At 65.9% G+C, this 111792-nt stretch carries 112 protein-coding genes, 2 pseudogenes and 1 riboswitch (2 of these 115 cut by a window edge); of the genes and pseudogenes, 70 read left to right on the forward strand and 44 right to left on the reverse strand.

Translation table 11 applies throughout. The features are described from left to right. The 4 genes from WMC41_RS25000 to WMC41_RS25015 all read left to right on the forward strand — a co-directional run. A protein-coding gene (locus tag WMC41_RS25000) for an ABC transporter substrate-binding protein (RefSeq protein WP_432348623.1) crosses the window boundary here: on the forward strand, positions 1-637 show its 3' portion. The gene continues 374 nt to the left of window position 1, outside the view; only the last 637 of its 1011 coding nucleotides appear in the window; its start codon lies off the left edge, out of view; it ends in the stop codon at positions 635-637. Between the two features lie 69 nt (positions 638-706). Beyond that, the gene (locus WMC41_RS25005; RefSeq protein WP_432348625.1) at positions 707-1549 is read left to right on the forward strand and encodes an ABC transporter permease; all 843 of its coding nucleotides are present in this window, start codon (positions 707-709) and stop codon (positions 1547-1549) included. Between the two features lies 1 nt (position 1550). Beyond that, positions 1551-2351, forward strand: coding sequence for an ABC transporter permease (locus tag WMC41_RS25010; protein ID WP_245082513.1), 801 nt, complete (start codon positions 1551-1553; stop codon positions 2349-2351). Then, the gene (locus WMC41_RS25015) at positions 2348-3424 is read left to right on the forward strand and encodes an ABC transporter ATP-binding protein (RefSeq protein WP_432348626.1); all 1077 of its coding nucleotides are present in this window, start codon (positions 2348-2350) and stop codon (positions 3422-3424) included. Before WMC41_RS25010 ends, WMC41_RS25015 begins: the two co-directional genes overlap by 4 nt. A gap of 62 nt (positions 3425-3486) precedes the next feature. On the opposite strand, the gene WMC41_RS25020 is transcribed toward WMC41_RS25015, so the two are convergent. Then, positions 3487-4074: an amino acid synthesis family protein gene (locus WMC41_RS25020; protein ID WP_245082517.1), complete on the reverse strand. Its 588-nt coding sequence runs from the start codon at positions 4072-4074 to the stop codon at positions 3487-3489. A 166-nt stretch (positions 4075-4240) separates the two neighbouring features. Here WMC41_RS25020 and WMC41_RS25025 point away from each other — a divergent pair, with 166 nt between their 5' ends. From WMC41_RS25025 to WMC41_RS25065, 9 genes are all read left to right on the forward strand, one after another. Further along, positions 4241-6043: a helix-turn-helix domain-containing protein gene (locus WMC41_RS25025; protein ID WP_432348628.1), complete on the forward strand. Its 1803-nt coding sequence runs from the start codon at positions 4241-4243 to the stop codon at positions 6041-6043. 126 nt (positions 6044-6169) lie between these two features. Further along, positions 6170-7162, forward strand: a complete 993-nt coding sequence (locus WMC41_RS25030) for a flavin reductase (RefSeq protein ID WP_432348629.1) — start codon at positions 6170-6172, stop codon at positions 7160-7162. 1 nt (position 7163) lies between these two features. Beyond that, a complete protein-coding gene (locus WMC41_RS25035; protein WP_432348630.1) occupies positions 7164-8678 on the forward strand; it encodes an aldehyde dehydrogenase in 1515 nt (504 codons plus the stop codon). A 23-nt stretch (positions 8679-8701) separates the two neighbouring features. Further along, complete coding sequence (locus WMC41_RS25040) at positions 8702-9784, forward strand: LLM class flavin-dependent oxidoreductase (RefSeq protein WP_432348631.1); 1083 nt, start codon at positions 8702-8704, stop codon at positions 9782-9784. A gap of 2 nt (positions 9785-9786) precedes the next feature. After that, the gene (locus WMC41_RS25045) at positions 9787-10599 is read left to right on the forward strand and encodes an alpha/beta fold hydrolase (protein ID WP_245082530.1); all 813 of its coding nucleotides are present in this window, start codon (positions 9787-9789) and stop codon (positions 10597-10599) included. Further along, a complete protein-coding gene (locus WMC41_RS25050) occupies positions 10592-10981 on the forward strand; it encodes a carboxymuconolactone decarboxylase family protein (RefSeq protein WP_432348633.1) in 390 nt (129 codons plus the stop codon). The genes WMC41_RS25045 and WMC41_RS25050 overlap by 8 nt, the downstream gene beginning before the upstream one ends. Positions 10982-11129: 148 nt before the next feature. Next, entirely contained in the window at positions 11130-11963 is an 834-nt protein-coding gene (locus tag WMC41_RS25055) for a transporter substrate-binding domain-containing protein (RefSeq protein ID WP_272807991.1), read from the forward strand. 58 nt (positions 11964-12021) lie between these two features. Beyond that, entirely contained in the window at positions 12022-12996 is a 975-nt protein-coding gene (locus tag WMC41_RS25060; protein ID WP_272807992.1) for an amino acid ABC transporter permease, read from the forward strand. Beyond that, a complete protein-coding gene (locus WMC41_RS25065; protein ID WP_432348636.1) occupies positions 12993-13733 on the forward strand; it encodes an amino acid ABC transporter ATP-binding protein in 741 nt (246 codons plus the stop codon). The genes WMC41_RS25060 and WMC41_RS25065 overlap by 4 nt, the downstream gene beginning before the upstream one ends. 19 nt (positions 13734-13752) lie before the next feature. Here the strand turns inward: WMC41_RS25065 and WMC41_RS25070 are convergent, their stop codons facing one another. Next, positions 13753-15033, reverse strand: coding sequence for an ArgE/DapE family deacylase (locus tag WMC41_RS25070; RefSeq protein WP_432348638.1), 1281 nt, complete (start codon positions 15031-15033; stop codon positions 13753-13755). Positions 15034-15319: 286 nt separating this feature from the next. Here WMC41_RS25070 and WMC41_RS25075 point away from each other — a divergent pair, with 286 nt between their 5' ends. Continuing rightward, complete coding sequence (locus WMC41_RS25075; RefSeq protein ID WP_245082546.1) at positions 15320-16249, forward strand: sulfurtransferase; 930 nt, start codon at positions 15320-15322, stop codon at positions 16247-16249. A gap of 104 nt (positions 16250-16353) precedes the next feature. Beyond that, positions 16354-17523 (forward strand): YeeE/YedE family protein, encoded by a 1170-nt coding sequence (locus WMC41_RS25080; protein ID WP_432348640.1) that lies wholly within the window; start codon positions 16354-16356, stop codon positions 17521-17523. Between the two features lie 117 nt (positions 17524-17640). Here the strand turns inward: WMC41_RS25080 and WMC41_RS25085 are convergent. From WMC41_RS25085 to WMC41_RS25105, 5 genes and pseudogenes are all read right to left on the reverse strand, one after another. Beyond that, positions 17641-18786: pseudogene (locus WMC41_RS25085) on the reverse strand (MFS transporter); the annotation flags it as partial. Next, complete coding sequence (locus WMC41_RS25090; RefSeq protein WP_432348642.1) at positions 18783-20276, reverse strand: ABC transporter permease; 1494 nt, start codon at positions 20274-20276, stop codon at positions 18783-18785. The pseudogene WMC41_RS25085 and the gene WMC41_RS25090, both read right to left, overlap by 4 nt. Next, positions 20273-21121, reverse strand: coding sequence for an ATP-binding cassette domain-containing protein (locus WMC41_RS25095; protein WP_432348644.1), 849 nt, complete (start codon positions 21119-21121; stop codon positions 20273-20275). Before WMC41_RS25095 ends, WMC41_RS25090 begins: the two co-directional genes overlap by 4 nt. A 3-nt stretch (positions 21122-21124) precedes the next feature. After that, the gene (locus tag WMC41_RS25100; RefSeq protein ID WP_432348646.1) at positions 21125-22093 is read right to left on the reverse strand and encodes a glycine betaine ABC transporter substrate-binding protein; all 969 of its coding nucleotides are present in this window, start codon (positions 22091-22093) and stop codon (positions 21125-21127) included. Positions 22094-22134: 41 nt separating this feature from the next. Further along, positions 22135-23487: an LLM class flavin-dependent oxidoreductase gene (locus WMC41_RS25105; RefSeq protein ID WP_432348648.1), complete on the reverse strand. Its 1353-nt coding sequence runs from the start codon at positions 23485-23487 to the stop codon at positions 22135-22137. A gap of 439 nt (positions 23488-23926) precedes the next feature. Between WMC41_RS25105 and WMC41_RS25110 the strand changes: the two genes are divergently transcribed. From WMC41_RS25110 to WMC41_RS25135, 6 genes are all read left to right on the forward strand, one after another. Next, positions 23927-25546 (forward strand): FAD-dependent oxidoreductase, encoded by a 1620-nt coding sequence (locus WMC41_RS25110; RefSeq protein WP_432348649.1) that lies wholly within the window; start codon positions 23927-23929, stop codon positions 25544-25546. Beyond that, entirely contained in the window at positions 25543-25866 is a 324-nt protein-coding gene (locus tag WMC41_RS25115; protein WP_432348651.1) for a 4Fe-4S binding protein, read from the forward strand. The genes WMC41_RS25110 and WMC41_RS25115 overlap by 4 nt, the downstream gene beginning before the upstream one ends. Positions 25867-25925: 59 nt before the next feature. Next, positions 25926-27008: an ABC transporter substrate-binding protein gene (locus WMC41_RS25120; protein WP_432348653.1), complete on the forward strand. Its 1083-nt coding sequence runs from the start codon at positions 25926-25928 to the stop codon at positions 27006-27008. Positions 27009-27078: 70 nt separating this feature from the next. After that, a complete protein-coding gene (locus WMC41_RS25125) occupies positions 27079-27945 on the forward strand; it encodes an ABC transporter permease (RefSeq protein WP_432348654.1) in 867 nt (288 codons plus the stop codon). A gap of 1 nt (position 27946) precedes the next feature. Next, positions 27947-28747: an ABC transporter permease gene (locus WMC41_RS25130; protein WP_432348656.1), complete on the forward strand. Its 801-nt coding sequence runs from the start codon at positions 27947-27949 to the stop codon at positions 28745-28747. After that, complete coding sequence (locus WMC41_RS25135) at positions 28732-29520, forward strand: ABC transporter ATP-binding protein (protein WP_432348658.1); 789 nt, start codon at positions 28732-28734, stop codon at positions 29518-29520. Before WMC41_RS25130 ends, WMC41_RS25135 begins: the two co-directional genes overlap by 16 nt. A gap of 61 nt (positions 29521-29581) precedes the next feature. Here WMC41_RS25135 and WMC41_RS25140 read toward each other — a convergent pair whose 3' ends face one another. From WMC41_RS25140 to WMC41_RS25150, 3 genes are all read right to left on the reverse strand, one after another. After that, positions 29582-29980, reverse strand: a complete 399-nt coding sequence (locus WMC41_RS25140; RefSeq protein ID WP_432348660.1) for a hypothetical protein — start codon at positions 29978-29980, stop codon at positions 29582-29584. Positions 29981-29995: 15 nt separating this feature from the next. Beyond that, positions 29996-31060, reverse strand: coding sequence for an adenylate/guanylate cyclase domain-containing protein (locus WMC41_RS25145; RefSeq protein WP_432349338.1), 1065 nt, complete (start codon positions 31058-31060; stop codon positions 29996-29998). Between the two features lie 263 nt (positions 31061-31323). Beyond that, the gene (locus WMC41_RS25150; RefSeq protein WP_432348662.1) at positions 31324-31788 is read right to left on the reverse strand and encodes a MarR family winged helix-turn-helix transcriptional regulator; all 465 of its coding nucleotides are present in this window, start codon (positions 31786-31788) and stop codon (positions 31324-31326) included. 125 nt (positions 31789-31913) lie between these two features. On the opposite strand from WMC41_RS25150, the gene WMC41_RS25155 reads away from it, so the two are divergent. Together WMC41_RS25155 and WMC41_RS25160 are read left to right on the forward strand one after the other, a co-directional pair. Next, the gene (locus tag WMC41_RS25155) at positions 31914-32735 is read left to right on the forward strand and encodes an alpha/beta fold hydrolase (protein WP_432348664.1); all 822 of its coding nucleotides are present in this window, start codon (positions 31914-31916) and stop codon (positions 32733-32735) included. A 53-nt stretch (positions 32736-32788) separates the two neighbouring features. After that, complete coding sequence (locus WMC41_RS25160; protein WP_432348665.1) at positions 32789-33556, forward strand: alpha/beta fold hydrolase; 768 nt, start codon at positions 32789-32791, stop codon at positions 33554-33556. A gap of 112 nt (positions 33557-33668) precedes the next feature. Here WMC41_RS25160 and WMC41_RS25165 read toward each other — a convergent pair whose 3' ends face one another. Together WMC41_RS25165 and WMC41_RS25170 are read right to left on the reverse strand one after the other, a co-directional pair. Next, complete coding sequence (locus WMC41_RS25165) at positions 33669-33956, reverse strand: hypothetical protein (RefSeq protein WP_432348667.1); 288 nt, start codon at positions 33954-33956, stop codon at positions 33669-33671. A 118-nt stretch (positions 33957-34074) separates the two neighbouring features. Further along, entirely contained in the window at positions 34075-34728 is a 654-nt protein-coding gene (locus WMC41_RS25170) for a hydrolase (protein ID WP_432348669.1), read from the reverse strand. Between the two features lie 154 nt (positions 34729-34882). Here WMC41_RS25170 and WMC41_RS25175 point away from each other — a divergent pair, with 154 nt between their 5' ends. Further along, positions 34883-35764, forward strand: coding sequence for a LysR family transcriptional regulator (locus WMC41_RS25175; RefSeq protein WP_432348671.1), 882 nt, complete (start codon positions 34883-34885; stop codon positions 35762-35764). A 19-nt stretch (positions 35765-35783) separates the two neighbouring features. Here the strand turns inward: WMC41_RS25175 and WMC41_RS25180 are convergent, their stop codons facing one another. Continuing rightward, positions 35784-36848 carry an NAD(P)H-dependent flavin oxidoreductase gene (locus tag WMC41_RS25180; protein ID WP_432348673.1) on the reverse strand — a complete coding sequence of 355 codons (1065 nt, stop codon included), beginning with the start codon at positions 36846-36848 and terminating at the stop codon, positions 35784-35786. A gap of 262 nt (positions 36849-37110) precedes the next feature. Beyond that, positions 37111-37860, reverse strand: a complete 750-nt coding sequence (locus WMC41_RS25185; protein WP_432348674.1) for a sulfite exporter TauE/SafE family protein — start codon at positions 37858-37860, stop codon at positions 37111-37113. 98 nt (positions 37861-37958) lie between these two features. Between WMC41_RS25185 and WMC41_RS25190 the strand changes: the two genes are divergently transcribed. Then, positions 37959-38840 carry a LysR family transcriptional regulator gene (locus tag WMC41_RS25190; protein ID WP_432348676.1) on the forward strand — a complete coding sequence of 294 codons (882 nt, stop codon included), beginning with the start codon at positions 37959-37961 and terminating at the stop codon, positions 38838-38840. A 217-nt stretch (positions 38841-39057) separates the two neighbouring features. On the opposite strand, the gene WMC41_RS25195 is transcribed toward WMC41_RS25190, so the two are convergent. Next, entirely contained in the window at positions 39058-39309 is a 252-nt protein-coding gene (locus tag WMC41_RS25195) for a hypothetical protein (RefSeq protein WP_245082596.1), read from the reverse strand. A gap of 281 nt (positions 39310-39590) precedes the next feature. Continuing rightward, the gene (locus WMC41_RS25200; RefSeq protein ID WP_432348679.1) at positions 39591-39953 is read right to left on the reverse strand and encodes a hypothetical protein; all 363 of its coding nucleotides are present in this window, start codon (positions 39951-39953) and stop codon (positions 39591-39593) included. A 163-nt stretch (positions 39954-40116) separates the two neighbouring features. On the opposite strand from WMC41_RS25200, the gene WMC41_RS25205 reads away from it, so the two are divergent. Both WMC41_RS25205 and WMC41_RS25210 read left to right on the forward strand, forming a co-directional pair. Continuing rightward, a complete protein-coding gene (locus WMC41_RS25205) occupies positions 40117-40584 on the forward strand; it encodes a DUF1810 domain-containing protein (RefSeq protein WP_288079486.1) in 468 nt (155 codons plus the stop codon). A gap of 4 nt (positions 40585-40588) precedes the next feature. Beyond that, a complete protein-coding gene (locus WMC41_RS25210; RefSeq protein ID WP_288079487.1) occupies positions 40589-41137 on the forward strand; it encodes a DUF488 domain-containing protein in 549 nt (182 codons plus the stop codon). Positions 41138-41231: 94 nt separating this feature from the next. On the opposite strand, the gene dhaL is transcribed toward WMC41_RS25210, so the two are convergent. From dhaL to WMC41_RS25240, 6 genes are all read right to left on the reverse strand, one after another. Beyond that, positions 41232-41873, reverse strand: coding sequence for a dihydroxyacetone kinase subunit DhaL (gene dhaL, locus WMC41_RS25215; RefSeq protein WP_432348597.1), 642 nt, complete (start codon positions 41871-41873; stop codon positions 41232-41234). Between the two features lie 14 nt (positions 41874-41887). Beyond that, complete coding sequence (locus WMC41_RS25220; protein WP_432348599.1) at positions 41888-42880, reverse strand: dihydroxyacetone kinase subunit DhaK; 993 nt, start codon at positions 42878-42880, stop codon at positions 41888-41890. 36 nt (positions 42881-42916) lie between these two features. Further along, complete coding sequence (locus WMC41_RS25225) at positions 42917-43690, reverse strand: SDR family oxidoreductase (RefSeq protein WP_432348682.1); 774 nt, start codon at positions 43688-43690, stop codon at positions 42917-42919. A gap of 62 nt (positions 43691-43752) precedes the next feature. Further along, complete coding sequence (locus tag WMC41_RS25230; RefSeq protein ID WP_244766013.1) at positions 43753-44739, reverse strand: substrate-binding domain-containing protein; 987 nt, start codon at positions 44737-44739, stop codon at positions 43753-43755. A 168-nt stretch (positions 44740-44907) separates the two neighbouring features. After that, positions 44908-45912, reverse strand: coding sequence for an ABC transporter permease (locus WMC41_RS25235; protein WP_244766014.1), 1005 nt, complete (start codon positions 45910-45912; stop codon positions 44908-44910). 54 nt (positions 45913-45966) lie between these two features. Further along, positions 45967-47445 carry a sugar ABC transporter ATP-binding protein gene (locus WMC41_RS25240; RefSeq protein WP_432348685.1) on the reverse strand — a complete coding sequence of 493 codons (1479 nt, stop codon included), beginning with the start codon at positions 47443-47445 and terminating at the stop codon, positions 45967-45969. A 271-nt stretch (positions 47446-47716) separates the two neighbouring features. Here WMC41_RS25240 and WMC41_RS25245 point away from each other — a divergent pair. Both WMC41_RS25245 and WMC41_RS25250 read left to right on the forward strand, forming a co-directional pair. Continuing rightward, a pseudogene (locus WMC41_RS25245) lies at positions 47717-49129 on the forward strand (NAD(P)-dependent oxidoreductase); the annotation flags it as partial. 69 nt (positions 49130-49198) lie between these two features. Further along, entirely contained in the window at positions 49199-49570 is a 372-nt protein-coding gene (locus WMC41_RS25250; protein WP_432348687.1) for a hypothetical protein, read from the forward strand. Between the two features lie 12 nt (positions 49571-49582). Here WMC41_RS25250 and WMC41_RS25255 read toward each other — a convergent pair whose 3' ends face one another. The 4 genes from WMC41_RS25255 to WMC41_RS25270 are packed head-to-tail and all read right to left on the reverse strand — an operon-like array spanning position 49583 to position 53548. Further along, entirely contained in the window at positions 49583-50722 is a 1140-nt protein-coding gene (locus tag WMC41_RS25255; RefSeq protein WP_432348688.1) for a P1 family peptidase, read from the reverse strand. Further along, positions 50719-51549 (reverse strand): ABC transporter permease, encoded by an 831-nt coding sequence (locus WMC41_RS25260; RefSeq protein ID WP_432348690.1) that lies wholly within the window; start codon positions 51547-51549, stop codon positions 50719-50721. Before WMC41_RS25260 ends, WMC41_RS25255 begins: the two co-directional genes overlap by 4 nt. A 12-nt stretch (positions 51550-51561) precedes the next feature. Then, complete coding sequence (locus WMC41_RS25265; protein WP_272808025.1) at positions 51562-52464, reverse strand: ABC transporter permease; 903 nt, start codon at positions 52462-52464, stop codon at positions 51562-51564. 1 nt (position 52465) lies between these two features. Next, entirely contained in the window at positions 52466-53548 is a 1083-nt protein-coding gene (locus tag WMC41_RS25270; RefSeq protein ID WP_432348692.1) for an ABC transporter ATP-binding protein, read from the reverse strand. Between the two features lie 164 nt (positions 53549-53712). Here WMC41_RS25270 and WMC41_RS25275 point away from each other — a divergent pair, with 164 nt between their 5' ends. From WMC41_RS25275 to WMC41_RS25305, 7 genes are all read left to right on the forward strand, one after another. Then, the gene (locus WMC41_RS25275; protein WP_244766021.1) at positions 53713-54783 is read left to right on the forward strand and encodes a polyamine ABC transporter substrate-binding protein; all 1071 of its coding nucleotides are present in this window, start codon (positions 53713-53715) and stop codon (positions 54781-54783) included. A gap of 56 nt (positions 54784-54839) precedes the next feature. Next, a complete protein-coding gene (locus WMC41_RS25280; protein WP_432348695.1) occupies positions 54840-55694 on the forward strand; it encodes a MurR/RpiR family transcriptional regulator in 855 nt (284 codons plus the stop codon). A gap of 26 nt (positions 55695-55720) precedes the next feature. After that, a riboswitch (cobalamin riboswitch) is annotated at positions 55721-55954 on the forward strand. Between the two features lie 157 nt (positions 55955-56111). Further along, a complete protein-coding gene (locus WMC41_RS25285; protein ID WP_432348697.1) occupies positions 56112-57155 on the forward strand; it encodes an ABC transporter substrate-binding protein in 1044 nt (347 codons plus the stop codon). Then, a complete protein-coding gene (locus WMC41_RS25290) occupies positions 57152-58180 on the forward strand; it encodes a FecCD family ABC transporter permease (RefSeq protein ID WP_432348699.1) in 1029 nt (342 codons plus the stop codon). The genes WMC41_RS25285 and WMC41_RS25290 overlap by 4 nt, the downstream gene beginning before the upstream one ends. Beyond that, positions 58177-58977, forward strand: coding sequence for an ABC transporter ATP-binding protein (locus WMC41_RS25295; RefSeq protein ID WP_432348701.1), 801 nt, complete (start codon positions 58177-58179; stop codon positions 58975-58977). Before WMC41_RS25290 ends, WMC41_RS25295 begins: the two co-directional genes overlap by 4 nt. After that, positions 58974-59426, forward strand: a complete 453-nt coding sequence (locus WMC41_RS25300; protein ID WP_398431581.1) for a pseudoazurin — start codon at positions 58974-58976, stop codon at positions 59424-59426. Before WMC41_RS25295 ends, WMC41_RS25300 begins: the two co-directional genes overlap by 4 nt. Further along, a complete protein-coding gene (locus WMC41_RS25305; RefSeq protein WP_432348703.1) occupies positions 59426-60235 on the forward strand; it encodes a class I SAM-dependent methyltransferase in 810 nt (269 codons plus the stop codon). Before WMC41_RS25300 ends, WMC41_RS25305 begins: the two co-directional genes overlap by 1 nt. Here the strand turns inward: WMC41_RS25305 and phnF are convergent. Continuing rightward, positions 60180-60935, reverse strand: coding sequence for a phosphonate metabolism transcriptional regulator PhnF (phnF, locus tag WMC41_RS25310; protein WP_432348705.1), 756 nt, complete (start codon positions 60933-60935; stop codon positions 60180-60182). The genes WMC41_RS25305 and phnF overlap by 56 nt on opposite strands. 119 nt (positions 60936-61054) lie before the next feature. Between phnF and phnG the strand changes: the two genes are divergently transcribed. From phnG to phnN, 14 genes are all read left to right on the forward strand, one after another. Then, positions 61055-61525 (forward strand): phosphonate C-P lyase system protein PhnG, encoded by a 471-nt coding sequence (gene phnG / locus WMC41_RS25315; RefSeq protein ID WP_432348707.1) that lies wholly within the window; start codon positions 61055-61057, stop codon positions 61523-61525. Then, entirely contained in the window at positions 61525-62133 is a 609-nt protein-coding gene (gene phnH / locus WMC41_RS25320; protein WP_432348709.1) for a phosphonate C-P lyase system protein PhnH, read from the forward strand. The genes phnG and phnH overlap by 1 nt, the downstream gene beginning before the upstream one ends. A 4-nt stretch (positions 62134-62137) precedes the next feature. Continuing rightward, positions 62138-63238 (forward strand): carbon-phosphorus lyase complex subunit PhnI, encoded by a 1101-nt coding sequence (locus tag WMC41_RS25325; protein WP_432348711.1) that lies wholly within the window; start codon positions 62138-62140, stop codon positions 63236-63238. After that, positions 63235-64119 carry an alpha-D-ribose 1-methylphosphonate 5-phosphate C-P-lyase PhnJ gene (locus tag WMC41_RS25330; protein WP_432348713.1) on the forward strand — a complete coding sequence of 295 codons (885 nt, stop codon included), beginning with the start codon at positions 63235-63237 and terminating at the stop codon, positions 64117-64119. Before WMC41_RS25325 ends, WMC41_RS25330 begins: the two co-directional genes overlap by 4 nt. 199 nt (positions 64120-64318) lie before the next feature. Then, positions 64319-65095 carry a phosphonate C-P lyase system protein PhnK gene (gene phnK, locus WMC41_RS25335; protein WP_432348714.1) on the forward strand — a complete coding sequence of 259 codons (777 nt, stop codon included), beginning with the start codon at positions 64319-64321 and terminating at the stop codon, positions 65093-65095. Between the two features lie 65 nt (positions 65096-65160). Then, positions 65161-65868: a phosphonate C-P lyase system protein PhnL gene (gene phnL, locus WMC41_RS25340; protein ID WP_244766034.1), complete on the forward strand. Its 708-nt coding sequence runs from the start codon at positions 65161-65163 to the stop codon at positions 65866-65868. Beyond that, positions 65865-66479: a DapH/DapD/GlmU-related protein gene (locus WMC41_RS25345; protein WP_432348716.1), complete on the forward strand. Its 615-nt coding sequence runs from the start codon at positions 65865-65867 to the stop codon at positions 66477-66479. The genes phnL and WMC41_RS25345 overlap by 4 nt, the downstream gene beginning before the upstream one ends. Positions 66480-66642: 163 nt before the next feature. Further along, positions 66643-67491, forward strand: coding sequence for a phosphonate ABC transporter ATP-binding protein (gene phnC, locus WMC41_RS25350; protein WP_244766036.1), 849 nt, complete (start codon positions 66643-66645; stop codon positions 67489-67491). 81 nt (positions 67492-67572) lie between these two features. Further along, complete coding sequence (phnD, locus tag WMC41_RS25355) at positions 67573-68478, forward strand: phosphonate ABC transporter substrate-binding protein (protein ID WP_432348718.1); 906 nt, start codon at positions 67573-67575, stop codon at positions 68476-68478. 231 nt (positions 68479-68709) lie between these two features. Continuing rightward, positions 68710-69672: a phosphonate ABC transporter, permease protein PhnE gene (gene phnE / locus WMC41_RS25360; RefSeq protein ID WP_432348719.1), complete on the forward strand. Its 963-nt coding sequence runs from the start codon at positions 68710-68712 to the stop codon at positions 69670-69672. Between the two features lie 9 nt (positions 69673-69681). Then, on the forward strand, positions 69682-71184 hold the full coding sequence (gene phnE, locus WMC41_RS25365) for a phosphonate ABC transporter, permease protein PhnE (protein ID WP_432348721.1): 1503 nt from the start codon (positions 69682-69684) through the stop codon (positions 71182-71184). A 105-nt stretch (positions 71185-71289) separates the two neighbouring features. Then, the gene (locus WMC41_RS25370) at positions 71290-71997 is read left to right on the forward strand and encodes a DUF1045 domain-containing protein (RefSeq protein WP_288079506.1); all 708 of its coding nucleotides are present in this window, start codon (positions 71290-71292) and stop codon (positions 71995-71997) included. 1 nt (position 71998) lies between these two features. After that, positions 71999-73138: an alpha-D-ribose 1-methylphosphonate 5-triphosphate diphosphatase gene (locus tag WMC41_RS25375; protein ID WP_432348722.1), complete on the forward strand. Its 1140-nt coding sequence runs from the start codon at positions 71999-72001 to the stop codon at positions 73136-73138. 2 nt (positions 73139-73140) lie between these two features. Beyond that, complete coding sequence (gene phnN, locus WMC41_RS25380) at positions 73141-73737, forward strand: phosphonate metabolism protein/1,5-bisphosphokinase (PRPP-forming) PhnN (protein WP_432349340.1); 597 nt, start codon at positions 73141-73143, stop codon at positions 73735-73737. A 110-nt stretch (positions 73738-73847) separates the two neighbouring features. Here phnN and WMC41_RS25385 read toward each other — a convergent pair whose 3' ends face one another. From WMC41_RS25385 to WMC41_RS25395, 3 genes are all read right to left on the reverse strand, one after another. Continuing rightward, positions 73848-75287, reverse strand: coding sequence for a cryptochrome/photolyase family protein (locus tag WMC41_RS25385; protein WP_432348724.1), 1440 nt, complete (start codon positions 75285-75287; stop codon positions 73848-73850). 7 nt (positions 75288-75294) lie between these two features. Continuing rightward, positions 75295-75660: a YbaN family protein gene (locus WMC41_RS25390; protein WP_432348725.1), complete on the reverse strand. Its 366-nt coding sequence runs from the start codon at positions 75658-75660 to the stop codon at positions 75295-75297. A gap of 378 nt (positions 75661-76038) precedes the next feature. After that, positions 76039-76518: a DUF2934 domain-containing protein gene (locus tag WMC41_RS25395; protein WP_432348727.1), complete on the reverse strand. Its 480-nt coding sequence runs from the start codon at positions 76516-76518 to the stop codon at positions 76039-76041. Positions 76519-76767: 249 nt separating this feature from the next. Here WMC41_RS25395 and WMC41_RS25400 point away from each other — a divergent pair, with 249 nt between their 5' ends. The 18 genes from WMC41_RS25400 to WMC41_RS25485 all read left to right on the forward strand — a co-directional run bounded on the left by WMC41_RS25400 (position 76768) and on the right by WMC41_RS25485 (position 95871). Beyond that, entirely contained in the window at positions 76768-77151 is a 384-nt protein-coding gene (locus tag WMC41_RS25400; protein ID WP_432348729.1) for a hypothetical protein, read from the forward strand. A gap of 101 nt (positions 77152-77252) precedes the next feature. After that, positions 77253-80171 carry a monovalent cation/H+ antiporter subunit A gene (locus tag WMC41_RS25405; RefSeq protein ID WP_432348731.1) on the forward strand — a complete coding sequence of 973 codons (2919 nt, stop codon included), beginning with the start codon at positions 77253-77255 and terminating at the stop codon, positions 80169-80171. Continuing rightward, entirely contained in the window at positions 80171-80509 is a 339-nt protein-coding gene (locus WMC41_RS25410; protein ID WP_244766047.1) for a Na+/H+ antiporter subunit C, read from the forward strand. Before WMC41_RS25405 ends, WMC41_RS25410 begins: the two co-directional genes overlap by 1 nt. After that, a complete protein-coding gene (locus WMC41_RS25415) occupies positions 80506-82143 on the forward strand; it encodes a monovalent cation/H+ antiporter subunit D (protein WP_244766048.1) in 1638 nt (545 codons plus the stop codon). The genes WMC41_RS25410 and WMC41_RS25415 overlap by 4 nt, the downstream gene beginning before the upstream one ends. A 1-nt stretch (position 82144) precedes the next feature. Next, positions 82145-82621, forward strand: a complete 477-nt coding sequence (locus WMC41_RS25420; protein ID WP_244766049.1) for a Na+/H+ antiporter subunit E — start codon at positions 82145-82147, stop codon at positions 82619-82621. Further along, the gene (locus WMC41_RS25425) at positions 82618-82899 is read left to right on the forward strand and encodes a K+/H+ antiporter subunit F (RefSeq protein ID WP_244766050.1); all 282 of its coding nucleotides are present in this window, start codon (positions 82618-82620) and stop codon (positions 82897-82899) included. The genes WMC41_RS25420 and WMC41_RS25425 overlap by 4 nt, the downstream gene beginning before the upstream one ends. Continuing rightward, positions 82896-83291, forward strand: a complete 396-nt coding sequence (mnhG, locus tag WMC41_RS25430; protein WP_272808049.1) for a monovalent cation/H(+) antiporter subunit G — start codon at positions 82896-82898, stop codon at positions 83289-83291. The genes WMC41_RS25425 and mnhG overlap by 4 nt, the downstream gene beginning before the upstream one ends. A 177-nt stretch (positions 83292-83468) precedes the next feature. Beyond that, a complete protein-coding gene (locus tag WMC41_RS25435; RefSeq protein ID WP_432348734.1) occupies positions 83469-84191 on the forward strand; it encodes a FadR/GntR family transcriptional regulator in 723 nt (240 codons plus the stop codon). Next, positions 84188-85360, forward strand: a complete 1173-nt coding sequence (locus tag WMC41_RS25440) for a PLP-dependent transferase (RefSeq protein ID WP_244766053.1) — start codon at positions 84188-84190, stop codon at positions 85358-85360. The genes WMC41_RS25435 and WMC41_RS25440 overlap by 4 nt, the downstream gene beginning before the upstream one ends. 40 nt (positions 85361-85400) lie before the next feature. Then, on the forward strand, positions 85401-86660 hold the full coding sequence (locus WMC41_RS25445; RefSeq protein WP_244766054.1) for an ABC transporter substrate-binding protein: 1260 nt from the start codon (positions 85401-85403) through the stop codon (positions 86658-86660). An 86-nt stretch (positions 86661-86746) separates the two neighbouring features. Then, complete coding sequence (locus WMC41_RS25450) at positions 86747-87670, forward strand: carbohydrate ABC transporter permease (protein ID WP_432348735.1); 924 nt, start codon at positions 86747-86749, stop codon at positions 87668-87670. Between the two features lie 4 nt (positions 87671-87674). After that, positions 87675-88505 carry a carbohydrate ABC transporter permease gene (locus tag WMC41_RS25455; RefSeq protein WP_432348737.1) on the forward strand — a complete coding sequence of 277 codons (831 nt, stop codon included), beginning with the start codon at positions 87675-87677 and terminating at the stop codon, positions 88503-88505. A gap of 11 nt (positions 88506-88516) precedes the next feature. Next, positions 88517-89584 (forward strand): ABC transporter ATP-binding protein, encoded by a 1068-nt coding sequence (locus WMC41_RS25460; protein ID WP_432348738.1) that lies wholly within the window; start codon positions 88517-88519, stop codon positions 89582-89584. Positions 89585-89691: 107 nt separating this feature from the next. Beyond that, a complete protein-coding gene (locus tag WMC41_RS25465) occupies positions 89692-92415 on the forward strand; it encodes a DNA translocase FtsK (protein ID WP_432348739.1) in 2724 nt (907 codons plus the stop codon). A 246-nt stretch (positions 92416-92661) separates the two neighbouring features. After that, positions 92662-93705, forward strand: coding sequence for a class II fructose-bisphosphate aldolase (gene fba / locus WMC41_RS25470; RefSeq protein WP_272808054.1), 1044 nt, complete (start codon positions 92662-92664; stop codon positions 93703-93705). Positions 93706-94147: 442 nt separating this feature from the next. After that, positions 94148-95296, forward strand: a complete 1149-nt coding sequence (locus tag WMC41_RS25475) for an alpha-hydroxy acid oxidase (protein WP_244766059.1) — start codon at positions 94148-94150, stop codon at positions 95294-95296. Positions 95297-95337: 41 nt separating this feature from the next. After that, positions 95338-95574 carry a CopG family ribbon-helix-helix protein gene (locus WMC41_RS25480; RefSeq protein WP_244766060.1) on the forward strand — a complete coding sequence of 79 codons (237 nt, stop codon included), beginning with the start codon at positions 95338-95340 and terminating at the stop codon, positions 95572-95574. 6 nt (positions 95575-95580) lie between these two features. Then, on the forward strand, positions 95581-95871 hold the full coding sequence (locus WMC41_RS25485) for a type II toxin-antitoxin system RelE/ParE family toxin (protein WP_244766061.1): 291 nt from the start codon (positions 95581-95583) through the stop codon (positions 95869-95871). A 3-nt stretch (positions 95872-95874) separates the two neighbouring features. Here the strand turns inward: WMC41_RS25485 and WMC41_RS25490 are convergent, their stop codons facing one another. The 4 genes from WMC41_RS25490 to WMC41_RS25505 form a co-directional block, all read right to left on the reverse strand. Continuing rightward, positions 95875-96909 carry a histone deacetylase family protein gene (locus WMC41_RS25490; RefSeq protein WP_432348741.1) on the reverse strand — a complete coding sequence of 345 codons (1035 nt, stop codon included), beginning with the start codon at positions 96907-96909 and terminating at the stop codon, positions 95875-95877. Positions 96910-96911: 2 nt separating this feature from the next. Continuing rightward, positions 96912-98300, reverse strand: coding sequence for a glutamine synthetase family protein (locus tag WMC41_RS25495; RefSeq protein WP_432348742.1), 1389 nt, complete (start codon positions 98298-98300; stop codon positions 96912-96914). After that, positions 98297-99670, reverse strand: coding sequence for a transaminase (locus WMC41_RS25500; protein WP_432348743.1), 1374 nt, complete (start codon positions 99668-99670; stop codon positions 98297-98299). The genes WMC41_RS25495 and WMC41_RS25500 overlap by 4 nt, the downstream gene beginning before the upstream one ends. Positions 99671-99759: 89 nt before the next feature. After that, a complete protein-coding gene (locus tag WMC41_RS25505) occupies positions 99760-100809 on the reverse strand; it encodes a helix-turn-helix domain-containing protein (protein ID WP_432348745.1) in 1050 nt (349 codons plus the stop codon). 273 nt (positions 100810-101082) lie between these two features. Here WMC41_RS25505 and WMC41_RS25510 point away from each other — a divergent pair, with 273 nt between their 5' ends. Next, positions 101083-101979, forward strand: coding sequence for a hypothetical protein (locus WMC41_RS25510; protein WP_432348747.1), 897 nt, complete (start codon positions 101083-101085; stop codon positions 101977-101979). Positions 101980-101989: 10 nt separating this feature from the next. Here the strand turns inward: WMC41_RS25510 and WMC41_RS25515 are convergent, their stop codons facing one another. Next, entirely contained in the window at positions 101990-102397 is a 408-nt protein-coding gene (locus WMC41_RS25515) for a DUF3307 domain-containing protein (RefSeq protein ID WP_432348749.1), read from the reverse strand. 98 nt (positions 102398-102495) lie between these two features. Then, positions 102496-103737, reverse strand: coding sequence for an AGE family epimerase/isomerase (locus tag WMC41_RS25520; RefSeq protein WP_272808062.1), 1242 nt, complete (start codon positions 103735-103737; stop codon positions 102496-102498). 378 nt (positions 103738-104115) lie between these two features. On the opposite strand from WMC41_RS25520, the gene WMC41_RS25525 reads away from it, so the two are divergent. After that, complete coding sequence (locus tag WMC41_RS25525) at positions 104116-104277, forward strand: hypothetical protein (protein WP_244766069.1); 162 nt, start codon at positions 104116-104118, stop codon at positions 104275-104277. A 34-nt stretch (positions 104278-104311) separates the two neighbouring features. Here the strand turns inward: WMC41_RS25525 and WMC41_RS25530 are convergent, their stop codons facing one another. The 8 genes from WMC41_RS25530 to WMC41_RS25565 all read right to left on the reverse strand — a co-directional run. Then, the gene (locus tag WMC41_RS25530; protein ID WP_432348752.1) at positions 104312-105481 is read right to left on the reverse strand and encodes a nucleotide sugar dehydrogenase; all 1170 of its coding nucleotides are present in this window, start codon (positions 105479-105481) and stop codon (positions 104312-104314) included. A gap of 61 nt (positions 105482-105542) precedes the next feature. Then, a complete protein-coding gene (locus tag WMC41_RS25535) occupies positions 105543-106016 on the reverse strand; it encodes a cupin domain-containing protein (protein WP_432348754.1) in 474 nt (157 codons plus the stop codon). A 109-nt stretch (positions 106017-106125) separates the two neighbouring features. Beyond that, positions 106126-107253: a sugar-transfer associated ATP-grasp domain-containing protein gene (locus tag WMC41_RS25540; RefSeq protein ID WP_432348756.1), complete on the reverse strand. Its 1128-nt coding sequence runs from the start codon at positions 107251-107253 to the stop codon at positions 106126-106128. Position 107254: 1 nt separating this feature from the next. Further along, a complete protein-coding gene (locus WMC41_RS25545; RefSeq protein WP_272808065.1) occupies positions 107255-108574 on the reverse strand; it encodes a type III PLP-dependent enzyme in 1320 nt (439 codons plus the stop codon). Beyond that, positions 108567-110087 (reverse strand): AMP-binding protein, encoded by a 1521-nt coding sequence (locus WMC41_RS25550; protein ID WP_432349342.1) that lies wholly within the window; start codon positions 110085-110087, stop codon positions 108567-108569. The genes WMC41_RS25545 and WMC41_RS25550 overlap by 8 nt, the downstream gene beginning before the upstream one ends. Then, the gene (locus WMC41_RS25555; protein WP_244766074.1) at positions 110087-110344 is read right to left on the reverse strand and encodes an acyl carrier protein; all 258 of its coding nucleotides are present in this window, start codon (positions 110342-110344) and stop codon (positions 110087-110089) included. Before WMC41_RS25555 ends, WMC41_RS25550 begins: the two co-directional genes overlap by 1 nt. 30 nt (positions 110345-110374) lie before the next feature. Next, complete coding sequence (locus tag WMC41_RS25560; RefSeq protein ID WP_432348759.1) at positions 110375-111220, reverse strand: hypothetical protein; 846 nt, start codon at positions 111218-111220, stop codon at positions 110375-110377. Between the two features lie 155 nt (positions 111221-111375). Next, positions 111376-111792 carry the final stretch of a serine aminopeptidase domain-containing protein gene (locus tag WMC41_RS25565; protein WP_432348761.1) on the reverse strand. The gene runs 1392 nt beyond the window's last position, so only the last 417 of its 1809 coding nucleotides appear in the window; its start codon lies off the right edge, out of view — the gene reads right to left on this strand; its stop codon occupies positions 111376-111378.

Genomic DNA, 111792 nt, shown 5'->3' on the forward strand with positions numbered 1-111792 from the left:
CGTGATCGGCTGCAACAAGGACGCGGTCGAGGCCTGCCCGAAGACTTGGGCGGATCTGTTCGACACCCAGAAGTTTCCCGGCAAGCGCACCTTCTACAAGTGGTCCGCGCCGGGCGTGATCGAGGCGGCGCTGCTGGCCGACGGCGTTGCCGCCGACAAGCTCTATCCGCTCGATCTCGACCGCGCCTTCAAGAAGCTCGACACGATCAAGGCGGATATCGTCTGGTGGGACAGCGGCGCCCAGTCGCAGCAGCTTCTCGCGTCCGCCGAGGCGCCGTTCGGCTCGTTCTGGAACGGCCGCCTGACGGCGCTCGCCGAAACCGGCGTCACCGTCGAGACGTCCTGGACGAACAACATCACGGCAGCCGATTCCCTGGTCGTACCGAAGGGCGCGAAGAACAAGGATGCGGCGATGAAGTTCATCGCGCAGGCCACCAGCGATCAGGCCCAGGCACAGTTCGCCACCGCGACCGGCTATGCGCCGATCAACCTCGATGCCAGCACCCTGATGGACGCGGAACTGCGCAACTCGCTGCCGGACATGCAGGCGGATACCCAGGTCAACGCCGACATGGGCTACTGGGCCGAGCATCGCGACGAGATCGGCACCCGCTGGTACGCCTGGCAGGCGAAGTAAGGCCATCTCCCAAGACGATGGCGGGCCGGCAGCTGCCGGCCCGCTTCCCAATCCACTGGATGATCGATCATGGCTGTTACAGGCGCCGTCAAAACGAAGCGCGAGGGCACGTTCGGCTATCTCCTGCCGGCCTTGCTGCTCATTGCCTTCTTCTTCATCGTGCCGGTGCTCATGCTGCTCGTGCGCAGCGTGCTGGAGCCGGAGCCCGGTTTGCAGAACTATGCGGTTCTCCTCGGTTCGACGACCTATCTGCGCGTCTTCCTGAACACGTTCATGGTGGCCGGCGTCGTCACGCTCGTCTCGATCGTCATCGGCTATCCGGTCGCCTGGCTGCTCGCCATCATGCCGGAACGGTGGTCGCGCATCGTGCTGGCCATCATCATCCTGTCGATGTGGACGAACCTGCTCGCCCGCACCTATGCCTGGATGGTGCTGCTGCAGCGCACCGGCGTCGTCAACAAGACGCTGATGGGCCTTGGCCTCATCGACCAGCCGCTGGCGCTCGTCAACAATCTCGTCGGCGTCACCATCGGCATGACCTATATCATGCTGCCCTTCGTCATCCTGCCGCTGATGGGCGTGATCCGCGCCATCGATCCGGCGATCCTGCGCGCCGCGGCGCTGTGCGGCGCCGGCCGGCTGCAATGCTTCTGGCGCGTGCTGCTGCCGCTGTCGCTGCCGGGCATCGCCGCCGGCGCTCTGATGGTCTTCGTCATGTCGCTCGGCTATTTCGTGACGCCCGCCCTCCTCGGCGGCACCGCCAACATGATGCTCGCCGAACTCGTCGCGCAGTTCGTGCAGTCGCTGGTGAACTGGGGCATGGGAGGCGCGGCCGCATTGGTGCTGCTCGTCGTCACCCTCGCGCTCTACGCGGTCCAGCTGCGTTATTTCAATCCGGCCCGGGGGACGTGACATGCTGCTCGACTTCGACAAGCTCGGCGGGCTGCGCACCGCCCTCATCGCCCTCGTCGCGCTGGTCTGCCTCTTCCTGATCCTGCCCATCGTCTTCATCGCCGCGCTCTCGTTCGGCTCCTCGCAATGGCTGATCTTCCCGCCGCCCTCCTGGACCTTCAGATGGTATCAGGATCTTTTCGCCGATCCGCGCTGGCTCTATTCGGCGCTGACGAGCCTGAAGATCGCGGCCATCGTCACGGTGCTGTCCGTGGTGATCGGCTTCCTCGCCGCCCTCGGCCTCAACCGCGGCCGCTTTCCCGGCCGGGATTTCCTGCGGGCGCTGTTCCTCACGCCGATGATCCTGCCCGTCGTGGTGCTGGCAGTGGCGCTTTATGCGCTCTTCCTGAAGCTCGGCCTTGCCGGCACGACGCTCGCCTTCATCATCGCCCACCTCCTGATTGCGCTGCCCTTCTCGATCATCTCGATCGGCAATGCGCTGGAAGGCTTCGACCGCTCGGTCGAGGACGCAGCCATCCTGTGCGGGGCGAGCCCGTGGGAGGCGCGGCTGCGCGTGACGGTGCCGGCCGTCAGCCACGGCATCTTCGGCGCTGCCGTCTTCTCCTTCCTCGCCTCCTGGGACGAGGTGGTGCTGGCGATCTTCATGGCCAGCCCTACCCTGCAGACGCTGCCGGTGAAGATCTGGTCCACGCTCCGGCAGGACCTGACGCCGGTGATCGCCGCCGCCTCCACATTGCTCATTGCCTTCACGATCCTCCTGATGATCGTCGCAGCACTCTTCCGCAAGGGACGAAAAGCATGACCCAACCCTTCCTCAGCATTCGCGGCATCCGCAAGACCTACGGCACGGTCACGGCCGTCAAGAGCGTCGGCATGGACATTGCCGAGGGCGAGTTCATGACCTTCCTCGGCCCTTCGGGGTCCGGCAAGTCGACCACCCTCTATATCCTCGCCGGCTTCCAGGATCCGACGGACGGCGACATCCTGCTGAAGGGCCGGAGCCTCTTGTCGACGCCGTCGCACAAGCGCAACATCGGTATGGTGTTCCAGCGTTATACGCTCTTCCCGCATCTGTCCGTCGGCGAGAACGTCGCCTTCCCGCTGCGCATCCGCCGCCGCCCGCAGGCCGAGATCGCCGACCGCGTGAAGGCGGCCCTGAAGCTCGTGCGCCTGGAGGGGTTCGAGGATCGCATGCCGGCCAATATGTCCGGCGGCCAGCAGCAGCGCGTCGCACTCGCCCGCGCGCTCGTCTACAACCCGCCGGTGCTGCTGATGGACGAGCCGCTCTCGGCGCTCGACAAGAAGCTGCGCGAGGAGATCCAGTTCGAAATCCGCCGCATCCACCAGGAGACGGGCGTCACCATCCTCTATGTCACGCATGACCAGGAGGAGGCGTTGCGCCTGTCCGACCGCATCGCGGTCTTCAGCCAGGGCGAGATCGACCAGATCGGCACAGGCCCCGAACTCTATTCCAACCCGGCGACCCGCTTCGTTGCGGGCTTCATCGGCGACAGCAATTTTCTCGATGCGACCGTCGTGGCGAGCCATGCCGGCAAGGCGAAGCTTTCGCTGGGCGATGGCGCCGTCGTCGAAGATGTGCCGTTGCACGGGGCGTCGACGGCAAGCGGCAAGGCATCGCTGATGCTGCGCCCGGAACGCCTGTCGCTGTCACGCGCCTCGGTCCCCTCGGGCATTGCCGTGACGGTGCGGGATATCACCTTCCTCGGCAACAATGTCGAGGTCAGCACCGCGACGTCCGCCGGTGCCGATCTTTCGGTGCGCCTGCCGTTCGGCCACGAGGCGATTTCGAGCCTTGCGCGCGGCGAAAAGGCCTGGCTGACCTTCGACACGGCCTCCGCCCACGCCTTTGCCTGAATCCTGCCCCAGCCGGGAAGGCTTCGCTTCGAAAAGGCGAGGGAACGCAAAGCAAGGAAGCGTCAGGTAGCGGCGGCATCCTCCATTTCCGCCATGTCCTGGAACCGGTCGGCGATGCGCGCATGAGGGCGCCCGCCGTCGGCGGCCGCGATGGAGACGACGATCTCGTCCGGGTGCGGCGCGTCGGCGATCTGGAAATTGGCGGTGAGGAAGTGGGACCGCTTGCCGGTCTCGCTCTTGTGCATCATCGGCAGCGAGAGCAGCGCGCCGGGCGCGTTGCGTGTATTGGCGAATTCGAGATAGTTCGTGCCGCCGATCGCGTTGCGGAAAGGATTGCCGAAGCGCAGGGTGTGGATCATCGCCGAGGCATGCTCGATCTCGCCGTTGATGCCCACGGCGGCCGCCTTGCCGCAAGCCTCGATCTGCTCGGCCGGCATCTGCGCGAGCAGCCGGCGCGTCATTTCCTCGCTGAGCGGCCCGGCGATGCGGACGATCTGCGGCCGCAGGTTTTCCACGAAGCCCTTGCCAGCCCATGGGTTCTCGATGATGGCGGCCACGACGACGATCCTGACGGGCCGCGGCGTCGCTTTGCCGCCTTCGACATGGGTTTCTTCCAGGAACGTGCAGATCTTTCGAATGCCGAGCGCCATGTCGTTTCCACCATCTATTGAATGTCTCCTCAACCTACCGCGCGACGGCGCGGGGTCTTCCTATTTTTCGGAGGAGGCAGGGGCGAACACCTCCTATGAAAACGAGTAGATTTAAGCCGCGGTGCATCGCATTATCCAGGTCCGAACGACGGGAGTGCGTGGCGCGTTGGATCAGAAATCTCGCATACTCTCGCTGCGCGACGTGGCGAGCCAGATCAACAGCGGCGGCGACCTTGCGACCGTGTTGCAGCACCTCGTCGCGGCCGCCTGCCGGCACGCCAACTGGGCACTCGGCTCGATCATGGGCATCGATGCCGCGCATGGTTATGCCCATGTCATCGTCCGTCACGATCCGACGCTCATCCAGCGGGACCTGCCCGATCGCTGGGAGCTTGCCACCAGCCCGTCGTTGATCGCGCTTCAGCGCAATGAGCCTGTCTATATCCGCGACGCGCGTGAAAGCACCGAGTTCCCGGGCTATCGCAAGGAGGCTTTCGAGCGGGACTATCGCACCGTCCTCGTCATGCCGATGGACTGTGCCGATGCCGAGGGCCGCCCGATGGTGCTGAGCGTCATCGCGCGCACCGTGACCGACGTGACAGAGGATGATCTGGCCTTCCTCGGCACCATCCTGCATCTCGGCGCGATCGCGGTGGAGAAGCAGCATCGGCTCGCGGCGGAGAAAAGCGCGTCGGAGCGGCTCGATCGGGCGCTTGCGGCCCACACCTCGTTGCTGGAGCATGTGCTCAGCGACGGTTCCGTCTCCTCGCTCGCTGCAATGGTTGGAAGGCTGCTGCCCAATCCGCTGGTCGTCGTGGACTTCACGGTCAATCAGCTCATCGCGGGACGCTCGCCCCTGGCGGACGCCGACGATGCGGCATGGCAATCGGCCGCGCCGACGGTTTTCGCGCGCGCGCTGATGCGGGCGGCGCGCGATGCGGTGGAGCGCGGCAGCACCGCTGCGGCGCCGATCTTTCTTGAGGACGGCGCGCGGCGTTTGCGTGTCTTTGCCCGCGTGGAGCCCTTGACGGTGGATCGCCAACAGGTGGGCGCGCTCGTCATCTTTCCCTCCGCGGCGGCTGAAGGCGAACTGGACCAGCTCATGCTCGACAGCGCGAAATACGCGCTCAGCGTCCAGATGATGCGCAGCTTCCTGCGCTTCCGCTTTGAGACACGCACGCAAAGCGAGCTCTTCTTCGAGATCGTGGAGCGGCGCTGGCGCGATGCAGCCGATATTGGCCAGCGCGCCGCCCGGCTCGGCCTCGATCTGTCGCTCGCACAGCAGATGATCGTCGTCGATTTTCCCGAGCGCGCCAAGGCCTTGGGCGGCGGCTCGATCGACGTGGAGCATACATTGTCGCGCGTCCTGCAGCAGGCCTCTATCGAGGCCGTGCTGGTGGCAATCGATGGCGGGCTCGTATGCCTGATGCCGTATGAAGAATCGCCCCGGCAGGAGCGCTCGACGAAACTCATGCGGCGTATCGCCGACGACCTCAGCCGCTATCTCGGCGAGGCGCCGATCGTCGTTGCCGGAAGCCGCTGCATCGGTCTTGACGATTACGCCACGGCCTGGGAACGGTGCAATCGGATGATCCGCATCGGCCGTTCCTTCGGGCTGACGGGCGCGCTTTCGACGCAGGATTTCGGGCCCCTGCCCATGCTCGTTTCGGCCGCCGATGTCGGCGACGTCCGCAATTTCGTGCGTGCCAGCATCGGCGCGATTGCCGAACATGATCGTGAAAACGGAACGCCCTACCTCGAAACGCTTTCCGCCTATCTGGAGGAGGGCTGCCGCAGCCAGGCCTGTGCCGATCGTCTTGGCCTGCACGTAACGACGCTGCGCTACAGGCTGGCGCGCATCCAGGAGCTTTTCGGCATCGACGTGGAAACGCCAGAACGGCGTTTTGCCGTCGAGCTCGCCCTCCGCCTTCACAGCGTCATCGACAATCATGCTCTCGGCGAGCGCTGATCGGTCCGTTCGGATCTCCTACGAACCGTAGCAGAACTCTTTTGCCATCTCCTCCGCCCGGCAGGAAGAAGCGCCGGTCCACCCCGGCTAGCTTCCTCCCAACAAACCGCGGAGGAGAACGAGGGCATGGTGAAAGAGGCGGCAGCACTGGACGCACCGATCGATCCCGTCGCGCTGCGTCGGGCCTTCGGTACCTTCGTCACCGGCGTCACGGTCATCACCACGCGTGAAGCCGACGGCACGCCACGCGGCATGACGGCCAATTCCTTCACCTCCGTCTCGCTCGATCCGCCGCTGCTGCTGGTCTGCGTCGCCAAGTCCGCTTCCAGCTATGCGGCCTTCACCGCGGCGGACTGTTTCGCGGTCAACATCCTGCATGAAGGCCAGGTTGATGTGTCGGCCACCTTCGCTTCCAAGGCGCCGGACAAGTTCCTGTCGGTCAATCACGACCGGGCGCATACCGGCGCGCCGGTGCTGACGGACAGCCTCACCTGGTTCGACTGCAGCCTGCACAACGCCGTCGACGCGGGCGATCATGTGATCCTGATCGGCCGGGTGCGGGCTTTCGGCACCAGCCCGACGGCCCCGCTCGGTTTCTGCCGCGGACGCTATGCCAGCGTGAAGGATCCGCTGCCGACGGGCTGGCTCGCCTCGCACGGCATGATCATCGGCTATCTCATCGAGGCCGGCGACGGCCTGCTGCTGCGGGCGGACGGCAAGGGCGGCTGGGTCCTGCCCTCCGCGCGCCGCCGCAAGGCCGACAGCGAACTCGTGGTGGATGGCGGCGATGCGCTCCGCCTCGTGCCGGAGGAGACCTTTCTCTATTCCGTCTTCGACGTCGCCGACAGCGATCCCGGCTATCTCGTCTACCGCGCCCGGCTGGCGGGCGAGGGGGCGGAGATCGGCCTCCCGGAAAGCCTTCGCTTCTTCCCGATCGACGATCTGCCCTACGCGGCGATCGCGACCCACGAACTGCGCTCCATGCTGCGCCGCTATGTGCGCGAACGGCAGGCGGGCCGCTTCGGCATCTACATGGATTCCCACGACGGCGGCCGCGTCGCGATGATCGACGGGCAAGCCCGCGCCTGGCTCCAGGCCTCCCAAGACCAAGGACAATGACATGAAGACGACCGTCAGCACCATCGAAGGTTCGCGCCAGCAGCTGTTTATCGGCGGCGAGTTCGTCGCGCCGAAGAACGGCAACTATATCCGGAGCTTCGATCCGACGACCGGTGAGCCCTGGTACGAATTCGCCGAGGCCGACGCCGACGACGTCGAGGCCGCCGTCGGTGCGGCCACCGCCGCGTTTCGCGATCCCGCCTGGCGCCGCATGACGCAGACCGATCGCGGTGCGCTGGTCCGCCGCCTCGCCGAATTGGTCCGCGCCAATGCCGATGCGCTCGCCGAGATCGAGACGCGCGACAACGGCAAGCTCCTGAAAGAGACCCGCGCCCAGATGCGCGCCATGCCGGACAGCTACCACTATTTTGCCGGCATGGCCGACAAGCTGCAGGGCGACACGATCCCGATCAACCGGCTCGACACGCTGAACCTCAACCTGCGTGAACCGCTCGGCGTGGTCGGCATGATCACGCCGTGGAATTCGCCGCTGATGCTGCTCACCGGCACGCTCGCGCCGTGCCTTGCCATCGGCAACACTGTCGTCATCAAGCCTTCCGAGCATGCCACGGCCTCGACGCTGGCGCTCGCCGAACTCATCCATGAAGCGGGCTTCCCGGCCGGCGTCGTCAATGTGGTGACCGGTACGGGCAGGAGCGCCGGCGAGGCGCTGACGCGTCATCCCGGCGTCGCCAAATACGTCTTCACCGGCAGCACCGCGACCGGCCGCCGCATCGCCGGCAATGCCGCTGAAAACCTCGTGCCCTGCTCGATGGAGCTTGGCGGCAAGTCGCCCCATGTCGTCTTCGGCGATGTCGATATCGAGCATGCGGTGAACGGCGTCGTCTCCGGCGTCTTCGCCGCCGCGGGCCAGACCTGCGTGGCCGGCTCGCGCTGCTTCGTCGAGGCCGGTGTCTATGACCGGTTCATCGAGGCGCTCGTGGCGCGGACCCGGCGCATCCGCGTCGGCCTGCCGACCGTCGACGACACCGATATCGGCCCGCTGGCACTCGCCGACCAGCTTTCCAAGGTGGAATCCTACGTCGCCTCGGGCGTCAGGGAAGGCGCGAAGGTCGCCGTCGGCGGCGGCCGGCCGCAGCAGGCGGAGCTTGCGCCGGGCGGCTGGTATTTCGAGCCGACCGTCATGGTGGATGCCGGGAACGACATGGCCTTCATGCGCGATGAACTCTTCGGGCCGGTCGTGGGCGTCATGCCCTTCCGTAACGAGGAGGAAATGATCGAGCTCGCCAACGACACGCGCTACGGCCTCGCCTCCGGCATCTGGACGAAGGACATCGACCGGGCGCTGCGCTTCGCCAGCCGCATCGATGCAGGCACGGTCTGGATCAACACCTACCGTTCCGCCTCCTTCATGTCCGCGAACGGCGGCTTCAAGGAAAGCGGCTACGGCCGGCGTGGCGGCTTCGAGGTCATGTACGAGTTCTCGCGGCTGAAGAACGTCATCATCGACTATTCCGGCGCCATGCAGGACCCCTTCGTCATCCGCCTCAAATAACAAGCATCGAAAGGCAGAATCCCATGAAGTTCGCAGTCTCGCTCACGATGGAACGTTTTTCGCCCGGGGTGCCGATGGCCACGGTGAAGAACAATCTGCTGACGCTGGCCCGCATGGCGGATGAGGGCGGTTTCGAGATGCTCTGGACGGCCGAGCACCACACGCTCGAATGCACCATCTCGCCGAACCCCTTCCAGACGCTCGTCTGGCTGGCGCAGCATACCGAGAACATCCGGCTCGGCACTTCGACGCTCGTCGCGCCCTACTGGAACCCGATCCGGCTTGCCGGCGAATCGGCGCTCTGCGACCACCTGACGAACGGCCGCCTCGAATTCGGCATCGCCCGCGGTTCCTATCAGTACGAGTTCGACCGCATGGCCGGCGGCATGCCGCAGCAGGAGGGCGTGGCCTACATGAAGGAGCTGGTGCCCGCGGTGAAGAAGCTGTGGGCCGGCGACTATGCCCATGAGGGCCATTACTGGAAGTTCCCGGTCACCGCCGCCGTGCCGAAGCCGCTGCAGGCGCCGCATCCGCGCATCTGGGTCGCCGCGCGCGATCCCGGTACGTTCGACTGGGCGATCGCCAACGGCGCTTCCATCCTCTCGACGCCGCTTTCCGCCCCAGCCGCGGAAATCCAGGTGCTTGCCGACAAGTTCGAGAAGGCCGTGGCCGACCATCCGGAAGTCCCGCGCCCACGTTTCATGATGCAGCGCCGCACCTGCGTCTACGACCGGCCGGACGGCTGGGAGCGGGCCGTGCGGCACAGCATGGACTACGGCCGCGCCTTCGAGAACCTGATGCAGAACATCGGCACCGTGAAGGATGGTTTTCCCGAGGCCGTGCCCTACGAGGCGGTGAAGGGCAAGGAGAACTACAATCCGGACAATATCCGCAGGAACCTGATGTTCGGCACGCCGGACGAGGTGATCGAAAAGCTGATGGTCTATGAAGCCGCGGGCGTCGACCAGTATTGTCTCGGCCTGACCTTCAACCTGCCCTTCGAATTGCAGAAGCGTTCGATCGAGCTCTTCGCCAAGGAAGTCATGCCCGTCTTCGCCGCGCGCGAGAGCGAGCGCAAGCGCAAGCGGGCCGCCGTGGGACACTGATCATGGACGACACGCAAGAGCACAAGGTCGGCGAGGTCACGCTCAACTATCGCATCGACGGCGATGGCGGCGAGCCACTCGTCTGCATCCACGGGGTCGGCTCCTATCTGGAGGCCTGGTCGGGCGTGGTGGAGCGGTTGAAGGATCGCTTCACCATCCTCACCTTCGACCTCCGGGGGCACGGCAAGTCGAGCCGCGTCAAGGGCCGCTACGAGATCGACGATTTCGTGACCGAGACGCTGGCGCTCGCCGACAAGGTCGGGTTTTCGACCTTCAACCTCGCCGGCTTTTCGCTCGGCGGCCTGATCGCCCAGCGCCTCGCGCTGACCCGCCTTCCGCGTCTGCGCCGGCTCGTGCTCCTCTCCACCGTCGCAGGCCGCACGCCGCAAGAGCGCGAGCAGGTGCTGTCCCGGCTCGCCGCGCTTCAGGCGGGAACCCCGGCCGATCATCACAATGCCTCGCTCTCGCGCTGGCTTACGGAGGCGTTTCAGGAGAAGAACCCCGACGTCATCACCTGGCTCAGAGCGCGCGATGCGGAAAACGACCCCGACTGCTACGCATCGGCCTATCGGGTTCTGGCCGAAACGGATTTTGGCGGTTTTCTCGACCAGATCCGCTGCCCGACGCTGATCGCCACCGGCGAGGATGATGTCGGCTCAAACCCGCGCATGGCCCGCTACATGCACGAGCGCATCCCGGGATCGCGGCTCGTCCTCTTCCCGGGCCTGCGCCATTCCATCCTCATCGAAGCGCCCGACGTCGTCGCCGATGCCATGGGCGATTTCCTGACAGGTACGGAGGCGGCCCATGGATGAGGCTTTGCGGAAAAAGGGCGAGGGCGTGCGCCGGCATGTGCTCGGCGACGACTATGTCGACCGCGCGATGGGCGCGGCAGACGCCTTTTCGAAGCCCTTGCAGGATATGCTCAATGAATATTGCTGGGGCATGGCCTGGACGGATGACGGTCTGGACCTCAGGCAGCGCAGCCTTCTCAACCTCGGCATGCTGGCGGCAAGCAACCGCATGCATGAATTCGGCCTGCATTTCCGCGGCGCGGTCCGCAACGGCCTGACGGACAGGGAGCTTCAGGCGGCGCTTGTCCAGATCGCGGTCTATTGCGGCGTGCCGGCCGGCGTGGAGGCCTTTCGCGTCGCCCGCGCGGTCCGCGCCGAGATGGCGGGGGAGGGCGCGATTTGATTTCCGTCATTTCGGCGGAGCCTTGCGGCGCATGCTGCTTGGGAACGCCGGAAGACGCAGGAGGCGACGGGCCTCAAGATGGCACACAACGGCGGGGAGAGGAACCCGCGCCGTCAAGGAAACGACAACGGACAGAGGGAACAAAGGCATGATCAGAACCACGATATTTGCGGCACTCGCCGCCTCTCTCGCCCTCTCGCTGGCGGCCGCGCCGGCGCAGGCCGGCGAAGTGCTCGACCGCGTGCTCGCGGCCAAGAACCTGAAGGTCGCGACCGACGCCAACTGGGCGCCGCAGTCCTTCGTCAACGACAACAACGAGATGGACGGTTTCGATATCGACGTCGCCAAGGAGATCGGCAAACATCTCGGCGTTTCCGTCGAGTTCGTGACGCCGGGCTGGGACATCATCACCGCCGGCAAGTGGCAGGGCCGCTGGGACATGCATGTCGGCTCGATGACGCCCACCAAGGCGCGCGCGGCGCTCTTCGACTTCCCCGCCGTCTACTATTACACGCCCGCGGCCGTCGCCGTGCACAAGGACAGCAAGGCCGAAAAGCTCGCCGATCTCGAAGGCAAGCGCGTCGGCGTGACGGCGACATCGACCTTCGAGGCCTACGCCAACCAGGACCTGACGCTGGACGCCGCCGGCGCGCCGGCCTTCACCTACGAATTCAAGCCGGGCGAGGTGAAATCCTACGCCAATTCGACGACCGCCTTCGACGACCTGCGCCTCGGCGACGGCACGCGCCTCGACGCCGTCGTCTCCTCGCTGCCGAGCATCCTCGACGCCGAAAAGGCCGGATACCCGATCAAGCAGCTCGGCAAGCCGGTCTTCTTCGAGCCGCTGGCGGTCGCCGTCGAGCATGGCGATGCGGAGCTGAGCGCGAAGATCGCCGAAGCCGTCAAGGCCATGCAGGCGGACGGCACGCTGAGCAAGCTTTCCGTCAAGTGGTACGGTGTCGACTACACGGTCACGCAGTAACATCCCACCGGTGCGTGCGGCCCCGCCTGCGGGCCGCACCAATCTTCAAGGAGCGGAGATGCTGTATCCCGATACCGTCGAATCGGAAGTCCTCGTCCACAAGCCTTGGTTCGTCGCCACCCTTTTCGTGGTGGTCTTCGCCGTCTTTCTCGCCTTCGACCTCACGGGAACGTCGATGGGCGAGCTGATGCGCCCGGTGATCGGCGCGCCGGCCGAAAGCGGCTTCTACGGCCGGTTCGCCATCGGCCTCGTCATCGCCGTGCTCTTCTGCCTGAACATCGTGCTGATCGGCTTCGCCTCTCTGAGGGTGCAGGTGGCGATCGTCTGGTTCGAGTTGCTCCTGCTCTTCCTCGCCTTCTTCACGACCTTCAATCTCAGCCTGCCGTTCATCGCGGAAAAGCTGCCCTTTATGATCACGCAGGGCCTGTTCACGACGATCTACGTCTCGGCCATCTCGATCGCGATCGCCTCCGTCATCGCCATTCTCGGCGCGGTGGCCAAGCTTTCGACGAACGGCTTCGCCTACGCGATCGCGAGCTTCTACACCTCCTTCTTCCGCGGCCTGCCGCTTCTGATGCAGGTCTATCTCATCTATCTCGGCCTGCCGCAGCTCGGTTTCATCATCGATGCGGTGCCGGCCGGCATTCTCGCGCTCTCGCTGTGCTACGGCGCCTATATGACGGAGATCTTCCGCTCGGGCATCCAGAGCATCGACCGCGGCCAGTGGGAGGCCTCGCGCTCCATCGGCTTCGGCTTCGGGCTTACCATGCGCAAGATCATCCTGCCGCAGGCGTTGCCCGTCATCATTCCGCCGACGGGCAACCAGTTCATCTCGATGCTGAAGGACAGTTCGCTCGTCTCGGTCATCGGCGTCTGGGAGCTGATGTTCCTGGCACGCACGCTCGGCCAGAAGACCTTCCAGCACATGGAGATGCTGATCTCCGCCGCCATGCTCTACTGGGTGGTGTCGATCTGCCTCGAACTCATCCAGTCCCGCATCGAACGCCACTACGCCAGGAGCAAAGTGCGATGAGCGAGAAGATCATCGACATCCGCAACGTCTCCAAGTGGTACGGCGCCTTCCGCGTGCTGACCGATGTGAACCTGACGGTGGAGAAGGGCGAACGCATCGTCATCTGCGGCCCGTCCGGCTCCGGCAAATCGACGCTGATCCGCTGCTTCAACCGGCTGGAGGCGCACCAGCAGGGCGACATCGTCGTCAACGGCATCACGCTGCACGACAGGATGCGCGATGTCGCCGAAGTGCGCAAGAATGTCGGCATGGTGTTCCAGCACTTCAATCTCTTCCCGCACATGACCGTGCTGATGAACTGCATGGTCGGGCCGATGTGGATCAAGGGCGTGCCGGAGGGGGAGGCCCGCAAGACCGCGCTGAAGTTCCTCGAACGTGTCCGCATTCCCGAGCAGGCGAACAAATACCCCGTGCAGCTCTCCGGCGGCCAGCAGCAGCGCGTGGCGATCGCCCGTTCGCTCTGCATGCAGCCGGCGGTCATGCTGTTCGACGAGCCGACCTCGGCGCTCGACCCGGAGATGGTGTCCGAGGTGCTGGAGACGATGACGAGCCTTGCCCGCGAGGGCATGACCATGGTCTGCGTCACCCACGAAATGGCCTTCGCCCGCGCGGTGGCCGACCGGGTGATCTTCATGAATGCCGGCCAGATCATCGAACAGGGCAAGCCGGATGACTTCTTCGGCAATCCGCAACACGAGCGAACCAAGCTGTTCCTCAGCCAGATTCTGAAGCACTAGGCAATTCCGGAGACCGTCGTCAGCCTTCCTGCACGCCGCACCAGTCGGCCGCAAAGAGCGCCAGCGTCTTGGTGACACGGCGCAGCGAGGAGAGGCTGACCCGCTCGTCGATGCCGTGGATGTTTTCCGCGATGGGACCATAGACGAGCGACGGGATGTTGCCGTGCACGGCGAAAATGGTGGCATCCAGATAACAGGCCATGACATAGGACCTGAGGCCGGCGCCCGCATGGGCGGCAGCGTGCGCGGCGCGCAGGCTTGTCTCCGCGTCGGTACCTTCGGGCAGCTCGTAGCCGGCCTGCACGACCCCGACCCATGTGAGCGTGACCAGGTTTTCTCCGGCGAAAGCCGGATCTTCGGCCGCGATCCGCTCGATGAATGCTTCGACTTCGGCCGTGCGCATCCTCGGGTCTTCGCCGGGGTAAAAGCCGATCCGGCCCTCTGCGACGCAATCGCTCGGGATGGAGGCGATCCAGTCGCCGCCGGTGATCGTGCCGATCGTCAGGGCGACGGGGTTGGGAAGATCCTCGAACAGAGGCTTGCCGATCCGCTCGGCGATCCATTCGGCTTCCAGCCGCCTCAAGTGCCCGATCAGGCGGATCATCAGGTCGATGGCGCTCTGGCCCGATTCCGGTTCACGCGGATGGGCCGGACGCCCCTTCGTCTCGAGCCGGAACTTGATCACGCCGGCATTGGCGCGCACGAGCTGCTCGTCGGTCGGTTCCGGGCTGACGATCGCATCGGCGGTGAAGCCTTCGGCGAAAAGCGTCGCCGCGCCATTGCCGGTGATTTCCTCCTCCACGACGGACTGCACCTGAACGTCGCCACGAAGCGAAAGCCCGGCTGCCGCGATGGCGTCGAGCGCGAAAATGGAGGCAACGAGGCCGGCCTTCATGTCGCCGGCGCCGCGCCCGTAGAGCCAGTCGCCATCCCGGCGAGGCTCGAAGGGTGGAGTGGACCAGCGGTGGGGGCTCCCCGCCGGCACCACGTCGACATGCGAGTTGAAAGCGAGCGAGCGGCCTCCGGTGCCCGCCCCGGCCTTCCGGCCGACGACGTTCCAGCTTTCCGCATAGTCGACCGTCGCCGGCGAGAATGCCGGGTGCCGGCCGATTTGGGAGGCATTCGTGCGCACGCGGTCGACCGCGAAACCGCGTTGCCTCAGCGCTGCCGCGAGGAAATCTTGCGCCGCGGCTTCCTCGTTGCGCAGCGATTTGAACCGGACCAGCGCTTCCAGGAACGCAACCTGATCGTCGAAAAGCCGATCGACGGCGCTGAGGATTCGGTCGTTGATGGATGACATGGCAAGCCTTGGTAAAAATGCAAAAATATGGAGGTTCGAGGCACCGTAGTCCCTGTCCCGTCCAATTCAAGCGGGTTCAGTCGAGGACGAGCACGATGAACCATTCGGCCGCATGTTGAACTCGTTGACCGTGAGGCCCTCGGACCGATCGATCGGGAAGGTGCGGGCAACCGGCGGATAGCAGGGGAGTTTAAATTCTACATAAATTATAGAATATACTCCCTTCCGAACGTTCCGGAAGCAGGCGATGCTTTTCCCGTTGCTATCGAACTCAGGGGAAAACGACATGAAGGGTATTTGGGGCATCAATACGCTTTCGGCCATCGCGCTTTCGACGACCTTTCTTGCAGGATCGGCATCGGCGTCGGACGCGCTGGTCGATGCGAAATGGCTGCAGGACAATCTTTCCAACCCGAAGGTCCGCATTTTCGAGGTGAGCGTCGATACGGGCGTCTATGAGCGCGGCCATATTCCCGGCGCGGCGCATCTCGACTGGCATACCGACCTCGTGGATCCCCAGAAGCGGGACATTGCCAGCCGCGAGGCCTTCGAAAAGGTCTTGCGCGATGCCGGCGTCGACAAGGATACGACGATCGTCCTCTACGGCGATAACAACAACTGGTTTGCGGCCTGGGGCGCCTGGGTGTTCGAGGTCTATGGCCTCGGCAGCCAGGTCAAGCTGCTCGATGGCGGGCGCAAGCTCTGGGAAGCGCAGGGCCTGCCACTCGACACGGCCGTTCCCGATCACGCCGATTCCACCCTGGCGCTTGCCGACCGGGATGATTCCGTGCGTGCCCGCTTCGTCGATGTCGTCGCGGTCGCGGAAGGCAAGAACGATATCAAGCTCGTCGATATCCGCTCGGCCGACGAATATGCCGGCAAGATTTTCGCGCCGGAGGGCGTGAAGGAACTGTCCGTGCGTGCGGGCCACATTCCCGGCGCCGTCAACGTTCCGTGGGGCACGATCGTCAAGGAGGATGGCACGTTCAAATCCGCCGACGAGATCAGGGCGATCTATGCCGAAAAGGGTGTCGACGGCTCGACGCCTGTCATCACCTATTGCCGCATCGGCGAGCGATCGAGCCACACCTGGTTCGCGCTGAAGAAGATCCTCGGCTACGACGTGCGCAACTATGACGGTTCCTGGACCGAATACGGCAATGCCGTCGGCGTGCCGGTGAACAATATCGCCGGCACGATCTGGACCGGCAAGTAACAGCGGTTCCCGAAGGCGCGGCGCCTTACGCCGCGCGGGATGCCGACGCGGGTGGACATCCTCCCAGGTCCACCCGCATTTTCATGTCCAGCCGCCGGATCGCCATGTCTTCCATCGCCGCCCGCTCTCTTTCCGTCTCGGTGCTCGCCCTCCTTGCCGCCTGGAGTGTCTGGCTGGCGCAGGATGCTGCCGGACGGGTGCTCTCCTTCGCGCTGATCGCCGGCAGCGCCTTCGGCATCGTCCTGCAACGGGGCCGTTTCTGCTTCCTGTGCAACCTGCGGGACTTCGTGGAAAGGCGGGACGCATCCGGCGTCATCGCCATTCTCGTGGCGCTCGCCGCGGGCATCGTTCTGTACCAGGCCGTGCTCGGGGCCTGGGTGCCGGTGCCGCAACCGGATCGCCTGCCGCCGAATGCCCATATCGGCCCGGTCGGGACGGTGCTCGCATTTGCCGCCTTCACCTTCGGCCTCGGCATGGCGCTCTCCGGCTCCTGCCTTTCGGCGCATCTCTACCGGCTGGGCGAGGGGGCCTTCGGCTCGCTCGCCGCGCTGCTCGGCGCCGCCGCGGGCTTCCTGCTCGGCTTTTCGACATGGAACGCGCTCTATACCTGGACGGTGTTCGACGACCCGCCGATCTGGCTTCCCGGTGTTTTGGGTTATGCCGGCGCCACGATTGCAGGGCTGCTCGCGCTCGGCGCGCTCGCATGGCTGGTCCTTCGCAACGCCGCCCCGCCGCAGCATGCCGGCCTCCACCCTGCCTCGTCCTTCGAAACGGTCTTCGTCCGGCGCTGGCCTCCGGTCGTCGCAGGCCTCCTCGTCGCGACGATCGGCGCCTTCGCCTATCTGCGCGTCGCGCCGCTCGGCGTGACGGCGGAACTGGGCAGTCTCGTGCGCACCGGTGGCCTGTCGCTGGACCTCGTTCCCGAGACCCTCGTCGGGCTGGACACGGTTCGCGGCTGCGTGAGCGCGGTGAAGACGGCGCTGCTTTCACCGAACGGCGTCTTTGTCATCGGGCTGGTTCTGTCGAGCTTTGCCTCCGCACTCCTCGCGGGGCGCTTCGACCCCTCATGGCCCGGTCCGCGCGGCCTGGCCGCGCGCTTTGCCGGCGGCGTGCTGATGGGGTGGGGGGCGATGACGGGCCTCGGCTGCACTGTCGGCGTGCTCCTCTCCGGCATCCAGGCCGGCGCCGTTTCGGGCTGGGTCTTTCTCGTCTTCTGCGCGCTGGGCGCCGTTCTCGGTCTGGCCGGCCAGCGCCGGCTCGCGCGCAACGGCTGACGCAGCGTCTTCGCGCCGGGTGCTTGCGGTTCTGAAATAGATGCGGCGCGCGACGGGCAAGGCGGCCGCCACGATCAGGGCGAACAGCGCCGCTGCGGTGCCGATCATCGTCTGAAGGTCGAACCACTCGGCCAGGGCGCCGAGGGCAAAGGCGCCGAGCGCCGGAGCGGCGCGGAAGACGAGCATATAGAGCGCCAGCACGCGACCGCGCATCGCGGGCAGGCTGAGCGTCTGCGCCATGGATTGCATCGCGATGTTGCAGACGACGTGGAACAGGCCCGCCACGGCAATGGCCGGCAGGGCGAGGAAGGCGGAGGTGCTGAAGGCGAAGACCACCAGGGCAAGGCAAATGCCGAGCGCCGCACCGTAGCTTGTGCGCACCAGCGCGGGCGCGCTCTGTCGCCGCAGCATCCAGCTCGCTCCCACGAAGGCGCCGATGCCCTGCGCGCTCATCAGCATTGCCAGCATCTCCGGTCCGCCCTCGAACGAACCGCCGGCAAGGGCGGGGAAGAGCTCGGTAAAGGGCCGGGCGAGCAGCGAGAACGACGTCGTCAGCACGAAGAGCATGGCGATGGCCGGCTCGCCGGCGATGTAGCGAAAGCCGGCCAGGACATCGCCGGCGAGCGGTGCGGAGCGGGCCGCATGCGGCGTGTGATCGATCCAGCGCCGAACGTGTACGAGCGCCGCGAAGGTGGCGGTGAGGGCAAGGGCGTTGAAGACGAAGACGCTTTCGATGCCGGTCTTGACGATCAGGAGCCCCGCGATGGCCGGCCCGGCCGTGCGGGCGATATTGACCGCGATGGAGTTCGTGGCAATGGCCTGCGACAGCCGCCCCTCGGGTGCCAGCATGCCCGTCACCAGCATCCGCGCCGGATTGTTGAAGCCTTGCAGCGTGGCATCGATGACGGCCCAGAGGAGCAGCAGCCACGGCATCATGCCGCCGGACGTCAGGAGCAGCCAGATGGCGCCGCAGTTGAGCACCGTCAGGGCCTGGGTCAGCCGGATCAGCCGGTACGGGTTGCTGCGGTCCGCGACGGCCCCGGCAAGCGGCGCCACCCAGATGGCGGCGATCAGGTCGCTGAGCGCGATCGCCCCGATCCATGCGGGCGAATGGGTAAGATCCCAGGCAAGCCAGCCGACGGCCGTCTTCTGAGCCCAGGCGCCCATGAAGCCAGCACATTGGGCGATGGCGAAGACGATGAAGTTGCTGCTGCGCGGCGGCGGCTTCGGGGAGGTGGAGGCTTCTTCGGCGGTGGACGTCATTGCACCCGCCGCCCCTGCACGACGCGATCGAGAACGATGGCGCAGAGCAATATGGCGAGCCCGGCAAGGAGGCCCTGGCCCTGCGCGGCATATTGCAGGGCATGCAGCACGTCCTCGCCCAGGCCCTTCGCACCGATCAGCGCGGCGATCACCACCATGGAGAGGCACATGAGGATCGTCTGGCTGACGCCGGCCATGATCGATGGCGCGGCCGTCGGCAGGTCGACCTTGAAGAGGATGAAGGTCCGGGATGCGCCGAAGGCGACGGCGGCCTCGCGCACGGAGGCCGGGACGGACGCGATGCCGAGCGCCGTCAGCCGGACGACGGGCGGAATGCCGAAGATGATCGTCGCGATGATGCCCGACGGCTTGCCGATGCCGAAGAGCGCGATCACCGGAATGAGATAGACGAAGGCCGGCATGGTCTGCATGAAATCGAGCAGCGGGCGCACGATTGCCGCGACGCGCCGGTTGTAGCCGCACAGCACGCCGAGGGGAATGCCGGTCGCAATGGAGATGAGCGCCGCCGTGCCGAGAAGGGCGACGGTCTGCATGCTCTTTTCCCAGTAGCCGAGGATGGCGAGGTAACTGATCGCGACGAAGGTCAGCAGGAAGACGCGAAAGCCTGCGAGCTGCCAGGCGATGGCGAGGATGATCGCCATCACGACCGGCCATGGCGTCTGTGTGAGGATGCCCTCCATCACGCCGAGCATGCCGTTGATCGCCTTCGTCAGGGTGCCCGCCGCTGGTGAGACCGCGCTGCTGATCGTGGCGATGAACCGGTCCAGCCACGCGGCGGCGCCCGAGTTCCAGGCGGGATCGCTCGGGAAGGCGTCGAAGAGCGTGCGGTCGTTGAAATGAAGAAAGACGATCGGAACGAAGATGGCCAGCAGCGCCGCGGCGCCGGCGGCGTGAAGATGGCTGAACCCCGCCTTGCCCGCGTCGCCTTCCAGCCGCCAGGCGCGGAAACGGCGTTCGGCGATATGATTGGCGAGCCCGCCCGCCACCAGGCGGGAGGCGGCAAGCATGCCGGTGCCGAGCAGGGCCACCAGCCACGCGCCGGTCCTTGCGTCTTCCGCCGCCTGCCGGGCATCCTTCGCCGCCTGCTCCAGGGCCGCGGCGGACCGTGTCAGCGACTTTGCGATGGGCGTACCGGCGTCCCGGTCGTTCGCGGTCTTCGCTTCGAGAAGGCGCGTCGCGGCGAGGGCCTCGAGCCTGTCGGCGCGCGCGCTCTGCCCGGCGCTGGCGCCGCCGCCAAGCGCGAAGGCGATCAGCACCACGGCGAGCAGGTCGGCGATGAGGAATGGCCAGAACGCCGACCAGAGGCGCCGCCCGGCTAGCCAGACGGGGCCGAGGACGGCGGCGGCGATGTTGAGGGAGGGCACATAGCCGCGCCGCTCGCCGATCCGCCGGAAAGCCCGGCGATAATAGGTGCTGTTGATGGCGGCGAAGCGGTCGATGGCCTCGTCCCGCGCCGTGTGGTCGCTCATGCGATGGCTCTTGCTTTCACGATGGGGTCTTGCGCGCGGGCCGGCAGGCGGGCGTTCTGGACGAAACGGCGGACATAGTCGTCCGCGGGCTGCGCCACGAGGTCCGCCGCCGTACCCGTCTGCACGATGCGGCCCGCCCGCATGAGAACGACGCGGTCGGCGATGCGGAAGGCCTCGTCGACATCATGCGTGACGAAGACGGTCGTCTTGCCGAGATCACGCGACAGCGCCATGAACTGGGTCTGGAGATCGTGGCGGATCAGCGGGTCGAGCGCGCTGAACGGCTCGTCCATCAGGAGAATATCGGGATCGGCCGCGAGCGCCCGGGCAAGGCCCACGCGCTGCTGCATGCCGCCGGAAAGCGCGGCGACCCGCCGGTCGCCGAGGCCGTCAAGGCCGACGCGCACCAAAAGCTCGTCCGCCCGGTCCTCGCGCCGTGTGCGCGCCACGCCGCGGATCTCGAGCGGCAGGGCCACGTTGTCGCGCACGGAAAGATGCGCGAGCAGGGCATGCGACTGGAAGACCATCCCGATCCGCCGCGAGCGCAGCTCCCGCAGCGCTCGCGGCCCGAGCGACAGGATGTCGCCGCCGTCGATCCGCACCTTGCCGGCGCTCGGTTCGAGAAGGCGGTTGATCAGGCGCACGAGCGTCGACTTGCCGCTGCCGGAAAGGCCCATCAGGCAGACCAGCTCGCCCTTTTCGACCGACAGGCTCGCGCCGCCGACACCGATGACGGCGCACAGGCGCTTGAGGACGGCGTCGTCCGGCACGGACCGGCGGGCTTCTGCTAGAACCGCCTGCTCGTCCGTGCCGAAAACCTTCCAGACGTCCTCAAGCTCGATCATGGATCAGTTTCCGGTCCAGCCCGCGACGACATCCGGATTGGCCGCGATCCAGTCCCTGGCCGCATCGTCCGGCGCCTTGCCCTCGACGGCGATCGCGAAGGCGAGCTTGCTGACGGCATCGGTGGTGAAGGTCACCTTTTCGAGGATCGCCGCGACTTCGGGTGCGCTTTCCGCGAGCGACCTGGAATAGGCGATATGGATCGCCGCATCCTTGTAGACGGATTTGATCGAGGACTTTTCCAGCCAGTTCGGATCGGACGGCTCGACGAAGGTCCATGCGGCATCGTCGTGCTTCGGCTCCTCCAGCACTTCCAGCGCGTAGCGGGCGAAATTCTGGTGCGGGCCGTAGCAATAGCCGATCCAGCCGGTGCCGGCCTTCACGGCGGCGTCGAGATCGGCGGTCGCGACCGCCTCGTCCGTCGTCTGGAGTTCGAAGAAATCCGCAAAGCCGTAGTCGCGGGCGCGCACCGTCTCGATGTTCGTCGAAAGCCAGCCGGCAGCGCCGATCCAGATCTTGCCCTTGCCTTTGCCATCGGCGGAGAAGACGGCGGCCTTGGCCGGGTCGGCGAGGTCGAAGACGGAGTGGATGTCGTGCTTGTCCGTCGTTGCCTTCGTCGTGCAGTAGCCCTGCGTGCCGGCATAGGAATTGGCGGCGAGCTTCACCTTGCCGCCCTCGCCGGCATATTGATCGACGAGTGCCTGCTGGTTCGGCAGCCAGACATCGGTCCAGATGTCGATCTCGCCGCCATTGCGGTTCAGGGCCTCCCAGATGACGGGCACGGAGCCGGCTTTCACGGCCTCGACCTCCTTGCCGAGCTGCTCCTCGAGCAGGACCTTGACGACATAGGCTGTGCCTTGCGCGGTGGCGTAACCGGGATCGGCGATGGTGATGGGGTTTGCCTGCGCGAGGGCCGGCCAGAGCATGGCGAGCGCCGCCGAGGTCGCGAGGAGGGACTTGATCGTGAGATGCATGGTACGGTCCGTTCGGGTTGCGTTGGGATGATGTTCGGTGTTCAGGCGCGGTTCCGGCCCGCTTCGAAGGGCCGGTTGCGCGCGAGAGGGGGCAGGGCGAGCCGTTCGCGGAGCGAGCCGGTCTGCGGGCCGGGATTGAGAAGACCGCGTTCCCGCAGCAGGGGCACGACGGTGCGGATGAAGTCGTCCTGCCCTTCGGGAAAGGTCGGCGGCAGCAGCATGAAGCCATCGGCGGCGCCGCTTGCGGTCCAGTCCTCGATCTGGCCGGCGATGTCCTCCGCCGTGCCGATGACCTGCCAATGGCCGCGTGCGCCGGCGATGCGGCGGGCGAGGGCGCCGACGGTAAGGCCCTCCGTGCGGGCAAGCTCGGTCAGGAGGACCTGCCGGCTGCGGATGGAGTTCGACACGGGCAGATCCGGAAGCGGGCCGTCGATGTCGACCCCGGAAAGATCGACGTCTCCGAGATAGGTTTCGAGCAGCGAGAGCGCGACGTCGGGCTGGATGAGATCCTGCAGTTCGGCATATTTGTCTTCCGCCTCGGCCGTCGTCCTGCCGATGACGGGGAAGATGCCGGGCAGGATGAGGACGTCGTCGGCGCGCTTGCCCGAGGCCGTGCGGCGCTTCCTGATGTCCTGATAGAAGCTGCGGGCCGAAACGATATCGGTCTGCGCGGTGAAGACGACATCCGCGGTCTTCGCGGCAAGCGCTTTGCCGCTGTCCGACGAGCCGGCCTGCACCAGGAGTGGGCGACCCTGCCGCGAGGGGATGACGTTGAGCGGACCCTTGCTGCGGAAATACCGCCCCTCATAGTCGACGGTCTTCACGGCGTCGGGCTCGAAGAAGACGCCGCTCTGCTTGTCGCGCACGAAGCCGTCGGGATTCCAGCTCCCCCAGAGGGCGAGCACGGCATCGACGAATTCGTCGGCGCGGGCATAGCGGGCGGCATGGTCGAAGTCCGGCCCCGGATTGAAGTTGTCGCTCTCCTGCCGAAGCGACGAGGTGACGATGTTCCAGCCGATGCGCCCGTTGCTGATGAGATCGAGCGAGGCGAGCTGCCTTGCCAGGTTGTACGGCTCGTTGAAGGTCGTGGAGGCCGTCGCCACCACGCCGATCCTCGTCGTCGCGGTCGCGACGGCGGCGGCGAGCGTCAGCGCCTCGAAGCCATGCGACCATTCGTCGACGCGCCGCAGGGCCTCCGCCCGGCTCTTCGGCACGCCGAGGCGATCGGAGATGAAGGCGATCTCGAAGCCGGCGGCTTCGGCTGCCCGCGCGGCATCGATGTAATGCGCGGCGGTGATATTGGCATCGGCGCGCGTCGACGGATGCCGCCAGGCGGCGACATGATGCCCGCTGGGATAGAGAATGGTACCGAGAACGATTTTGCGTGAGGACATGGCGACGAACTTGAAAGGGGCAAACTGTTGCGGTTTCTCGCAAAATAATAAATTCTATAGTTTCTGTAAGGAAATATGTTCTCTTCTGCGGCGCATGTCGGGTTTATTCATCGCGCCCCCGGCGGCGGGCGGAGCACCGGCCTTTCGCGCTCCCGCCCCCGGCAGCAGCCGGCCAAGCCTTTGATCTGCCGAGGCCAAATCGAGGCGCCAAGCGAGGCATCCGCGAAAGCGCACCAGGCCTGCCGATATGCGGACAGTTTGGCGCGCGGGCCGATTTCGGGGGAGCATTTTTTCTCTTCGGCAGCCATTGGGCACATTGTTATCCCTTTAATCTATAGTTTTAGTAGATAATATCGCTGTGTGATTGAGCGGTGCCCGCGGTGCCGCGCCCGTTCCGGGATCTCAACCGGCTGTCTTCAGCGCGCATTGGAGAAATATCATGGCATTTCCACCCACCGCCGCATCATCCGTTCCTACCGCCTCGCTCGAACTCGATGCCGATGTCCTCGTGATCGGCGGCGGGCCGGCGGGTACCTGGGCGGCCATCGCCGCGGCCGCAAGAGGGGCGAAGGTCGTCCTCGCCGACAAGGGCTTCTGCGGCTCGTCCGGGGCCACTGCGCCTTCGGGCACGGGGGTCTGGTATGTGCCGCCGGATCCGGCGCGCCGCGCGAAGGCGATGAACAGCCGCTGGGATCTCGGCGGCCGGCTGGCGGATCCGGCCTGGATGCGGCGGGTGCTGGACCGGACCTATGACAATGTGAACCAGCTTGCCGAATGGGGTTACCCGTTCAGCGACGACGCCGACGGCCGGTCGATCCGCAACGGCCTCGACGGTCCGGACTACATGCGCCTGATGCGCAAGCGCACGAAGGCCGCGGGCGTGAAAATCCTCGATCACAGTCCCGCGCTCGAATTGCTGCGCGACGACGGCGGCGCGGTGGCGGGGGCCGCGGGCGTCCGCCGCCAGAAGGCGGACACCTGGCTGGTGAGGGCCAATGCGGTCGTCATCGCGACGGGCGGCTGTGCCTTCCTCAGCAAGGCGCTCGGCTGCAATGTGCTCACCGGCGACGGCCTCCTGTTCGCTGCCGAGCTTGGCGCCGAGCTCTCGGGAATGGAGTTCTCGACCGCCTATGCCATGGCGCTCGAAGGCGGCTCGGTCACCAAGACGCGCTTCTACGATTGGGCGACCTTCACCTTCGAGGACGGTTCGCCCATTCCGGGCGCGGCCTCCAAGGGCGGCCGGTCGGTGATCGCGCGCGTGCTCCAGTCGCGGCGCGTCTTCGCCCAGCTCGACAAGGCCGACGCGGAGACGGAGCAGGCGATGCGCTATGCCCAGCCGAACTTCTTCCTGCCGCTCGACCGCGTAGGGATCGATCCGTTCCGGCAGCGCTTCCCGGTGACGCTGCTCTTGGAAGGCACGGTGCGCGGCACCGGCGGGCTGCGGATCGTCGACAGCACCTGTGCCACGACCGTCCCGGGCCTCTATGCGGCGGGCGATGCGGCGACCCGCGAACTGGTTTGCGGCGCCTTCACCGGCGGCGGCAGCCACAATGCCGCCTGGGCGATGTCGTCCGGCTACTGGGCCGGCAGCGCGGCCGGCGAGCATGGCCGCCACCTGCGCGGCCGCAACCGGACGATCCTGCGCGCCGGCGGCATCGGCATCGCCGATGGGCCGGGCCGGGCGATCGACGCCGCGGCGCTCACCCGGGCGGTGCAGGACGAGGTCTGGCCGTATGACCGCAACTATCTTCGCTCCGGCGAGCGGCTGACCGACTCGCTCGGCCGTCTCGACGGTCTCTGGCGCGGCGCCCGCATGGCGCAGGCCGCGTCGCTCGACGAGGCGCAGCGCACCCGCGAAGGCGTGGCGATGCTGGCGACCTCCCGGTGGATGTACCGCAGCGCCCTGTCGCGGACCGAAAGCCGCGGCATGCACAAGCGCGAGGATTTTCCCGAGAAGGACGACAGCCAGCTTCACTACACGACGAGCGGCGGCCTCGACGAAATCTGGATCGGACACGAGCGCGCGCCCTCGCCCGAGGTGGAGGTGCTCGCGGCATGATCGAGGTCATCAGTGAGGATCGCTGCACGGGCTGCAACATCTGCGTCAATGTCTGTCCGACCAATGTCTTCGCCCCGGTCGCCGGGGGCATCCCGGTCATCGCGCGCCAGGATGACTGCCAGACGTGCTTCATGTGCGAGGTCTATTGTCCGGACGACGCGCTCTACGTGGCGCCCCACGCGACCGAGGTCACCCATGTGACGGCCGCGGAGCTGGAGGAGCGAGACCTCTTCGGAAGCTATCGCAGGTCGATCGGCTGGATCAGGGGCGGTCGGCCCCGGCCGACGCCGGAAATCATGCAGCGACTGGAGCACCGCTGAAGGCGGGCCGGCTGCAAGCCTCAAGGCATGAACCGCAATTGGAACGAATGGGGATTTGAATGTCTATCAATCGCAGAATGTTCGTGGCCGCGCTGACGGCCGTCATCGGGTTCGCGGCCGTGCAGGCCGCGCCCTTGCCGGCGCTGGCGGCGGAAAAGCCGAGCGTGATCCGCCTCGCCTCCTTCGGCAACGCCGCCGGCAAGCCCTATGGCACGGGGGCGATCGGGGTCCTGCGGGCGCAGGAACTGCTGGAGAAGGAATTTGCCGCCGACGGCATCTCGATCGAATGGCAGTTCCCGCGCGGAACCGGCCCCGCGATCAACGAGGCCATCGCAAACGGCCAGCTCGACTTCGCCTATTACGGCGGCCTGCCGAACATCGTGGGGCGCGGTGCCGGCCTCAAGACCAAGGTCGTCTCGTCCTACGGCGTCAGCCCGAGTTATGTCGTGGCCCGGCCGGATGCGAAGATCGCCTCGATCGCCGATCTCAAGGGAAAGAAGGTCGCGACATCGCGCGGCACGATCAACGAGCTCAGCCTCTTCCGCATCCTGGAGCAGGCGGGCCTGACGCCGGACGACATCCAGTTCTTCGACCTGCAGACCGCCGACCAGATCGCCGCGATCACTTCGGGTGACATCGATGCGGTCGTCGGTGGGGGCAGCAGCGTGCTTCAGCTCGTCGAGCAGAACATCGCCACGGTCGTCTTCACGACGAAGGGCAGTCCCGCTCCCGGCAGCAATTTCGGGTCCTTCGTCGTCACGGATGCGTTCCGCGAGGCCTATCCGGACCTGACGCAGCGGGTCGTCAACAAGTTCGTCGAGGCATCCTACTTCGCTTCCGACGAGAAGAACCGCGAGGCCCTGTTCGATATCTGGGCGCTGACCGGCTCGCCGCGGTCCACCTTCGAGAAGGACTATGCCGACGAGGTGCTGAAGGATCGCCAGAGCCCGCTTCTCGACGATTTCTATCGGGCGAACGTCACCGCCGGTGTCGATTTCGCCGTCAGCCAGAAGCTGATCCGCAAGCCGTTCGACGTCAACGAATGGGTGGACGACAGCTACCTGAAGAAGGCCCTGAAGGACTACGGCTACGAGAACGTCTGGACCCCGCGCGACAGCAAGGGCAACGCCGTCCAGTTCTGACGCTTTCGGTCCGTCCCGATTTTTCGACCGCCAGCTTTCACCGGATTCCCGGTGAAGGAAAGGAGAGAGCATGTCCGACGTCACCTTCAAGGCGCCCATCATCATCCGCGATCGCCGGCCTCAGCGGGCCGGTGCAGGAGAGGGCGCGGCGCGCTCGTGGCCTCGGCCTTGGCTGCCCGATGCGGTCGCCAGGGTGCTCCTGGGCCTCGTGCCTCCGCTCGCGCTGCTGGCCCTGTGGTCCTATGCCGTCCGGCAGGAATGGCTGGCGGAGCAGATCCTGCCCGCGCCGATCCTCGTCTATGAAACGACGCTCGACCTGCTGCTGACCGGCCAGCTTGCCGAGGAACTCTCGGTCAGCCTTGCCCGCGTCGGGGCGGGCCTTGCGATCGGCGGCGGGCTCGGCCTCCTGTTCGGGCTCGCCTTCGGGCTCTTTCGCACGCTCGACCTCTATGTCGCACCGACGGTTCGCGCCTTCTGCCTCGTGCCGTCGCTGGGCTGGCTTCCCTTCTTCATGCTCGTCTTCGGCATCGGCGAAACGCTCAAGCTCGTCCTTATCGCCAAGACCTGCTTCCTGCCGCTGATGGTCGGTGCCTATGAGGGGCTGCATCGCCGGCCGCGCAAGTACGACGACGTCGCGAGCGTTCTCGAACTCTCGTGGTTCTCGCGTGTGCGGCTGGTCGTCTGGCCGTCCATTCTGCCGTCCATCCTGACGGGGATACGCCAGGCGCTCAGCCGCGGCTGGAAGGTGCTCATCCTCGTGGAGATGATCTCGTCGGCCGCCGGCCTCGGCTATCTGATGATGTGGGGGCGCAAGGCGTTCCAGCTCGACGTCGTCTTCGCGACCATGATCGTCATCGGCCTGGTCGGCTGGGCGCTCGACTATGCCCTGACGCGCTTCCAGCACCGGGCGACCGTCTGGTCGTTCAAGGCGGCCTGACATGGCGGCGATCGATTTCTCCGCCGCGTCGCGGTCCGGCATCGTCGCGCGCGCCCTAGTGCTGCCGGCCGCGCTTCTTTTCATCTGGGTGCTGCTGGACGCCCTCGGCGCCTTGAAGAGCGGCATCGTGGTATCGCCCTCGCAGGTCTTCGGCACGGCCTATGAGGGATTTGCCGATGGCTCGCTGCCGGGCGCGGCGCTCGCGACCCTGCTGCGGGCGCTGACCGGCTGGGCAATCGGCGCGCTTGCCGGGCTCGTTTTCGGCCTGATCCTCGGCCTGTCCGGCATCGCGCGTAATCTGTTCGATCCCTCGATTTCCAGCCTGCGGCAGATCGCCCTGTTCGCCTGGATCCCGCTGCTCAGCGCGTGGCTGGGAAACGGCGAGGCGATGAAGATCACGCTGATCGCCCTTGGCGCCTTCTTTCCCATGGCGCTCGGCACCCAGGCAGGCTGCCAGAACGTCCCGGCGCCGTTTCGCGAGGTCGGCAGGGTGCTGGAGCTCGATCGCCGCGCGACGATCACCGCCATCATCGTTCCCGCGGCCCTGCCGTCGATCCTGGTGGGGCTGGAGCTCTCCCTCAACATCGCCTGGCTCGGCACCTTCGGCGCCGAATACCTGATCGGCACGGGCTACATCAACGGCATGGGCGACGGCCTCGGGGCCTATCTCGCGGCGGCGCGGGAATATGCCCGCATGGACCAGGTCCTGCTCGGGGTCCTGTTCCTCGCGCTGATCGGCCTCGGCCTCGACAGGCTCGTTCTCGGATTTTCAAGGAGGCTCGTATCATGGCGGACGCCCTGACGCTTTCACGACCGGCCGCGCGGGATGCCGGCGCGGTGGCCATCCTCGGCGTGTCGAAGACCTTTCACGTCGAGAACCGGACGGTGCATGCGCTCGACGACGTGTCGCTTGCGATCGCATCTGGTGAATTCATCAGCATCGTCGGGCCGAGCGGCTGCGGGAAATCGACGCTGCTGCGCTTCCTCGCCGGCCTGGACAGGCCAGACGGCGGCCGGATCACGGTGGATGGCGAGGTGGTCGACCGGCCGAGCCTCAAGCGCGGCATCGTCTTTCAGGATCATCGCCTGCTTCCCTGGCTCAATGTGGAGGAAAACGTCGCGCTCGGCCTTCGCAGCCTTGCCGGCGCGCCGGCCGACAAGAGGGAGAGGGTGCAGTCCCTCATCGACCTCGTGGGGCTGACCGGCTTCGAGAAGGCCCTTCCGCACGAATTGTCCGGCGGCATGTCGCAGCGCGCCGCGATTGCCCGCGGGCTTGCACCGCGGCCGCCGCTGCTGCTGCTCGACGAGCCGCTCGGCGCGCTCGATTCCCTGACGCGCAGCTATCTCCAGGACGAGCTCCTGGCGATCCGGGAACGGGAAAAGAGCACGGTCGTCATGGTGACGCACGATGTGGAGGAAGCGATCTATCTCTCCGATCGCGTCGTCGTCATGGAGCCGAGGCCCGGGCGCATCGCCGCGATCTTCGATATCACAAGCAGGAGGCCACGCCACCGCGACGATCCGGATTTCGTGGCGACGAGGCGCAAGATCACGGACCTGCTCGCAAAGCGGTAGCAAGGGCGCGATCCCTTGCTGGCCCCTCCAGAAAAGCATGCGAGGCCAGGTTCGAACTGGTTCAGCCCTCGGCGCATCGTCGCGATGCGTCTGGGTCGCCAAGCCGACGGCTGGGCGTTTTGGTCGGAGCGGTATGGGTTGCCAGCTCGCCGGCAGTCAGATGGCAGCGTATGAACCCATTTTTCGTTACCTGAACAGGTGGCCGCGCCTCGGCACACAGATTGCCGACCTGGCAGGGACAGCGGCCGGCGAGCGGGCAGCCGACGCCATGCATGGCTCTCGACGCCGGAAAGGCGGGTGGCCGTGAGATGTAGTGGTCCTTTCGAAGGCCGGGGGCGGCCTCCAGCAGCATTTCCGTATAGGGGTGGAGCGGGGCGACGCGCCTGGGCGTGGCGCGGCAGGCGGTGGTGGCAAAATCGCAGCGCGGCTCGAACTTGCAGCCGTCGCTGTCAAGTGCCATGCCTCATGTCCGGGATCATTCAGCGGGAATGGGCAAGTGGATTGGCCGTTCAGCCGTCTTGCGCGCCGAGAGCGCCGCAACGCCGAGCATATGCCCGCGTCCCTTGAGGTCATGCTGTCCAAGATCTTCGACAACGATGGCATCCGGAAGCACAATCTGCGCTGCGAGCTTATGGGAGATCAGCACGTCGCGGCCGAGCGTCTTGCAAAGCGTCTCGATGCGCGCCGTCGTGTTGACCGTGTCGCCGAAGAACGCGATTTTGTGATGGTCGACGCCGATTTCCGCCGTGACGATCGGTCCTCCATGAAGGGCAGCCCGCAATCGCGGCACTTCTCCGAAACGGTGCTTCCAGGTCCTGGCGTGGGCGTCGATTTCGGACAGGATGTCAAAGACGCAGCGGACACAGCGGGCATCCTTGATCCCGCGGGCAAGCGGCCAGGTGACGATCGCGGCATCGCCGACATAGTCGTTGATGGCGCCCTTGTGGCGCCGCACCGGTTCCGCGAAGGTCGAGAAGATTGCCTTCAGATACTGTTGCGCGCGCAGGTCGCCGTGTTTTTCCGCATAGGCGGTCGAGCCGGCGAGATCGATGAACAGGAACACGCGCTCTTCGGTGACCGGTTGACGATAACGGCTGATCAGCATGCTGGTGAACACATCCCTGCCGAGCAGGTCGCGAACACGCAGGATGAAGATGATCAGAAGGCAGACGGCGAAGCCGTAGAGAAGCACCTCGACGGGCATGACCATCGCCTCGACGAGCGAGCCGGCTTTGATCATGCCAAGCAGGAGAAGGCCGGCGCTGGCCACCGCATAGCCGGCACTCATCAGGATTTGATAGGCAAGGAGCGACGCAAGGAGATAGGGCAAGCTCGGCAGCTCATCGATCTTCCGACGCAGTTTGCGGAAGGTCGCCCGGCGCTCGAAAGCGATGATGGGCATTCCCATGGCGATCGCATAAGCTGGCCCCACGACCGGCAGCAGCCGCCCTGGTGACATCATGACATCGTAGAGAATCCCGCTCAGCGCCAGGCCGAGGACTATGAACAGCCAGTTTTGAGCAGGCGAGATTTCCCGCATGGCGCAGAGCGCTCCTTTGGCGTCGGCAGGCGTTGTCGCACCCGCGCTGTTGCGGTCCAAGGCGACTGCATTGCCGTCCATGAACGGCAGGTGCGCGCCGCAAGGGCGATCGAAGCTCCGGGAAAATGCCGGGCGGCCCGTTTCAGGGGCCGCCGGACCGCACCGGCGCTCAACAACATGATACGCTATCGGCTTTCAAAACAATCGAAAACGCTGTCGCCAAACCCAACGCACCCATTGCTTTTCCTCACGCGGGTTTGACCTCAGGAGCGCTCAACGCTTTGAAGACGATCGCGTATGTCGTCGATCGATGCGCGAATGGCGCTGATCGTTTCGCCGTCGAGCCTGACGGCGTCCTGGATGCAACGCGCGATCTCTGCCGCATGGCCTCTCAGCGCGTGCCCTTCCTTGGTCAGATGCAGGAGGACCTCGCGTTCGTCTTTCGGGTTTCGCGTCCTGGTGACCAGGCCGGCCGCCTCCAGTCGCTTGAGAAGGGGCGTAAGCGTGCTGGAGTCGAGAAAAAGAATCCCGCCCAGTTCCTTCACGGTGCGGCCGTCCCGGCCCCAGAGCGTCACCATGACGAGGTACTGAGGGTAGGTGAGCTTGAGCTTGTCGAGCAGCGGGCGGTACAGCTGCGTGAAGGCGTGTTCGGCGGAATAGACGGAAAAGCACAGCATTTCCGAGACATCCGGGATGGAAGGGGGCTGGCTGGCGGGCGCTGGCGTCATGGCGGTCTCCTTTCTCTCACAAATAATTTGTGCGCGATTGATTTGCAAGCAATTGACAACGGGCCTCGGCGCGCATAAATGGATCGTACACAAATTAATCGTACACAAATTAAAAGGAGATGACGATGACCTACTTCACGACCAGCGACGGCACCCGGCTTTTCTACAAGGACTGGGGCGTCGGCCAGCCCATTCTCTTCGCTCACGGCTGGCCGCTGTCATCCGACGCCTGGGACCAGCAGATGCTGTTCTTCGGGCAGAATGGTTTCCGCGTGATCGCCCATGATCGCCGCAGCCACGGCCGCTCCGACCAGACCTGGGACGGCAACAACATGGACCGGTACGCCGACGATCTGGCGGAATTGATCGAGGCGCTGGACCTGCGCGACGCTATCCTCGTCGGTCACTCGACCGGCGGCGGCGAGGTCGCGCACTACATCGGCCGTCACGGCACGGCGCGTGTCGCCAAGGTCGTCCTTGTCGGCGCTGTCCCGCCGCTGATGCTGAAGACGGATGCCAATCCCGAGGGAACACCGCTCTCGGTGTTCGACGGCATCCGAAAGAACACCGCTACCAACCGGTCGCAGTTCTTCTTCGACCTGACCGTTCCCTTCTACGGCTTCAATCGCGACGGCGTCGAAACCAACGAGGGCCTGCGCGAGAACTTCCGCCGCATCGGCCTGCAGGGCGGCATCAAGGGCCAGTATGACTGCGTCCGCGAATTCTCCGAGGTCGACTACACCGAAGACCTTCGGCGGATTGATCGCCCGACCCTGATCATCCACGGCGATGATGACCAGATCGTCCCGCTCAAGGCTTCCGCTCGATTGGCCGCCGAAATCGTCCCGGATGCGACCCTGAGGGTCTATCCCGGCGGATCGCACGGGCTCGCCGAGACCGAGGCCGAACGCTTCAACGCCGATGTCCTGACCTTCATTCGTGGCTGAGCGCGTCCTCAGGTCCCGAAATCCACAGAACCAGATCAGGGAAGGAAAGTATCATGTCCAAGTTTGCTGCAACGGTTGCTCTCGCAGCCACGCTTCTTTCCGGTGCTGCCGCCGCCGAACCGGCCAAGCCCACCATCGTCCTCGTGCATGGCGCGTTTGCCGACTCCTCGAGCTGGAACGGCGTCATCACCCGCCTTCACAAGGATGGGTACAGGGCCGTCGCCGTCGCAAATCCGCTGCGCGGCGTCTCGCATGACGCACGGCTCGTGTCCGATGTCGTCGACAGCATCGAGGGCCCGGTGGTCCTTGTCGGTCATTCCTATGGCGGCCAGGTCATCTCGAACGCCGCGAAGGGGCACGACAACGTCAAGTCGCTGGTTTATGTGGCGGCCTTCGCGCCGGACACTGGCGAGGCCGCGGCCGAGCTGGCCGGCAGGTTCCCCGGCGGTACACTCGGCGAAGCGCTTGCTGCCCCGGTCAAGCTCGCCGGGGGCGGCGTCGACCTCTACATCGACCAGACGAAGTTCCGCGACCAGTTCGCGCACGACGTTCCGGCCGAAGCGACGGCGCTGATGGCGGCCGGCCAGCGGCCGATCACCGAGGCGGCGTTGACGGAAAAGTCCGGCGACCCGGCCTGGAAGGCGCTGCCGTCGTATTTCGTCTATGGCGATGGCGACAAGAACATCCCGGCGAAAGCACTGGGATTCATGGCCGAGCGCGCAGGCTCCAAGCGCACGGTCGTCGTGGAAGGCGCGTCGCATATCGTGATGGTCTCGCAGCCGCAGGTCGTCGCCGACCTGATCGAAGAGGCTGCGCGATAGGCTGACACCGACCTACGACACCAGGCCACCGGCACGCGAGCGCCGTGGCCTGTCCGTTTCCCCGGCTTCGCGGTCTGCAACGTCCTCGGAAGGATTGTCATGCGGACCGTTGCTAAACTGAAACCGGCGCGCGTGCCCTTGCAGCCAGAATGTGCTTGAGATCCTTCAGTGCCGCCGCCGCGGTGGCGAGCGGTTCCGTGCCGGATCCGATCGCGACCGTTTCGCCCATCGCGTCGGTGGTGATGCGGATTGCCTTGTCCTTTCCTCCGCAGTCGCTTGTGGCCACTCCGAGCCGGACATGGCCGCGGGGCGCCTGGGCCACGATCCGGCATTGTTGGCCGCCGCCGGTCATGATCGGCGGCGGTGCCCGCGAAAATCCGATGCCGTAACGGTCACGCATCGGGCCGGCCACGTCCGTCAGGCATGGGCGGCGTTCTTGCAGAGAGGGGATGACAAGGCCCGACAGCGACCGGCTTTTCCTCGATGCCCCGTTCGAGATTTCGCCATCCCCGTCCGGATCAGCCCGCGGTGCCCGGTGCCGGCGTGTTGAGCAGCTGCTGCTCCCAAAGATAGGCGATGCCGCTTCCGGCAGCGTGCTGGAGGACCACATCGTTCAGCGCGATGGCGGTTTCGGCCCGTGCCCAGTCGCGCTGCCACTCGGATGCCAGGGCCAGCCAGGTCATCAAGTTCACGCCCGCCGCGGCCATGCGCTGGATGGCGACCTCGTGCGCCTCGACCGAAACCGCGCCCGACGCATCGGTGACGACCGTCACATCCCAGCCTTCCCCCGCAGCCTGGATTGCCGGCATCGCGACGCAGATCTCGGTCCACAGGCCGGCGATGATGAGCTGCTTGCGTCCCGTCGCCTTGACCGCATCGACCACCTTCTGATCTTCCCAGGTGTTGATGAACGTTCGGTCGATCACCTCCTGGCCGGGGAACACATCGGTGATCTGCCGAAAGAGGAGGCCGCCGCGATCGGCGATGACGCTTGTCAGGATCGTCGGGACGTTGAAGACCTTGGCGGCCTTTGCCAGCGCCGTCGAATTGTTGACCACGATGTGCGGGTCATGGCTGTTCAGGTTCGCGAGCTGATAGGGCTGATGGTCGATCAGGACGAGGACCGAATCTTCGGGACGAAGAAGCGAAGCAAGGCCATTACGAAAGGTCATGAAGACATCCTCTGTTGCCGTTTTGTGTGGGATTGGTCTGGCAATCGACAGGCGCCGGATGCGGCGCTGTCTGCGAAACGGACTCTGTCATCCCGCATCATGATGCGGTAGCGCCCTTTCGTGCTAAGCTGTGTCGCAATATGGGGAACGCCGAATGGACATAGAAGACCTGCGGACATTCGTGGAGGTTGCCGATGCGGGGGGCGTTACGTCTGCGGCGCTCCGGCTCGGCATCTCCAAGTCGATGGTCAGCCGGCGGCTTATCCGGCTTGAGGCGGAGCTCGGTACCCAGCTTCTCGCACGAACCACCCGCGGCGCCGCTCTCACGGAAGCCGGGGCCACGTTCCGGGATTATGCCGCCAGGGTTTGCGCCGAGATCGACGTGGCCAGGGAAACGATCCTGCCCGCCGGTGAGCTGTGCGGCCGCCTGCGGATTGCCGCGCCGCTTTCGTTCGGCCCGACCCACTTCGCCCCGGTGCTCGCGGACATGGCGCGACGCCACCCGCAGCTCCACATCCACACGTCCTACAGCGACCGCTTCGTCGATCTCGTCGCCGAAGGTTTCGATTGTGCGATCCGGATCGGCACTCTCCAGGATTCCAGCCTGATCGCCAGGCGCATCGGGCCGCTCCACGGGAAGTTCGTCGCGAGCCCGGATTATATAAGGACGCATGGATCCCCGGAAACGCCGGAAGAGCTCGTCGCCCATCAGGCCCTCATGCAGGACATGGAAACCTGGCAGCTTATGGATGGTGACAGGGTCATGACGGTCAACCCGCGGGGGCGCTTCAAGGCCGACAGCGGAGTGGCTCTTGCCGTGGCCGCGGCAGCCGGGCTGGGTATCGCCGCGCTGCCCGACTACCTTATCCAGGACTACATGGCGTCCGGCGCGCTTGTTCCGGTTATGACGCGCCATCCACCGCCACCAGCCGGCATATTCATTGTCCGCCCGCCGGGGCAGCATCCCGCAAGGAAGGTGCGGGTCCTCACCGAAATGCTGATCGAGTGTTTCGAACAGGCACCAGACCCGGCGTGAGCGCCATGAGGGGGCAAGCCTACGGATTGTTTCGGCAGGCCTGCAGTTCGAGCCGTAGCGTGTCGACCAGTTCGGCCGCCGGCATTGTACGCGTGAGCGGCGCGCCTTGTCCGGCCCATTGCGCCCCGAAGCCGTATTCCCCTTTTGCCTTGGCGGCGGCATGGAGGGCCTTGCCTGCGTCGTAGGCGATCGGATAATCCGGCGGGAGGCGGTTTCCGACCGTCCTTGCAAGTGCGGTAAAGCGGTTGGCAAGCGCACGGGCCGGCCGGCCCGATATGAGCGGCGTAAGCGTGGTGTGGTAGGCCGCCGGCCCGGCAAGTGCGGCGCGGTACGCGTTGTCGGCAGCGGACTCGGGACAGGCGATGAACGCCGTGCCGAGCTGTGCCGCGGCCGCACCGAGGTCGAGCGCTGCGGCGATGCCCGCGCCGTCCATGATCCCCCCGGCCGCGACGACGGGCAGGGAGGTGTTCCTCACCAGCAACCGGGTCAGCGCCATGGTGCCGAGCGCATCGTCGGGTGCGGCGGGATCGAACACGCCGCGATGCCCCCCGGCCTCGATCCCCTGCGCGACGATCGCGTCGATTCCCGCGGCTTCGACTGCCCGTGCCTCATCGAGGCTGGTTGCTGTGGCGAGCATGAAGATGCCGCGCTCACGCAACGCCGACAGCACATCGGCAGGCGGCAGCCCGAAATGGAAACTGAGAACCGGCGGGGCCGTCTCCAGCAGCATCGCCACCATGTCGGCGTCTTCCGCAAGGCTCTTGTAGATCGTGCGGAGCGTTGCGGGCGGCTCCGCACCGAACTCGGTGAACAGAGGGCGCAACCATTCAAGCCATTCCGCCTCGCGTGCCGGGTTGGCCGACGCCGGCCCGTGCACGAACAGATTGACGTTGAATGCCCGTCCGGTGCGTTCGCGCACTTCCGCGATCATCGAGCGCGCGCCGGCGGCGTCCGTCGCGCCCACCCCGATGGAACCGAGGGCGCCCGTTTCCGAGACGGCAGCCGCCAGTTCGGGCGTCGAAACACCCGCCATGGGAGCTTGGATCAGGGGAAGCGAAAGGTCGAGCTGATCGAGAATGGACATGCCAGGCCTCTTCTGGAACCGTATATGAAACACCTCGCGACGTGGATTTGGACGAGCGCCGCTAAAGCCAAAGCGCCCCTTAAGCCCGCGAGCGTGGGAATGGGTTTGCCGTTGATTTGGAGCGCTGCATTTTTGACATGCGGCCCTCCAACCGGGATTCTGAATCTGCGAGGCAAGCATAGAGCGCGCGCCCGGATTGTCTCCCGAAATCTATCCTGCGAGGAATTTGTGGCGCGAGGGCCGGCCGCATCGGACCATCGCCTCACCAGACGGCCCGCAGCATCATCTCCGCGCCGAGAAGCGCAAGGGCGATCAGGAAGCAGCGCTTGAACATGGCCGGACTGACCGCTTTCCTGACGTGCTGGCCAGCCCACATGCCGATCAAGGCGGGAACGACGGCGAGGCTCGAAAGCGCTGCTCCATCAAGCTGAAATGCCCCTTGCAAGGAAAGTCCGGCGGCGAGCGCGACGGTGGAAACGGTAAAGGAAAGACCGAGGGCCTGAACGAGATCATCCTTCTCGAAGCCGAGGGCCTGGACATAGGGTACGGCCGGAATGACGAACACGCCGGTTGCACCGGCGATGAGGCCGGTGGCAAGCCCGATCACCGGCGAGAGCCACGCTTTATGAGCCTGGTTGACACGATAGGGCTTCGCCAACAGCGTGTAGACCGCATACACCGCGAGCGCGAGGCCGAGCAGGGCGGTGGTCAGGCTGGTATTGCCGCCCGTCAGCATGGAGGTACTGCCGAGCGTGCCGACAAGAACTCCGGCCATCATGGTCCAGAGCCGCCGCACGATGCCGACAAGGCTCGGACCGGAAACGAGTTGCCAGACATTTGTTACGAACGATGGGACGATGAGCAACGACGCTGCCGCAAGAGGCGACAGGAGCCCGCCGAGAACACCCATGGCGACCGTCGGAAGGCCCATTCCCGTGACGCCTTTAACGATGCCGGCGATGAAAAACGTCGCTCCGGCAGCGAGCAGCAATGAGATCGATGCATCATTCATGATGCTTTCTTACGCGCCGCGCCGTCATCCACAATGCGGCAGTTCCGTATCCAGCCTTCGTCTGGACCGAAGGCTATGGCGCGTGTAACGTTTTAAGGATGCGCTTCGACTTCATCGACCTGCGTCTCTTTCTCGCCGTGGCTGAGGCTGGCAGCATCACCCACGGAGCGGCGCAGGTCGGTCTTTCGCTTGCAGCGGCCAGTGATCGCCTGCGGGAAATGGAGGCCACCGGAGACGTCCGCCTGCTCGAAAGGGGACGCCGGGGCGTTGCATTGACGGAGGCGGGGGAGGCACTTTCCCACCACGCGCGCGAAATCCTGAATCAGGCGACCCTCATGCGTGGGGAAATGGGGCGCTTCGCGAAGGGGCTGCGCACGAATATCCGGGTGGTCGCAAATACGGCGGCCATCGTGGAGGTTCTTCCAAGCCGCCTGTCGCCATGGCTTGCCGCGCATCCTCAAGTCGATGTCGAACTCCGGGAGCGTCAAAGCCAGGAAATAGCCCGAAGCATCGCGGCGGGCTTTGCCGATATCGGCGTGTTGTCGGATGCGGCCGCTCATGAGGGATTGCTCCTCAAACCCTTCGCGGTGAGCAAGCTCGTCGTGGTCTCGGCAAAGACACATCGGCTCGCAATGGAAAAGGAAACCCGGTTCGCCGGCCTTGCCGAGCAGTATTTCGTGGGCCTGGAGGGCGGCGCATTGCAGGATCACATCGACGCTCAAGCGGACAGGATAGGCGTACGGCTCCGATACCGGGTGAGACTGCGGACGTTTGAATCCATATGTGCGGCGGCAAGTGACGGCGTCGGGATCGCCATCGTGCCGGATACGGTGGCGCGGCGGTGCAAGCGAGCCTATCCGTTGGCGCTGACGTCCCTGGCAGATGCATGGGCAACGCGAAATCTCTCCGTATGCGTGGCCTCCGGACGCGATCCGACCCCAACGGTTCAAGCGCTGTTCGACCACTTGGCCAGTGCATGATCCGAGCCTTTCCAGCCGGGCCGGCCGCCGGGCAATGGCCGCGCATTTCGACGCTGCGCCAGGACGGCAAGCCAGATCATCCCGGGTGGGGGAACCACGCATCGCAACTGAATTGACACGCCCTCGGATAGACGAAGGGCGCTCGACCCTTTCGGGGAGCGCCCTTCTGGACCCGGACGACTACGAACGCGCGAGGCAGCACCATCGCTGCAGGCAGTCATCGATTACGGGTGGTGAACGATAGATGGGGGGAGGGCGCAGGGATTTCAAGGCCGTCCGGATCATCCATCGTGCGAACGGGCAATCCGAGGCAAACATCGCAAATGCCGCAGCCATCATCGTCCATCGGCTGGTCCGCGCGCTCGCAACAGAGGCAGACGGCTGCGCATCGGAGGCGGCCCTTGCTTCTCGCCGGGACCATGATTTCCATCGCATCGTCCGATGCGGCATTGGTGACGAATTCCTTCATCGCCCGTTTCTCCGTTGACCTCCGCAACAAAAGATAAGAGCTGCGGGGCGCTTTGCAATGGCAATCCCTCGCCAAGCCACGAGCCTTTCACGCCGGGGATGGACTCTCCCGGCGCCGCATGCTGTTCTGGGGGTCGGAGGGACAGGTATGGCGTATGAATGGGATCCCCGGCGCGCGCGACGCGCACGCTTGATCAGGCTGGCGGCGGCGGTAGCGATCAGCGCGTCGGCAATAACGGTGCCCGTCGCGGTCCTGCTGGCGGCCGCACCGATCTGACATCCTCACCAGAGGCGGCGGTCGGCCTTTGCAACGATCATCGGCACGGCGGCGGCGCCGGCGGTTCCGAGGCGCAGGCGCTGAACGAGATTGCCGAGCAGGGCGGTCGCGGCGACCGTGAGCGCAATCCGCAGCCAGGAATGGTCTGCGCGCGGCCGGCCGGCCCGGGGCGAATGCCGATGCATGGCATCTATTTGCCTTCTCAAAGCAGCGACGTCCTTTCGCAGCGCGGCGAGATCGCGGTGAATATGGCCGCGCGAAGCGTCGCGTTCGGGCGCCTCGACCATATCGCCGTCCTCCTCGACCTCTGCAAGATACTCCCGAAGCTGGGCCGGGCTGTCGAAACCGCTTGTTCTCACATCCACCATCGCTCTCTCCTGTCGTCTCGTGGTTTCGCTTCAACGCGCAATGCGCCGAAAAGATGCGTGTTGAGCGGCCGGACACAGGGCGCTTGTCCCGCGCCAGTGGTGCACTATCTGCATCAGCGGGAACGATGTGGTCGGTCGCGCAGGCGGCGCAGGAGAAGATGCGATGGCACAGAACGATCCGTTCGAGCTTTCCCGTTTCGTTGCAGCACAAGACCGCGTCTTCGACACGGCCCTTGCCGAGCTCGGCGCGGGGCGCAAGAAAACCCATTGGATGTGGTTCATCTTCCCGCAATTGCGCGCGCTGGGGCGGTCGCCCACCGCGAATTTCTACGGCATCGGCTCCATCGAGGAGGCCCGCGCCTATCTCCGACATCCCGTCCTTGCCGACAGGCTGGCGCGCGCGGTCGATGCGGTGCTCGGCGTGTCCGGCCGCTCCGTCCATGAGATCTTCGGTTCGCCCGATGATCTGAAATTTCGTTCTTCGATGACCCTGTTCGGCGAAGCTGCCGGGGCGGAGGGGCAAAGATTCCGGCTCGCCCTGGAACGATTTTTTGCCGGCGAGCCCGATCCGCACACGCTCGAGCTCATGCAGGCCGCCGCTTCCAGTTGCGGCTCCTCTGATCGCGCATGACACGATGGCGCAGCCGTTCTTCACCATCGGCCATTCCAACCTCGACCTTGCGGACTTTCTCGCGCGGCTGGAGTCCGCAAGGATCGAACGTCTCGCCGATATCCGCAAGATGCCGATGTCGCGGGCCAATCCGCAGTTCAACCGGGACACGCTGCCCGACGCGCTTGCCGACATGCAGATATCCTACGAGCATATTGCGGCACTCGGCGGGCTTCGCGGCCGCAAGCCGGCCTTGCCGCCCGACATCAATGGCCTGTGGAAGAACAGGAGCTTCCACAACTACGCCGACTATGCGCTATCGGGCGAGTTTCGGGAGGGTCTCGAGCATCTGCGCGCCGAAGGGCGCCGGCGGCGTTGCGCAATGATGTGCTCGGAGGCGGTCTGGTGGCGGTGTCATCGCCGCATCGTCGCCGATTACCTGATTGCTCAGGGCGAAACCGTCTTTCACATCATGGGCGAAGGCCGCCTTGAGGAGGCCCGCCTGACACCGGGCGCCGAGCCGAGACCCGATGGGACGGTGGTCTACCCCTCGCCCGATGATCCCGTTCCGTAACGGGCCGAGGCAGATGGAGGTTTAGTAAAAAAGCGTTGCGCGGCCCGTTGCGAGGGGCGGGCCGCGCGTCCTGGGAGGACCGTTGGGGGCTGCCTTAGCCGAGGCGGGCGCGTGCGCCGTCGGACAGTTCCTTCAGGATGATGGCGCAGGAGGTCGCGCCGGCATCCAGCACGCCGAGCGAGCGCTCGCCGAGCCGGCTGGCGCGGCCGATCTTGGCCACCAGGCCGATCGTCGAATCGCGCCCGGCCTCGGCGGCCGCAACGAGCGCTTCCAGCGCCTCGCCGAAGGATTTGCCCGCCGCCGTCGCCGCGTCGAAGGCCTCGACCGCCGGAACGAACGTGTCGAGCAGCGTCTTGTCGCCGACCTTGGCCGAGCCGATCGACCGGATGCCGGAAAGGCCGGCATGCAACATCCTGCTGAAGGCCGCCGCGTCGATCGTCTCCACGCCTTGGATCGTCTCGGCGAATTCCGTGAACATGACGCCGTAGAGCGGGCCCATCGAGCCGCCGATCTCCGTCATCAGCACCGTGCCGAGCGTGTCGAGGGACTGGGCGAGCGACGCGTCCTTGCCCTTCAGCCGCTCGGCGGCCATGCCGAAGCCCTTGGCCATGTTCACGCCGTGGTCGCCGTCGCCGATCCTGCCGTCGATCTCGCTGAGATAGGCCCGGTTCTCGACGATCCGCTCGGCCATCGAGAGGACGATCGCGCCGGAAGACGCATTGTCGAAGATCTGCATGGGGCTTCCTCCCGTCACAGGATGATCGTGCAACGCGTCTCGACATCGAGCAGCGTCTTCAGGTCGTCGTCGAGCGCCATGACGGTCAGCGTCGCGCCGACCATTTCCAGCGAGGTGAAGTAGTTGCCGATCCAGGTCTTGCGGATCGTCAGGCCGCGCGCCGAGATCTCGCTCTCGATCGTGTCGTTGAGAATGTAGAGCTCGTTGAGCGGCGTCGCGCCGAGGCCCGAGACCAGCACGGCGACCTCGGTGCCTTCGGGAAGGTCGTGATCGTCGAGCACGATCTTCACCATGTCCCTGGCGGCCGCCTCGGCCGTCTTCAGCGTCTCGACGCGCACGCCCGGCTCGCCGTGATGGCCGATGCCGACCTCCATCGTGCCCGGCTCGATCTGGAAGTTCGGATGGCCGACGGCCGGCAGCGTGCAGGGGCCGAGGCCGACGCCGATCGAGCGGCAGTTGTCGATCGCCTTCTGCGCGGCGGCCCGCACCTCCTCGAGGCTCGCGCCGGTCGCGGCCTTGGCGCCGCCGATCTTCCACATGAAGATCTCGCCGGCAACGCCGCGGCGCTTCTCGCGTTCCGCGATCGGGGCCGAGCAGACGTCGTCGTTGGCGACCACCGTCGCGACCTCGATGCCGTCCTTGGCGGCGAGCTTCGTCGCCATCTTCACGTTCATGTTGTCGCCGGCATAGTTGCCGTAGAGCACGACGACGCCCTTGCCGCCGTCGGCTTCACGGATGGCGTCGTGGAAGCTCTTGGCGGTCGGCGAGGAGAAGAGCTCGCCGACGGCGACCGCATCGAGCATGTTCCTGCCGGCATAGCCGATGAAGGCCGGCTCATGGCCCGAGCCGCCGCCCGTCACAACGCCGACCTTGCCGGCAAACGGGGCATCCCGGGCGACGACGACGCGCGGGTTCTCCGCAAGGCGCACGATATCCGAATGCGCCTTCACAAAGCCCTTGACGGTATCCTCGACAACAAGGTCAGGGTCGTTGATGAAACGCTGCATGGTAACTCCTTGAGAATTGCGAGAGCCGGTCCGGGCTCAAAGAATGGTGTAGCCGCCATCGATCAGAAGATCGGCGCCGTTGATCATGTCCGCGCCCGGCGAGACCAGGAACACGGCGGCGGCGGCGATCTCTTCCGGGAAGGCGAAACGGCCGGTCGGGATTCGCTTCCTGGCGGCGTCGCCCTTCTCGCCGGCCCAGGCCTTCTTGCCGAGCTCGGTGAGCACGATGGTGGGCGAGATCGTGTTGACGGTGATGCCGTGTTTGCCCCATTCGGCGGCGAAGGTCTTCGACATGCCGATGACGCCGAACTTGGAGGCGCAATAGGCGACGTGCTCTTCGATCGCCACCGTGCCGGCCTGCGAGGCGAGGTTGACGATCTTGCCGCCCTTGCCGCTAGCGATCATGCGGCGGCCGACCGCCTGCGTGACGAGGAAGCTGCCCTTGAGGTTGATGTCGATCGTCTTGTCCCATTGGGAAAGCGTCAGGTCTTCGGCCGGGGCCAGTGCGACGATGCCGGCGCTGTTGACCGCGATATCGATGCCGCCGAAGGCTGCGGCCACGTCGGCGACGGCCTTTTCCACCGAGGCCGGGTCGGAGACGTCGCAGACGAAGGGCTTCGCCGCACCGCCGAGCTCTTCCGCCTTGGCCTTGGCGATGTCGGCGTTGATGTCGAGCACCGCGACCTTCGCGCCCTTGGCCGCAAAGGCCGTGGCGATGGCCGCGCCGATGCCGGATGCGCCGCCGGTGACGAGCGCGACCTTGCCGTCGAGCGGGAAGTTGAGGTCGATCCTGGGAGGTGTGTCGGTCATCGGTTCAGCCTTCGTTATCTTGGAGAGAGCGGGGCGGCGGGGCCGCCCCGCGGTTTTGCCCGTTACTTGCGCATGTCCAGCAGCTTGTCGACGTTCTCGGTCGTGACCGGCGTCCACGGAACATTGTATTCCTTGTCCTTGCCGTCGTTGAACGGCATGTCCGGGTACTGCGCCCAGATGTCGGACTGCGGCTTGTAGTCGCCCTTCTTCGCATGGAAGATCGCAAGATCCAGCGCGCCCTGGGCCTGTGCGCGGGCGTCCTGGAGGATCGAGGTCATCGTGCCTTCCTTGACGGCGGTCAGCGCGTCGGTGATGCCGTCGATGCCGGCGATCGCGAAGTCGTCGGTCTTCAGGCCCGCCGACTTGATCGCCTCGATCGCGCCGAGCGCCATCTCGTCGTTCTGGCCGATGACGCCGTTGATCTGGCCGGGATGGGAGGTCAGCCAGTTCTCCATCAGCGTCTGGGCTTCGGCGCGCGACCAGTTGGCGGTCTGCTGCTCGAGGACCTTGACGTCCGGGCACTCGGCGAGCGCCTTCTGGTTGCCTTCGAGGCGCGAGATCTGCGCGGACTGGCCGATCGGGCCCTCGATGATCACGACATTGCCCTTGCAGCCGATCTTGTCGAGAACGGTCTTGGCTTCCATGTAGCCGGAAATCGTGTCGTCGGAGCCGACATAGGCGGCGAGCAGGTCGGAGTTCACGCGGGTGTTGGAGCCGACGACCGGAATGCCGGCGTCGCTGGCGGCCTGCACGGCCGTCGCGCCGGCTTCGATGTCGATCGGCACGAAGATGATCGCATTGAACTTCTGCGTGATCATCGTGTTGAACTGTTCCTGCTGGACCAGCGCGTCATAGCGGCCGTCGAAGACGGTGAGCTCGACTTCGCCGCTCTTGACGGCGGGGTGCTCTTCGAGCGCGGCGGACCAGATCTGCATGAATTCCGCGTTGAGGCCGTAGGGGGCCGCGCCGATCTTCAGCTTCTCCTGGGCCATGGCGGACGAGGCGAGCAGGGCGGTCGCCGAGGCGAGCGCGATCATCAGTTTCTTCATGTCATTCTCCTCCTTTGAGAATTCCGGCCGCACTTCGGCGTGCCGTTTCGTCCACGGGCGCGGTAAGACGCCCGGTTCCTGTCGGGCTAGAGCATCGAAATGCTCTAGCGCTTTGTTTTCATGGCAATTCCGGACGCAAAACTGCTGCGAACTTTTGCTGGAACTGCTTTAGACGCCCTGGTTTCGCTTCTGGTCGAGCATGACGGCGCCGACGATGAGGGCACCCTTGAGGACCTGCTGGTAGTAGGACTGGATACCCATCAGATCGAGGCCGTTGTTCATGACGCCGATGATGAGCGCGCCGATCAGCGTTCCCGTCACCCGGCCGACGCCGCCCGAAAGCGAGGTGCCGCCGATGACGACCGCCGCGATGGCGTCGAGTTCGTAGGCGATGCCGGCCTGCGGCAGGGCGGAGCCCGTGCGGGCCGAGAGGATCATGCCGGCAAGGCCCGACAGCGCGCCCGAGATCACATAGACCATGAAGCGGATGCGCGTGACGTTGAGGCCGGAGGTCTTGGCCGCATGCGGGTTGCCGCCGACGGCATAGATGTAGCGGCCGAAGCGCGTGCGGGTCAGCACCCACCAGGAGACGAGGAAGACCACGGCGAGCAGGATGACCGGCATCGGAATGCCGAGGATGTTGCCCGTGCCGATCCAGCGGAATTCCGGGGAGAGCGCCGGCACCGGCTTGCCGCCGCCATAAATGAGAGTGGCGCCGCGGGCGGCCGAGAGCATGCCGAGCGTCGCCACGAAGGCGGGCACGGAAAAGCGCGAGACGATGAAGCCGACCAGCGCGCCGCAGCCGACGCCGACGAGGATGCCGACGGCGAGCGCCACCACCATCGGATAGGGCGCGCCGGCGATGCCGGCCGTTGCCGAGCTCGTCACGAAGCTGGCGCTCACCATGCCGGCCAGCGCGACGACCGAGCCGACCGAAAGGTCGATGCCGCGCGTCAGGATGACGAAGGTCATGCCGATGGCGAGCACGCCGTTGATCGACGTCTGCAGGAGCACGTTGGAAATGTTGCCGGGCGTCAGGAAGAACTGGTTGGACACCGACAGGATGCCGACGAGCAGCAGGAAGGCGAGGAAGATGCCGTATTCCTGCACGATCAGCCGGCGGCGATCGGAATTCAGCCAGCTGCTGGCGGTCTTGTTCTCGATACTGGACACGGATGTCACCTCTTGCCATGCGGGGTTGGATGCGTCGGTCGGGTCTCGTTCCGGTCAGGTCGACAGGTGCACGAGGGACTGGGCATCCGTTTCCTGCCGGTCATGAATGCCGGCGGATCGTCCCTGCCGCATAACGAGGATGCGGTCGGACATTCCCAGGATTTCGTCGATTTCGGAGGAGATCATCACGACCGTGCCGCCGCTCGCGGCAAAATCGCAGATGATGCGGTAGATCTCGCGCTTGGCGCCGACGTCGACGCCGCGGGTCGGCTCGTCGAGCAGCAGGATGCGCGGCTGGCGCAGGAACCATTTGCCGAGCACCACCTTCTGCTGGTTACCGCCGGAAAGGCCGGAGACCGGCATCGTGTCGCGCGCGGCCTTGATGGCGAAGCGGGCGATCATGTCGGCGCTGGCCGCCTGTTCCTCGCTCCTGCGCATCACGAAGGCCGGGCTCATTTCCGGCAGGCTGGCGAGGCAGATGTTGTTGCGCACGCTGTCCGTCAGGTTGAGGCCCGTCACCTTGCGGTCCTCGGTGACGAAGGCGATGCCCTCGGCCATGGCGTCGGAGGGCTGGCGGATGCTGACGACCTGGCCGTCAAGGCGGATCTCGCCGGATGACGGACGGTCCATGCCGAAGAGGCAATTGAAGATTTCCGTGCGGCCAGAGCCCATCAGGCCGTAGATGCCGAAGATCTCGCCCTTGCGCGCGGTGAAGGAAATGTCCTCGATCTTGTCGGGCGCGGAAAGGCCGGAGACTTCGAGGCCGGCGGTCTCGGTCGGCGTGTTGGTCTTGATATACTCCTCGCCGAGCTCGCGGCCGACGATCATGCGGATGAGGCCGGGGCGGTCGATATCGGCAAGCTTGCCCGCGCCGACGAAGCCGCCGTCGCGAAAGACCGTGTAGCTGTCGGCGATCTGGAAGATTTCGGAAAGCCGGTGCGAGACGTAGACGATGCCCTTGCCCTCGGCCTTCAGGCGCTCGATCGCCGAAAACAGGTGCTGGGCCTCCTTCTCGCCGATCGCTGAGGTCGGCTCGTCCATGAAGATGACATCCGCCTCGTGGCTGAGCGCCTTGGCGATCTCGACCAGCTGCATCTGCGCGACCGAGAGGTTCATCATGTATTCTTTGGCGGAGATGTTGAATTCCAGGCGGTCCAGCAGCGCCTGGGCGTTGCGGTTCATCGTCTTGAAATCGATGCCGCCGAAGCGGGTGGACGGTTCGCGGCCGAGATAGATGTTTTCGGCCACCGTCATATGCGGAACCGGGCTCAGTTCCTGCTCGATGATGGCGATGCCGGAGTGGAGCGCTTCCGCGGGACTGTTGAATTCGACGGGCTTGCCGCGATGCAGGATCGTGCCGCCGTCGCGCTTGTGAATGCCCATGAGGATGGAGAGGAAGGTCGACTTGCCGGCGCCGTTGCCGCCGCACAGCGCATGCACGGAGCCGCCCGCAAGTTCGAAGCGGCCGTCGCGGAGTGCGGCGACACCGCCGAAGGACTTCTTCAGTCCCTCCACCTTCAAGAGTGGCTGCATGTCTTCCTCCCGGCATTTCAGGAGCGATGCTCTCTCCATCGCGTATTTACAAAATACACATTAGTGTCGACATGTGTCAAGTATGAAAAGTGACAAAGGATGGGATTGGTCTGTCATTTGTAAAAAATTGATCGAAGGCGTTTGCCATGCGCCGGCAGGGCGGGCACGTGCAGGCGCTTGCGGGCCCCGGAAAACTCTTCTACGGAAATGAAGAAAGACGAGCGGGGAGGGCGCCATGCAGGATCGGAACGCGGCTTTGCAGGAAGGGACGCGGCTGGACGATCCCGAACGTGCCTACCGGGTCCTGATCGCCGATCTCGTCGGCCTGCGGTTCGACGGCGAGGGACGTCCGGATTTCAGCGAGGTCGCGGCGCATGTCGCGCAAAGCGGCGGTGTCTTCCATGACGCGGCCTTCGCGGGCGAGGCGCTGCCGCCGGGCATCCATTTCTTCTACCGGCCCGACCTCAGCACCGAGGCGGATATCCTTGCGCAGACGGATCGCGGGCAATATGACGCGCTCATCGCCGCGGCGACCTTCATTCCGCGGCTGGCGGTCTTTCCGCTCGGCGGCGTGCGCATCGGTGCCGGCACCGGCAATATGGGCTCGCTCTCCTGGGGCGGCGGCAATGGCGAAGGCGGCATCGCGCCGCTCATGAACACGCCCGGCATCAACAGCCGCGCGACGGCGCAGATGGTGATGAAGGCGCTCTTGAAGGTGACGCCGGACCTGCCCGTCGATCTTCTGCACGAGCGCGTGGCGGGCGGTGATTTCGACACCGGCCGCGACCTCAAGTCCTATCCGACCGCCAAGCTGGAGGGACGACGCATGGCGGTCATCGGCTACGGCAATATCGGCCGCGAGGTGGCCAGGCTCGCCTGCGCCTTCGGCATGCGGGTGGCGATCCATGCGCGCGCGAAACACCGCCAGTGGATCGAGGCGGAAGGGTTCGACTATGCGGCCTCTCCGGCGGAGGCGGCGACGGGATCGGACGTGCTCACCGTCCATGTCGGCCTCGGGCGGCTCGATCCGGTGCGGCGCGCCTACGCCAATGCCGGCATCGTCGACGATGCCGTGCTCTCGGCGATGAACCGCGGCGCCGTCGTCGTCAACTACGACCGGGGCGAGGTGGTGGATGCCGGCGCGCTCGACCGGGCGCTCGCCTCCGGCCAGGTGCGCCACGCCGCCATCGACGCCGACCTCTTCAAGGATGCGTCAAGCGGCACGCTCAGCGGGCCGATGCTGCCCTATCTGACACTCGCTGCCCGGCATCCCGGAAAGCTCGAACTTCTGCCGCACGCCGCGGCCGATACGGACCACCCCTCGCGCGTCGCCGGCGCCTGCCAGGCCGTGGACCAGATTCTCGACGTCATCCGCTATCGTCGCGTCCGCAATCTCAAAGGGGACCTGCCGGAGGGCTATATCGACGCCGGGGCGAAGGTGCCGCACGGCATCGGCCGCGTGACGGCCGCGACGCTCGCCGCCGCCGTCGCCGATCCGCGGTTCTCCGAGCTGCACGGCGTCTCGCGCGAAATCTTCGATACGCTGGAGGCCATCGTCGAGGCGGTGGACGAGGGCATGACGCACCAGCCGGCGGCCGGCGACGTCACTGCGCTGACCCATCTGCTCCTGCGCCAGCGGCGGCTTCTCGAAGGGCTCGGGCTGGACGGGCCGGCGGAGGCCTGAGGCGGTTCGGGGAACTTTCGCCGCCACCGCCAGTTCCTTCCCTGACACGATCTTCAGGGAGTGACCGCCATGACCCACCAGCAAGACGAACGCGGCGATCCGCTGACCCGCACCCACGAGCCCGCCCGGAAGGACTACGCCGCGCGGGAAACCCGCCAGGGCGGGCTTGGCCGGCCGATGCTGAAAGTTCTCGGCATCAGCCTGGCGCTCGCCTTCCTCGTCTGGGGCGCGGTGGAGATCTGGGGTGAAAGCGCCGATCCAACGGTCGATACGGAACAGACGTCCTCCACTTCCAGCGGCACGCAGACCCCGACCCAGGATACGATCGACAACAGCGTTCCCGGAGGCGGCGAGACCGTTCCGACGGACCGCGATCCCAATCAGGATTCGGGAACGGGCGGCGACAGCCAGCGCGTGACGCCCGACGGCACGGGCAACTGACCGCGCCGAGGATCAGGTGGCCGGCGCATCCGCGTGTCGGCCATATCGCTTCATCACCGCGACCAGTTCGTCATGCCTGATGGCGTCGACGCGCAGACGGTCATGCGGCGTGCCGCCGCTATCCTTTGCCGCCAGCATGGCATTGACCACGGCCTCCTCCACGCTCTCCACCGTCGCCAGATAGACGGGGTCGAGATGTTCGTCATTGACCATGTCGAGGGCGAGCAGCGCCGGTGCGCTGTGCGCCATCGGCTGCGGATTGGCGGTGGAGAAGGCGAGGAAGATATCGCCGGAATTGTTGCCGCCGGGCGTGCCGTTGCGGCCGATCCCGATGGCGGCGCGGCGGGCGAGGCGCTTCAGCTGATGCGGGGCCATCGGCAGGTCCGTGGCGATGACGACGATGATCGAGCCGCGTTCCCTGAGCTGGCTTTGCGGCGTGTTGTCCTGGAGATGTTTTCCGACCGGCACGCCGCAGACCGTCAGCCAGTCGCGCTGCCCATGGTTGGCCTGCACCAGCGTGCCGATCGTATAGTCCTTGTCTCCGACCGTGACGAGGCGGGACGCAGTGCCGGTGCCGCCCTTGAAGCCATAGGCGATCATGCCCGTGCCGCCCCCGCAATTGCCCTCCGCGACGGGACCGGAGGAAAGGTTTTCCAGAGCTGCCCGGGCATCCGCTTCCGTCACCGGCATGCCGTTGATGTCGCTCAGCACGCCGTCATAGGTCTCGGCGACGACCGGCATCAGCCAGAGGAAATCGCCGACCTCGTAGGTCGAGGCGTAGCGCTCCAGCATCCAGCGGATCGTCGCGTGATGGGTGATGCCGACGCCGTGGGTGTTGGTGATCATCACGGGACCCAGAAACGTGCCGCCGTCCTCGATCCAGTGCGTGCCGGTCATCTCGCCGTTGCCGTTGAAGCGGTGCACGCCGGCATAGACGGGGACGGGCGTTGCGCTCTCGCTATGGGGCAGGATGGCGGTGACGCCGGTGCGCACCGGGAGCTTGCGGCCGGGGCGCGGGGCTTCCTCGACAATGGTGCGGAAGCCGACGGCGACGCCCTCGACATCGGTGATGGCGTTGAACGGGCCGGTGCGGCCGGTGAAGGGCAGGCCGAGGGCGCGGGCGCGGGGTTTTGCGGTATGGGTCATGGTCATTTCTGCCGGGAGCGGAGATAGAGGCCGAGCGAGGCGACGACGAAGGAGAAGGTCAGCATCATCACGGCGATGGCGTTGATCTCCGGCTTGATGCCGCGCCGGAGCATGGCGAAGATGAACATCGGCAGGGTCGTGACATCGACGCCGGCGATGAAATAGGTGATGACGAGGTCGTCCATCGAGATGATGAAGGCGAGCAGCGCGCCGCCGACGATGCCGGGCAGGAGCTGCGGAAACACCACCTTGCGGAAGGTCGTCCATTCGTTCGCGCCGAGATCGGCCGAGGCGTGCTCCAGCGTGCGGTCCATGCCGGCGAGCCGGGCGGAGACGACGATGAAGACGTAGGAGATCAGGAAGGTGCACTGGCCGATGATGATCGTCTTCATGCCGAGATTGACGCCGGCATTGACGAAGAAGATCAGGAGCGCGATGCCGAGCACGATATCCGGCATCAGCATCGGCATGAACATGACGGTGCGGTAGAAGCGCCGCCCGAAGAAATCGAAGCGGTAGAGGGCGATGGCGATCGCCGTGCCGAGCACGGTGGCGATGGTCGTGGTGGAGGCGGCGATCATCAGGCTGTTCCAGACGGCCTGAACCAGTTGGTCGGTGGATTCGATATAGAGCGCGTTTTCCGAGACCGTCGTCTTGAAGCCGAGGACCTGGGCGTACCATTCGGTGGTGAAACCGGTCCAGGTCATCATGTTGATCGGGTTGGAATTGAACGAATAGACCGCGATCAGCGCCAGCGGAATATAGATGAAGGCGAAGAAGAGGGCGGTGTAGGCGATCAGGCTGCCGCGGGCGAGGGAGGCGAAGATCTTCATCGAAAAACCTCCTCAACGCCCGGTCGCGGCATCGATGCCGCGGCGGCCGGACACGATGACATAGACGAAGAGCAGGACGAGCATCACGCTCATCACCATCATCGCGAGCGCCGAGCCGAAGGGCCAGTTGCGCGCGGCGAGGAACTGCTGCTCGATGAGATTGCCGAGCATCATCACCTTCGCCCCACCCAGAATGGCCGGCACGACGAAATTGCCAAGCGCCGGGATGAAGACGATCACCGCCCCGCCGGCGATGCCGGGTGCCGTCAGCGGCAGGATGATGCGCAGGAAGGTGCGGATCGGCCCCGCGCCGAGATCGAGCGAGGCGCGCACCAGCGTCCAGTCGAGCTTTTCGACGCTGGCATAGACCGGCATGAACATGAAGGGGATGAAGACATAGACCATGCCGAGCACGATCGCCCCGTCCGTATAGATCAGCTCCAGCGGCCGGGCGACGACGCCGGTGTTCAGCAGGACCGAATTGACGAGGCCGGTCTGGCGCAGGATCAGCACCCAGATGAACAGCCGCACGATGAGGCTGGTGAAGAAGGGTAGGGTGATGAGGAACAGGCAGAAATTCTTCCAGCGCTCGGAAAGCCGGCTGATGCAGAAGGCGGCCGGGTAGCAGACGAGGAGGGTGGCGACCACCGTCAGCGCGGCGATCTTCAGCGAACGCAGGAAGATGGCGATATAGACCGGATCGAAATCCTCGAACATCGGATCGGCAAAGCCGAGGATGCGGCCGTAATTGTGCGGATACCAGGTCCATTCCACGCCGCCATAGAGGCCGGGGGCGAGAAAACTCGTCACGATCATGATGGCGAGAGGGCCTAGGAAGAAGACGGCGAGGAACAGCGAGACCGGTCCGAGCAGCAGGCCGAGCTGGGCGCGGCGGCGAAAGGCGATCGACGACATGTCAGGCGGCCTCCGCCGGGATGAGATGGACCGCCGCGGGATCGTAGGCAAGGCGGGCGCGGCGCGATTGCTCGATCTCGCCGACGAGGCTGCGGCGCGCCGCCGGGATTTCCGCGATGACGCGCCGGCCGGTCGCCGTGCGGCCGAAAAGCTCGAAGGTCGAGCCGACGAAGACGATCTGTTCGAGGTCGACGTCGAGGCTCGGGGCGGTTTCCCCCTGCTGCGCGAGGAAGAATTGTTCGGGGCGGATGAGGGCGGTCGCCGCGCCGCTTGCGCCGGGTTTCGCATGGGCGATGGACAGGCCGTCGCCGGTCACGAGCCGCGCGCCCTCCGCCCGGCCCTCGAAGAGATTGCTCGCGCCGACGAAGGTGGCGACGAAACTGTTCTTCGGCTGGTCGTAGATGGCGCGGGGCGTATCGAGCTGCTGGATGCGGCCGCCCGAAAGGACGGCGACGCGGTCCGACATGGTCAGCGCCTCCTGCTGGTCGTGCGTGACGAAGATGAAGGAGATGCCGAGCTCGTGCTGGAGCGTCTTCAGCTCGATCTGCATGGCCTGGCGCAGGTTCTTGTCGAGGGCGGAGAGCGGTTCGTCGAGCAAAAGCAGCTTCGGGCGGGCGATGATGGCCCGGGCGAGCGCCACGCGCTGCTGCTGGCCGCCGGAAAGCTGGCGCGGCTTGCGGCCCTCCATGCCGTCGAGGCCGACCATGCGCAACGCTTCGGCGACGCGCTTGGCCCGCTCCGGCCGCGCGATCCCCGCCACTTCCAGCGCATAGCCGGTGTTTTCGCCCACGGTCATATGGGGAAAGAGGGCGTAGTTCTGGAACACCGTATTGACCGGGCGGCGATAGGGCGGGCGGTCCGTCATGTCCTCGCCGTCGATCAGGATGCGGCCGGAATCGAGCTCCACGAAGCCGCTGATCGCCTGGAGGAGGGTGGTCTTGCCGCAGCCGGACGGGCCCAGCAGCGTCAGGAATTCATTGCGGCGCACGGTAAGGTCGATCGCGTCGAGCGCCGTCACCGTCTGTCCTTCGGGCGTGCCGAAGGCTTTCGCCGCCTTTTCCAGGCGGACTATCGAATCTCGCATCGTCGTTCCCCAAAATGTTATTAAAATAACGCTTGTGCGATTTCGATAGTTGGATACCATTTAGCCATCCAAGTCAACGGCCGAAAGAAGCCGGGACGGGAACATCCGGTGCAAAGGAAAGCACCGGGGCCACGACGGGCCAAACCATCAGAGGAGATCATTCGATGACGAAGTCTTATCGCGCCGGCGCATCCGGCCTTGGGGCATGGACGCGCCGCACCGCCCTCTCGCTCGCCGCCCTCGTGGCGACGGCGGGCATGGCAAGCGCCGCCGAACTCAACATCTACAACTGGGGCGAATACATCAATCCGGAGGTTCTGAAGAAGTTCGAGGAGGAGACCCAGATCAAGGTCAACCTCTCGACCTATTCCTCCAACGAGGAAATGCTGGCGAAGATTCAGGGCGGCGCGACGGGCTACGATATCGTCTTCCCCTCCGTGCACATGCACGACATCATGGCCAAGCTCGAGCTTCTGGAAAAGACCGACATCAACACGTTCGAGGGCTTCAAGAACATCGATCCCGCCTTCCTGCGCGCGAAAAGCGACCCGAAGGGCGAATATTGCCTGCCCTATGCCTGGGGCTCGGTCGGCATCTTCTATAACCGCACGATCCTCGGCAAGGACGTCACGGGCTGGAAGGACCTGATCGAGACGGTGAAGGCCAAGGGGCTGAAATTCACCCTGCTCGACGACATGCGCGAGGTGCTGGCGGTCGGCCTCATGCTGAACGGCCACAAGATCAACTCCACCGATCCGGCGGAATTGCAGCAGGCCGCCGAGACGATCATCGCCATGAAACCCCATGTCGCGGCCTTCACCTATGACACGCGGCCGATGGTGCAATCCGGCGACGTCGCGGCCGGCCACTTCTTCGTCGGCGCGATGGTCGACGTCTTCGGCGACGAGAAGGACCTCGGCTATGTGATCCCCGAGGAGGGCGCGACCATGTACCAGGAGGACGTCTGCGTCTTGAAGACGGCTCCCAACAAGGAGAACGCCATCAAGTTCCTGCAGTTCTACACCCGCCCGGAAATCGCCGCGCTCAACGTCGCGCAGCAGACCAATGGCACGGCCAACGTGCCGGCGCGGGAATTGACCCCGGAAAAGATCAAAAATAGCAAGGAAATCAACCCGCCGGCCGAGACGATGGCGCGTCTCCAGATCTTCGAGGACCTGGGCCCGGCGCTGCGCCAGCTCGACCGCGTCTGGACGCGCATCAAGACGGCGCAGTGAACGCGCGCGATCCCCGCCCGTCTTTCGGCGGGCGGGAGTTTGGAGAAGGGGGCGACGTGTCGAAACGCATTCTGAAGCTCGTTCAGTCCGACGACCTCCGGCGCTCCAAATCCGACAGGCTGATCGCCCACTATATCGAGCGCAACATCGCCGAATTGCCCTTCGAGACGGCGCGCTCCATCGCCCAGCGCCTCCAGGTCTCGCCGATGACCATCGGGCGCTATCTCCGCCGCATGGGCTTCGACGGGCTCGACGAACTGAAGAGCGAACTGCGCCGCGGCGGCTCCAACCCGGCCTGGGAGGTCAAGGGGCCGGTCGCCTCGCTGGAGCAGGACCGCAAGGAGGGAAAGCTTCTTGCCGGCCTCATCCAGCAGCAGATCGACAATCTCGGCCAGATCTACGCCATCACCAGCGCGCCGGAATGGCAGCAGACGATCGACGCGCTGATCGGCGCAACGGAAGTCTATGTCGCCGCCTATCAGAACGTGCGCGGCATCGCCCAGTATTTCGCCAGCCAGCTTTCCTATACGCGCCCGCGCGTGCAGTTCGTCGACGGCCTCAACGGCACCTATGCGGAACTGCTTGACGGCTCCGTCGAGGGACGGCTGCTCTTCCTGCATGACGTGCGCCGCTTTGCCGCCAAGGCGCGGCCGCTCGCGCTGGAGGCGCGGCGGGCCGGCGTGAAGGTCGTTCTGCTTACCGACGAGTTCTGCCCCTGGGGGCCGGAGGTCTCCGACATCTGCCTCATCGTGCCCGGTTCGCACGGGCCGCTCTGGGACGGCGCGGCCACCATGACCGCCGTCATGGACCTCATGCTCAGCAACATCATCGTCCTGAAGGGCGACGAGGTGAGCGAGCGCGTCGACACGCTCACCCGCCTCCAGGATGTCTTCGGGGATTTCGAGAGCTGAGCGCCTTGACGCTGCCGAGCACGGCGGACTAAGGATGGGGAGACGGTTCCCCGAAGGATGACTCCCAGGGGATTAATAGGGAACACGGTGCGGACGGCCCAACAGGGACCCATTCCGTGGCTGCCCCCGCAACTGTAGGCGGATTGCCGCCTGTCCTTAGGACGCGTCTTCGCGTCATGCCACTGCGGTTTCCCCGCGGGAAGGCAGACAGGCAGCAGATATCCGTGAGCCAGGAGACCTGCCGTCGTCGAGCCAATTTCCAAGTCACGGGCGGGGATGCCCGGAACAGGAGACCCTATGACGACCCTGGCTGCCGGCGACGGCGGAATCCCATTCGTTTTCTCCCGACCGCAATCGACCCGCCTTTGTCGGCGCGTCGGCTGAGCCCGCACGCTTTCACTCATCCGGGAGACACCCATGACCACTCTGCCTGCGGCCGCACGCGCCGCAACCTTCATTTCCGCGCTGGCCGGCGCCGCCGTGCTCGTCCTGTCCTCGGGCGCCGTGCGGGCGGCCGCGACGCAATATCCGCTGACGCTGGAAAACTGCGGCCGCAGCGTGACGTTCGAAAAGGCGCCGGAGCGCGCCGTCTCGCTCGGCCAAAGCACGACGGAAATCCTCTACCTGCTCGGCGTCGGCGAGCGCATGGTCGGCACGGCCGTCTGGATCGGTCCGGTTCTGGCCGGTTACGAGGATGTCAACGCCAAGGTCGAGCGCCTTGCCGACAACGACCCGAGCTTCGAGAGCGTCGTTGCCAAGAAACCGGACCTCGTGACGGCGCAGTTCCAGTGGCATGTCGGCCCGGAGGGCATCGTCGCGACGCCGGAACAGTTCGAGGAGCTGAACATCCCGGTCTATACCTCGCCCGCCGATTGCGTCGGCAAGGACAATTCCGGCGGCGGCGACGGCGTGCGCAAGACCGTCTTCACCATGGACCTGATCTACAAGGAAATCAGCGAGCTGGCGCAGATTTTCGATGTTCAGGAACAAGGTGAGAAGGTCATCGCCGACCTCAAGGCCCGCGAGGCGGCGGCGCGCCAGAAGATCGCCTCGGCGGACGGCAAGCTCTCCGCCGTCTTCTGGTTCTCCAGCGCCGAACTCGACATCGACCCCTATGTCGCCGGCCGCAACGGCGCGCCGGGCTACATCCTGTCGGCGCTCGGCATCCGGAATGTCATCGAGAGCGACGAGGAATGGCCGACGGTCGGCTGGGAAACCATCGCCAAGGCCGATCCGACGATCATCGTCGCCGGCAAGATGGAGCGCCGCCGCTTCCCGGCCGACGATGTCGCCGTCAAGCACCAGTTCCTGAAGTCGGATCCGGTCGCCAGCCTCATGCCGGCCGTCAAGAACGGCCATGTCGTCGACATGGACGCCCAGGCGATGAACCCGACGATCCGCACGATCGAAGGCATCGAGGTGCTCGCCGACGCCGTCGAGAAGGCTGGCCTCGCAAAGTGACGGCCGATCGCCCCATCCTGCTTCGTGCGGGTGCCGCCTTCGCGGCGCTCGTGCTGCTCGCCGCCGCGCTCGGGGTGGGCGCGGCGGTGGGCGAGACGGCCATTCCGCTCGATATCGTGGCGAAGACCCTGGCGAACCGCCTGTGGCAGGCGGGCTATGCGCTTGAGCCGATCGACGAGGGCATCGTCTGGAACTACCGGCTGAGCCGCGCGATCGTCGCCGCCTGCTGCGGCTCGGCCTTGGCGCTTTCCGGCGTCATCCTGCAATCGCTGCTGCGCAATGCGCTGGCCGATCCCTACATCCTCGGCATTTCCGCCGGCGCCTCGACAGGGGCGGTGAGCATCGCGATCCTCGGCTTCGGCGCCGGTCTCCTGACGCTGCCGATCGGGGCCTTCATCGGCGCGCTCATCGCCTTCGGCTTCGTCAGCGCGCTCGCCGTGCGCGCCGGCCGCGGCACGGGCGCGATCATCCTGGCGGGCGTCGCCGGGTCGCAGCTCTTCAACGCGCTCACCTCCTTCATCGTCACCAAGGCGGCCAATGCCGAGCAGGCGCGCGCCATCATGTTCTGGCTGCTCGGCAACCTTTCCGGCGTGCGCTGGCCGGATGTCGGGCTGGCCGTGCCGGTCGCGCTTTTCGGCCTTCTCGTCTGCCTCTGGCATGCCCGCGCGCTCGATGCCTTCACGTTCGGCACGGAATCGGCGGCCTCGCTCGGCATTCCGGTGCGCCGCGTCTATGTCGTGCTGATCGCCGTTTCCGCCGTCATGACCGCCAGCATGGTCAGCATGGTCGGCTCGATTGGCTTCGTCGGCCTCGTCATTCCCCATGTCGCGCGCATGCTCGTCGGCGTCCGGCACGGGCTGCTGCTGCCCGCCTCGGCGCTGATCGGCGCCATCTTCATGATCGCCGCGGACGTGCTGTCGCGCATCATCATCCCCGGCCAGGTGCTGCCCATCGGCGTCATCACCGCCCTGTTCGGCGCACCGGCCTTCGCGCTCATCCTCAGCCAGAGGAGATCGGCCCTGTGACGCTCTCGGCAAAAGGCCTTTCCTGGTCGGCCGGCGGCACGACCATCCTGTCGGATGTCTCGCTCGACGTGCACCCTGGCGAGTTCCTGGGCATCATCGGCCCGAACGGCTCCGGCAAGACCAGCCTGATGGCGCTGATGGCCGGTATCCGCAGGCCGCAGGCCGGCGCGGTGACGCTCGACGGCAAACCGCTTTCCGCCCATGGCCGGCAGGCGATCGCCCGCCGCATCGCCTTCGTCGAGCAGCAGGCCGAGACCACCGAGCGCATCACCGCGCGCCAGGCCGTCAAACTCGGCCGCACGCCCCATCTCGGCGCGCTGACGCCCTGGTCGCGGGCGGACGACGCCATCGTCGACCGGGCGCTGGAGGAGGTCGACATGGCGCACTTTTCCCGCCGGCTCTGGCACACGCTCTCCGGCGGCGAGCGCCAGCGGCTGCATATCGCCCGCGCGCTCGCCCAGCAGGCGCCGATCCTCCTTCTCGACGAGCCGACAAACCACCTCGACATCGGCCATCAGATCAGCCTGCTCCAGCTGGTGCGCGAGCAGGATTTGACCGTCGTCGCCGCGCTGCACGATCTCAACCACGCCGCCATGTTCTGCGATCGCATCGCCGTCATGCAGGGCGGCCGCATCGTCGCGCTCGGCACGCCCGCCAAGGTGCTGGAACCGCAGCGCCTCGCCGACGTCTTCGGCGTCACCGTCGATGTCGAACGCGACAGCGCCGGCGGCTGCTTCATCCGCTATCGCCGGCCGGAACCGCGGCCCGCCAAACTCAAGCTCGTTGCAGAGGCATGATGAAAACCCGTTTCCTCCTCGCTGCGGCCTTCGCCGCTTTCCTCCATGCCGCTCCCGCCGCCGCCGAAACGTTTCGCGTCGAGATGCGCAATCGCGGCGAACGGGGCTCCATGGTCTTCGAGCCGGATTTCCTGGCGATCAAGCCGGGCGACAGCGTCAAGTTCATCGCCACTCACAAGAGCCACAATGCCGCGAGTATCGAGGGCATGGTTCCCGAGGGCTATGCGGGCTTCAAGGGCAAGATCAACGAGGAGATCGAGGTGACCTTCGACCAGCCGGGTTACTACGGCATCAAATGCTCGCCGCATTTCGGCATGGGCATGGTCATGCTGGTCAAGGTCGGTGAAGCGGAGCTGACGGAGGCGATCCGCAAGGTCGAGGTGCCGGCCCGCGCTCGGCCGCGCTTCGATGACATCTTTGCCCGCATCGATGCCGGCGAGGGGCGGTGATGCACGGCCCCCGCGCCAACAGCCACCTCAAGGAGGACATTCGCGACTACTGGTCGCGGCGCTCCGAAACATTCGACCTTGCCTTCGGCCATCGTATTCCCGACGGGCCGGAATTCGACGCCTGGGCGGCGGCGATCCGCGAAAACCTCGGTCCTGAACCGCGCCGCGTGCTGGAGCTTGCTTGCGGCACGGGGGAGGTGACGCGTCTCCTTCTCTCCCTCGGCCATGAGGTGACGGCGCTCGATTTCTCCGAGGCGATGCTGGCGGTGGCGCGGAAAAAACATGCCGGGGCGAGGGGGCTTCGCTTCCTGCTCGCCGATGCGGAAAATCCGATGGAGCCGGACGAGAGCTACGATGCGATCGTCTGCCGCCATCTCGTCTGGACGCTGACGACGCCGGCCGAGGCCTTTGCGGAATGGCACCGCATGCTGAAGCCCGGCGGCACGCTTCTGTTCTTCGACGGCGACTGGGCCGCGCCGACCCGGCTCGGCCGGCTGGCGAGCCGGGCCATCGCCGTCATCGACAGGGTCGTCGGCGCCGATCCCCACTATGACGGGGCGATGAGCGCGCGCCATGCCGACATCATGGAGCGGCTGCCCTTCGGCGAGGGGTTGACCGTCGAGCGCGTGCTGCCGCTGCTGGCGGCGGCAGGATTCCGCGACATGACGATCGGCTCGCATGCGCCCATCGCAAAGGCCCAGCGCCGCACGGCGGACCTGCGCAACAGGCTGCGCACGCTGCTTTACCGCCGTTTCATCCTTTGCTGCCGGAAGCAGCCGCGTCCGGTTCCGGCTCCACCGTCAGCTTGACCCGGTCGGCGGCAAAGCGCGTGCGCGAGAACTGGATCGGAACGCCGTCGAGGTCGGTGTTGACCGCCGTCGCCACGAGGATGATCGCGCCGGGCGAGAGCTTCAGGTGGCGGATGTCGTCGCCTTCGGCATGGACGGCGGATATCTCGGTCGATCGGCGCACATAGTCGGACACGCCGAGCTCCTGGAAGGAGGCGGTGATGGAGCGCGTCCTGTTGTAGGCCGCGTCGATCCCGGTAAAGCGATCGGCCGGGAAATAGTGCGTCCCGCAGGAGACCGGGCGCCTGTCGGCGCTGTTCACCGTTTCAAGCCGCACGCAGGGGGCGCCGGGCGCAAGGCCGAGCGCCGCGGCGACGGCGGCGGGCGCGGCCTCCGTTGCGGCCGCGAGCAGCCGGCCTTCCAGATTGCGCGTCTGGTTGCCGAGGCCCTGCGAGAAGCGGGTGCGGCGGGAAATCGGGAAGCGCAGCCGGTCGCGCCGTTCGATGCGCGTGCCGATGCCCTGGATCGGCCGGACGATGCCCTCTTCCGCAAGCGCCGCCATGGCGCTGCGCACCGTGTGCCGGTTCACGCCGAAGCGGGCGGCCAGCGCCATTTCCGGCGGCATCATGCCGGTCTCGTCGAAGTCGCCATTGTTGATCGCCAGGCGCATGAGATCCGCGATCTGCCGCCAGAGCGCCACGCCCGATTGCCGTTCCACCATTTCCGCCCCCGCGAAACCCCTTGTCACATCACACTGTCACACCCTTGTCATTCCCGCCGATTAAGACGAAACTCAAGATGTTCGGTTGTCTAGATTAATAGACATTTGGAGATGAGGCAATGGCATCCATTCAGAAATCCGCCGAGACCGCCGAGGCGGGTGAACGGCAGACGGCGATGAGCCTGCTCGCGAAGGCGAGCCGGGCCGAATTGCAGGCGGCGTTCGACGCGCTCGACGACAAGCCGGCCGCCCAGCCCGTGCGCGGCCCGGAAACGGGGCTCGTCATGGTGCGCGGACGCATCGGCGGCGGTGGCGCGCCGTTCAATCTCGGCGAAGCGACGGTGACCCGCGCAAGCGTCCGCCTCGACGACGGCACGGTCGGCCACGGCCAGGCGCTCGGCACGGATGGCACGAAAGCGCGGCTCGCGGCGATCTTCGATGCGCTCTTCCAGCAGCCGGCCCGCAGGGCCGAGGTGGCGGCGCTGCTTGACGCCGTCGCCGCGCGCATCGCCGGCGAGGATGCGGAAAAGGCACGCCAGACGGCCGCCACGCGCGTCGATTTCTTCACCATGGTTCGCGGAGAGGACTGATGACATTGGATACGCTCGCCTTTGCCGGCGGTTTCAAGGAGCCGGTGTTCGAGGCGCAGGCCGCCTTCCGCACGCTGATGGACTGCATGGCCCGGCCGGGCACGATCGGCCGCATCGATGCGACCGTCGTGCCGCCCGCGCCGCTGAATGCGACGGCCGGCGCCATCGCGCTGACGCTCTGCGACCACGATACCGCCGTCTGGCTCACCCCGGCGCTTTCCCGTTCGGCGCTGCCGGGCTGGCTCGCCTTCAATGCCGGCGCGCCGGTGACCGAAGAGCGGCAGAACGCACGCTTCGCCTTCGTGGAAAAGGACGCCATGCTGCCCAATCCCAGCCTCTTCGCCCAGGGCACGCAGGAATATCCGGATCGTTCGACGACGCTCGTGGTCGAGATCGCTTCCTTCGAGGGCGGACGGCCGCTCGTGCTGAAGGGGCCGGGCATCCGCACCGAGGCGGAGATCGCGCCAGTGGGTCTTTCCGACATGTTCCCGCATTTCTGGTCGGAGAACCGGCAGAATTTTCCGCGCGGCGTCGATCTGATCCTTGTTGCGGGCGAAGAAATCCTCTGCCTGCCGCGCACCACCGTGCTTCGCGTGAAGGAGGCGTGAGACCATGTACGTTGCCGTCAAGGGTGGCGAAGCCGCCATCTCCAACGCCCACCGCCTTCTCGCCGACCGCCGTCGCGGTGACCGCTCGCTGCCGGCCATCGGCATCGAGCAGATCGTCGCCCAGCTCGGCCTCGCCGTCGACCGCGTGATGGCGGAAGCATCGCTCTATGACCGGGCGCTCGCGGCGCTCGCCGTCCGCCAGGCCCGTGGCGACATGATCGAGGCGATCTTCATCCTGCGCGCCTATCGCACCACGCTGCCGCGCTTCGGCTATTCGAAACCCGTGGAGACCGGCGATATGATCGTCGAGCGCCGCGTCTCGGCCACCTACAAGGATTTGCCGGGCGGCCAGCTCCTCGGGCCGACCTTCGACTATACGCACCGCCTGCTCGATCCCTCGCTTTTGACGGACGAAGCGGTGGAGGCGCCGCTGGAGCGCGAGGAGGCCGGCGAGCCGGTCATGCGCGTCTCCGACATCCTGGCCGGTGAAGGCCTCGTCGAGGATGACGGCAGCCTGCCGGACGGCCATGTCGCCGGCGACCTGACGCGCGAGCCGCTGGAATTCCCGATGGCGCGGGACCTGCGCCTGCAGGCGCTCGCCCGCGGCGACGAGGGCTTTCTGCTGGCGCTCGGCTATTCCACGCAGCGCGGTTATGCCCGCACCCATCCCTTCGTCGGCGAGGTGCGCATCGGCGAGGTCGAGGTGGAACTGGGCATGCCGGAACTCGGCTTTGCCGTCTCGCTCGGCCGCATCCAGGTGACGGAGTGCCAGATGATCGCCCAGTTCAAGGGTTCGGCGAAGAACCCGCCGCAGTTCACCCGCGGCTACGGCCTCGTCTTCGGCCAGAGCGAGCGCAAGGCCATGGCCATGTCGCTGGTCGACAGGGCGCTGCGCGCGGAGGAATTCGGCGAGGATATCGTCGCCCCGGCACAGGACGAGGAATTCGTCATCTCCCATTCCGACAACGTGCAGGCGACCGGCTTCGTCGAGCACCTGAAGCTGCCGCATTACGTGGATTTCCAGGCCGAACTCGATCTCGTGCGCCGCATGCGGCGCGAATACGAGGCCGCGCAGAACAACGATCTTCCGGAGGCCGCAGAATGAGCACCGCAGAGCTGGCGACCTACAATTTCGCCTATCTCGACGAACAGACGAAACGCATGATCCGCCGGGCGATCCTGAAGGCGATCGCCATTCCCGGCTACCAGGTGCCCTTCGCCTCGCGCGAAATGCCGATGCCCTATGGCTGGGGTACCGGCGGCGTGCAGGTGACGGCGGCGATCCTCGGGCCGAAGGATGTGCTGAAGGTCATCGACCAGGGGGCGGACGACACCACCAACGCCGTCTCCATCCGCGCCTTCTTCCAGAAGGTCGCCAATGTGGCGGTGACGACGAAGACGCGGGAGGCGACGATCATCCAGACGCGCCACCGCATTCCCGAGGAGAGGCTGACGGCCGGGCAGACGCTGGTCTACCAGGTGCCGATCCCCGAACCGCTGCGCTTCCTCGAGCCGCGCGAGACCGAGACGCGCAAGATGCACGCGCTGGAGGAATACGGCCTGATGCATGTCAAGCTCTACGAGGACATCGCCCGCAACGGCCATATCGCGACGACCTATGCCTATCCGGTGAAGGTGGAGGGCCGCTACGTGATGGACCCGTCGCCGACGCCGAAATTCGACAATCCGAAGATGCACATGTCGGAGGCGCTCCAGCTTTTCGGCGCGGGCCGCGAGAAGCGCATCTATGCCGTGCCGCCCCATACCGAGGTCGTCAGCCTCGATTTCGAGGACCATCCCTTCGAGATCCAGACCTTCGACAAGCCCTGTGCGCTATGCGGCGCCGAAAATGTCTATCTCGACGAGGTGGTGCTCGACGACAGGGGCGGGCGGATGTTCGTCTGCTCGGACACCGACCATTGCGAGGAACGGTGCTCCGCCGGCCATCGCGGCCACTTGGCCTATGACAAGGAGGCTGCGGAATGAGTAGCGCTCACCCCCCTCTGTCCTGCCGGACATCTCCCCCTCGAGGGGGGAGATCGGCAAGCGGCCGGAACTTTGCTCAAATCGAATCGCTGAAGATGGGCGGAACATCACTCCATCCAATCTCCCCCCTCGAGGGGGAGATGTCCGGCAGGACAAAAGAGGGGGGGGCCACGGCCTCTCGCACCACGGAGGCCACCCGATGACCGACACCCCCCTTCTCAAAGTCCGCGACATCTCGAAATTCTACGGCGCGCGCATCGGCTGCCGGAATGTCTCCTTCGATCTCTGGCCAGGCGAGGTGCTGGCGATCGTCGGCGAATCCGGCTCGGGCAAGACGACGCTGCTCAACTGCCTCGCCACCCGCCTGATGCCGACCTCTGGCTCCGTCGAATACCGCATGCGCGACGGCGGGATGCGCGACCTCTCCCGCATGAGCGAGGCCGAGCGCCGCTTCCTGATGCGCACGGACTGGGGCTTCGTGCACCAGAACCCGGCGGACGGGCTGCGCATGGCCGTCTCGGCCGGTGCCAATGTCGGCGAGCGGCTGATGGCCGTCGGCGAGCGCCACTATGGCAACATCCGCGAGACGGCGGGCAACTGGCTCGGCCGCGTCGAGATCAGCGTCGACCGCATCGACGACCAGCCGCGCGCCTTTTCCGGCGGCATGCGCCAGCGTCTGCAGATCGCCCGCAACCTCGTCACCGCACCGCGCCTCGTCTTCATGGACGAGCCGACGGGCGGCCTCGACGTCTCGGTGCAGGCGCGCCTGCTCGATCTCCTGCGCGGTCTCGTGCAGGACCTCGGTCTCTCGGCGATCATCGTCACGCACGACCTTGCCGTCGCGCGCCTGCTCTCGCACCGCATGATGGTGATGAAGGACGGCGTCGTCATCGAGCAGGGGCTGACCGACCGCGTGCTCGACGATCCGCGCGAAGCCTATACCCAACTCCTCGTCTCCTCGATCCTGCAGGTCTGAGAGCATGGACCCGGAAAGTGGCCGCCGGTTTTCGGACAGGACCATGCGTCGAAAGGAAAAATGACATGCCGACCCCTCTCGTTGTCTCCGAAGTGGCCAAGAGCTTCACCATGCATCTTCGCGACGGCATCCGCCTGCCGGTGGTCTCGAACGTCGCCTTCTCGGTGAAGGCCGGCGAATGCGTCGTGCTGGGCGGCCCGTCCGGCATCGGCAAGAGTTCGCTGTTGAAGATGGTCTACGGCAACTATGCCGTCGACAGCGGCCAGATCCTCGTCGACCACGAGGGCAGGCTGGTCGACCTCGCCACGGCCGATCCGCGCACGATCCTTGCCGTCCGGCGTGCGACGCTCGGCTATGTCAGCCAGTTCCTGCGCACCGTGCCGCGCGTCGCGGCCGTCGATGTCGTCGCCGAGCCGCTCACGGCCCGCGGCGTCGCGGCGGCCGAGGCGAAGGCGACGGCGGAAGCGATGCTCGCGCGGCTCAACCTGCCACGCGAACTCTGGCAACTGCCGCCCGCCACCTTCTCCGGCGGCGAGCAGCAGCGCGTCAACATCGCCCGCGGCTTCATCACCGATCACCGCATCCTGCTGCTCGACGAGCCGACCGCCTCGCTCGATGCGACGAACCGCGCCGTGGTCGTCGAGATGATCGCGGAGAAGAAGGCCGCCGGCGTGGCCCTTCTCGGCATCTTCCACGACGAGGACGTGCGCGAAAAGGTCGCCGACCGCATCGTCGACGTCTCCGCCTTCTCGCCGCGAAAGTCCGCGGCATGACGAGGCTGTCCGAAACGCCGCTGGTCCACCCGACGGCGAACGTCGCCGGCAGCATGCTCGGCCGTTACACCGAGATCGCCGAGCGTTGCCGCATCAGCGAGGCCGAGATCGGCGACTATTCCTATATCATGGAGGATGGCTCGGTCTGGTGCGCGACGATCGGCAAGTTTGCCAACATCGCCGCCTCGGTGCGCATCAACGCGACGAACCATCCGGTGTGGCGGGCGACGCTGCACCATTTCACCTATCGGGCCAACGACTATTGGCCCGATGCGGACCACGAGAGCGATTTCTTCGAATGGCGGCGCGCGCATCGCGTCACCATCGGCCATGACGTGTGGATCGGCCATGGATCGATCATCCTGCCGGGTGTCACGATCGGCAACGGCGCCGTCATCGGCTCGGGCGCGGTCGTCACGAAGGACGTCGAACCCTACATGATCGTCGGCGGGGTCGCGGCGAAACCGATCCGCGAACGTTTCTCCCGAAGCGTCGCGGAACGCATGGAAAAACTCGCCTGGTGGGACTGGGATCATGCCCGGCTGCGCACCGCCCTCGACGACTTTCGCAAACTTGACGCAGAAGCCTTTCTCGCCCGTCACGGTGGGTGAGGAGGCCCTTCCGATGCCGGAAATCCAGGCCTGTGGACTGTTATCTTTCCGACATGAAACTGACATTGCCCCTTCATCAACAGCGTTTAGAGCCAGTCCCGGAAACGACGAGACCCGGCCCCTGGCCCGGCCTCGATCCGACACGGGAAAAAAGGGATCCACCATGTTTCGACTGAAGAATGTCACCCGCCGCTTCGGCGAGCGCGTTGCGGTCGACGATGTGACCTTCGACATTCCGCAGGGCCAGATGGTCGGCGTCATCGGCCGCTCCGGCGCCGGCAAATCGACCATGCTGCGCATGATCAACCGCCTTGCCGATCCGAGCGAGGGCTCCATCCACTTCAATGACGTCGAGGTCTCCGCGCTGCGCGGCGCGGCATTGCGCAACTGGCAGCGCGACTGTGCGATGATCTTCCAGCAGTTCAACCTCGTGCCGCGCCTCGACGTGCTCACCAACGTGCTGCTCGGCCGCCTCAACCACCGTTCGGCCGTCCTGAGCATCCTCAATCTCTTCACCCGCGAGGAGCGTATCATGGCGATCGCCGCGCTCGAGCGCCTCGGCATCGAGCAGACCGCGCTCCAGCCGGCCGGCACGCTTTCGGGCGGCCAGCAGCAGCGCGTGGCGATCGCAAGGGCGCTGATGCAGGCCCCCAAGATGCTGCTCGCCGACGAGCCTATCGCCTCGCTCGATCCGCTCAACGCCAAGATCGTTATGGACGCGCTGCGCGACATCAACGAGCGCGAGGGCATCACCGTCATCACCAACCTGCACACGCTGGATACGGCGCGCGCCTATTGCGAGCGCATCATCGGCATGGCGCATGGCCGCGTCGTCTTCGACGGTCCGGCGCGCGACCTCGACGCCGAGGCGGTGCGCACGATCTACGGCACGGGCGCCGATGGGGCAGCGATCGACGAGAGCGTCACCTCCACGGCGATCCGTAACCCGGCCCGCCAGGACAACACCAAGGAATCCGCCGGCCCGACACCGCTGGCACTGGCCGGCCTTTGAGCCGACCGGGATCGATCGGCCCGCGTGAAGGGCCATCATTTTTCAAGAGCCCGGCGAAGCCGGTCAAACAGGAGAAAGACCATGCTGAAGAAAGCTCTTCTCGGCGCCGTCGCGCTCATCGCGCTCGCCGGCCATGTACAGGCTGAAGACCTCAAGGAATTCCGCGTCGGCATCATCGGCGGCGAGAACGAAGCCGACCGCCTGCGTAACTACCAGTGCCTCGGCGATCACCTGAAGGCCGAGCTCGGCTTCGAGAAGGTCTCGTTCTTCCCGGCCGCCGACTATGACGGCGTCATCCAGGGCCTGCTCGGCGGCACGCTCGACTATGCCGAACTCGGCGCGTCCGGCTTTGCCAAGATCTACCTCGCCAAGGCCGACGCCGTCGAGCCGATCCTGACGACCGTCCAGACCGACGGCTCGACCGGCTACCACTCGATCATGGTTGCCCGCAAGGATTCCGGCATCACCAAGCTCGAAGACCTGAAGGGCAAGAAGCTCGGCTTTGCCGATCCGGACTCCACCTCCGGCTACCTCGTGCCGCTCGTCACGCTGCCGGAAGCCATCGGCGGCCCGGTCAAGGAATATTTCGGTGAAACCGGCTTCGGCGGCGGTCACGAGAACCTCGTCCTCGAGGTCATGAAGGGCACCTTCGATGCCGGCACGACCTTCGGTTCGGGCGTCGGCGAGTGGAAGGACGGTTACACCTCCGGCAACCTGCACAAGATGGTCGAGAAGGGCATTCTCGACATGAACGAGCTCGTCGAACTCTGGAAGTCGCCGCTGATCCCGAACGGCCCGATCGTCGTTCGCACCTCGATGGCCGACGAGACCAAGGCGAAGTTCAAGCAGTTCATGATCGACCTGCCGAAGAAGGACGCCGCCTGCTTTGCCGCCGTCATGGGCGGTGACTTCACCTCGTTCACGGAAGTCAATGTCGACTTCTACAAGCCGATCATCGACGCCCGCAAGGCGACGATCGGCGGTTGATTGGAGCGCCGGCACGGAAGAGGCGGAGCGCAAATGCCCCTCATCCGCCTGCCGGCACCTTCTCCCCGCAATGCGGGGAGAAGGGAACTGAGGCAGCCTTTTGCCTCCCTTGCCCATGTTTGAGGAAACCAGCGCGGCATCCCCTTCGCCCCGCTTGCGGGGAGAAGGTGCCGGCAGGCGGATGAGGGGCGTTTGCGCCTGCGCCGGAAGTATCAAGGAACACGCAAGACCATGGCCATGAACACGCTTCACGACGGCTTCAGCGAGAAGGGCGCGCTCATCGAGCGGCACTGGCAGGAGCTGAACGCCCGCCGCAGGCTCTATACCTGGCTCGGCCTTGCCATCCTCGCCATGGCGCTCACCGGTTCGCTCTGGTTCGCCAACGAGACCAATGCCGGAAAGTTCTTCGACCGGCTGCCGCATTTCTTCGATTTCGTCGGCGACATGGTGCCGCGCGACGGGCTGGAGGTCTTTCGCGCGCTGTTCGACCTGCCGTCGCCCTATGACGACGGCAGCTTCAAGTACAACTATCCGGAGGGGCGGCTCTACATCACCGGGAGCCTCTATGTGCCGGAATATTTCCACAAGATGCTGGAGACGCTGAACATCGCGCTGTTCTCCACCATCATCGGCATGGTCTTCGGCTTCCTGCTCTGCTTCCTCGCGGCGAAGAACCTCGTCGCCAATCGCCTGCTGCGCGGCTTCGTGCGCCGCTTCATGGAGATCCTGCGCGCCTTCCCGGAAGTCGTGCTCGCCGGTTTCTTCCTCGCCATCCTCTCGCTCGGGCCGCTGCCCGCCGTCATCGCCGTGTCGATCCACACGGTCGGGGCGCTCGGCAAACTGTTCTTCGAGGTGGTCGAGAATGCCGACATGAAGGCGGAGGAGGGGCTTCGCGCGGTCGGTGCGAGCTGGGTGGAGCGCGTCTGGTTCGGCATCGTGCCGCAGGTGCTGCCGAATTTCATGAGCTACTTCCTGCTGCGCCTCGAGATCAACGTGCGTGCCTCGACCATCATCGGCGCCGTCGGCGGCGGCGGCATCGGCGAATTGCTGCGTCTGTCCATCGGCCAGGGGCACCAGGCCAAGACGCTCGCCATCGTGCTCCTGCTGCTTGTCACCATCATCGCCGTCGACCAGTTTTCCGCCTGGCTGCGCCGCAGGCTCGTCGGCGACCACGCCTTCCGGCTGGCCCAATAGGAGAGTGCCATGACGACCCTCAATCCCGCTCAGATGGATGAGATCGCGGCACGCCATCCGGCCGTCTTCCACCGCTCGTTCTGGCAGCGTTTCCGCGTCGCCATCATCGCCGGCGGCTTCGTGCTCTATGCGCTCTATTGCTGGTGGTTCTTCGCCATCGGCCATGTGCTCGGCACGGCGAACTGGAACATTGCCGGCACCTATCTCGCCGACTGGGTCTCCTACGAGGTGCGCCCGGAAGTGACCATCGATCCCGACGGCGCGATGAAGCTGACCTATCCGCGCTTCTCCCCGCTCGGGCCGAATGCCGAGCCCGAGTGGGTCGAGATCGAGCGCGGCACGATGACCCGCGCCACGCCCTCGGCCGGCGCCGCGGCGGACACCGCCCAAAAGCCCGCCTCGATGGGCTTCATGGGAACGGGCGGCACCATCGGCGGTTCGGCCGCCGCCGCCAATGCCATGGCGACCGCGACCACCCGCGAGGAGGAGGTGGTCAGGCGCGCGAAGATCACGCTCAATTCCTCGACGAGCGTCGAGGTCGTGCCGGACCGGGTGACGGTGCGGCATTCCGGCGAGACCCTGCTCGTCGATATCGCCGGCTCCGATATGACGGTGGAAGGCGCTCTGCCGGCCTGGGCGACGCAGAAGGCGCCGGGCGAGAAGATCACGCTTTCCTTCGGTGTCGCCGGCTGGGGCGAGATCGAGCCGGACGACATCTCGATCCGCAAGCGCTTCTTCGGCTGGGCGAACTTCCTGTTCGACACGAACTCGCCCTTCCACGGCAAGCCGCTATCGGAGGTCTTCTCGCTGGTGACGTCGGGCGAGCGCATCGACCCGAAGCAGTCGAACCTGTCGCTTGCCTGGGGCAACATCCTCTACAATGCGGAATGGCAGCATCTCGACGTCTGGACGAAGCTGCTCCAGACCATCGTCATGGCCTTCGTCGGCACGCTGTTTGCCATGCTGCTCGCCTTCCCGCTGGCGTTCCTCGCCGCGCGCAACATCACGCGCAGCTGGATCTCCAACCAGGTGACGAAGCGCCTCTTCGATTTCCTGCGCTCGGTCGACATGCTGATCTGGGCGCTGTTCTTCACCCGTGCCTTCGGCCCGGGGCCGCTCGCCGGCATGTCGGCGATCTTCTTCACGGATACGGGCACGCTCGGAAAACTCTATTCCGAGGCGCTGGAGAATATCGACGACAAGCAGCGCGAAGGCGTGAAGTCGGTAGGCGCGGCGCCGGCCGCGGTGCAGCGCTTCGGCGTGCTGCCGCAGGTCATGCCGCTCTTTGCCTCCCAGGCGCTTTATTTCTGGGAATCGAACACCCGTTCTGCCACGATCATCGGCGCGGTCGGCGCCGGCGGCATCGGCCTCAAGCTCTGGGAAGCGATGCGCACGAATTCCGACTGGGAGAATGTCGCCTATATGGTGCTGCTGATCCTCATCGTCGTCTTCGTCTTCGACGGCATATCCAACGCGCTGCGCTCGCGCCTGATGGGCAAGCCGGCGCATTGAGCGACGAAAGACCTGGCGTGGCGGCATGATGCTGCCACACGAATCCCTTCAAGTGCCGACGCCGCCGGTCCGGCGGCGTCAAATGACTGCCACAGGAATGAGCCATTGCGTTACGCCCTCTATTTCACCCCGCCCGCAAGCGACCCCTTGACCCTTGCCGCCCAGCGCTGGCTGGGGCGCAATGCATTTACGGGGGCGGCGCTGGAGCAGCCGGCCGTGAACGGTTTCGATGCGGCCGCGCTTGCCGGCCTGACGGCCGATCCGCGCCGCTATGGCTTCCACGCCACGCTGAAGGCGCCTTTCGCGCTTGCCGAGGGGCGCAGCGAAGCGGAACTGTTGGCCGAAATCGGCCGCTTCGCCGCCGAGGTCGAGCCTTTCGAGATTCCGCAGGCCGTCGTCGGCCGCCTCGGCTCCTTCTTCGCGCTGGTACCCGGCGATCCTTTCGAGCCGTTGCAGGCCTTTGCCGGCGAGGTGGTGCGCCGCTTCGAGCGTTTTCGCGCGCCGCTCACCTCGGCCGACATCGCCCGCCGCAAGCCGGACGAGCTCACCGCCGAAGAGCGCCAGAACCTCGTGCAATGGGGTTATCCCTATGTCTTCGACACGTTCCGCTTCCACATGACGCTGACGGGACGCGTTCCCGTGGAGCGCCGCGCGGCCGTCGAGGCCGCGCTGCTTGCGCATTTTTCCGATTTCCACGAACGTCCGCTGGCGATCGAGGGTTTGGCTCTCTTCCGCGAACCCTCGCGCGGCGCTGATTTCACTGTCCATTCGCTCTTCCCGCTGACAGCCGGGGCCAACAGAAAGACCGCCTGACATGACCCGCGAAACCGTTCTTTCCAATGCCCGCATCGTGCTCGAGGACCGGATCCTCGATGGTACGCTGGTGCTCCGCGATGGCCTGATCGCGGACATTTCCGAAGGTCCCTCCACCGCCGGCGAGGACATGGAAGGCGACTTCCTCCTGCCCGGCCTCGTCGAACTGCACACCGACCATCTCGAAGCCCACTACTCGCCGCGCCCCGGCGTGCGCTGGGGCCTGACGGCGGCGATCCAGGCGCATGACGCCCAGGTCGTCACCTCGGGCATCACCACCGTCTTCGACTGCCTGCGCATGGGCTCGGACGAGGACGGCGGCTTCGAGCAGGGCGAAATGCGCGCCATGGCCGATGCCATTGCCGACGCGCAGGACGAGGACCGCCTGCGCGCCCAGCACCTCATCCACCTGCGCTGCGAGGTCTCGACCGACAACGTGCTCGACCACTACGCGGAATTCGAGGACGATCCGCTGGTCCGCCTCGTCTCGCTGATGGACCATGCACCCGGCCAGCGCCAGTTCCAGACGCTGGACCAGTACATCCTCTACTACAAGAAGAAGCGTGGCCTGACCGAAGACGAATTCGCCGCCTTCTGCAAGCGCCAGCAGGACCTTTCCGCCCGCTATGCCAAGCCGCATCGCGATGCGATCGCCGCCTCCTGTGCGGCCCGCGACATCTCGGTCGCCAGCCACGACGACGCGACGCTGGAACATGTCGAGGAGGCAATCGGCTACGGCATCCGCCTTGCCGAGTTCCCGACCAGCGTCGATGCCGCCAAGGCCTCGCACGGCGCCGGCATGAGCGTCCTGATGGGCGCGCCGAACATCGTGCGCGGCAAGTCGCATTCCGGCAATATCGCCGCCCGCGACCTCGCCACGATGGGTGTGCTCGACGTGCTCTCCTCCGACTACGTGCCCTTCAGCCTGATGCATGCGCCGTTCATCCTCGCCGACGAGGTCGAGGGCATCGACCTGCCGCGGGCGATCGCCATGGTCTCCACCACGCCGGCCCGCACCGTCGGCCTCGACGATCGCGGCGCCATCGCCAAGGGCCTGCGCGCCGATCTCGTGCGCGTGCGCCGTCCCTCCGGCGTTCCGGTCGTGCGCTCGGTCTGGCGGCAGGGCAGGCGGGTCGCTTGAGCATGGATGCCGAAATCGTCTCGGCCCGGCCGCTGCCGGTTGCGGCCGGCACGATGGTCGTCGTCGTCGGCCCCAGCGGCGCGGGCAAGGACAGCGTCATGTCCTATGCTGCCCGGCATTTTGCCGGCGAGCCGCGCCTCGGCTTCGTGCGCCGCGTCATCACCCGCCCGCCGGATGCCGGCGGGGAGGCGCATGAGGCGGTCGATGCGGCCGGTTTCCGGGCGCGGGCGGCTGTCGGGGCCTTTGCGGTCTCCTGGGATGCGCATGGCCTTTCCTACGGCATTCCGTGCGAGACCTTCGACCGGCTTTCGGAGGGCATGACGCTGGTCGCCAATGGCAGCCGGTCGGCGCTGCCCGCCTTCGCCGCGGCCTACGGGCGGCTGAAAATCGTGCAGATCACCGCCCGCGCCGACATCCTCGCCGCGCGCCTCGCCGCCCGAGGCCGGGAAAGCGCCGAGGCCATCGCCCGCCGGCTCGATCGCGCCGTGCCCGAGGTCGCCGCCGCCGATACGGTCGTCATCGACAACAGCGGCGCGCTGGAAGAGGCGGGCGATGCCTTCGTGCGGCTGCTTGCCTCCGCCCTTGCACGGAACGATTAGGGCATTTCCGCTTTTCTCCGAATCGCGAAAACGCTCTATCTCCTTGTTTGCCGCATTTCCGGACGCAAAACCGCTTCGCACTTTTGCTGGAAATGCTTTTGGGCTCCGGCTCAGTCCGCCTTCAGCGCCTTGAAGGCGGCAAGCGCCCGTTCGCGGGCGCGGGCGTGGTCGACGATGGGCTTCGGATAGGTTCTGCCGAGATCGACGCCGGCGCTCTTCAGCGCGGCCTCCGGTGCGGCGAAGGGCTTGTGGATCCAGGCGGCATCCAGGTTTTCCAGTTCCGGCACGAAGCGCCGCACATAGCTGCCGTCCGGATCGAATTTCTCGCCCTGAAGGATGGGGTTGAAGATACGGAAGAAGGGCGAGGCGTCCGCGCCCGAGCCGGCCACCCATTGCCAGTTCGCCGCGTTCGACGCCGCATCGGCATCCGCCAGCGTGTCGCGGAACCATTTCTCGCCGTGCCGCCAGTCGATCATCAGGTGCTTGATCAGGAAAGAGGCCGCGATCATGCGCACGCGGTTGTGCATCCAGCCGTGCCGCCAGAGCTGCCGCATGCCGGCATCGATGATCGGATAGCCGGTCAGTCCGCGCGTCCAGAGCGTGAAGGCCTCGCCGCGTTCCTTCCAGGGGAACGCATCGAACCGGTCGTTCCAGTTCTTCTCCGCAAGGGCGGGAAAGTGGAAATGCAGGTGGTAGCAGAATTCACGCCAGGCCAGTTCCTTGCGGAAATGGACGAGATCGCCGGTCGGCGCGTCAAGCCCGCGCGTGGCGTGCCAGATGCGGGCCGGGGAGATTTCTCCGAGCGCCAGATATGGCGAGAGCATCGAGGTGGCGTCGAGGGCGGGGCGGTCGCGGTTGGTGCCGTAGCCGTCGATCGCGCCGTTGACGAAGGCTTCGAGACGGTCTCGTGCGGCCGCTTCGCCCGGTGTCCAGACCTCCCGGAAGCGCGTGGCCCAGTTGGGCGCTGCCGGCGTGAGGTGCCAGTGCTCCAGGCGCTCCGACGCTGCGGCTTCGGGAAGGGCGACCAGCCGTGCCGGCGGGTCGATCGGCTCATCGGGTTCGCCGGCCCGTTCCAGCGCCTTCCAGAAGGGCGTGTAGACGCGGAAGGGCTTCTTGTCTCCCGTCAGCAGGCGTGTCGGGTCATGCAGCAACTGGCCGGCGAAGCTGATGGCGGCAAGGCCGCGCGCCTTGAATGAGGCCTTGATCGCGCGGTCGATCGCCATGCCCGGTGGATCGTGCCGGCGGTTCCAGTGGATGGTGTCGGCACCGGTCTCGGCGATCAGCGCGTCGAGGATCGCATCGGCCGGCCCGCTGCGCAGGACGAGCGGCGCGCCGAGGCCGGAAAGGTCCCCGGCAAGCGCGGCAAGGGCATGGTGCAGCCACCAGCGCTGGGCGGCGCCGAGCGGGCCGGTTCCGGCCTCGGCGGGCTCCAGGATATAGAGCGGGATGACGGGACGACCGGTTTCGGCGGCGGCAGCCAGCGCCGCATTGTCGTCGATGCGCAGGTCCTTGCGGAACCAGACGATGACCGGAGCGTGGTGCGTTGCCATCGGGCGGTCACCTCTTTTGCGGCAAGGGGCGGGTCAGGATGAAAAGGGCGCTAGCCGAGAGCACGAGACCGACCACGACCGCAAGAAGAGGCGACGGCGCCGTGCGATAATAGAAGAAACCGTAGCTTGCGACGATGAGACAGATGGCGACCGTCTTTGCGCGCGCCGAGATCGCGCCCTCGCGCCGCCAGTTCGTCAGCGGCGGGCCGAGGGTGCCGTGGTTCAGCAGCCACCGTTCGAGGCGTGGCGAGGAACGGGAAAAGCACCAGGCCGCGACGAGCAGGAACGGCGTTGTCGGCAAGAGCGGCAGGAACACGCCGACAATGCCGATCGCCGTCATCAGCAGGCCTGCCGCCATATAGATCGATCGCACCGGGAATCCTCGCTTCAGTCCGCATCGACCGTTCACATAGAGCGTCGCGGCGCCGTCTCCAAGGGCGCCGATGCCGCAGCGGCGAGGGAACGGCTCACGGGAAAGGATCGGCGCGCAGGGCCGGAGCATGAGAGGGCGTGGGGTACGGATCGGACAAGACCTGGAGCATTCCCGGTGAAAGCCGGCTTACCGGACGCGATCCGGTCTCTTGTCTTTGCCGCATTGTCCGGCGCTGAAACGATGCCGCTTCGGCTGGAGGAATATCTCGATCCAATCGCCGACTGCCGAGGCGCCATGGGTGCCGGAGGCCAGCGGGAAATGAAACCGACACGCCATGCCGGCTGTGCCGGCATGGCCGTTTCTGCCGCGTGACGAGGGTCAGGCTTGCTTGCCGTTCGTCGTGGCCTTGACGGATTTCGCCTTTGCGACGGCCTTGGCGGCGATCGGCTTTTCCGCCGCGGCTTCGGTCTTCTTCCGCGGTTTGGCCGCCTCGGATTTTTTCGCCTGCGCCTTCTCGGAGATCTCGATCAACGGCTTCCTGGCACCGGCCTGCCTGGTCTCCGGGGCGAGCGCCACGCGTTCGAATTCGTCGCGCTCGTGCACCGCCTGTTCCCAATGCTCGGCGTCATGGCCGTGGGGCCTTCCCGCCTCTTCCCAGAGCGTGTAGGCCCGCTTGCTGATCCATTCCCTTCGCGCATCCGTCATCGCTAATCCCCGTTCGAGAGTGAATTGACGCCGTGCCGCCGATGTGCCGCTGAGAGGGGCAGGATCGGGACACGGAACTCGCTGGACGGCCGGGAAGATATCGACCGGCAGGTCCAGATATTCGGCGCACCGTGCGCTCCGGGCATCGCCCATGGGAGCAGGTCTGCTTCATGCGATTCGCTCATCTAGAATGCGCCCAAAGCGGCATGGCATCAAGCGCGCGGGGGTGCGACAGGATGACGACCTGCGGGCAGGGAAAGCAAAAATATGCTGCCGGCCGCGGCAAATCGGCGTAATTCCGGAAAAGTTTCACGCTTGCGGGTGGACAGCGCCAATCCTGCCAACGTATTGTCCGGATGAGAGAATATTCAACGCGGGCGACGGATTCGAAAGGCAGGGCGTTTGGCAGCGACAGGGCAACAGCATCGACCTGTTCGTCGGGCTTTTTGCCTCTTCTGCACGGCGCTTACCTGTCTTTTGCTGTTGATATCCATGCTCTCGGTGCCTTCTGCCACCGGTGCCGCTTCGAAGATGCTTCGTTACGGTGTCCAGAAGACTGCAGGCCACCCTTCGGCGCTTCCCGATGCCGAATGCCGCAAACGCATCGTTGCCGGGAAAATGACGCCGCTCGACAGCGCAGGTGCCGATCCCGCCTGCCTGCCGGCGCGGGAGGCTTTCGGCCCGAGGGGCGTGGTGGCCGCCATGGCCGTCGTCGCGCCTTCTGGCTCCGGCATCGGCCGCATGGAGATGCGCGGGGCGCGTGCCCCTCCGTTGAATCTCGCCTGACGACCGCTCCGATCGTCCCGTCGGTCGCGCGCGGTCTTCCCGATATCGCCGGCGTGCCGGCGCATGAGAAGCTCTGACGTTCGAAAGCGATCGATCAAACGATGACAGGTGAAATGACTCTGGTCCTGCTGGTCTGCCTTCCCTTCGCGGGAAGCCTTGCGGCGACGATTCTGCTGCGGACCGATTCGAGGGTCCTTGCCGCGCGCATGTCCGGTGCCGTGGCCTTTGTCAGCCTGGTGCTGACCGCCGCGCTCTATCCCGCGGTGCGCGACGGCGGCAGGGTCCGGCTCGATCTCGAATGGCTGCCGCAGCTCGGGCTCAACGTCACGCTTAGAATGGATGGCTTCGCCTGGCTCTTTGCGATGCTCATCACCGGCATCGGCTGCCTCATCGTGCTCTATGCGCGCTACTACATGTCGGAGGAGGATCCGGTCCCGCGCTTCTTCTCCTTCCTGCTCGCCTTCATGGGCTCGATGCTCGGCATCGTCCTGTCGGGCAACATCATCCTGCTCTCGGTGTTCTGGGAGCTGACCAGCATCTTCTCCTTCCTCCTGATCAGCTACTGGCACAACAATGCCGCCGCCCGCGACGGTGCGCGCATGGCGCTGACGATCACCGGCATCGGCGGCTTCTGTCTGCTCGCCGGCCTGCTCGTGCTCGGCCATATCGTCGGCAGCTACGATCTCGACGTCGTGCTTTCGTCCGGCGATCAGATCAAGGCGCATCCGCTCTACCTGACGGCGCTGGTGCTGATCCTCATCGGCGCGCTGACGAAGAGCGCGCAGGTGCCGTTCCACTTCTGGCTGCCCAATGCGATGGCCGCGCCGACGCCCGTCTCGGCCTATCTGCATTCGGCGACCATGGTGAAGGCGGGCGTCTTCCTGCTCGTGCGGCTCTGGCCGGCGCTGTCGGGCACCTATGAATGGTTCATGCTGGTCGGCATCGCCGGTGTCAGCACGCTGATCCTCGGCGCCTATTTCGCGATGTTCCAGCAGGACCTGAAGGGGCTGCTCGCCTATTCGACGATCAGCCATCTCGGTCTCATCACCACGCTGCTCAGCCTCGGCAGCCCGGTTGCGGCCGTCGCGGCGATCTTCCACATGATGAACCACGCCACCTTCAAGGCCTCGCTCTTCATGGCCGCCGGCATCATCGACCACGAGACCGGCACGCGCGACATGCGACGATTGAGCGGGCTCTTCAAATACCTGCCCATAACGGGCACGCTCGCCATGGTGGCGAGCGCGGCGATGGCCGGCGTGCCGCTGCTCAACGGCTTCATCTCCAAGGAAATGTTCTTCGCCGAGGCGGTTGAGACGCATGCCGATTCCGTGCTCGACCGCATGCTGCCCTATGTCGCCACGCTTGCCGGCGCCTTCTCGGTCGCCTATTCGCTCCGCTTCATCCACATGGTCTTCTTCGGCCCCGAGCCGACCGACCTGCCGAAGCCCAAGCCGCACGAGCCGCCGCACTGGATGCGCTTCCCCATCGAGTTCCTGGTGCTCGCCTGCCTCGTCGTCGGCATCATCCCGTCGCTCTCGATCGGCCCGTTCCTGCATTCGGCCGTCGTCTCCGTGCTCGGCACGCGCACGCCGGAATACAGCCTCGCCGTCTGGCACGGCATCAACACCCCGCTCATCATGAGCATGATCGCGCTCATCGGCGGCGCCGCGCTCTACGCGGTGCTGAAGGACTATCTTGCCAGATGCGACGACGGCCCGCCGCTCTTCCGCCATCTCGGCGGCCAGCGCATCTTCGAGCGCGTGCTCGTCACGGTCTCCTGGAAATGGGCGCGCTGGCTTGAAAGCCGCCTCAGCACCCGCAATCTCCAGCCGCAGCTGCGCCTCGTCGCGGCGGCCGGCTTGCTGGCGGGCGTCGTGCCGCTCTACATGGCGGGCTTCGCGCCGACGCCGCTGGTCTTCGGCGACATCGATCCCATCTTCGCCGCCATCTGGAGCATCGGCGCCTTCTGCGCGCTGGGGGCGGCCTATCAGGCGAAATACCATCGCCTTGCCGCGCTCGTCCTGCTCGGCGGCGCGGGCATCACGACCTGCATCACCTTCGTCTGGCTCTCCGCGCCGGATCTTGCCATCACGCAGCTCGTCGTGGAAATCGTCACGACGGTCCTGCTGCTGCTCGGCCTGCGCTGGCTGCCCAAGCGCTCGGAGAAGGTCGACAACTCCGTCACCCTGTCGGCCCGCAGCCGCCGTTTCCGCGACTTCCTGCTCGCGGTCTCCTGCGGCTTCGGCATGTTCGTCTTCTCCTACGCGATCATGAACCAGCCGGTGCCGGACGCCATTGCCAGCTACTTCCTCGAAAAGGCCTATACGGAAGGGGGCGGGCGAAACGTCGTCAACGTCATCCTCGTCGATTTCCGCGGCTTCGACACGATGGGCGAGATCGCGGTTCTGGCCATCGTGGCGCTGACGGTCTTCGCGCTCCTGCGCCGTTTCCGGCCCGCGCCGGACAGCATCGAGAAGCCGGAGCAGCAGCTTATCCAGGCCGCCTATGACGCCGAACGCCCCGAGCGCTCGGCGGGCGACACGGTGCGCGACTACCTGCTGGTGCCTTCGGTCATCATGCAGTGGATGTTCCCGGTCATCATCACCTTCGCCATCTATCTCTTCCTGCGCGGCCATGACCTGCCGGGCGGCGGTTTTGCCGGCGGGGTCACCATGGCGATCGCCTTCCTGCTGCAATATCTGGGCGGCGGCGTGCGCTGGTCGGAGGACAGGCTGCGCATCCTGCCGCTGCGCTGGATGGGCGTCGGCCTGCTGCTGGCCGCGATCACGGGCATGGGCGCGTGGGCGTTCGGCTATCCGTTCCTGACGAGCTATTCGCAATATGTCGAGATACCCTTCATCGGCAAGGTGCCGGCGGCGACCGCGCTGTTCTTCGACCTCGGGGTCTTCTCGCTCGTCGTCGGCGCGACGGTGCTGATCCTCATCGCGCTCGCGCACCAGTCCATACGTATGCATCGGGTTCGCAATCTCGAAGCCCCCAAGGCGGAGGAGGCCTGATGGAGCTCGTTCTTTCGATCGGTATCGGCATCATGACGGGCTCGGGCGTCTGGCTCATCCTGCGCCCGCGCACCTACCAGGTCATCATCGGCCTCTCGCTGCTGTCCTATGCGGTGAACCTCTTCATCTTCGCCGTCGGCGGGGTGAAATCCAATGCCGCGCCGCTGCTGGAGGAGGGCGTCGACATCTCGACGATGACCGATCCGGTGCCGCATGCCCTGGTGCTCACCGCCATCGTCATCGGCTTTGCCACGACGGCGCTCTTCCTCGTGGTGCTGCTCGCCGCCCGCGGCCTTACCGGCACGGACCATGTCGACGGCAGGGAGCAGCCGAAATGAGCGGCTGGCAGCAACATCTCATCATCGCGCCCATCGTCATCCCGCTCGTCGCGGGCGCGCTCCTCCTGTTCTTCGACGAGCGCGACCGCGTCCTGAAGGCGATGATCAGCGTCGTGTCGTGCCTTGCGCTCGCCGCGATCGCCATCAGCCTGTTCCGCCTGGCGAACAACGGCCCGGACAGTTTCGAGGGCGTCTACCTGCTCGGCAACTGGCCGGCGCCCTTCGGCATCGTGCTCGTCGTCGACCGGCTCTCGGCGCTGATGCTCGTCCTCGCCTCGATCCTCGCCATCCCGGCGCTGGTCTTCGCGCTTGCCCGCTGGCATGCGGCGGGCGCGCATTTCCATTCGCTGTTCCAGTTCCTGCTGATGGGCCTCAACGGCGCCTTCCTGACGGGGGATCTCTTCAACCTCTTCGTCTTCTTCGAGGTGATGCTCGCCGCGTCCTACGGCCTCCTGATGCACGGCTCCGGCTCGATGCGCGTCAAGGCCGGCATGCACTACATCGCCGTCAACCTCGCCGCCGCGCTCTGCTTCCTGATCGGCGTCAGCGCCATCTACGGCTCGGCCGGCACGCTCAACATGGCAGACCTTGCCGTGCGCATCGGCGAGATCGAGGGCGAGCGGCGCATGCTGCTGGAGGCCGGCGCCGGCATCCTCGGCATCGTCTTCCTCATCAAGGCGGGCATGTGGCCGCTGAACTTCTGGCTGCCGGGCGCCTACAGCGCCGCGACGGCGCCCGTCGCCGGCATCTTCGCCATCATGAGCAAGGTCGGCATCTATGTCATCCTCCGGCTCTCGCTGCTCGTCTTCGGGCAGGGGGATTCGGCCGGCCTCGGCCTCAACGTGCTGCTCTACGGCGGCATGGCGACCATCGCCTTCGGCACGATCGGGGTTCTCGCCTCGCAGGCGCTCGGGCGGCTGGCGAGCTATTCCGTGCTCGTCTCCTCCGGCACGCTGCTGGCCGTCCTCGGCTTTAGCAACGGCCAGGTGACGGCCGGGGCGCTGTTCTACATGGTCAGCTCCACGCTGACGATCGCCGCCTTCTTCATGCTGATCGAACTCGTCGAGCGCGGGCAGGATGCGGGCGCCTCGGTTCTCGCCGTGACCATGGAGGCTTACGGCGATGCGGACGAGGAGGACGAGGAGGTCGAGGTCGGCGTCACCATGCCCGGCACGATCGCCGTGCTCGGCATCTGCTTTGCCGCCTGCGGCATCCTGCTCTCCGGCCTGCCGCCGCTCTCCGGCTTCGTCGCGAAATTCGCCATGCTGTCGGGCATGATCGGAACGGGTGCGAACAGCGAAGCGCCGATCGCCGCGTCCGCGTGGTGGATCGTCGGCCTGCTCATCCTGTCGGGGCTGGCGGCGCTGATCTCGATGACCCGCGCCGGCATCCGCACCTTCTGGGCTTCGATGGAGGGAACCGTGCCGCGCGTCCTCGTCATGGAGATGGCGCCGGTCATGCTTTTGATCGCGCTGACGCTGGCGCTCACCATCAAGGCCGGTCCGGCGATGGGCTATATGGAGGAGACCATCCGCAACCTGCAGCAGCCGGCCGTCTATATCGACGCCGTGATCAATGCACGCCGCGCGGGGGTTGCCGAACCCAGCGGACCGGACGGCGGGGGAGGGATCTGACATGCTGCCCTATCCGCTGCTCAGCGCCTCGCTCGTCATCATGTGGCTCGCCCTCAACGGCTTCACGCCCGGCCACTTCATCCTCGGCTGCATCGTGTCGGTCTTCGCCTCCTGGGGCATGGCGGCGCTTCGCCCCGTAAAGCCGCGGCTGCCGAAATGGTATCTGCTGCCGAAGCTCGTCGGCATCGTGCTCTACGATATCCTGCGCTCGAACCTCGCCGTCGCCTCGATCCTGCTGACCGGCGGCCGGCGCAAGCACAAGTCCGGCTTCATCACCGTGCCGATCGAGCTTGAAAACCCGACCGCGCTGGCGGTGCTTGCCGTCGTCATAACGAGCACGCCGGGCACGGCCTGGCTGGAATACAATTCGCTCAGCAAGACGGTGCTGATCCACGTCCTCGACCTCGTCGACGAGGCGGAGTGGCAGGCGCTGATCAAGACCCGCTACGAGGCGCTGCTGATGGAGATCTTCAAATGAGCCACACGATCCTCGCCTGGTCGGTCACCATCGCGCAGGTGTTCCTCGCCATCGCCATGGCGCTTGCGGCGCTGCGCATGTTCCGCGGCCCCCGCGCGCAGGACCGCGTGCTGGCGCTCGATACGCTCTATGTGAACTCCATGCTGCTGCTCATGGTCTTCGGCATGCGCACCGGCAAGGTCATCTATTTCGAGGCTTCGCTCGTCATCGGCATGCTCGGCTTCGTGGCGACCGTCGCCCTCGCCAAGTTCCTGATGCGCGGGGAGGTGATCGAATGAACGTGATCGAACATGCGGGCGACCTGCCGGCCTGGGCGGCGCTGGCCGTCTCCTTCTTCCTCGTCGTCGGCGCCGGCCTGACGCTCACCGGCACGATCGGCTTTGCCCGCCTGCCGACCTTCTACGAGCGCATCCACGCACCGACGCTCGGCACGAGCTGGGGCACGGGCGGCATCGTCATGGCCTCGATGATCTTCTTCACCGTGCTCGCCACCCGTCCTGTCGTGCACGAGATCCTGATCGGCATCTTCGTGACGGTGACGACGCCCGTCACGCTGATGCTGCTCGCCCGCGCCGCGCTGCACCGCGACCGGGCGGAGGGCAATCCGGAGGTGCCGGCCGAGGCGCCGCTCGAGCGGGAGGCCGAGGGGCAGCCTGCCGCGGGCGAATAGCCGCGAGGCTTTCCATTCCATCGTCATTCCCGGACGGGCCGATCTCTGATCGGCCCGTTTTTCATGGGCGATGAAGCTGCTCATGGATGATTGGCGCTTGACAGCCGACGCTTGCCGCATAATGCTAAGATGTCAGACCAATTTGAGAAGCTGACGCGAAACAGGGGAATTGGCCTCATGCCAGGCGAACCGAGCGACAGGCCGCAGATCGAGCCGTTGCCGCCCATCGACCGGGCGCGGCAGGTGACGGAGGCGCTCGCCTCCTATATCGACCGCGCCAGCCTTGCGGCCGGCGACCGGCTGCCGGCCGAGCGCGAGCTGATGGCGGCGCTGGCGGTCGGCCGCTCGACGATCCGCGAGGCGATCCGTCATTTCCAAGCGCTAGGCGTCATCGAGAGCCGGAAGGGCAGCGGCACCTATCTCCTGAAGCCGATCACCACGGCGACGGTGCACATGCCGCTCTCCTTCGATGCGGCGCATCTGCGCGACGTGCTGCTCCAGACGCTGGAGGTGCGCCGCGGCATCGAATGCGAGGCCGGCATGGTGGCCGCGCGGCGGCGCACGGCGGAGGATGTCGCCGCCATCGAGGCGAAGCTCGACGAGATGGAGCGGGTGCATCTCTCCAAGGGCACGTCCGGGCCGGAAGACCTCGCCTTCCACCTCGCCATCTACGATGCCACGCACAATCCGCTGTTCAAGCAGCTTCTGGAGCAGATGCGCGGCGCCTTCGAGCGTTTCTGGGAAAAGCCGTTCAACCGGCCGGACTTCGCCCGCCGTTCCTTCCCGTTCCACCGCACGCTCTTCAACGCCATCGCCGCCCGCGATCCCGAGGCGGCGCGGGCGGAAACCCTGAAGATCCTCGCCGTCGTCGAGGAAGACATCAAGGACATGTCCCGATGATCAACGGAGCCGATCCGTTCGACTTTGCCGCCCTCACCGTCGCCCATGACGAGGCGAACGCCTTCGACGCGGTGGTGCCGCCCATCGTGCAGACCTCGCTCTTCACCTTCAAGGACTATGACGAGATGGTGGCCGCCTATCGCGGCGAGATCGTGCGGCCGATCTACACGCGCGGCCTCAACCCGACGGTACGCGCCTTCGAGGAGATGCTGGCCAAGCTCGAAGGCGGCGAGGACGCGCTGGGCTTTGCGAGCGGCATGGCGGCGATCTCCTCCACCGTGCTCTCCTTCGTCGAGCCGGGCGACCGCATCGTCGCCGTGCGCCATTGCTACCCGGATGCCTTCCGCCTGTTCGGCACGCATCTCAAGCGCATGAAGATCGAGGTGACCTATGTCGACGGGCGCGACGAGGAGGCGGTGGCAAAAGCCCTGCCGGGCGCCAAGCTGCTCTATCTCGAAAGCCCGACGAGCTGGGTGATGGAGGCGCACGATGTCGGCGCGCTCGCCGCCCTTGCCCGGCGCCACGGCATCGTCAGCGTCATCGACAACAGCTGGGCGAGCCCCGTCTTCCAGCGGCCGCTGACGCTCGGCGTCGATCTCGTGCTGCATTCGGCCTCTAAATATCTCGGCGGCCACAGCGACGTCGTCGCCGGTGTCGTCGCCGGCTCGAAGGAGCTGGTCGGCCGCATCCGCTCGGAGGCCTATCCCTATCTCGGCGGCAAGCTCTCGCCCTTCGACGCCTGGCTGCTGGTGCGGGGCCTGCGCACCCTGCCGATCCGCATGAAGGCGCACGAGGCCTCGGCGCTTGAAATCGCCAGGCGCCTGCAGGCGCTCGACATCGTCGACAAGGTCTTCCATCCCGCGCTCGCCAACCGCCTGCCGCCGGGATTGACCGGCACGTCGGGCCTCTTCTCCTTCACTTTCCGCGAGGGCATCGACATCCGCGCCTTCGCCGACCGCCTGACGCTCTTCAAGCTCGGCGTCTCCTGGGGCGGGCATGAGAGCCTGATCGTGCCGGGCGAGGTGGTTCTTCAGCAGAAAGCCGAGCCGAATTCCGCGCATGCCTTCGGCATCGATGCGCGGTCCGTGCGTCTCCATGTCGGCCTGGAGGGAACCGAGGCCCTGTGGAGTGATCTGGACGCGGCGATAACGGCCGCGACCGAAACCTGACGTCAAACTTCGAAGCAGAACCAGAAAAGAGGGAACGACCATGAAGAGACTTTTGACTGCAGCACTCATCACCACCCTGATGGCGTCGAGCGCCTTGGCCGATACGACGCTCAAGCTCGTCGAGGTGATCACCAGCCCCGAGCGCACCGAGACTCTGAAATCCATCGTCGGGAAATTCGAGGCGGAAAATCCCGGCACCAAGGTCGAGATCATCTCGCTGCCCTGGGGCGAGGCCTTCCAGAAGTTCGCCACGATGGTCTCGGCCGGCGAGGTGCCGGACGTCATGGAAATGCCCGACACCTGGCTGTCGCTCTATGCCAACAACGGCATGCTGGAGAGCCTGGAGCCGTATCTTGCCAAATGGGAGCACACGTCCGGCCTGACGGCGCGAGCCCTGGAGCTCGGCCGCGACATCGACGACACGGCCTATATGCTGCCCTACGGCTTCTACCTGCGCGCCATGTTCTACAACAAGAAGCTGCTCGAAGAGGCCGGCGTTTCCGAGCCGCCGAAGACGCTGGACGAATTCGCCGAGGCCTCCAAGAAGGTTTCGGCGCTGCCCGGCAAATACGGCTATTGCCTGCGCGGCGGCCCGGGCGGGCTCAACGGCTGGGTGATGTTCGGCGCCACCATGGCCGGCGACAATAAATTCTTCAACGAGGACGGCACCTCCACCTTCAACAGCGAAGGCTGGGTGAAGGGCCTGACCTTCCTGATCGACCTCTACAAGAACGGTTACGCCCCGAAGGACAGCGTCAACTGGGGCTTCAACGAGATCGTCGCCGGCTTCTATTCGGGCACCTGCGCCTTCCTCGACCAGGATCCGGACGCGCTCATCGCCATTGCCGAGCGCATGAAGGCGGAAGACTACGGCATCATGACCATGCCGAAGGGACCGGCCGGAAAGACCTTCCCGACGATCGGTTTCGCCGGCTGGTCGATGTTCGCCTCCAGCGCCAACAAAGACCTCGCCTGGAAGCTGATCGAGACGCTCGAAGGGCCGGAAGGCAATATCGAGTGGAACAAGCGCACGGGCGCGCTGCCGGTGCACACGTCCGCGGAGAAGGACCCGTTCTATGCCAGCGAGCAGTTCAAGGGCTGGTTCGCCGAGCTGGAGGACAAGGATGCCGTGCCGACCGTGATGCCGACGCATCTGGAGGAGTTCGCCTTCTTCAAGGATTCGCTGGTCATCAAGACCTCGCAGGAAGCCCTTCTCGGCGACATCACGCCGGAGGACCTTGCCAACCAGTGGGCGGACTACCTGACCAAGGCCCAGCAAAAGTTCCTCGCCAAGAAATAGGCTGAGGAACGCTCCGGGCGGAGACACGAGGCTCCGCCCGGAGACACTGTTTGGAACGCCCCGCCACCTTGAACGGAAGCGAGACGATGACCCTTGCCGCCCATCCGCACGCCGTGCGGCCGCTCAGGAAGCGGATTGCCGACGCATCGGAACCCTATCTCTACAGCGCGCCGGCGCTGATCCTCATCATCGCCGTCATGCTGGTGCCGCTGGCGCTCGGCATTTCCTATGCGTTCCGCGATATCCAGCTGCTGAACCCGTTTTCCGGCGGCTTCATCGGGCTCGATCATTTTCGCGCGCTGGGTGAGGACCAGGCCTTCTTCCGGGCGCTGCGCAACACGCTGTGGTGGACGGGGGCCTCGGTCTTCCTGCAATTCATCTTCGGCCTCATCCTCGCGCTGCTCCTGGACAAGCCCTTTGCCGGCCGCGGCCTGGCGCAGGCGCTGGTCTTCCTGCCCTGGGCCGTGCCGAGCTTCCTTGCCGGCCTCAACTGGGCCTGGCTGTTCAACCCGGTCATCGGCCCGCTGCCGCACTGGATGCATGCGCTCGGCATTCTCGATGCGCCGAACAACATCCTCTCCGACCCGCAGCTCGCCATGTGGGGGCCGATCGCCGCCAATGTCTGGTGGGGCATTCCCTTCTTCGCCATCACCCTGCTTGCCGCGCTCCAGGCGATCCCGCGCGATCTCTACGAGGCGGCCAGCATCGACGGGGCAGGGCCGGTCCAGCGCTTCCTCTCGATCACCCTGCCGTTCCTCGCGCCCACCATCGCCATCACCATCCTGCTGCGCACCGTCTGGATCTCGAATTTCGCCGACCTCATCGTCGTCATGACGAATGGCGGGCCGGCCGACCGCACGCAGATCGTCGCCAGCTACATCTTCACGCAGGCCTTCAAGCGCCTAGATTTCGGCTACGCCTCGGCCATCGCCCTCGTGCTGCTGGTCCTGCTGCTCGCCTATTCCATGCTGATTGTGCTTTTGCGCCAGACGCTGCTGAACAAGGGGTGAGACCATGAGAAGCAAGCCTTTCCTCACCGTGGCGCACCGGCTCGCGATCCTCGCCTACATCGTCGTCGCGCTCTTTCCGCTGTTCTGGCTGCTGAAGGTCTCGGTGACGCCGAACGACCTGCTCTACAGCGAGGGCGTGCGCATGTGGCCCTCGCGCGCCACCTTCGAGCACTACACCTTCGTCATCGCCCACAGCGCCTTTCCGACCTTCTTCAAGAACAGCCTGATCGTCGCCGGCTCGACGGCCGTGGCGGTCACCATCCTCGCCTCGCTCGCCGGCTACGCCCTGTCGCGCTTCCGTTTCCGGGCGAAGTACTGGATCGTCGCCTTGATGCTGATCACGCAGATGTTCCCGCTGGTCATGCTGGTCGCGCCGATCTTCAAGATGCTCTCGCCGCTCGGCCTCACCAACAGTCTGACCGGCCTCGTCATCGTCTACACCGCCTTCAACGTTCCCTTCGCCACCTTCCTCATGCAGTCCTTCTTCGACGGCATTCCGAAGGACCTGGAGGAGGCGGCGATGATCGACGGGGCGACGCAGTTCGTCGCCTTCCGCCAGATCATCCTGCCGCTGACGCTGCCCGGCATCGCCGCGACGCTCGGCTTCGTCTTTACGGCCGCCTGGAGCGAGCTGCTCTTCGCGCTGATGCTGATCTCCGGCAACGACGCGGCGACCTTCCCGGTCGGTCTTCTCACCTTCGTCTCGAAATTCTCGGTCGATTTCGGGCAGATGATGGCGGCGGGCATTCTCGCGCTCATTCCGGCCTGCCTCTTCTTCCTCCTCATCCAGCGCTACCTCGTGCAGGGCCTGACGGCCGGCGCGGTAAAAGGCTGAAAGGGTCTTCCATGGCTTCCATCGACATCCAGGACATCCGCAAGAGCTTCGGCACCTTTTCCGTGCTGCACGGCGTCGATCTTACCATCCGCGACGGCGAGTTCATCGTGCTGGTCGGCCCCTCGGGCTGCGGGAAATCCACGCTGCTGCGCATGATCGCGGGGCTGGAGGACGTCACGTCCGGCGACATCCGCATCGACGGCAGGCGGGTCAACGACCTTGCCCCGAAGGATCGCGACATCGCCATGGTGTTCCAGTCCTACGCGCTCTACCCGCATATGAGCGTCGCCGACAACATGAGCTACAGCCTGAAGCTCCGCCGCACCGCGAAGGAGAAGATCGCCAGCGCCATCGGCGGGGCCGCCGCGAAACTCGGCCTCGATCCGCTGCTGGAGCGCCGCCCGCGCGCGCTTTCCGGCGGCCAGCGCCAGCGTGTCGCCATGGGGCGCGCCATCGTGCGCCAGCCGAAGGCTTTTCTCTTCGACGAGCCGCTGTCCAATCTCGACGCGCGTCTGCGCGAACAGATGCGCGCCGAAATCAAGAAGTTGCACGGCGATCTTCATGCGACTTCCATCTACGTCACCCACGATCAGATCGAGGCCATGACGCTGGCGGACCGGATCGTCGCCATGCATGCCGGCGTCGTCCAGCAGGTCGGTACGCCGCTCGATCTTTACGACCGGCCGGCCAATCTCTTCGTCGCGGGCTTCATCGGCTCGCCGGGCATGAACTTCTTCGAGGGCTGCTATCTCGTATCAGGCGACCAGGCGGAGCTGCGGCTGGCGAACGGGGTGACATTGCCCGTCCCGCGAAGGGCCGGCATCGAATCAGGCGCGACGGCGACGCTCGGCATCCGCCCCGAGCATGTGGTGCTCGATGCGCACGGCGCGCTGGAGGCGAAGGTCGACCTCATCGAGCCGACGGGCTTCGGCATCATCATGCATGTGAGCATCCACGATGTCCCGATGAAAATTTTTACGCTCGACCGGGCGATGCTGGATCCCGGCCCGGCGGTCCGCGTCGACCTGCCGCAGGAGCGGCTTCACCTCTTCGGGACGCAGGGCCAGCGGGTGGAATGAAACGGGATCGTGAACACGATTTCGGTCCCGTCCAAAGACAATGTTAACCTTCATTTCCTAACCATCTACGCATCCCTATCGGCAATGATCGTCGAGTTTGCAGGTTCATGCGTATTTCCAGAACAAACTTCTACCCCATCCTTGAAACCGAAGAGGGAGCCGGCGAACAAGCGCCGTATTATTCCCGCGAAAACAATGCCTTGCCGGATTCCCTCCCGCAGGCCGACGATTGGCATGCGGCCGGTGAGCCGGTCGCCAACGACGAGGACTATCGCCCGCGTTTCCGCTCGCCGGTGCTGCGGAGCTACGACCCCGGCCAGTATGCCGACGGAAGCTGGGAGAGCCATTTCTACATGGCGCCGAATGTCCGCTTCACGCGTACCCCCGACAAGGTCGCCGCCAGGATCGAGGAGGCGGCCGCGGAAGAGATGCAGCAGGCCGAGCCGGCGGTCGAGCAGGCCGTCCAGCCGGCGGCTCAGCCCGCCGAGATGGCGCAGCTTTCCCAGACGGAACTGCTGCAGCGCCTGCGCGAGGCGCTGGAGGAGCGCCGCCGCCGCTCCGAAGCGCAGCAGGCCGAGGCTGCCGCAGCGGCAGCCATTGTCGAGCCGGTGCCGCCGCTGGTGCAGGCCGTGGTCGATGCGGGCACGAGCGGAACGCCTGCCGATGCCGCCGTCGTGTTCAAGCCGGCCGGCCCGCTGCCGGCACCCGTTGCCGCAGCGGCGGTCGTCCCCGTCGCCAAACCGGCCATTTCCACCACGAAGCCAGCCGAGAAGACCGACGTGCGTACCGCAATCAGCCGTTTTGCCAACCTCTCCGACCACGCCTTCTGGGAAACGCTGGTGCCGGACGAGGATGCGGTCGAGCGTCCGGCGAGGCCGGCCGTCACCGTGGTGCGCATGCCGGCGCCCGTTCCCGCGCCGGCCGCCGTGGCCGTGCCGAAGCCCGTCGCGGTTCCGGGGGTGCGTCAGGAAGTCCCCTCCATCGCCTCGCTCTTCCGCGTCGTCGAATGCCGCCCGGCCGTTGCCCGGACTGCGGCGGTCGAACTTGCTCCTGTTGCCGAGGTGAAGGCGGAGCCCGTGGCGGTCGTCGCGACCCCGGTCGTCGAGACGGTCGCTGAACCCGTTCCGGTCGTCGCCGAGGTCCAGCCCGGCCCGGTTGCCGTCACGCCGGCCGTCACCCCGGTTGCGGCTGTCGAGCCCGTGCGCGAAACCCCGTCCTCGGTGCTGTCGCGCGCCCGGCCGTTCCAGGTCATGATGGCGACGCCGGCTGGCGATGCCTACGAATATCCGGCGCGCGAACTCCTGCAGGAGCCTCCGGGCACCGTCGGCTACGTGCTGACCCAGGAACAGCTGGAGCAGAATGCCGGCCTCCTCGAAAGCGTGCTGGAGGATTTCGGCGTGCGCGGCGAGATCATCCATGTCCGCCCCGGCCCGGTCGTCACCCTCTATGAATTCGAGCCCGCGCCCGGCGTCAAATCCTCCCGCGTCATCGGCCTTGCCGACGATATCGCCCGCTCCATGTCGGCGCTGTCTGCTCGCGTCGCGGTCGTGCCCGGCCGCAACGTCATCGGCATCGAACTGCCGAATGCGACCCGCGAGACCGTCTATTTCCGCGAGATGATCGAGAGCCAGGATTTCGCCAAGACCGGCTTCAAGCTGCCGATCTGCCTCGGCAAGACCATCGGCGGCGAACCCGTCATCGCGGAACTCGCCAAGATGCCGCATCTGCTCGTCGCCGGCACCACCGGCTCGGGCAAGTCCGTCGCCATCAACACGATGATCCTGTCGCTGCTCTACCGCTTCCGCCCGGAAGAGTGCCGCCTGATCATGGTCGACCCCAAGATGCTGGAACTGTCGATCTATGACGGCATCCCGCACCTGCTGACCCCCGTCGTCACCGATCCCAAGAAGGCCGTCATGGCGCTGAAATGGGCGGTGCGCGAGATGGAGGACCGTTACCGGAAGATGTCCCGCCTCGGCGTGCGCAACATCGACGGTTACAACAACCGCGTGGCCGCCGCGCGCGACAAGGGCGAGACGATCTCGATCAGCGTCCAGACCGGCTTCGACAAGGGAACCGGCGAGGCGATCCACGAGGAGCAGGAGCTTGCCCTCGATCCGATGCCCTATATCGTCGTCATCGTCGACGAGATGGCCGACCTGATGATGGTCGCCGGCAAGGAGATCGAAGGCGCGATCCAGCGGCTCGCCCAGATGGCGCGTGCCGCCGGCATCCACCTGATCATGGCGACGCAGCGCCCCTCGGTCGACGTCATCACGGGCACGATCAAGGCCAACTTCCCGACGCGCATTTCCTTCCAGGTGACGTCGAAGATCGACAGCCGCACCATCCTCGGCGAGCAGGGCGCCGAACAGCTGCTCGGCCAGGGCGACATGCTGCACATGGCCGGCGGCGGGCGCATTTCCCGCGTGCACGGTCCCTTCGTCTCAGACGAGGAGGTCGAAAAGGTCGTGTTGCACCTGAAGGCCCAGGGTCGCCCGGAATATCTGGAGACCGTGACGGCCGAGGAAGAGGAAGAAGAGGACGAGAAGCCGGCGGCCGGCGGCGCTGTGTTCGACAAGGGCGATATCGCGGCGGAAGACGGCGACGACCTTTACGAAAAGGCCGTCAAGGTCGTGATGCGCGACCGCAAGTGCTCGACCTCCTATATCCAGCGGCGGCTTGCCGTCGGCTACAACCGCGCCGCCTCCCTCGTCGAGCGCATGGAGAAGGAAGGCCTCGTCGGCCCCGCCAACCATGTCGGCAAGCGCGAGATCATCTCCGGCGAGCGCGGCAGCTTCCAGGCGCCCGAGCCGAGCGACGACGAGTGACAGTTGCGCCGGCGGCGATTGCCCAGTCGCCGGGCATTTGTCCTACTTATTTGAATCGCAACGCATTTCTTGATCCGGCCCGCCAGCGCGGGCCGGATTTTCGTCATGTCCACGGGAAATTTGTTGCGCCTGTCACATTTAATCGATTTGGCTTGGAATAGGGTCTTTCCGGCCTGTTGCATATGGCGGAACGATCTGTGAATAGTGCCGCCGACCCGAGAAACCGGCATCCGAAGGAGGACAGGAATGGCATTGATCACCATGCGGCAACTGCTCGATCACGCAGCGGAGAACGACTACGCACTGCCCGCATTCAACGTCAACAACCTGGAATATATCCAGGCGGTCATGCGCGCGGCGGATGCGACGGATTCTCCGGTGATCCTGCAGGCGAGCCGCGGTGCGCGCGCCTACGCGGGCGATGCTTTCCTGCGCCACCTGATCCTCGGCGCGGCCGAGGAATATCCGCATATCCCGGTCTGCCTTCACCTCGACCACGGCGACCAGCCCTCCACCTGCATCTCGGCCATCACCAACGGCTTCACCTCCGTCATGATGGACGGCTCGCTGCTCGCCGATGGCAAGACCGTCGCCAGCTACGAATACAATGTCGACGTGACGGCGGAGGTCGTGAAGATCGCGCACGCGGCCGGCGTTTCGGTCGAAGGTGAGCTTGGCTGTCTCGGCAACCTGGAAACGGGTGCCGGCGACAAGGAAGACGGCCACGGCTTCGAGGGCAAGCTTTCCCGCGAGGAACTGCTGACCGACCCGGACCAGGCGCTCGACTTCGTCTCCAGGACCGGCGTCGACGCGCTGGCCGTCGCCATCGGCACCAGCCACGGCGCCTACAAGTTCACCCGCGCGCCGGACGGCGACATCCTGTCGATCGACACGATCGCGAAGATCAACAAGAAGCTGCCGAACACGCATCTCGTCATGCACGGCTCCTCCTCCGTTCCGCAGGACCTGCAGGATCTCTTCACCGCCTATGGCGGCGAGATGAAGCAGACCTGGGGCGTGCCGGTCGCCGAGATCCAGAAGGCCATCCCGCTCGGCGTGCGCAAGGTCAATATCGACACGGACCTGCGCCTTGCCATGACCGGCACCATCCGCAAGAACTTCAAGGAGAAGCCGGACAATTTCGACCCGCGCAACTACCTCAAGCCGGCGACCGCCCTGATGGCGGACGTCTGCAAGGAGCGCTTCGAAGCCTTCCGCACCGCCGGCAAGGCCTCCGGCATCCGCGTCAAGCGCCTGCCCGACATGGCGAAGTTCTACGCCACCAAGTAAGCTTTCGGCCTCCTGGCCTACCGCAGGGCAATCGCATGTGGGGCAAGACGATGCCGTAACCCCTTCTCCCCCGGGGGGAGAAGGTGGCTCGAAGGGCCGGATGAGGGGGTGGCTCGGACAAATCCTTTACGCCTTCGACCTCGCCCTCATCCGCCTGCCGGCACCTTCTCCCCCCGGGGGAGAAGGGAGCTGGGGCGATGACTGCATTCCATATGCGATTGCCCTCCCGGTCTGCCGGTAGGGCGATTTTCCTTGCGGCTCCGGCTGCCGGCCAGGAAATGCGCATTGACAGCGCCGCCGCACCATTCCTTATTCCTGAATATCTCATTCATATGGGGATGCATCTTTCCTGCCGAAACCGGCAGGAAGCCGTTGCAGGCCTGTGCGCCCCCTCGTAAAAGAATGCGATCCCGAAAAGCCGGATGATGCGAGGACAGACAGCATGAGCGTAGACCAGGCCCTGACGATCGCGGACCTCAAGGACCGGGCGCGCCGCCGCGTGCCGAAGATGTTCTTCGACTACGCGGATTCCGGCGCCTGGACGGAGGGCACCTACCGGGCCAACGAGGACGATTTCCACAAGGTCAAGCTGCGCCAGCGCGTGCTCGTCGACATGACCAACCGCTCGCTGGCCAGCGAGATGATCGGCGAGCCGGTATCGATGCCCGTCGCGCTCGCACCGACCGGGCTCACCGGCATGCAGCATGCCGATGGCGAGATGCTCGCCGCGCAGGCGGCGGAGGAGGCCGGCGTGCCCTTCACGCTGTCCACCATGAGCATCTGCTCGATCGAGGACGTGCGCTCCGTCACGTCGAAACCCTTCTGGTTCCAGCTCTACGTGATGCAGGACAAGGATTTCGTCCATAACCTCATCGACCGGGCCAAGGCGGCCGGCTGCTCGGCGCTGGTGCTGACGCTCGACCTGCAGATCCTCGGCCAGCGCCACAAGGACCTGCGCAACGGCCTCTCCGCCCCACCGCGCTTCACGCCGAAACACGTCTGGCAGATGGCGACACGGCCGTTCTGGTGCCTCGACATGCTCGGCACGAAGCGCCGCACCTTCGGCAACATCGTCGGCCACGCCAAGGGCGTGACGGACCTCTCCTCGCTCTCCTCCTGGACCTCGGAACAGTTCGACCCGCAGCTGTCCTGGAAGGACATCGCATGGATCCGCGACCGCTGGGGCGGCAAGCTCATCCTCAAGGGCATCCTCGACGAGGAGGACGCGCGCATGTCGCTCGACAGCGGCGCCGACGCCATCATCGTCTCCAACCATGGCGGCCGCCAGCTCGACGGCGCCGCTTCCTCGATCAGCATGCTGCCGCGCATCGTCGATGCCGTCGGCGACAGGATGGAGGTTCATCTCGACGGCGGCATCCGCTCCGGCCAGGATGTCCTCAAGGCGCTCTGCTACGGCGCCAAGGGCACCTATATCGGCCGCCCCTTCCTCTACGGCCTCGGCGCCGGCGGCAAGGCGGGCGTGCGCCGCGCGCTCGAGATCATCCGCAAGGAACTCGACGTCACCCTGGCGCTCTGCGGCGAACGCGACGTGAAGAACCTGTCGCGGAAGAACCTGCACACCGATCTTTGAGCGGGGCTGGCGGGGCAGCAGGGTTCATGCGAGAATGCGGCATGGCCAAGCGTGACGACATTTCCAAGGACCTTGATCGCCGCATCGATGCGCTGGCGGCACGGTCGTCCTTGACCCGCGGGCAGATCATCGAGGATGCGCTGGCGCATGGCCGCTCGCTTGCCTGGCAGGAAAAATGGATCGAGGGCGTCGAGGCAGGGCTTGCCGATGCGGAGCGCGGCGACTTTGCGAGCGAGGACGAGATCGCGCTCGTCCTCAACAAATATGCGGCGCGCTGATCGCCGATGGCGAAGGTCGTCTGGACCCGCCGTTATCTTCGGGAGCTTGAGGCGATAGGCGACTACATCGCCGAGCGCAATCCTGCCGCTGCAGCGCGCACCGTAACGGCTATCCACAGCCGCACCCGGCGCCTGCTGACCGACAATCCCTTCATCGGGCGGCCCGGCGAGATCGCGGGAACGCGAGAGCTCGTCGTGCCGGGGACACCCTATATCGTCGCCTATCGTGTGCTGGAAACCCGAATCGACGTTCTCTTCGTGCAGCATGGCGCGGGGGAATGGCCAGACACCTTTTGACTGTCAGGCGCCCTCGAACCCCTGCAGGACATTCACCGCGTTGATGCCGAGGGCGTCCACCGCGTAGCCGCCTTCCATGACGAAGAGTGTCGGGAGGGCAAAGTCGGCGATGCGGCGGCCGATGGTGAGGAAATGCTCGCTTTCCAGCTTGAACTGCGAGATCGGGTCTTCCTTGAATGCATCGACGCCGAGCGAGATGACGAGGGCGGTCGGGGCGTAGGCGCCGATCCGTGCATGCGCATCCTCGAAGGCGGCCTGCCATTCGAGCCAGCCGGTGCCGGCGGGGAGGGGATAGTTGAGGTTGAAGCCCTCGCCCCGGCCGGCCCCGCGCTCGCGGGCATAGCCGAGGTGGAAGGGAAACTCGAAATCCGGGTCGCCGTGCAGGCTCGCCAGCAGTACGTTGTCGCGGTCGTAGAAGATCTCCTGCGTGCCGTTGCCATGGTGGTAGTCGACGTCGAAGATCGCGACGCGGGCGTGGCCGTTGTCGAGGAAGCGCTGGGCGGCGATGGCGGCATTGTTGAGATAGCAGTAGCCGCCGAAGAAATCGCGGCCGGCATGGTGGCCGGGCGGGCGGCAGAGCGCGAAGGCGGCGCGTTCGCCGGACAGCACGGCATCGGCGCCGGCAAGCGCCGTGTCGGCGGCGCGCCTGGCGGCCTGCCAGGTGGTCTCGGTGATCGAGCCCGCCATGTCGAAGGAATAGTAGGAAAGCCGCGCATCGAGGCTGGCCGGCGGGGCGTCGAGCATCGGCATCGAGCGGTGACGCCAGCTATAGGGCCAGACCTCGCCGTCGCGGCCGGCGGCGCGCCATTCGGCAAAGACGTTCTGCAGGAAATCGAGATAGTCTGGCGTGTGGACACGCTCGATGGCCGCGCGGTCGTAGGCGGGGGGCTCGATCACCGGGCCGAGGCCGACCTCCTTGACGCGCCTGAGAACGATTTCGGCACGTTCCGGCTTCTCGAAGGTCTCGACGATGCGGCCGAAGGACAGTTCCATGCCGCTGTGATGTAGGTGATGGTCGGCGGTATAGAAGGTTTTCATGATCAGACGACTTCACCATAGAGCGTGCGTTCGAGCGCGGTGACTTCCGCGGCGAAGCGGCGGTATTCGGCGCGCTTGAGGGCGAGGAAGACGTGGTGCAGCCGCTCGCCGAGCGCCTCCTTCAGGAAGGCGGAGCGGGCGGCGGTCTCGATGGCGCTGCGCCAGTCCGGCGGCAGCGCGTCGCCGGCATTCTCCGCATAGGCCGTGGTTTCGGGGCCGGGGTCGGCCCGGTCGACAATGCCCTTGCGCATGCCGGCAAGCACGGCGGCGCCGACGAGATAGGGGTTGGAATCGATGCCGGCGGCGCGCTGTTCCAGATGGCGCCCGGCGGGGGAGCCGGCGGGGATACGCACCGCGACGCTGCGGTTGTTGGTGCCCCAGGTCGGCATCGTCGGCGCATAGCTCTGGGCGGAGAAGCGGCGCCAGGAATTGAGATGCGGGGCGAAGACGAGCATGGATTCGTGCATCGTTTCCAGCAGTCCGGCGACGGCCTGTTTCAGGAGGGGCGAGAGCGCGTCGCCCTGGTCGGCGAAACGGTTCGTACCATTGGCATCGGCAAGGCTCGCATGCACATGCATGCCGGAGCCGGCACGGCCGGCGAAAGGCTTTGCCATGAAGCAGGCCATCATGCCGTGGCGGACGGCGAGGGCGCACAGGAGGCGCTTCAGCATGGCAAGGTCGTCGGCGGCGCGCAGCGCCGCACCGTGGCGCAGCGTCAGCTCGAACTGGCCCTGCGCATATTCCGAGATCATCGTCTCGACGGGCAGGCCCTGTGCCTCCGCGCCGCGATAGACGGCGTCGATGAAGGGCTCCAGCCGGTCGAGCTCGGTGACGCCATAGACCTGGATGCCATCCGGCCGTTCGCCGGAAAGCGGCAGGCGCAGCGGCTGGAAGGTGCCATCGGCCGCGCGCTCGCGGTCGAGCAGGTAGAATTCCAGCTCGTAGGCGAGCACGGGGTGAAAACCGTCTGCCTCCAGATGCCTCACCTGGCGGGCCAGCGCATGGCGCGGGTCGGCCGCCATCGGCGTGCCGTCGAGCTCGAAGAGGGCGAGGCGCAGTTCGCCGCGCGGCGGAGAAGTCCAGGGCAGGGGAACGAGCGAGCCGGCAACCGGCCAGGCGCGCCGGTCCGCATCGCCATCCGACCAGACGAGGCCGGTTTCCTCCACGTCCTCGCCCGTCACGTCGAGGCCGAGGATCGAGCCGGGCAGGTGACGGCCGGAGCGGAAGATCGCCAGCAGCTCGTGCCGCCGGATGATCTTGCCGCGCGCGATGCCGTTGAGGTCGATCAGGACGAGGTCGAAGGCGATGATTTCGGGATGCGCGGCAAGGAACGCTTCGGCTTCCGAAATGTCGGCGGCCTCCGGCGGGCGGGTGGCGAGGTCGCGGCTCACGCGGCGGCCCTCCGTTCCGCAAGGCGTCCGGTGACGGTCGCGAAGGCCGCCACGAGACCATCGGCCTGCCGTTCCGAAAGGGCGGGGCTGACGAGCACCATGTTGTGGAAGGGCGTCAGTAGGTAGCCGAGGTTCAGCATGGAAAGATGCAGGGCCGCCTCGATCGTGTCCGACGCGGCGGCACGCGCCTCCGCGGCGTTGCGCACGGGGACCGGTGAGAAGACAACCTCCAGCCGCGCGCCGACGCGCGCGACGGTCCAGTCGAGGCCCGCGGCGGCGATGGCCGCCTTGAAGCCGGCCTCGATGCGGTCGGCGCGCGCCTGCATGATGCGATAGGCCTCCTCGGTCATCACCTGTTCGAGGCAGGCGCGCAGGCAGGCGAGCTGCAGCGCGCTGCCCGACAGCGTCGTGCCGATGCCGGAATGGCCGTGGCCGCTCTGCTCGCGGCGGATGACGTGCAGCCTGTCGGAGATCGCCTGGGTCATGCCCCAGACGCTGACCGGCACGCCGCCGCCGATCGGCTTGCCCATCACCATGAGGTCCGGTTCGAGGCCGTGCACCTTGGTGTAGCCGCCGAGGCCCGTGGAGATGGTGTGCGTCTCGTCGATGAGCAGCAGCGTGCCGGCCGCGTGTGTCAGGCGCCGCAGCGCGGCATGGAAGCCGGGGGCGGGCGGGATCATGCCGCAGTTCGTCATGACGGGCTCGGCGAGCACGCAGGCGATGTCGTGTCCGGCGAGCGCCTTTTCCAGCGCCGCTTCGTCGTTGAACGGAATCGAGACGGTGAGCTCGCCGAGATCGCGCACCTGGCCGAGCAGGTTGCGGCGGGAAACGGTCCTGCCATCGACGAGATCCACCAGCGTGTCGTCCACCGCGCCATGGTAGCAGCCGTCGAAGACGAGAAGTTTCGCCCGGCCGGTGACGGCGCGGGCGACGCGGATGGCGAAGCGGTTGGCGTCGCTGGCGGTAGCGCCGAGCTGCCAGCGCGGCAGGCCGAAGCGCTCCACCAGCAGGCGGCCGACCGCTGCGGCGTCGGAGGAGGGCAGCATTGTGGTGAGGCCGCGCGTGCCGGCATTCTTCAGGGCTTCGAGAACCGGGGCGGGGCCGTGGCCGAACATGGCGCCGGTATCGCCGAGGCAAACGTCGACGATGCGGTTGCCGTCAAGATCGACGAGCTCCGCCCCGCTGGCCTCATCGACGACGAGGGGGAAGGGCGTCGGCCAGTCGAGCATCCAGTGCTGCGGCACGCCGTCGAAGAAACCGGATGTCGCCTCGCCATGTGCCGCCGCCGAACGCGGCCGCCGCGCGCGAAAAACCTCTGCCTCCGCCTCGATGAGCGCGCGGGCGCGCGCCTCCAGGTTCGCCCTCTCCATCCCGTTCTCCAGAAAGTCCTCAAGAAATGTGATCACATATTGGTTGATGTGATTTCAAGTGTCAAACGACAAGATGCCTGCCGGAGAAGCTACAGCGCGCTGACGATGCGCAGCCAGTCGTGCACGGAGGCGGCCGCCTGCTTTTCCGCGGAGCCCTTCGGCAGCGCGCTGCGGTCGCCCATCTCGCGCACCTCGCTCGGGCTCATGCCGAACTGGTGGCGGAAGGCGCGGGAAAAGGCGGACGTATCGGAGAAGCCGCAGGCATAGGCGATCTCGCCGACCGTGCGTTTGCGCTCGTTCGCCAGCATGTCGAAGGCGGCGCGCAGGCGCCGGGTGCGGATATGGTCGGTGACGCCGCCGATCGGCTCGAACAGCCGGTAGAGCGAGGCGCGCGACAGGCCGAACATCTTGCACAGGTGGTCCGGCCCGAGATCCGGCAGGGCGATGTTCTGTTCGATGTAGCGACGGATTTCCATGATGACGGCGCCGCGCACCGTGGGCGAGGGCTGGCTCCGCTCGGCGACCTGCGGGCCGACGAGATTGGTGACGAGATTGGCTGTGGCGGTGACGATGGCCGGCGCCTCGGCCGGGGTGATGTCCGTGAGGTCCGTGAAAAGGGCGCGCAGGTGGCTGCCGACCAGCCGGGCCGTGCTCGTCGAGCGCTTGAGGAGCAGGCCGTGCAGGGCGTCGTTCTGCGCCTCCTTGGCGAAGAGCAGGTGGCGCGGCAGCACGAGCGTGAGATTGCGGCAATGCTGCGTCTCTGCCTGCATGGGGCGCGACAGGTCGAAGAGGGAGATGTCGCCCGCCTCCACCAGCACCGTCTCGCCGGCGACCGTGCGCCGGTCGCAGCCATCGAGCGTCACCTGCACGAAGATGAGGTCGAGGCCGCTGCGGGCGATGCGGCCGGGGTCGCGCGCGAAGCGATAGGTCGTGCCGAGCATTTCGGCGGCGAAGAACAGGGCAGGGCCCATGAAGTAGGTGGAGAGGCTGGCTCGGAAATCGTCGATCCGCTCCGGCGTCGTCATGGTCGTGCGGAAGACGGGGTCGAGCGTTTCGGCAAAGAGCTGGCTTTCCCGGCGACAGTGCGCGCCGGCTTCGGCAAGGACGGAGTTGGAGGGCAACTTGGCGGCGGGGCTCATTCTCTCTCGCGGCGGTTCGGTAACGGGCGGTCTTGCCTATCCAAGAGGCGGAACGGGCGAAGGTTCCCGGAAATTCGCCGTCGTGCCGGATTTGCAGGCTTGGCACGGCGTCTCATTCTTTTGGCCTACTGTCTCATAATGACCATTGGCATTCCTAATACAATTGACAGTTTCATCGGGCTGCAACCCCATGGAAAATAAAGGGTCCATTCGGGCCCGCGGTGCTGCGGCAAACACGACGGCGGGCGCATCGTTCCGGATCGAGGAAGAGGTATGGATCAGGTTTCCTTTGCCGACAGCGCGCTGGTCTTCCAGGTGCCGCCGTTCGAATTCCTGAATGCGCCGGGTTTTGCCGCGGCGCGGGACCGGCTGGTGGCCGGCAAGCTCGCCCTCTATGAGGGCAACCACCTCTTCAACCGGCTTATCCTGGAGGAGGGCCGGTTCCTCTGTTATCTCGCCGCGCTTTCGCTGCATGCGGGCCAGGACATGGGGCGATCCTCCACCTGGCTGACGCTCGGGCGGCTCCAGCGCGAGGTCACGGAACTCGGCGTGGCGAGCCGCAACCGGGTCGAGGCCCAGGTTTCCTGTCTGCGCAAATACGGTTTCCTCACGCAGCAGCCGCATGCATCGGACCGGCGCGTGCGGCTGCTCGTTCCGAGCGCGGCCCTTCTGGCGCGCGATGCCGGCATTCTCGGTCTTCTCGTCGATGGTTTGTCGGCGCTCGGGCTTTCGCCGACGGAGGGGCGGAGCGGGCCGCTGGAGCCGGATCTGCACCGTGCCATGCGCCGGGCGACGCTGCCGCATCTGCCGGGCCTCAGCCGGCTCATCCGCCGCCATCTGCCGCTGGCGCCGTTCTTCGCCCATGATTGCGGCTATATGATCCTGCTGCTTCTTTTGCGGGGCGGCCGGGACGGCGGCGATGCCGTCATCGGCTCCGGCTACCAGCGGCTTGCCATGCAGACGGGCGTGTCGCGCACCCATGTCCGCCGCATCGTCGAGGCGGCGCGCGATGCCGGCCTCCTGACCACCACGGCGCGCGGCGGCCACGACATCCGGCTGACGCCGGCCATGTGGCATGCGGCGGACCGCTGGTTCGCGGACAAGTTCGCCCTGACGGACCTGCTGTTGCGCGAGGCCCTGCCGGCCGGACGCACCAGCGCGGCGGCCTGACGACGGCGTCCTATCCGGCGGAGCCGGCGGCGGCGAGAACGACGGCAAGGGCGAGGTGCGTCATGTGATGCAGCGTCTGGTCCGCGCCGAGAAGCCACCAGAAGCCCGTCTGCTTTGGAGTGAGTGCCTGGCGGCGGGCCATGACGCCTTTCATCCGGTCGATCGTACCGTGCACGAGGGCGTCGGCAAGGCCGAGCCAGGCGAGCGGCGGCGCAACGAGGAGAAACAGCAGGGCGGTAATGGCGCCGTGCAGGCCCGCATGGATCGCAAGCGGCAGCAACCAGCCCTCTCGCTGCTCCTTGCCCATGGCGATCCAGTCCGTCTGGAAAACGAAGTCCGCCAGGAAGTGTTTGACGAGGAACGCCGCCATGGCGGCGGCGATCCATATGGTCGAGATCTGGTCCGGTATGTCGATCATTCGGCTCCCGTCTGCCCGCCGCCGTAGAGCAGGGGTGGGCGGCCCCTTTTACGCGATTTCCGGACGCAAGACCGCTGCGCACTTCTGCTGGAATTGCTCTAGCGGCCGCCAGCCTCGGCGATGCCCTTCGTCAGGCTGCCCGTCGCCGGATAGAGCGGGATCAGGCAGGCCTGGAGCGCATGATAGATGTCTCCCTTGCCGGCGAACAGGGTATAGCTCGGCGCAAGATCTTCCGTCAGCTCTTCATGCCAGCCGCCGCGGTCCTGATCAAGGAAATGGCGCGCGATGGCGTCCCAGATTTTCCGGTACCAGGTCTCGTGGAAGTCGCCCGGCAGGTGCTCGCAAAGGAATGCCGCCGCGCCCGCGCCCTCGGCCATCGGCCACCATAGCTTGCTCCGGTTGACCGGTTCGTCGTTCCAGTCGAGCGTATAGAAGAAGCCGCCCTTCTCCTTGTCCCAGCCGAGCGCGATGGACTGGGCGAAGAGGGCTTTCGCCGCCTCCGGCATCCAGTCGTGTCTCCTGCCGCCGAGGGCGTGGAGTTGAAGGATGAGGCGCGCCCATTCCAGCCAATGGCCGGGCGTGGTGCCGGAGGGGCGGAACATCTCGTTGCCACGGTACTCTTTGTCCAGCACCCAGTTCTCGTCGAAATGTTCCGGCACGCGGAAACCGTTTTCGCCGGCGCGGCGGCGGATGATGAGGTCGGCGACGCTTTCCGCCTTGTCGAGATAGGTCTTCTCGCCGGTCGCCTCGTAGGCGGCCATCAGGGCTTCCGTCAGGTGCATGTTGGAATTCTGGCCGCGATAACCGGGCACCGCCGTCCAGTCCGCCTCGAATTCCTCCGCGATCGCGCCGTGCTTGCCTTCCCAGAAACGCTTTTCCAGAACCTCGGTGACGTCGGCGATCATGCGGTCGGCATCCGGATGGCCGGCGACCTTGGCGCTGGAGGCGGCCAGCAGCACGAAGGCATGGCCGTAACCCTGCTTGCTGGCATCGAGCAGGCCGGCATTGTCGAGCGACCAGTGATAGCCGCCGCGCTCCGCGTCCCGGTGCTTTTCCCAAAGGTATTTCATGCCGTGGTCGACGATATCGTCGGAGCCGGGACGTCCGAGCAGGCTACCGATGGCAAAGCAGTGCACCATGCGTGCGGTGGAATGAATACCGCGCACGGGGTTTCCGGGGTTGAGCGGCCGGCCTTCGGCATCGAGTTCATGAAACCCGCCGAGCGGATTGAAGGCCCGGTTCTGGAAGAAATCGAAGAGGCGGTTCGCTTCGCGCCAAAGCCACTGGCGATGGTAGTCGCGCTTGCGCCATGCTGTGCCTGGATGTCCCGTTGCGCCCATGATGCGTTCTCCTTTTTGATCGGTCCGCATTGTTGTTTCCCGTGCCGGGGTCGTCACGGGCGCGGGGGGAATCTGCCGTGGCGCGGTGTTCACGCACGGCCCGCAACGCTCGCAATGACGGTTGGCCTCCGGATCGGTGGGAGGGGAGTTATGGCCCAGAACCGAGGGGACGGCAACCCGGCAACGAAGGCCCCGTTCCCGGCGGAAGACGCAGCCCCGGGAGGGTGAAAAGCGAATTTACGATTGCGGCGAAAATGAGAAAATATACTCTATCAATCTTATAGGGATAATATATAACTCTCCTCAGAAAACGGGACGGACATGATCGTCCGCACCCGAAGGCCGACTGAAGAGAGCCTTCACAACAAGGGATGATGGATGAGCAACGCCAAACTCGAAGGCCGCCCCGGTTATCTGCCCTTCGGCATCGCCAACGACCGCAGGGCCCGCCGCGCCAGGCAGCAGGCCCTCGTGAACCAGATCGTCATTACCGGTGCCTTTCTCTTCGTCGGCGCCGTGGTCTTCGGCCTCGTCGGCTGATTTTCCGTTCCAGATGCGATGATCGCGGACTGCCTCAGTCCGCCCCGAACACGTCGCGCGTGTAGATTTTGTCCCGGACGTCTTCGAGTTCTTCGGCGAGGCGATTGGCGATGATGAGGTCGGCGCGGCGTTTGAGGTCGGCGAGATCGCGCACGACTTCGGAGCGGAAGAACGTGTCCCCCTCGAAATCCGGCTCGTAGACGATGACCGGGATACCCTTTGCCTTGATGCGCTTTATGATGCCCTGGATGGAGGAGGCGCGGAAATTGTCCGAATCCTTCTTCATGGCGAGGCGGTAGACGCCCACCACCTCGGGGTTGCGCGCGACGATGTCGTCGGCCAGGAAATCCTTGCGTGTCGTATTGGCGTCCACGATGGCCCGGATGAGGTTCTGCGGCACTTCGCTGAAGTTGGCGAGCAGCTGCTTCGTGTCTTTCGGCAGGCAATAGCCGCCATAGCCGAACGAAGGGTTGTTGTAGTGCGTGCCGATGCGCGGATCGAGCCCGACCCCCTCGATGACCTGGCGCGTGTCGATGCCATGCGTCATGGCATAGGAATCGAGCTCGTTGAAATAGGCGACCCGCATGGCGAGATAGGTGTTGGCGAAAAGCTTGATCGCTTCGGCCTCCCCGGAGCCGGTGAACAGCAGGGGGATGTCCTTTTTGATCGCTCCTTCCTGGAGCAGGCCCGCGAACCGGCGGGCCTCGGGCGTGTCACCCCCCATCACGATGCGGGAGGGATGGAGGTTGTCGTGGAGCGCCTTGCCCTCACGCAGGAATTCGGGCGAGAAGAGGATGCGTTGATCGTCGCGCGCCGCCTGCAATGATTGCGTATAGCCGACGGGCACGGTCGACTTGATGACGATGGTGGCGCCGGCGTTGACGCGCCGCACGTCCTCGATGACGGCCTCGACGCTGCTCGTGTCGAAATAGTTGCTGTGCGGATCGTAGTTCGTCGGCGTCGCCACCACCACGAAATCGGCCTTGGCGAAGGCTTCGGCCTTGTCCGCCGTTGCCCTCAGCCGCAGGGGCTGCGTGCGCAGATAGGTCTCGATCTCCGCATCGACGATCGGCGAGACGCGCGCATTCAATTTGGCCACGCGCTGTTCGCTGATGTCATAGGCAAGGACGTCGTTGTGCTGTGCGAGAAGCACGGCATTGGAAAGGCCGACATAACCGATGCCGGCAACCGTGATGTCGACCATGAATACCTCTGAACGGATGGAAGGACGGCGCAGCCGGCTTCGATGGGGAAGGGCCTGCTGTCTATCGGCGGAATTTCTCCCGCAGTTTCAATGCCATGTTGACGGAGCCGGGAAATTCGCGGCGGCCGAATGCGATCTTGCGGACATAGTCGTCGATGTGCCAGACCGCCGAGGACCCTGCCGGGAAATAGGCGATGTCGCCCTCCTTCAGCACGCGCTCGGCGCCGTCCTCGCCGGTGACCCGCACCTCGCCGTCCAGGATGAGGACCGTTTCGTCCCATCCGAAATACCAGCGGAAGGTGCCGGCCGTACAGTCCCATATGGCGGTCGTCGCCTGCTGGTCGGCGGAACGCGAGTGAAGAGAAAGGCGCGCCTCCGGGTTGCCTGCGATGATCCATGAGGGCTCGATCGGCGCAGGCGCCATTTCAAGCTCGTCGAGCGCGGCGGTGACGATCCCCTTCGCCGACGTGATCTCGGAATAGCGCGTGCGTATCGCCACCCCCACCATCGACGCCAGTATCAACTTCAATACCATGTCCTGCCCCCCGGCAATCGTGCTGCCCCAATGCGCTCCCGAATTCTCCGGGAGAGATCTAAAGAATATCTGAACCTGTCCCTTCACATCCCCCGTTTCTGCTGGTGTACTATTGCAGGGCTTCGAGGATGCGTTCCTTTCTGGCCGGATGGCGGTCGAGATAGGACTGGCCGAGCGCCTTGTCGACATACCCGCCTGCAAGCTCCTGCAGGACTTCTATGCCGTAGTCGGCATTGGCTTCGATGATAAGGGGGCCAGAAGGGGTGATGGCGACGTCCCAACCCAGCGACCGGAAAGGCGCGAGCGTCTGGGCGGCCCGCCGCACCGCCTCGCGGACGTCGCGCCAGAACGGCATGGTGAATGTCGCGGGGTCGATGCCGAAGGTCGAGCGGATATCGTAATACTGGCCGCCGTATTTCGGCTCGCGCTTGGCGCCCGTCATGAGGCGGCCGGTTTCGATATCGACGGCGATCATGTAGCCGCCGATGCCGGAATTGTCGATGATGCTGCCGGGCATGCCCACCTTGAGCGCGGCGGTATTGAAATGGACGGTTCCCGCCGCGTCGACGAAGGTATCGATGCGCACCGTATTGACGGAGGTCGGGTTGAACCGGGCCAGCTCCGGATGCTGGTCGATCGTTTCCTGGACGATGAAGTCCGTCCAGTGGAAGCCGTTGTTGGTGTTGAAGACGAGGTGGTTGAACCGGGCCTGGTCAAGCACCTCGTCCTTGTGCAGCAGGCGGCCGTCGCGGGTGCGCAGCTTGAACACGGCGCTGCCCGAGCCCCCCGTGAGCGGCTTGACGATGATGCCGTCGGGAAGGTTCATGGCGTCGATCGCCCGGACGAAGTCGTCATGGGAAACCGGTTTGCCGGCCATGTCGCTGATGGCATCGCGCCGCAGCCGGAAGAGGGTGTTGGTCGTTCCCAGACCGGCCGCGCGGATAGTGGTCTCGAAGAGCAGCTTGTCCTCGACGATCGTCGGGTCCGCCGCCGCATTCGCCGTGTCGCGCGCTATGTGCAGGAGCTCCGTCGGGAAATACCGGTAGATCTCCTTGCCGAACCGCCTGAGATAGAGGCTGTGTTTCAGGTATTGATAGGGGAGGTAGCCGTACAGCGTGTAGAGTCGATAGATCTCGGAAACCTGCTGCGGAATTGGTTTCTTGTCCGAAGCCTTCAGATAGACCTGGAAATCTTCGGTCAGCATTCTTTTGAAGCGCTTATAATTCCTCGTTATCATGTTACGTCTCCTCGCGGTTCGGTAAAACATCCATCGAGCGGAATCGGTCTATTGTTTCGATTGTGCCCTCTTCCACGAGCGCTTCGGCAGGCTGCGGATGGGAGAGGAAATTCACCGGGCTCGCCGTCAGGCCGTAGGCGCCGGACTGCAGGACGGCGACGAGGTCCCCAGCGCGCAGTTCCGGCAGGCCGGTGTCGCGGGCGAGCGTGTCGAGCGGCGTGCAGAGCGGGCCGACCACGGTTGCGGGCTGGTCCGGCTCGGCCGTCATGCGCGCCGGCGCGACGACGGGGTAGTTGCGCTTGATGACCTGGCCGAGATTGCCGGAGGCTGCCAGATGGTGATTCATCCCGCCATCCAGCACGAGGAAGCGCACGCCGCGGGAGGTCTTGAGCGCGTTGATCTCGCTGACATAGAGGCCGGCTTCGCCGGTGAGGAACCGGCCGGGCTCGACGATGGCGCGGGCATCGGCCAGCAGGGGCTCGGCGCGCATCCGCGCCGTCAGCTCCGGAACGGCCGCGGCCACGGCGTCGAGGTCGAGCGGCTTGTCGTTGGCATAGTAGGGGATGCCGAGGCCGCCGCCGAGGTCGACGGTGTGCAGCGGCCTGCCGGTCGTGCGGGCGACACGCGCCGCAAGGTCGATGGCGTGCCGCCAGCCGCCGATCAGCGCCTCGGCATCGAGGATCTGCGTGCCGCCGTAGACGTGGATGCCGACGAGGTCGATGTTCGGCGCGGCCGTCACCGCGGCGATCGCCGCGTCGAGGTCTTCCTCGTCGAAGCCGAAGGCCGTCGCCTTGCCGCCCATCCGCATGGCTCCGACCTGCACGTCCGGAACCGGATTGATGCGGATGGAGGCATGGACGCGCTTGCCGATCGCGCGGATCCGCTCGATCTCGTCGAGACCCTCGATATGGATCTCGCCGATGCCGCCCTCGATCACCGCTTCCAGTTCCGCGCGGCGCTTGCCGGGTCCGGCAAAGAGGATCCGCCCGGGTGCCGCGCCTGCGGCGATCGCCGCGCGATATTCGCCGAGCGAGGCGATCTCGACACCGGCGCCCTCCTCGACGAAGAGCCGGATGACGCTGCGCGCCGGATTGGCCTTCACCGAATAGTAGATGGAGGCGAAGCCGTCGAGCGCCGCGGCAAGCCGGCGATAGGCCCGCCGCATGCCGCCGCCGTCATAGATGTAGGCGGGCGAGCCGATGCGCGAGACGATCTCGCGGACCGCAAGGCCGCCGACATGGAGGTCGTCGCCGCGGATGTCGAAAAGCTGCCTTGCCAGCGCATAGCCGTGGTTTGTCGCCTTGCCTGCCGGATCAGCCATTGTTCGCGCGCTCCCTGACGAGTTGCCGGTAGTCCACCTTGCCGTTCGGCGTCACCGGCAGCGTTTCGACGAGCTCCAGGTCACGCGGCACCATGTAGGCGGCGAGCGTGCCGGCGACCGCCTGCAAGACGGGTGCGGTCTCGACATCCGGTTCCAGGGCGACCGCCACCGCATGGACCTTCTGTCCGGCAAAGTCGTCCGGCAGGCCGATGACGGCGACCTGGCGGAAGCGCCCGGTCGCCATGATCGCCTCTTCCACCTCGGAAGGGCTGATGCGATAGCCCGAGGACTTGATCATCGCATCGTTACGGCCGATGAAGCTGAAGAAGCCGTCCTCGTCCTCCACCGCCAGATCGCCCGAATAGCAGACGATGTCGCCGCCCTGGTCCCTGGATCGGAAGGGGTTCTGCTTCAGCACCCGCGCGGTTTCCTCCGGCCGATTCCAGTAGCCGAGCGAGACGGTGGGTCCGCGGTGGACGAGAATGCCGGGTTCGCCCGGTTTCGCGCGGCGGCCGTCCTCTGTCACGATGAAGATCTCGCATTCCGGGATGGCCTTGCCGATCGAGGTGGGGCGGCGGTCGAGTTCCTCTGGCGGCAGGTAGGTCGAGCGGAAGGCCTCCGTCAGGCCGTACATCAGGATGACATTCGTCGCCGGCAGCATCCTGCGCAGGTTGGCGACCGTCTGCGAGGGAACCGCACCGCCGGAATTGGTGACGTAGCGCAGATGCGGCAGTTCCGTCTTGTGCAGGAGTGGCGAGGCCTTGGTCAGGATCGCCCAGATGGTGGGTACACCGGCAAGGCCGGTGATCCTGTGGTCGCGCAGCGCCCGCACGATCTCGTCGCCGAAGCGGAAGGTCAGGATGACCGTCAGCGCGCCTTGCTCCACCGCCGTCAGAAGCTGGTTCAGGCCGTAGTCGAAGCTGAACGGCAGGACGGAGAGGATGCGCTCGTCCGGCGTGATGGCGAGATAGGTGCGAACGATGCGGGCGCCCGCCAGGAGGTTGCGATGCGACAGCATCACGCCTTTCGGTCGTCCTGTGGAGCCGGACGTATAGAGGATCGCCGCAAGGTCCTCCCCGATATTGTCGTCGCGCAACGCGGCGGGCTCTGCCTCCGCCATCTCCTCGACGAGAAGGATGCGCGTCTCGAAAACACCCTCCAGGCTCGCGGCGACCATCGGCGCGAGGTCCCGGTTGGTGATCACGACACGCGCCGCGCAATCGGCCACGATATGGCTGATCTGCTGGCCGCGCAGCAGCGCGTTGATCGGAACGAAGACGCCCATCGCCCGGCTGACGGCGAAGATGGCGATGCATTCCTCGAGGCCGCGCGGCAGGAAGATGGCGGCGCGGTCCCCGCGCTCCAGGCCGGCGTGCCGCAGCGCCGAGGCGAAACGCTCGACCTCGCCATGAAAGGCGCGGTAGTCGAGCTGCCGGTCGCCGTCGATCAGCGCAGGCCTGTCGCTTTGCCGGTGGGGGGCGAGCAGGTGATGGAGGAGGACAGGGGCCTTGATCACGTCCGCGCCCGCGAAACGAAGTTGACGAGGCTTGCCGGCGTTCCCAGTTCCTGGAAGTCGAAACCGTCGTCCTCCATCGAAATGCCGAAGCGTTCGCCGAGGAACATGATCAGTTCGAGGAAGCCCAGGGAATCGATGGCCCCGTCGAGCAGCGGCGTATCCGGCGTCACCGGCGCAAGCGCGGGAAAGCGCTTGGTGATGTAGCCGTAGATTTCTGCCTCGATGTCCGGGGCGGCAGTCACATTGTCCAGCATGGCTTTTCCCTTCGTGAAGACCGGTCGCGGCTAAACCTTGAGCAGCACGCGTTCGGAGTAGAGTTCATCGATGATCCGCTCGTCCCATTCGCCCTTGACCTGGTAGCGCAGCCCGCTTTTCCAGCGCCAGGCATGGGGGACATGCCGGCCGCGCGGCAATTGCAGGCAGAGCAGCGGCACGCCATGCCGGAGCAGCAGGCGGGCCAGGATCGCCAGGTTGTCGGTGACGAGATCGCTGCTTTCGGCGTAGATCACCCGGGCGAGCGGAATGCGCTTCTTGCGGATGACGTCGAAGACGACGGGATGGTGGCGCCCGCCGCTCTCGATCACCGTCACGATGCAGCCGAGGTCCCGATGCGCCCTGAGGTCGCGCATCAGCGCCTCGGCAATGGCGCCCGCCGGCACCGCGTCGAGCGCCACGAGCCTGCCCCGCCTGCGGCCGGCGATGGCCAGCCAGGGAAGGGCAAACAGCGGCAGGTCGTAGTCGATCGTGCGGAAGCCGAGGCGGTTGTTGAGCTCGGTCGCGGCCTTCGAGGGCGTCAGGTCCGTGTAGGTCGCCCGGCTGTCCGACATGGCCGCCAGCAGCATGCGCGGCGCATACCAGCGGTGGCTTTCCTCGACATACCAGCTGGAAAGGTTGATCACCTTCCGCCCGGTCCCTTCGTCGCTTCTCGCGATCGTCAGGAGGATGCCGATAGGGGTCTCGCCCGCCATCAGGAAGTTACCGATCGGCCCGCCGCCGGCCGTGCCCTCATGGTCGAGAAGCCGCTTCAGCCCCCGCCGCCAGAAGTCGCGCGTGCGTGACGGAAAGCCCTTCGTGAGAAGGTCCGAGGCGGCGTCCAATCCGTCATGGCCTATGGCGCGTAGCTTGAGCATATCCTGCGTGGCGATCCTGTTCCGTGATGCCAGTCTCTAGTCCCGACTCCTTCAGAAAGGCTAAACGCAGGCGCGTGCGCCGGGGCCTGGCGGCTCCTGAAGCCAAACAAGGTAAACAGTTCGCATGCTGCCGGCCGGTCTTTCGATGCGACCGTTCAGCGGGTGCGCGAAAGCGATGCCGCCGCCTGTTCGACGATGTGGAAGAGCCGTTCCCTGCTCGCCCGCGGGGTCACGTTGTGGTCGGTATCCGGCAGGATATGGAGCTCGATATTGGGGTAGGCGGCCAGCCCCTCCGCCTGCCTGCCGAAATGGACATGGAAATTGTCGAGGCCCGGATCGTCGACGCTGTAGACGAGGCATGTCCGGCCCGGCCGCTGCGACAGGGCACGAAAGTCGCCGTGGACGGCCCGCTCGAGCCGCTCGGTTGCCAGAAGCGGGCCGAGCACCGGCGCGAGACGCTTGGACAGGCGCTGGGCGATGCGCTGGCCGATGTTGCGTGCGGCGGCGCGCAGGTCGATGTCGCCGGAGACGAGGCGACGGAACGTGTCGAGCTGGAGCGCCTTCTGGGAATA

Source organism: Shinella yambaruensis, assembly GCF_050859155.1.
GTDB classification, from domain to species: domain Bacteria; phylum Pseudomonadota; class Alphaproteobacteria; order Rhizobiales; family Rhizobiaceae; genus Shinella; species Shinella yambaruensis.

What these genes read in the sequence shown, in the direction of transcription:
- WMC41_RS25055 (WP_272807991.1), top strand. Translation starts at nt 11,130, where the DNA reads ATGATCAGAACCACGATATTTGCGGCACTCGCCGCCTCTCTCGCCCTC.
- phnN (WP_432349340.1), top strand. Translation starts at nt 73,141, where the DNA reads ATGGATGCCGAAATCGTCTCGGCCCGGCCGCTGCCGGTTGCGGCCGGC.
- mnhG (WP_272808049.1), top strand. Translation starts at nt 82,896, where the DNA reads ATGAACGTGATCGAACATGCGGGCGACCTGCCGGCCTGGGCGGCGCTG.
- WMC41_RS25210 (WP_288079487.1), top strand. Translation starts at nt 40,589, where the DNA reads ATGGCGCAGCCGTTCTTCACCATCGGCCATTCCAACCTCGACCTTGCG.
- WMC41_RS25240 (WP_432348685.1), bottom strand. Translation starts at nt 47,445, where the DNA reads ATGCAGCCACTCTTGAAGGTGGAGGGACTGAAGAAGTCCTTCGGCGGT.
- phnG (WP_432348707.1), top strand. Translation starts at nt 61,055, where the DNA reads ATGGCATCCATTCAGAAATCCGCCGAGACCGCCGAGGCGGGTGAACGG.
- WMC41_RS25110 (WP_432348649.1), top strand. Translation starts at nt 23,927, where the DNA reads ATGGCATTTCCACCCACCGCCGCATCATCCGTTCCTACCGCCTCGCTC.
- WMC41_RS25275 (WP_244766021.1), top strand. Translation starts at nt 53,713, where the DNA reads ATGACGAAGTCTTATCGCGCCGGCGCATCCGGCCTTGGGGCATGGACG.
- WMC41_RS25175 (WP_432348671.1), top strand. Translation starts at nt 34,883, where the DNA reads ATGGACATAGAAGACCTGCGGACATTCGTGGAGGTTGCCGATGCGGGG.
- WMC41_RS25385 (WP_432348724.1), bottom strand. Translation starts at nt 75,287, where the DNA reads ATGGCAACGCACCACGCTCCGGTCATCGTCTGGTTCCGCAAGGACCTG.
- phnL (WP_244766034.1), top strand. Translation starts at nt 65,161, where the DNA reads ATGCCGACCCCTCTCGTTGTCTCCGAAGTGGCCAAGAGCTTCACCATG.
- WMC41_RS25540 (WP_432348756.1), bottom strand. Translation starts at nt 107,253, where the DNA reads ATGATAACGAGGAATTATAAGCGCTTCAAAAGAATGCTGACCGAAGAT.
- WMC41_RS25440 (WP_244766053.1), top strand. Translation starts at nt 84,188, where the DNA reads ATGATCAACGGAGCCGATCCGTTCGACTTTGCCGCCCTCACCGTCGCC.
- WMC41_RS25170 (WP_432348669.1), bottom strand. Translation starts at nt 34,728, where the DNA reads ATGACCTTTCGTAATGGCCTTGCTTCGCTTCTTCGTCCCGAAGATTCG.
- WMC41_RS25420 (WP_244766049.1), top strand. Translation starts at nt 82,145, where the DNA reads ATGCTGCCCTATCCGCTGCTCAGCGCCTCGCTCGTCATCATGTGGCTC.
- WMC41_RS25045 (WP_245082530.1), top strand. Translation starts at nt 9,787, where the DNA reads ATGGACGACACGCAAGAGCACAAGGTCGGCGAGGTCACGCTCAACTAT.
- WMC41_RS25405 (WP_432348731.1), top strand. Translation starts at nt 77,253, where the DNA reads ATGACAGGTGAAATGACTCTGGTCCTGCTGGTCTGCCTTCCCTTCGCG.
- WMC41_RS25485 (WP_244766061.1), top strand. Translation starts at nt 95,581, where the DNA reads ATGGCGAAGGTCGTCTGGACCCGCCGTTATCTTCGGGAGCTTGAGGCG.
- WMC41_RS25225 (WP_432348682.1), bottom strand. Translation starts at nt 43,690, where the DNA reads ATGACCGACACACCTCCCAGGATCGACCTCAACTTCCCGCTCGACGGC.
- WMC41_RS25520 (WP_272808062.1), bottom strand. Translation starts at nt 103,737, where the DNA reads ATGGGCGCAACGGGACATCCAGGCACAGCATGGCGCAAGCGCGACTAC.
- WMC41_RS25445 (WP_244766054.1), top strand. Translation starts at nt 85,401, where the DNA reads ATGAAGAGACTTTTGACTGCAGCACTCATCACCACCCTGATGGCGTCG.
- WMC41_RS25150 (WP_432348662.1), bottom strand. Translation starts at nt 31,788, where the DNA reads ATGACGCCAGCGCCCGCCAGCCAGCCCCCTTCCATCCCGGATGTCTCG.
- WMC41_RS25080 (WP_432348640.1), top strand. Translation starts at nt 16,354, where the DNA reads ATGTCTTCCATCGCCGCCCGCTCTCTTTCCGTCTCGGTGCTCGCCCTC.
- dhaL (WP_432348597.1), bottom strand. Translation starts at nt 41,873, where the DNA reads ATGCAGATCTTCGACAATGCGTCTTCCGGCGCGATCGTCCTCTCGATG.
- WMC41_RS25530 (WP_432348752.1), bottom strand. Translation starts at nt 105,481, where the DNA reads ATGGTCGACATCACGGTTGCCGGCATCGGTTATGTCGGCCTTTCCAAT.
- WMC41_RS25455 (WP_432348737.1), top strand. Translation starts at nt 87,675, where the DNA reads ATGAGAAGCAAGCCTTTCCTCACCGTGGCGCACCGGCTCGCGATCCTC.
- WMC41_RS25075 (WP_245082546.1), top strand. Translation starts at nt 15,320, where the DNA reads ATGAAGGGTATTTGGGGCATCAATACGCTTTCGGCCATCGCGCTTTCG.
- WMC41_RS25185 (WP_432348674.1), bottom strand. Translation starts at nt 37,860, where the DNA reads ATGAATGATGCATCGATCTCATTGCTGCTCGCTGCCGGAGCGACGTTT.
- WMC41_RS25115 (WP_432348651.1), top strand. Translation starts at nt 25,543, where the DNA reads ATGATCGAGGTCATCAGTGAGGATCGCTGCACGGGCTGCAACATCTGC.
- WMC41_RS25145 (WP_432349338.1), bottom strand. Translation starts at nt 31,060, where the DNA reads ATGCGGGAAATCTCGCCTGCTCAAAACTGGCTGTTCATAGTCCTCGGC.
- WMC41_RS25465 (WP_432348739.1), top strand. Translation starts at nt 89,692, where the DNA reads ATGCGTATTTCCAGAACAAACTTCTACCCCATCCTTGAAACCGAAGAG.
- WMC41_RS25505 (WP_432348745.1), bottom strand. Translation starts at nt 100,809, where the DNA reads ATGAGCCCCGCCGCCAAGTTGCCCTCCAACTCCGTCCTTGCCGAAGCC.
- WMC41_RS25475 (WP_244766059.1), top strand. Translation starts at nt 94,148, where the DNA reads ATGAGCGTAGACCAGGCCCTGACGATCGCGGACCTCAAGGACCGGGCG.
- WMC41_RS25345 (WP_432348716.1), top strand. Translation starts at nt 65,865, where the DNA reads ATGACGAGGCTGTCCGAAACGCCGCTGGTCCACCCGACGGCGAACGTC.
- WMC41_RS25125 (WP_432348654.1), top strand. Translation starts at nt 27,079, where the DNA reads ATGTCCGACGTCACCTTCAAGGCGCCCATCATCATCCGCGATCGCCGG.
- WMC41_RS25070 (WP_432348638.1), bottom strand. Translation starts at nt 15,033, where the DNA reads ATGTCATCCATCAACGACCGAATCCTCAGCGCCGTCGATCGGCTTTTC.
- WMC41_RS25425 (WP_244766050.1), top strand. Translation starts at nt 82,618, where the DNA reads ATGAGCCACACGATCCTCGCCTGGTCGGTCACCATCGCGCAGGTGTTC.
- WMC41_RS25030 (WP_432348629.1), top strand. Translation starts at nt 6,170, where the DNA reads ATGGTGAAAGAGGCGGCAGCACTGGACGCACCGATCGATCCCGTCGCG.
- phnC (WP_244766036.1), top strand. Translation starts at nt 66,643, where the DNA reads ATGTTTCGACTGAAGAATGTCACCCGCCGCTTCGGCGAGCGCGTTGCG.
- WMC41_RS25035 (WP_432348630.1), top strand. Translation starts at nt 7,164, where the DNA reads ATGAAGACGACCGTCAGCACCATCGAAGGTTCGCGCCAGCAGCTGTTT.
- WMC41_RS25010 (WP_245082513.1), top strand. Translation starts at nt 1,551, where the DNA reads ATGCTGCTCGACTTCGACAAGCTCGGCGGGCTGCGCACCGCCCTCATC.
- WMC41_RS25480 (WP_244766060.1), top strand. Translation starts at nt 95,338, where the DNA reads ATGGCCAAGCGTGACGACATTTCCAAGGACCTTGATCGCCGCATCGAT.
- WMC41_RS25050 (WP_432348633.1), top strand. Translation starts at nt 10,592, where the DNA reads ATGGATGAGGCTTTGCGGAAAAAGGGCGAGGGCGTGCGCCGGCATGTG.
- WMC41_RS25095 (WP_432348644.1), bottom strand. Translation starts at nt 21,121, where the DNA reads ATGATCGAGCTTGAGGACGTCTGGAAGGTTTTCGGCACGGACGAGCAG.
- WMC41_RS25330 (WP_432348713.1), top strand. Translation starts at nt 63,235, where the DNA reads ATGAGCACCGCAGAGCTGGCGACCTACAATTTCGCCTATCTCGACGAA.
- phnE (WP_432348719.1), top strand. Translation starts at nt 68,710, where the DNA reads ATGGCCATGAACACGCTTCACGACGGCTTCAGCGAGAAGGGCGCGCTC.
- WMC41_RS25100 (WP_432348646.1), bottom strand. Translation starts at nt 22,093, where the DNA reads ATGCATCTCACGATCAAGTCCCTCCTCGCGACCTCGGCGGCGCTCGCC.
- WMC41_RS25510 (WP_432348747.1), top strand. Translation starts at nt 101,083, where the DNA reads ATGGATCAGGTTTCCTTTGCCGACAGCGCGCTGGTCTTCCAGGTGCCG.
- WMC41_RS25260 (WP_432348690.1), bottom strand. Translation starts at nt 51,549, where the DNA reads ATGAAGATCTTCGCCTCCCTCGCCCGCGGCAGCCTGATCGCCTACACC.
- WMC41_RS25515 (WP_432348749.1), bottom strand. Translation starts at nt 102,397, where the DNA reads ATGATCGACATACCGGACCAGATCTCGACCATATGGATCGCCGCCGCC.
- WMC41_RS25285 (WP_432348697.1), top strand. Translation starts at nt 56,112, where the DNA reads ATGACCACTCTGCCTGCGGCCGCACGCGCCGCAACCTTCATTTCCGCG.
- fba (WP_272808054.1), top strand. Translation starts at nt 92,662, where the DNA reads ATGGCATTGATCACCATGCGGCAACTGCTCGATCACGCAGCGGAGAAC.
- WMC41_RS25560 (WP_432348759.1), bottom strand. Translation starts at nt 111,220, where the DNA reads ATGCTCAAGCTACGCGCCATAGGCCATGACGGATTGGACGCCGCCTCG.
- WMC41_RS25190 (WP_432348676.1), top strand. Translation starts at nt 37,959, where the DNA reads ATGCGCTTCGACTTCATCGACCTGCGTCTCTTTCTCGCCGTGGCTGAG.
- WMC41_RS25460 (WP_432348738.1), top strand. Translation starts at nt 88,517, where the DNA reads ATGGCTTCCATCGACATCCAGGACATCCGCAAGAGCTTCGGCACCTTT.
- WMC41_RS25535 (WP_432348754.1), bottom strand. Translation starts at nt 106,016, where the DNA reads ATGGTATTGAAGTTGATACTGGCGTCGATGGTGGGGGTGGCGATACGC.
- WMC41_RS25500 (WP_432348743.1), bottom strand. Translation starts at nt 99,670, where the DNA reads ATGGAGAGGGCGAACCTGGAGGCGCGCGCCCGCGCGCTCATCGAGGCG.
- WMC41_RS25140 (WP_432348660.1), bottom strand. Translation starts at nt 29,980, where the DNA reads ATGGCACTTGACAGCGACGGCTGCAAGTTCGAGCCGCGCTGCGATTTT.
- WMC41_RS25305 (WP_432348703.1), top strand. Translation starts at nt 59,426, where the DNA reads ATGCACGGCCCCCGCGCCAACAGCCACCTCAAGGAGGACATTCGCGAC.
- WMC41_RS25090 (WP_432348642.1), bottom strand. Translation starts at nt 20,276, where the DNA reads ATGAGCGACCACACGGCGCGGGACGAGGCCATCGACCGCTTCGCCGCC.
- WMC41_RS25205 (WP_288079486.1), top strand. Translation starts at nt 40,117, where the DNA reads ATGGCACAGAACGATCCGTTCGAGCTTTCCCGTTTCGTTGCAGCACAA.
- WMC41_RS25325 (WP_432348711.1), top strand. Translation starts at nt 62,138, where the DNA reads ATGTACGTTGCCGTCAAGGGTGGCGAAGCCGCCATCTCCAACGCCCAC.
- WMC41_RS25525 (WP_244766069.1), top strand. Translation starts at nt 104,116, where the DNA reads ATGAGCAACGCCAAACTCGAAGGCCGCCCCGGTTATCTGCCCTTCGGC.
- WMC41_RS25195 (WP_245082596.1), bottom strand. Translation starts at nt 39,309, where the DNA reads ATGAAGGAATTCGTCACCAATGCCGCATCGGACGATGCGATGGAAATC.
- WMC41_RS25015 (WP_432348626.1), top strand. Translation starts at nt 2,348, where the DNA reads ATGACCCAACCCTTCCTCAGCATTCGCGGCATCCGCAAGACCTACGGC.
- WMC41_RS25155 (WP_432348664.1), top strand. Translation starts at nt 31,914, where the DNA reads ATGACCTACTTCACGACCAGCGACGGCACCCGGCTTTTCTACAAGGAC.
- WMC41_RS25200 (WP_432348679.1), bottom strand. Translation starts at nt 39,953, where the DNA reads ATGGTGGATGTGAGAACAAGCGGTTTCGACAGCCCGGCCCAGCTTCGG.
- phnD (WP_432348718.1), top strand. Translation starts at nt 67,573, where the DNA reads ATGCTGAAGAAAGCTCTTCTCGGCGCCGTCGCGCTCATCGCGCTCGCC.
- WMC41_RS25415 (WP_244766048.1), top strand. Translation starts at nt 80,506, where the DNA reads ATGAGCGGCTGGCAGCAACATCTCATCATCGCGCCCATCGTCATCCCG.
- WMC41_RS25060 (WP_272807992.1), top strand. Translation starts at nt 12,022, where the DNA reads ATGCTGTATCCCGATACCGTCGAATCGGAAGTCCTCGTCCACAAGCCT.
- WMC41_RS25165 (WP_432348667.1), bottom strand. Translation starts at nt 33,956, where the DNA reads ATGCGTGACCGTTACGGCATCGGATTTTCGCGGGCACCGCCGCCGATC.
- WMC41_RS25555 (WP_244766074.1), bottom strand. Translation starts at nt 110,344, where the DNA reads ATGCTGGACAATGTGACTGCCGCCCCGGACATCGAGGCAGAAATCTAC.
- WMC41_RS25120 (WP_432348653.1), top strand. Translation starts at nt 25,926, where the DNA reads ATGTCTATCAATCGCAGAATGTTCGTGGCCGCGCTGACGGCCGTCATC.
- WMC41_RS25105 (WP_432348648.1), bottom strand. Translation starts at nt 23,487, where the DNA reads ATGTCCTCACGCAAAATCGTTCTCGGTACCATTCTCTATCCCAGCGGG.
- WMC41_RS25250 (WP_432348687.1), top strand. Translation starts at nt 49,199, where the DNA reads ATGACCCACCAGCAAGACGAACGCGGCGATCCGCTGACCCGCACCCAC.
- WMC41_RS25410 (WP_244766047.1), top strand. Translation starts at nt 80,171, where the DNA reads ATGGAGCTCGTTCTTTCGATCGGTATCGGCATCATGACGGGCTCGGGC.
- WMC41_RS25270 (WP_432348692.1), bottom strand. Translation starts at nt 53,548, where the DNA reads ATGCGAGATTCGATAGTCCGCCTGGAAAAGGCGGCGAAAGCCTTCGGC.
- WMC41_RS25435 (WP_432348734.1), top strand. Translation starts at nt 83,469, where the DNA reads ATGCCAGGCGAACCGAGCGACAGGCCGCAGATCGAGCCGTTGCCGCCC.
- WMC41_RS25040 (WP_432348631.1), top strand. Translation starts at nt 8,702, where the DNA reads ATGAAGTTCGCAGTCTCGCTCACGATGGAACGTTTTTCGCCCGGGGTG.
- phnE (WP_432348721.1), top strand. Translation starts at nt 69,682, where the DNA reads ATGACGACCCTCAATCCCGCTCAGATGGATGAGATCGCGGCACGCCAT.
- WMC41_RS25300 (WP_398431581.1), top strand. Translation starts at nt 58,974, where the DNA reads ATGATGAAAACCCGTTTCCTCCTCGCTGCGGCCTTCGCCGCTTTCCTC.
- WMC41_RS25450 (WP_432348735.1), top strand. Translation starts at nt 86,747, where the DNA reads ATGACCCTTGCCGCCCATCCGCACGCCGTGCGGCCGCTCAGGAAGCGG.
- WMC41_RS25395 (WP_432348727.1), bottom strand. Translation starts at nt 76,518, where the DNA reads ATGGGCGATGCCCGGAGCGCACGGTGCGCCGAATATCTGGACCTGCCG.
- WMC41_RS25220 (WP_432348599.1), bottom strand. Translation starts at nt 42,880, where the DNA reads ATGCAGCGTTTCATCAACGACCCTGACCTTGTTGTCGAGGATACCGTC.
- WMC41_RS25130 (WP_432348656.1), top strand. Translation starts at nt 27,947, where the DNA reads ATGGCGGCGATCGATTTCTCCGCCGCGTCGCGGTCCGGCATCGTCGCG.
- WMC41_RS25255 (WP_432348688.1), bottom strand. Translation starts at nt 50,722, where the DNA reads ATGACCATGACCCATACCGCAAAACCCCGCGCCCGCGCCCTCGGCCTG.
- WMC41_RS25180 (WP_432348673.1), bottom strand. Translation starts at nt 36,848, where the DNA reads ATGTCCATTCTCGATCAGCTCGACCTTTCGCTTCCCCTGATCCAAGCT.
- WMC41_RS25135 (WP_432348658.1), top strand. Translation starts at nt 28,732, where the DNA reads ATGGCGGACGCCCTGACGCTTTCACGACCGGCCGCGCGGGATGCCGGC.
- phnH (WP_432348709.1), top strand. Translation starts at nt 61,525, where the DNA reads ATGACATTGGATACGCTCGCCTTTGCCGGCGGTTTCAAGGAGCCGGTG.
- WMC41_RS25230 (WP_244766013.1), bottom strand. Translation starts at nt 44,739, where the DNA reads ATGAAGAAACTGATGATCGCGCTCGCCTCGGCGACCGCCCTGCTCGCC.
- WMC41_RS25005 (WP_432348625.1), top strand. Translation starts at nt 707, where the DNA reads ATGGCTGTTACAGGCGCCGTCAAAACGAAGCGCGAGGGCACGTTCGGC.
- WMC41_RS25375 (WP_432348722.1), top strand. Translation starts at nt 71,999, where the DNA reads ATGACCCGCGAAACCGTTCTTTCCAATGCCCGCATCGTGCTCGAGGAC.
- WMC41_RS25545 (WP_272808065.1), bottom strand. Translation starts at nt 108,574, where the DNA reads ATGGCTGATCCGGCAGGCAAGGCGACAAACCACGGCTATGCGCTGGCA.
- WMC41_RS25490 (WP_432348741.1), bottom strand. Translation starts at nt 96,909, where the DNA reads ATGAAAACCTTCTATACCGCCGACCATCACCTACATCACAGCGGCATG.
- phnF (WP_432348705.1), bottom strand. Translation starts at nt 60,935, where the DNA reads ATGGTGGAACGGCAATCGGGCGTGGCGCTCTGGCGGCAGATCGCGGAT.
- WMC41_RS25020 (WP_245082517.1), bottom strand. Translation starts at nt 4,074, where the DNA reads ATGGCGCTCGGCATTCGAAAGATCTGCACGTTCCTGGAAGAAACCCAT.
- WMC41_RS25160 (WP_432348665.1), top strand. Translation starts at nt 32,789, where the DNA reads ATGTCCAAGTTTGCTGCAACGGTTGCTCTCGCAGCCACGCTTCTTTCC.
- WMC41_RS25065 (WP_432348636.1), top strand. Translation starts at nt 12,993, where the DNA reads ATGAGCGAGAAGATCATCGACATCCGCAACGTCTCCAAGTGGTACGGC.
- phnK (WP_432348714.1), top strand. Translation starts at nt 64,319, where the DNA reads ATGACCGACACCCCCCTTCTCAAAGTCCGCGACATCTCGAAATTCTAC.
- WMC41_RS25265 (WP_272808025.1), bottom strand. Translation starts at nt 52,464, where the DNA reads ATGTCGTCGATCGCCTTTCGCCGCCGCGCCCAGCTCGGCCTGCTGCTC.